The 111,722-nt window shown below is 55.9% G+C and carries 111 protein-coding genes, 1 tRNA gene and 2 pseudogenes (1 of these 114 running past the window's edge); 61 read left to right on the forward strand and 53 right to left on the reverse strand.

Translation table 11 applies throughout. The annotated features are described in order from the left end of the window. Window positions 1–299 precede the first annotated feature (299 nt). The 3 genes and pseudogenes from ATO67_RS23070 to gloB all read right to left on the reverse strand — a co-directional run. Window positions 300–736, reverse strand: a pseudogene (locus ATO67_RS23070) (IS5 family transposase); the annotation flags it as partial. Window positions 737–891: 155 nt separating this feature from the next. Next, the gene (locus tag ATO67_RS09240; protein WP_067647381.1) at window positions 892–1,326 is read right to left on the reverse strand and encodes a cupin domain-containing protein; all 435 of its coding nucleotides are present in this window, start codon (window positions 1,324–1,326) and stop codon (window positions 892–894) included. Beyond that, window positions 1,326–2,096 carry a hydroxyacylglutathione hydrolase gene (gloB, locus tag ATO67_RS09245; RefSeq protein WP_067647384.1) on the reverse strand — a complete coding sequence of 257 codons (771 nt, stop codon included), beginning with the start codon at window positions 2,094–2,096 and terminating at the stop codon, window positions 1,326–1,328. Before gloB ends, ATO67_RS09240 begins: the two co-directional genes overlap by 1 nt. Window positions 2,097–2,192: 96 nt before the next feature. Here gloB and ATO67_RS09250 point away from each other — a divergent pair, with 96 nt between their 5' ends. The 3 genes from ATO67_RS09250 to ATO67_RS09260 all read left to right on the forward strand — a co-directional run bounded on the left by ATO67_RS09250 (window position 2,193) and on the right by ATO67_RS09260 (window position 5,073). Beyond that, a complete protein-coding gene (locus ATO67_RS09250; protein ID WP_067647387.1) occupies window positions 2,193–2,954 on the forward strand; it encodes a class I SAM-dependent methyltransferase in 762 nt (253 codons plus the stop codon). Between the two features lie 83 nt (window positions 2,955–3,037). After that, a complete protein-coding gene (gene hisC, locus ATO67_RS09255) occupies window positions 3,038–4,144 on the forward strand; it encodes a histidinol-phosphate transaminase (RefSeq protein WP_067647390.1) in 1,107 nt (368 codons plus the stop codon). After that, window positions 4,144–5,073: a prephenate/arogenate dehydrogenase family protein gene (locus ATO67_RS09260; RefSeq protein WP_067647393.1), complete on the forward strand. Its 930-nt coding sequence runs from the start codon at window positions 4,144–4,146 to the stop codon at window positions 5,071–5,073. The genes hisC and ATO67_RS09260 overlap by 1 nt, the downstream gene beginning before the upstream one ends. A gap of 3 nt (window positions 5,074–5,076) precedes the next feature. Here ATO67_RS09260 and ATO67_RS09265 read toward each other — a convergent pair whose 3' ends face one another. Continuing rightward, complete coding sequence (locus tag ATO67_RS09265) at window positions 5,077–6,078, reverse strand: DUF2125 domain-containing protein (protein WP_067647396.1); 1,002 nt, start codon at window positions 6,076–6,078, stop codon at window positions 5,077–5,079. A gap of 46 nt (window positions 6,079–6,124) precedes the next feature. Between ATO67_RS09265 and ATO67_RS09270 the strand changes: the two genes are divergently transcribed. Further along, entirely contained in the window at window positions 6,125–6,661 is a 537-nt protein-coding gene (locus ATO67_RS09270) for a gamma-glutamylcyclotransferase (RefSeq protein ID WP_067647399.1), read from the forward strand. Here the strand turns inward: ATO67_RS09270 and ATO67_RS09275 are convergent. The 4 genes from ATO67_RS09275 to ftsE form a co-directional block, all read right to left on the reverse strand. Continuing rightward, window positions 6,640–7,431: a lysophospholipid acyltransferase family protein gene (locus ATO67_RS09275; RefSeq protein ID WP_067647402.1), complete on the reverse strand. Its 792-nt coding sequence runs from the start codon at window positions 7,429–7,431 to the stop codon at window positions 6,640–6,642. The genes ATO67_RS09270 and ATO67_RS09275 overlap by 22 nt on opposite strands. Window positions 7,432–7,559: 128 nt before the next feature. Further along, the gene (locus ATO67_RS09280) at window positions 7,560–8,261 is read right to left on the reverse strand and encodes a YdcF family protein (protein WP_067647405.1); all 702 of its coding nucleotides are present in this window, start codon (window positions 8,259–8,261) and stop codon (window positions 7,560–7,562) included. Between the two features lie 50 nt (window positions 8,262–8,311). Further along, window positions 8,312–9,307 (reverse strand): cell division protein FtsX, encoded by a 996-nt coding sequence (locus ATO67_RS09285; protein ID WP_425352199.1) that lies wholly within the window; start codon window positions 9,305–9,307, stop codon window positions 8,312–8,314. Window position 9,308: 1 nt separating this feature from the next. Continuing rightward, entirely contained in the window at window positions 9,309–9,968 is a 660-nt protein-coding gene (ftsE, locus tag ATO67_RS09290) for a cell division ATP-binding protein FtsE (RefSeq protein ID WP_067647412.1), read from the reverse strand. A 197-nt stretch (window positions 9,969–10,165) separates the two neighbouring features. On the opposite strand from ftsE, the gene ATO67_RS09295 reads away from it, so the two are divergent. The 3 genes from ATO67_RS09295 (at window position 10,166) to ATO67_RS09305 (ending at window position 11,979) form a co-directional block, all read left to right on the forward strand. Continuing rightward, complete coding sequence (locus tag ATO67_RS09295) at window positions 10,166–10,834, forward strand: hypothetical protein (protein ID WP_067648242.1); 669 nt, start codon at window positions 10,166–10,168, stop codon at window positions 10,832–10,834. Window positions 10,835–10,916: 82 nt separating this feature from the next. After that, window positions 10,917–11,462 (forward strand): hypoxanthine phosphoribosyltransferase, encoded by a 546-nt coding sequence (hpt, locus tag ATO67_RS09300; RefSeq protein WP_067647415.1) that lies wholly within the window; start codon window positions 10,917–10,919, stop codon window positions 11,460–11,462. A 148-nt stretch (window positions 11,463–11,610) separates the two neighbouring features. Beyond that, a complete protein-coding gene (locus ATO67_RS09305; protein ID WP_045232360.1) occupies window positions 11,611–11,979 on the forward strand; it encodes a response regulator in 369 nt (122 codons plus the stop codon). A 60-nt stretch (window positions 11,980–12,039) separates the two neighbouring features. Here ATO67_RS09305 and ATO67_RS09310 read toward each other — a convergent pair whose 3' ends face one another. From ATO67_RS09310 to argH, 4 genes are all read right to left on the reverse strand, one after another. Further along, a complete protein-coding gene (locus ATO67_RS09310; protein ID WP_067647419.1) occupies window positions 12,040–14,700 on the reverse strand; it encodes a TIGR02302 family protein in 2,661 nt (886 codons plus the stop codon). 154 nt (window positions 14,701–14,854) lie between these two features. Beyond that, on the reverse strand, window positions 14,855–16,123 hold the full coding sequence (gene lysA / locus ATO67_RS09315) for a diaminopimelate decarboxylase (RefSeq protein ID WP_067647423.1): 1,269 nt from the start codon (window positions 16,121–16,123) through the stop codon (window positions 14,855–14,857). 11 nt (window positions 16,124–16,134) lie between these two features. Continuing rightward, complete coding sequence (gene lptM, locus ATO67_RS09320; RefSeq protein ID WP_067647425.1) at window positions 16,135–16,332, reverse strand: LPS translocon maturation chaperone LptM; 198 nt, start codon at window positions 16,330–16,332, stop codon at window positions 16,135–16,137. A gap of 95 nt (window positions 16,333–16,427) precedes the next feature. Then, window positions 16,428–17,828, reverse strand: a complete 1,401-nt coding sequence (gene argH, locus ATO67_RS09325; protein ID WP_067647428.1) for an argininosuccinate lyase — start codon at window positions 17,826–17,828, stop codon at window positions 16,428–16,430. A 24-nt stretch (window positions 17,829–17,852) separates the two neighbouring features. On the opposite strand from argH, the gene tlpA reads away from it, so the two are divergent. Next, window positions 17,853–18,521, forward strand: a complete 669-nt coding sequence (gene tlpA / locus ATO67_RS09330) for a thiol:disulfide interchange protein TlpA (protein WP_067647431.1) — start codon at window positions 17,853–17,855, stop codon at window positions 18,519–18,521. Window positions 18,522–18,533: 12 nt separating this feature from the next. On the opposite strand, the gene ATO67_RS09335 is transcribed toward tlpA, so the two are convergent. The 7 genes from ATO67_RS09335 to ATO67_RS09365 all read right to left on the reverse strand — a co-directional run bounded on the left by ATO67_RS09335 (window position 18,534) and on the right by ATO67_RS09365 (window position 23,912). Continuing rightward, window positions 18,534–19,415 (reverse strand): 3-hydroxybutyryl-CoA dehydrogenase, encoded by an 882-nt coding sequence (locus ATO67_RS09335; protein ID WP_067647434.1) that lies wholly within the window; start codon window positions 19,413–19,415, stop codon window positions 18,534–18,536. Window positions 19,416–19,535: 120 nt separating this feature from the next. Next, complete coding sequence (locus tag ATO67_RS09340; RefSeq protein WP_067647437.1) at window positions 19,536–20,465, reverse strand: electron transfer flavoprotein subunit alpha/FixB family protein; 930 nt, start codon at window positions 20,463–20,465, stop codon at window positions 19,536–19,538. 24 nt (window positions 20,466–20,489) lie between these two features. Continuing rightward, on the reverse strand, window positions 20,490–21,236 hold the full coding sequence (locus ATO67_RS09345) for an electron transfer flavoprotein subunit beta/FixA family protein (RefSeq protein ID WP_067647440.1): 747 nt from the start codon (window positions 21,234–21,236) through the stop codon (window positions 20,490–20,492). A gap of 182 nt (window positions 21,237–21,418) precedes the next feature. Continuing rightward, the gene (locus ATO67_RS09350) at window positions 21,419–22,195 is read right to left on the reverse strand and encodes a rhomboid family intramembrane serine protease (RefSeq protein ID WP_067647443.1); all 777 of its coding nucleotides are present in this window, start codon (window positions 22,193–22,195) and stop codon (window positions 21,419–21,421) included. Between the two features lie 23 nt (window positions 22,196–22,218). Further along, window positions 22,219–22,806, reverse strand: coding sequence for a cob(I)yrinic acid a,c-diamide adenosyltransferase (locus ATO67_RS09355; RefSeq protein ID WP_067647446.1), 588 nt, complete (start codon window positions 22,804–22,806; stop codon window positions 22,219–22,221). Between the two features lie 10 nt (window positions 22,807–22,816). Then, on the reverse strand, window positions 22,817–23,014 hold the full coding sequence (locus ATO67_RS09360; RefSeq protein ID WP_067647449.1) for a twin transmembrane helix small protein: 198 nt from the start codon (window positions 23,012–23,014) through the stop codon (window positions 22,817–22,819). A 64-nt stretch (window positions 23,015–23,078) separates the two neighbouring features. After that, complete coding sequence (locus ATO67_RS09365) at window positions 23,079–23,912, reverse strand: SDR family oxidoreductase (RefSeq protein WP_067647452.1); 834 nt, start codon at window positions 23,910–23,912, stop codon at window positions 23,079–23,081. 187 nt (window positions 23,913–24,099) lie between these two features. Between ATO67_RS09365 and ATO67_RS09370 the strand changes: the two genes are divergently transcribed. Continuing rightward, the gene (locus ATO67_RS09370) at window positions 24,100–25,008 is read left to right on the forward strand and encodes a YihY/virulence factor BrkB family protein (RefSeq protein WP_067647455.1); all 909 of its coding nucleotides are present in this window, start codon (window positions 24,100–24,102) and stop codon (window positions 25,006–25,008) included. Here ATO67_RS09370 and gluQRS read toward each other — a convergent pair. Beyond that, entirely contained in the window at window positions 24,979–25,860 is an 882-nt protein-coding gene (gene gluQRS, locus ATO67_RS09375; RefSeq protein WP_067647458.1) for a tRNA glutamyl-Q(34) synthetase GluQRS, read from the reverse strand. The genes ATO67_RS09370 and gluQRS overlap by 30 nt on opposite strands. On the opposite strand from gluQRS, the gene ATO67_RS09380 reads away from it, so the two are divergent. Together ATO67_RS09380 and ATO67_RS09385 are read left to right on the forward strand one after the other, a co-directional pair. Beyond that, window positions 25,859–26,569 carry a DNA-3-methyladenine glycosylase family protein gene (locus tag ATO67_RS09380; protein WP_082760216.1) on the forward strand — a complete coding sequence of 237 codons (711 nt, stop codon included), beginning with the start codon at window positions 25,859–25,861 and terminating at the stop codon, window positions 26,567–26,569. The genes gluQRS and ATO67_RS09380 overlap by 2 nt on opposite strands. Window positions 26,570–26,669: 100 nt before the next feature. After that, window positions 26,670–27,227, forward strand: coding sequence for an HNH endonuclease (locus tag ATO67_RS09385; protein WP_067647461.1), 558 nt, complete (start codon window positions 26,670–26,672; stop codon window positions 27,225–27,227). A 6-nt stretch (window positions 27,228–27,233) separates the two neighbouring features. Here ATO67_RS09385 and ATO67_RS09390 read toward each other — a convergent pair whose 3' ends face one another. After that, on the reverse strand, window positions 27,234–27,749 hold the full coding sequence (locus tag ATO67_RS09390; RefSeq protein ID WP_067647464.1) for a disulfide bond formation protein B: 516 nt from the start codon (window positions 27,747–27,749) through the stop codon (window positions 27,234–27,236). A 255-nt stretch (window positions 27,750–28,004) separates the two neighbouring features. Between ATO67_RS09390 and ATO67_RS09395 the strand changes: the two genes are divergently transcribed. Continuing rightward, a tRNA-Leu gene (locus tag ATO67_RS09395) sits at window positions 28,005–28,089 on the forward strand. A gap of 655 nt (window positions 28,090–28,744) precedes the next feature. Here the strand turns inward: ATO67_RS09395 and nagA are convergent. Genes nagA through ATO67_RS09415 form a run of 4 tightly spaced genes read right to left on the reverse strand, consistent with a single transcriptional unit; the run spans window position 28,745 to window position 32,604 of the window. Beyond that, a complete protein-coding gene (gene nagA / locus ATO67_RS09400; protein WP_067647469.1) occupies window positions 28,745–29,899 on the reverse strand; it encodes an N-acetylglucosamine-6-phosphate deacetylase in 1,155 nt (384 codons plus the stop codon). Between the two features lie 2 nt (window positions 29,900–29,901). Further along, window positions 29,902–30,924 carry an SIS domain-containing protein gene (locus tag ATO67_RS09405; protein ID WP_067648248.1) on the reverse strand — a complete coding sequence of 341 codons (1,023 nt, stop codon included), beginning with the start codon at window positions 30,922–30,924 and terminating at the stop codon, window positions 29,902–29,904. 31 nt (window positions 30,925–30,955) lie between these two features. Continuing rightward, window positions 30,956–31,720 (reverse strand): GntR family transcriptional regulator, encoded by a 765-nt coding sequence (locus ATO67_RS09410; protein ID WP_067647473.1) that lies wholly within the window; start codon window positions 31,718–31,720, stop codon window positions 30,956–30,958. Continuing rightward, window positions 31,717–32,604, reverse strand: a complete 888-nt coding sequence (locus ATO67_RS09415; protein WP_067647476.1) for a glucosamine kinase nucleotide-binding domain-containing protein — start codon at window positions 32,602–32,604, stop codon at window positions 31,717–31,719. Before ATO67_RS09415 ends, ATO67_RS09410 begins: the two co-directional genes overlap by 4 nt. A 208-nt stretch (window positions 32,605–32,812) precedes the next feature. Between ATO67_RS09415 and ATO67_RS09420 the strand changes: the two genes are divergently transcribed. The 7 genes from ATO67_RS09420 to ATO67_RS09450 all read left to right on the forward strand — a co-directional run bounded on the left by ATO67_RS09420 (window position 32,813) and on the right by ATO67_RS09450 (window position 39,831). After that, on the forward strand, window positions 32,813–33,703 hold the full coding sequence (locus ATO67_RS09420) for an N-acetylmuramic acid 6-phosphate etherase (protein ID WP_067647479.1): 891 nt from the start codon (window positions 32,813–32,815) through the stop codon (window positions 33,701–33,703). A gap of 59 nt (window positions 33,704–33,762) precedes the next feature. Then, a complete protein-coding gene (locus ATO67_RS09425; protein ID WP_067647482.1) occupies window positions 33,763–35,022 on the forward strand; it encodes an ABC transporter substrate-binding protein in 1,260 nt (419 codons plus the stop codon). Window positions 35,023–35,187: 165 nt separating this feature from the next. Beyond that, window positions 35,188–36,123 (forward strand): carbohydrate ABC transporter permease, encoded by a 936-nt coding sequence (locus ATO67_RS09430; RefSeq protein WP_425352196.1) that lies wholly within the window; start codon window positions 35,188–35,190, stop codon window positions 36,121–36,123. Between the two features lie 14 nt (window positions 36,124–36,137). Then, complete coding sequence (locus tag ATO67_RS09435; RefSeq protein WP_067647488.1) at window positions 36,138–36,977, forward strand: carbohydrate ABC transporter permease; 840 nt, start codon at window positions 36,138–36,140, stop codon at window positions 36,975–36,977. Then, window positions 36,974–38,032: a Gfo/Idh/MocA family protein gene (locus ATO67_RS09440; RefSeq protein WP_067647491.1), complete on the forward strand. Its 1,059-nt coding sequence runs from the start codon at window positions 36,974–36,976 to the stop codon at window positions 38,030–38,032. Before ATO67_RS09435 ends, ATO67_RS09440 begins: the two co-directional genes overlap by 4 nt. Before the next feature lie 15 nt (window positions 38,033–38,047). Then, on the forward strand, window positions 38,048–39,049 hold the full coding sequence (locus ATO67_RS09445) for an ABC transporter ATP-binding protein (RefSeq protein WP_067647494.1): 1,002 nt from the start codon (window positions 38,048–38,050) through the stop codon (window positions 39,047–39,049). Window positions 39,050–39,081: 32 nt separating this feature from the next. Beyond that, on the forward strand, window positions 39,082–39,831 hold the full coding sequence (locus ATO67_RS09450) for a copper homeostasis protein CutC (protein ID WP_067647496.1): 750 nt from the start codon (window positions 39,082–39,084) through the stop codon (window positions 39,829–39,831). Window positions 39,832–39,900: 69 nt separating this feature from the next. On the opposite strand, the gene ATO67_RS09455 is transcribed toward ATO67_RS09450, so the two are convergent. After that, entirely contained in the window at window positions 39,901–40,908 is a 1,008-nt protein-coding gene (locus ATO67_RS09455; protein WP_067648251.1) for a LacI family DNA-binding transcriptional regulator, read from the reverse strand. 194 nt (window positions 40,909–41,102) lie between these two features. Here ATO67_RS09455 and ATO67_RS09460 point away from each other — a divergent pair, with 194 nt between their 5' ends. The 8 genes from ATO67_RS09460 to ATO67_RS09495 all read left to right on the forward strand — a co-directional run bounded on the left by ATO67_RS09460 (window position 41,103) and on the right by ATO67_RS09495 (window position 50,649). After that, window positions 41,103–42,131, forward strand: a complete 1,029-nt coding sequence (locus tag ATO67_RS09460) for an ABC transporter substrate-binding protein (protein ID WP_067647500.1) — start codon at window positions 41,103–41,105, stop codon at window positions 42,129–42,131. 97 nt (window positions 42,132–42,228) lie between these two features. Then, window positions 42,229–44,451 carry an ABC transporter permease gene (locus tag ATO67_RS09465; protein WP_067647503.1) on the forward strand — a complete coding sequence of 741 codons (2,223 nt, stop codon included), beginning with the start codon at window positions 42,229–42,231 and terminating at the stop codon, window positions 44,449–44,451. Continuing rightward, window positions 44,448–45,506, forward strand: coding sequence for an ABC transporter ATP-binding protein (locus ATO67_RS09470; RefSeq protein ID WP_067647506.1), 1,059 nt, complete (start codon window positions 44,448–44,450; stop codon window positions 45,504–45,506). The genes ATO67_RS09465 and ATO67_RS09470 overlap by 4 nt, the downstream gene beginning before the upstream one ends. A 23-nt stretch (window positions 45,507–45,529) precedes the next feature. Next, window positions 45,530–46,345, forward strand: coding sequence for an inositol monophosphatase family protein (locus tag ATO67_RS09475; protein ID WP_067647510.1), 816 nt, complete (start codon window positions 45,530–45,532; stop codon window positions 46,343–46,345). Window positions 46,346–46,437: 92 nt separating this feature from the next. After that, entirely contained in the window at window positions 46,438–47,739 is a 1,302-nt protein-coding gene (gene ugpB, locus ATO67_RS09480) for a sn-glycerol-3-phosphate ABC transporter substrate-binding protein UgpB (protein WP_067647513.1), read from the forward strand. A gap of 70 nt (window positions 47,740–47,809) precedes the next feature. Next, window positions 47,810–48,691: a sn-glycerol-3-phosphate ABC transporter permease UgpA gene (gene ugpA, locus ATO67_RS09485; RefSeq protein ID WP_067647516.1), complete on the forward strand. Its 882-nt coding sequence runs from the start codon at window positions 47,810–47,812 to the stop codon at window positions 48,689–48,691. A 9-nt stretch (window positions 48,692–48,700) separates the two neighbouring features. Next, window positions 48,701–49,549 (forward strand): sn-glycerol-3-phosphate ABC transporter permease UgpE, encoded by an 849-nt coding sequence (gene ugpE, locus ATO67_RS09490; RefSeq protein ID WP_067647519.1) that lies wholly within the window; start codon window positions 48,701–48,703, stop codon window positions 49,547–49,549. Further along, the gene (locus ATO67_RS09495) at window positions 49,549–50,649 is read left to right on the forward strand and encodes a sn-glycerol-3-phosphate import ATP-binding protein UgpC (RefSeq protein WP_067647522.1); all 1,101 of its coding nucleotides are present in this window, start codon (window positions 49,549–49,551) and stop codon (window positions 50,647–50,649) included. The genes ugpE and ATO67_RS09495 overlap by 1 nt, the downstream gene beginning before the upstream one ends. 195 nt (window positions 50,650–50,844) lie before the next feature. Here the strand turns inward: ATO67_RS09495 and ATO67_RS22340 are convergent, their stop codons facing one another. The 4 genes from ATO67_RS22340 to ATO67_RS09515 form a co-directional block, all read right to left on the reverse strand. Beyond that, window positions 50,845–51,003: a DUF2256 domain-containing protein gene (locus ATO67_RS22340; protein ID WP_210176117.1), complete on the reverse strand. Its 159-nt coding sequence runs from the start codon at window positions 51,001–51,003 to the stop codon at window positions 50,845–50,847. Between the two features lie 491 nt (window positions 51,004–51,494). Beyond that, window positions 51,495–52,145 (reverse strand): GntR family transcriptional regulator, encoded by a 651-nt coding sequence (locus ATO67_RS09505; protein ID WP_067647529.1) that lies wholly within the window; start codon window positions 52,143–52,145, stop codon window positions 51,495–51,497. A 25-nt stretch (window positions 52,146–52,170) separates the two neighbouring features. Next, entirely contained in the window at window positions 52,171–53,553 is a 1,383-nt protein-coding gene (locus ATO67_RS09510; RefSeq protein WP_067647534.1) for a glutamine synthetase family protein, read from the reverse strand. Between the two features lies 1 nt (window position 53,554). Continuing rightward, entirely contained in the window at window positions 53,555–54,946 is a 1,392-nt protein-coding gene (locus ATO67_RS09515) for a transaminase (RefSeq protein ID WP_245303948.1), read from the reverse strand. Window positions 54,947–55,242: 296 nt separating this feature from the next. Between ATO67_RS09515 and ATO67_RS09520 the strand changes: the two genes are divergently transcribed. The 6 genes and pseudogenes from ATO67_RS09520 to ATO67_RS23075 all read left to right on the forward strand — a co-directional run. Next, on the forward strand, window positions 55,243–55,917 hold the full coding sequence (locus ATO67_RS09520; protein ID WP_067647537.1) for a GntR family transcriptional regulator: 675 nt from the start codon (window positions 55,243–55,245) through the stop codon (window positions 55,915–55,917). A 90-nt stretch (window positions 55,918–56,007) separates the two neighbouring features. Then, window positions 56,008–56,859, forward strand: a complete 852-nt coding sequence (locus tag ATO67_RS09525; protein WP_067648257.1) for a transporter substrate-binding domain-containing protein — start codon at window positions 56,008–56,010, stop codon at window positions 56,857–56,859. A 116-nt stretch (window positions 56,860–56,975) separates the two neighbouring features. Continuing rightward, window positions 56,976–57,686, forward strand: coding sequence for an ABC transporter permease (locus ATO67_RS09530; protein WP_067647540.1), 711 nt, complete (start codon window positions 56,976–56,978; stop codon window positions 57,684–57,686). Beyond that, window positions 57,686–58,378, forward strand: coding sequence for an ABC transporter permease (locus tag ATO67_RS09535; RefSeq protein WP_067647543.1), 693 nt, complete (start codon window positions 57,686–57,688; stop codon window positions 58,376–58,378). The genes ATO67_RS09530 and ATO67_RS09535 overlap by 1 nt, the downstream gene beginning before the upstream one ends. Before the next feature lie 40 nt (window positions 58,379–58,418). Then, complete coding sequence (gene ggt / locus ATO67_RS09540; protein WP_067647547.1) at window positions 58,419–60,014, forward strand: gamma-glutamyltransferase; 1,596 nt, start codon at window positions 58,419–58,421, stop codon at window positions 60,012–60,014. Between the two features lie 43 nt (window positions 60,015–60,057). Continuing rightward, window positions 60,058–60,177, forward strand: a pseudogene (locus ATO67_RS23075) (IS3 family transposase); the annotation flags it as partial. Window positions 60,178–60,366: 189 nt separating this feature from the next. On the opposite strand, the gene ATO67_RS09545 reads toward ATO67_RS23075, so the two are convergent. The 6 genes from ATO67_RS09545 to ATO67_RS09565 all read right to left on the reverse strand — a co-directional run bounded on the left by ATO67_RS09545 (window position 60,367) and on the right by ATO67_RS09565 (window position 65,097). Further along, complete coding sequence (locus ATO67_RS09545) at window positions 60,367–61,086, reverse strand: DUF4286 family protein (protein ID WP_067647550.1); 720 nt, start codon at window positions 61,084–61,086, stop codon at window positions 60,367–60,369. Beyond that, window positions 61,055–61,282, reverse strand: a complete 228-nt coding sequence (locus tag ATO67_RS22345; protein WP_280940021.1) for an alcohol dehydrogenase catalytic domain-containing protein — start codon at window positions 61,280–61,282, stop codon at window positions 61,055–61,057. Before ATO67_RS22345 ends, ATO67_RS09545 begins: the two co-directional genes overlap by 32 nt. A 19-nt stretch (window positions 61,283–61,301) precedes the next feature. Further along, window positions 61,302–62,144: an ABC transporter permease gene (locus ATO67_RS09550; RefSeq protein ID WP_245303957.1), complete on the reverse strand. Its 843-nt coding sequence runs from the start codon at window positions 62,142–62,144 to the stop codon at window positions 61,302–61,304. Window positions 62,145–62,151: 7 nt separating this feature from the next. Further along, on the reverse strand, window positions 62,152–62,919 hold the full coding sequence (locus tag ATO67_RS09555; protein WP_067647556.1) for an ABC transporter ATP-binding protein: 768 nt from the start codon (window positions 62,917–62,919) through the stop codon (window positions 62,152–62,154). A gap of 49 nt (window positions 62,920–62,968) precedes the next feature. Then, complete coding sequence (locus tag ATO67_RS09560; protein WP_067647559.1) at window positions 62,969–63,991, reverse strand: ABC transporter substrate-binding protein; 1,023 nt, start codon at window positions 63,989–63,991, stop codon at window positions 62,969–62,971. A gap of 197 nt (window positions 63,992–64,188) precedes the next feature. After that, window positions 64,189–65,097, reverse strand: coding sequence for an alpha/beta fold hydrolase (locus ATO67_RS09565; protein ID WP_067647562.1), 909 nt, complete (start codon window positions 65,095–65,097; stop codon window positions 64,189–64,191). Window positions 65,098–65,162: 65 nt separating this feature from the next. Here ATO67_RS09565 and ATO67_RS09570 point away from each other — a divergent pair, with 65 nt between their 5' ends. Further along, complete coding sequence (locus ATO67_RS09570; RefSeq protein ID WP_157940950.1) at window positions 65,163–65,435, forward strand: hypothetical protein; 273 nt, start codon at window positions 65,163–65,165, stop codon at window positions 65,433–65,435. Between the two features lie 70 nt (window positions 65,436–65,505). Here the strand turns inward: ATO67_RS09570 and ATO67_RS09575 are convergent, their stop codons facing one another. Continuing rightward, on the reverse strand, window positions 65,506–66,384 hold the full coding sequence (locus tag ATO67_RS09575; RefSeq protein WP_067647568.1) for a LysR family transcriptional regulator: 879 nt from the start codon (window positions 66,382–66,384) through the stop codon (window positions 65,506–65,508). A gap of 106 nt (window positions 66,385–66,490) precedes the next feature. On the opposite strand from ATO67_RS09575, the gene ATO67_RS09580 reads away from it, so the two are divergent. Beyond that, window positions 66,491–67,507, forward strand: coding sequence for a YeiH family protein (locus ATO67_RS09580; protein ID WP_067647571.1), 1,017 nt, complete (start codon window positions 66,491–66,493; stop codon window positions 67,505–67,507). Window positions 67,508–67,531: 24 nt separating this feature from the next. Here the strand turns inward: ATO67_RS09580 and ATO67_RS09585 are convergent, their stop codons facing one another. Genes ATO67_RS09585 through ATO67_RS09595 form a run of 3 tightly spaced genes read right to left on the reverse strand, consistent with a single transcriptional unit; the run spans window position 67,532 to window position 70,106 of the window. Further along, on the reverse strand, window positions 67,532–68,059 hold the full coding sequence (locus tag ATO67_RS09585) for a flavin reductase family protein (protein WP_067647574.1): 528 nt from the start codon (window positions 68,057–68,059) through the stop codon (window positions 67,532–67,534). Beyond that, window positions 68,059–68,949, reverse strand: coding sequence for an aldo/keto reductase (locus ATO67_RS09590; RefSeq protein WP_067647577.1), 891 nt, complete (start codon window positions 68,947–68,949; stop codon window positions 68,059–68,061). The genes ATO67_RS09585 and ATO67_RS09590 overlap by 1 nt, the downstream gene beginning before the upstream one ends. After that, window positions 68,949–70,106 (reverse strand): LLM class flavin-dependent oxidoreductase, encoded by a 1,158-nt coding sequence (locus ATO67_RS09595; RefSeq protein WP_067647580.1) that lies wholly within the window; start codon window positions 70,104–70,106, stop codon window positions 68,949–68,951. The genes ATO67_RS09590 and ATO67_RS09595 overlap by 1 nt, the downstream gene beginning before the upstream one ends. 101 nt (window positions 70,107–70,207) lie before the next feature. On the opposite strand from ATO67_RS09595, the gene ATO67_RS09600 reads away from it, so the two are divergent. From ATO67_RS09600 to ATO67_RS09625, 6 genes are all read left to right on the forward strand, one after another. Continuing rightward, entirely contained in the window at window positions 70,208–70,912 is a 705-nt protein-coding gene (locus ATO67_RS09600; RefSeq protein WP_067647583.1) for a GntR family transcriptional regulator, read from the forward strand. A 209-nt stretch (window positions 70,913–71,121) separates the two neighbouring features. Continuing rightward, window positions 71,122–72,195 (forward strand): ABC transporter ATP-binding protein, encoded by a 1,074-nt coding sequence (locus ATO67_RS09605; protein ID WP_067647586.1) that lies wholly within the window; start codon window positions 71,122–71,124, stop codon window positions 72,193–72,195. Between the two features lie 63 nt (window positions 72,196–72,258). Then, window positions 72,259–73,494, forward strand: a complete 1,236-nt coding sequence (locus ATO67_RS09610; protein WP_067647594.1) for an ABC transporter substrate-binding protein — start codon at window positions 72,259–72,261, stop codon at window positions 73,492–73,494. 121 nt (window positions 73,495–73,615) lie between these two features. Continuing rightward, a complete protein-coding gene (locus ATO67_RS09615; protein WP_067647597.1) occupies window positions 73,616–74,551 on the forward strand; it encodes a carbohydrate ABC transporter permease in 936 nt (311 codons plus the stop codon). A 5-nt stretch (window positions 74,552–74,556) separates the two neighbouring features. After that, on the forward strand, window positions 74,557–75,411 hold the full coding sequence (locus ATO67_RS09620; RefSeq protein WP_067647600.1) for a carbohydrate ABC transporter permease: 855 nt from the start codon (window positions 74,557–74,559) through the stop codon (window positions 75,409–75,411). 52 nt (window positions 75,412–75,463) lie between these two features. Beyond that, complete coding sequence (locus tag ATO67_RS09625; protein ID WP_067647602.1) at window positions 75,464–77,455, forward strand: alpha-glucosidase; 1,992 nt, start codon at window positions 75,464–75,466, stop codon at window positions 77,453–77,455. Window positions 77,456–77,585: 130 nt separating this feature from the next. On the opposite strand, the gene ATO67_RS09630 is transcribed toward ATO67_RS09625, so the two are convergent. From ATO67_RS09630 to ATO67_RS09640, 3 genes are all read right to left on the reverse strand, one after another. Beyond that, the gene (locus ATO67_RS09630; protein ID WP_067648260.1) at window positions 77,586–80,777 is read right to left on the reverse strand and encodes an efflux RND transporter permease subunit; all 3,192 of its coding nucleotides are present in this window, start codon (window positions 80,775–80,777) and stop codon (window positions 77,586–77,588) included. Between the two features lie 129 nt (window positions 80,778–80,906). After that, a complete protein-coding gene (locus ATO67_RS09635; protein ID WP_067647606.1) occupies window positions 80,907–82,097 on the reverse strand; it encodes an efflux RND transporter periplasmic adaptor subunit in 1,191 nt (396 codons plus the stop codon). A gap of 50 nt (window positions 82,098–82,147) precedes the next feature. Continuing rightward, window positions 82,148–82,945 (reverse strand): alpha/beta hydrolase fold domain-containing protein, encoded by a 798-nt coding sequence (locus ATO67_RS09640; RefSeq protein WP_067648263.1) that lies wholly within the window; start codon window positions 82,943–82,945, stop codon window positions 82,148–82,150. Window positions 82,946–83,089: 144 nt separating this feature from the next. On the opposite strand from ATO67_RS09640, the gene ATO67_RS09645 reads away from it, so the two are divergent. Continuing rightward, window positions 83,090–84,046: a LysR family transcriptional regulator gene (locus tag ATO67_RS09645; RefSeq protein ID WP_082760218.1), complete on the forward strand. Its 957-nt coding sequence runs from the start codon at window positions 83,090–83,092 to the stop codon at window positions 84,044–84,046. Window positions 84,047–84,063: 17 nt separating this feature from the next. On the opposite strand, the gene treZ is transcribed toward ATO67_RS09645, so the two are convergent. From treZ to phnF, 3 genes are all read right to left on the reverse strand, one after another. Next, complete coding sequence (treZ, locus tag ATO67_RS09650; RefSeq protein ID WP_067647609.1) at window positions 84,064–85,842, reverse strand: malto-oligosyltrehalose trehalohydrolase; 1,779 nt, start codon at window positions 85,840–85,842, stop codon at window positions 84,064–84,066. Between the two features lie 180 nt (window positions 85,843–86,022). Further along, a complete protein-coding gene (locus ATO67_RS09655; RefSeq protein WP_067647612.1) occupies window positions 86,023–86,814 on the reverse strand; it encodes an SDR family oxidoreductase in 792 nt (263 codons plus the stop codon). A gap of 197 nt (window positions 86,815–87,011) precedes the next feature. Next, entirely contained in the window at window positions 87,012–87,746 is a 735-nt protein-coding gene (gene phnF, locus ATO67_RS09660; protein WP_067647616.1) for a phosphonate metabolism transcriptional regulator PhnF, read from the reverse strand. Between the two features lie 117 nt (window positions 87,747–87,863). Between phnF and phnG the strand changes: the two genes are divergently transcribed. The 11 genes from phnG (at window position 87,864) to ATO67_RS09715 (ending at window position 97,074) form a co-directional block, all read left to right on the forward strand. Beyond that, window positions 87,864–88,313 carry a phosphonate C-P lyase system protein PhnG gene (phnG, locus tag ATO67_RS09665; protein WP_067647619.1) on the forward strand — a complete coding sequence of 150 codons (450 nt, stop codon included), beginning with the start codon at window positions 87,864–87,866 and terminating at the stop codon, window positions 88,311–88,313. Further along, window positions 88,313–88,909, forward strand: coding sequence for a phosphonate C-P lyase system protein PhnH (phnH, locus tag ATO67_RS09670; protein WP_067647622.1), 597 nt, complete (start codon window positions 88,313–88,315; stop codon window positions 88,907–88,909). Before phnG ends, phnH begins: the two co-directional genes overlap by 1 nt. Before the next feature lie 3 nt (window positions 88,910–88,912). Next, complete coding sequence (locus ATO67_RS09675) at window positions 88,913–90,004, forward strand: carbon-phosphorus lyase complex subunit (protein ID WP_067647625.1); 1,092 nt, start codon at window positions 88,913–88,915, stop codon at window positions 90,002–90,004. Next, the gene (locus ATO67_RS09680) at window positions 90,001–90,882 is read left to right on the forward strand and encodes an alpha-D-ribose 1-methylphosphonate 5-phosphate C-P-lyase PhnJ (protein WP_067647628.1); all 882 of its coding nucleotides are present in this window, start codon (window positions 90,001–90,003) and stop codon (window positions 90,880–90,882) included. The genes ATO67_RS09675 and ATO67_RS09680 overlap by 4 nt, the downstream gene beginning before the upstream one ends. Then, a complete protein-coding gene (phnK, locus tag ATO67_RS09685) occupies window positions 90,879–91,652 on the forward strand; it encodes a phosphonate C-P lyase system protein PhnK (protein ID WP_067647631.1) in 774 nt (257 codons plus the stop codon). The genes ATO67_RS09680 and phnK overlap by 4 nt, the downstream gene beginning before the upstream one ends. 1 nt (window position 91,653) lies before the next feature. Continuing rightward, window positions 91,654–92,400 (forward strand): phosphonate C-P lyase system protein PhnL, encoded by a 747-nt coding sequence (gene phnL, locus ATO67_RS09690; protein WP_067647634.1) that lies wholly within the window; start codon window positions 91,654–91,656, stop codon window positions 92,398–92,400. After that, on the forward strand, window positions 92,397–93,011 hold the full coding sequence (locus ATO67_RS09695; RefSeq protein WP_067647637.1) for an LbetaH domain-containing protein: 615 nt from the start codon (window positions 92,397–92,399) through the stop codon (window positions 93,009–93,011). Before phnL ends, ATO67_RS09695 begins: the two co-directional genes overlap by 4 nt. An 84-nt stretch (window positions 93,012–93,095) precedes the next feature. Then, the gene (phnC, locus tag ATO67_RS09700; RefSeq protein ID WP_067647640.1) at window positions 93,096–93,938 is read left to right on the forward strand and encodes a phosphonate ABC transporter ATP-binding protein; all 843 of its coding nucleotides are present in this window, start codon (window positions 93,096–93,098) and stop codon (window positions 93,936–93,938) included. 26 nt (window positions 93,939–93,964) lie between these two features. Beyond that, on the forward strand, window positions 93,965–94,963 hold the full coding sequence (phnD, locus tag ATO67_RS09705; RefSeq protein ID WP_067647643.1) for a phosphonate ABC transporter substrate-binding protein: 999 nt from the start codon (window positions 93,965–93,967) through the stop codon (window positions 94,961–94,963). 63 nt (window positions 94,964–95,026) lie between these two features. Further along, the gene (gene phnE, locus ATO67_RS09710) at window positions 95,027–95,836 is read left to right on the forward strand and encodes a phosphonate ABC transporter, permease protein PhnE (protein ID WP_082760219.1); all 810 of its coding nucleotides are present in this window, start codon (window positions 95,027–95,029) and stop codon (window positions 95,834–95,836) included. A 98-nt stretch (window positions 95,837–95,934) separates the two neighbouring features. After that, on the forward strand, window positions 95,935–97,074 hold the full coding sequence (locus tag ATO67_RS09715) for an alpha-D-ribose 1-methylphosphonate 5-triphosphate diphosphatase (protein WP_067648269.1): 1,140 nt from the start codon (window positions 95,935–95,937) through the stop codon (window positions 97,072–97,074). A gap of 42 nt (window positions 97,075–97,116) precedes the next feature. On the opposite strand, the gene ATO67_RS09720 is transcribed toward ATO67_RS09715, so the two are convergent. Next, window positions 97,117–97,554 carry an Lrp/AsnC family transcriptional regulator gene (locus ATO67_RS09720; protein WP_067647646.1) on the reverse strand — a complete coding sequence of 146 codons (438 nt, stop codon included), beginning with the start codon at window positions 97,552–97,554 and terminating at the stop codon, window positions 97,117–97,119. A 128-nt stretch (window positions 97,555–97,682) separates the two neighbouring features. Here ATO67_RS09720 and rocF point away from each other — a divergent pair, with 128 nt between their 5' ends. Further along, window positions 97,683–98,603, forward strand: coding sequence for an arginase (gene rocF, locus ATO67_RS09725; protein ID WP_067647648.1), 921 nt, complete (start codon window positions 97,683–97,685; stop codon window positions 98,601–98,603). Window positions 98,604–98,617: 14 nt separating this feature from the next. Beyond that, the gene (locus ATO67_RS09730) at window positions 98,618–99,700 is read left to right on the forward strand and encodes an ornithine cyclodeaminase (RefSeq protein ID WP_067647651.1); all 1,083 of its coding nucleotides are present in this window, start codon (window positions 98,618–98,620) and stop codon (window positions 99,698–99,700) included. Here ATO67_RS09730 and ATO67_RS09735 read toward each other — a convergent pair. Then, a complete protein-coding gene (locus tag ATO67_RS09735) occupies window positions 99,695–100,579 on the reverse strand; it encodes a DMT family transporter (RefSeq protein WP_067647654.1) in 885 nt (294 codons plus the stop codon). The genes ATO67_RS09730 and ATO67_RS09735 overlap by 6 nt on opposite strands. A gap of 216 nt (window positions 100,580–100,795) precedes the next feature. Here ATO67_RS09735 and ATO67_RS09740 point away from each other — a divergent pair, with 216 nt between their 5' ends. The 3 genes from ATO67_RS09740 to ATO67_RS09750 all read left to right on the forward strand — a co-directional run bounded on the left by ATO67_RS09740 (window position 100,796) and on the right by ATO67_RS09750 (window position 104,254). Continuing rightward, window positions 100,796–101,944, forward strand: a complete 1,149-nt coding sequence (locus ATO67_RS09740; RefSeq protein WP_067647657.1) for a mandelate racemase family protein — start codon at window positions 100,796–100,798, stop codon at window positions 101,942–101,944. A 6-nt stretch (window positions 101,945–101,950) separates the two neighbouring features. Then, complete coding sequence (locus ATO67_RS09745; RefSeq protein WP_067647661.1) at window positions 101,951–102,580, forward strand: SGNH/GDSL hydrolase family protein; 630 nt, start codon at window positions 101,951–101,953, stop codon at window positions 102,578–102,580. Window positions 102,581–102,655: 75 nt separating this feature from the next. Next, window positions 102,656–104,254, forward strand: a complete 1,599-nt coding sequence (locus ATO67_RS09750) for an ABC transporter substrate-binding protein (protein ID WP_067647666.1) — start codon at window positions 102,656–102,658, stop codon at window positions 104,252–104,254. A gap of 68 nt (window positions 104,255–104,322) precedes the next feature. Here the strand turns inward: ATO67_RS09750 and ATO67_RS09755 are convergent, their stop codons facing one another. The 5 genes from ATO67_RS09755 to ATO67_RS09770 all read right to left on the reverse strand — a co-directional run bounded on the left by ATO67_RS09755 (window position 104,323) and on the right by ATO67_RS09770 (window position 108,568). After that, window positions 104,323–105,144: a sugar phosphate isomerase/epimerase family protein gene (locus tag ATO67_RS09755; RefSeq protein WP_067647669.1), complete on the reverse strand. Its 822-nt coding sequence runs from the start codon at window positions 105,142–105,144 to the stop codon at window positions 104,323–104,325. Then, window positions 105,141–105,308 carry a hypothetical protein gene (locus ATO67_RS23080; protein WP_157940951.1) on the reverse strand — a complete coding sequence of 56 codons (168 nt, stop codon included), beginning with the start codon at window positions 105,306–105,308 and terminating at the stop codon, window positions 105,141–105,143. The genes ATO67_RS09755 and ATO67_RS23080 overlap by 4 nt, the downstream gene beginning before the upstream one ends. Before the next feature lies 1 nt (window position 105,309). After that, on the reverse strand, window positions 105,310–106,473 hold the full coding sequence (locus ATO67_RS09760) for a dihydrodipicolinate synthase family protein (protein ID WP_067647672.1): 1,164 nt from the start codon (window positions 106,471–106,473) through the stop codon (window positions 105,310–105,312). Between the two features lie 11 nt (window positions 106,474–106,484). Beyond that, entirely contained in the window at window positions 106,485–107,627 is a 1,143-nt protein-coding gene (locus ATO67_RS09765; RefSeq protein ID WP_067647676.1) for a Gfo/Idh/MocA family protein, read from the reverse strand. 245 nt (window positions 107,628–107,872) lie between these two features. Further along, window positions 107,873–108,568 (reverse strand): TetR/AcrR family transcriptional regulator, encoded by a 696-nt coding sequence (locus tag ATO67_RS09770; RefSeq protein WP_067648272.1) that lies wholly within the window; start codon window positions 108,566–108,568, stop codon window positions 107,873–107,875. Window positions 108,569–108,689: 121 nt separating this feature from the next. Between ATO67_RS09770 and ATO67_RS09775 the strand changes: the two genes are divergently transcribed. From ATO67_RS09775 to ATO67_RS09785, 3 genes are all read left to right on the forward strand, one after another. Then, on the forward strand, window positions 108,690–109,979 hold the full coding sequence (locus tag ATO67_RS09775; protein WP_067647679.1) for an ABC transporter substrate-binding protein: 1,290 nt from the start codon (window positions 108,690–108,692) through the stop codon (window positions 109,977–109,979). A gap of 81 nt (window positions 109,980–110,060) precedes the next feature. Continuing rightward, entirely contained in the window at window positions 110,061–110,939 is an 879-nt protein-coding gene (locus tag ATO67_RS09780; RefSeq protein ID WP_425352200.1) for a carbohydrate ABC transporter permease, read from the forward strand. Then, window positions 110,932–111,722 carry the 5' portion of a carbohydrate ABC transporter permease gene (locus ATO67_RS09785; protein ID WP_067647686.1) on the forward strand. The gene runs 85 nt beyond the window's last position, so 791 of the gene's 876 nt are visible here — the first part of the coding sequence; its start codon is at window positions 110,932–110,934; the stop codon falls past the right edge of the window. Before ATO67_RS09780 ends, ATO67_RS09785 begins: the two co-directional genes overlap by 8 nt.

Raw genomic sequence — 111,722 nt, forward strand, 5'->3', positions numbered from 1 at the left:
CGGGGTGGAGCAGCCCGGTAGCTCGTCAGGCTCATAACCTGAAGGCCGCAGGTTCAAATCCTGCCCCCGCAACCAAATTATTCTAAGACTACCAAGACTTTATCCGGCCTCCCTCGGGAGGCCGAGGTCGTTTTAACACCTAGGCTGAACTTCAGCATATTTTCCATCATCGATTCATCCAGCCGAGGTGTTTGAGCTTGAGTGTGGGTGGGCAAATTGTCCATGCGTGCACGACGCCCGTCGATGTGTTCATTAACGGCCCAAAATGCGTGCCGTCTGAAAGTTTCTTCAGTGCGGGGTCCTTTGTCGGCCAGTAGCGACTTTGCCTTGGGGAAGGCGTGAAGCATCCGCGCGGCACCTTTGTAGTCGCTGATCTGCCCTTCGCTTAGAATCAGGATCAGCGGTCGGCCGTGACCATCGCAAACAGCATGCAGCTTGGAGTTCAACCCGCCTTTGCTGCGTCCGATATGTCGGGGAACATCCCCTTTTTTAGCCGACTGGCTGCGGTGCGATGGGCTTTCAAATGGGTTGCGTCGATCATCAACTGTTCGGGCTTGCCGCGTTTGGCGGTCAGTTCTGCCAAAATCCGGTTGAACACGCCGAGCCTGCTCCACCGGATGAAGCGATTGTAGATCGTCTTGTGCGGTCCGTACTCGCGCAGCACGCCATGGGACAATGGGAAATAAGGCTCTATCCGGCGCATTTGCGCCTCCGGCAAAAGCATCAAATCACTCATCGCACTGTCTCCGTTTGACCTCAATGAACCAAAACAGAACACGCCCCGCAAGTTATTTAATAAGTCCTGAGCCTAGCCTCTCAAGATTGCGCAAACTATCTCAGGCACGCAGGGGTATCGTTCAAATTAAACCTGACAGACTGTAGCCACAGCTGTCAGCCCGGAGACCAGCCGGGTTCGGCCATGACGAAACTGTCGAATGTTAAACCGGGTGAGACGGTACACCCGACAAGCGTCCAAGCGCCGAGACTTTCTGCTGCTTGCCAGCAGTCGGCAGGAACTATGGCTTGCGGCCTCTCGCCATCGAATAAAGCTGGTCCAAGCTTTACGGTATCAACTGCCTTACCATCAACGCTGAGATGGAGCGCTAATGGAGCACCAGCGTAGTAGTGCCAGATTTCAGCAGCATCGATCACCCGGTGCCAGTGGGAGCGTTGCCCCTTTTCCAGCAGATAATAGATCGCCGTTGAATGACCGCGCTCGCCGTCTTTCGCATCTCTAAACGTCTGGCGATAGAAACCGCCCTCGGGATGCGGCTCCAGTTTCAAGGTCTGAATGATATCACCGGCAGACAGGACGCCATCCTCCATCAAAAATTGTCTTTCCGTGTCCTGATCTCGGCAAAAACCTCGGCGTCCGTAGCATCGGGCAGGTTAAGATGCGCACGAATGGCGGGATCGGCAACGCGCATGTAAGGGTTAGTCTGCTTCTCAAGGCCAATTGTCGTGGGAATGGTGAACTCCCCGCTTTTTCGCAATACCTCGACTTTGCTGGCGCGTTGCTGAAGCACCGCGTTGTCGGGGTCAACCGTTACAGCAAAACGGGCATTGGACAGGGTGTATTCGTGGCCAAAATAAACGTGGGTTTCATCGGGTAGCGCCATCAGCTTTTGAAAGGAATGCCACATATCCGCCGCGGAGCGTTCGAACAATCGTCCACAACCCATGGCGAACAGCGTGTCGGCAGCAAAAAGCAACGCATTATCCGGCAGGTAATAGCAAATATGCCCGGCGGTGTGCCCCGGCGTGGAAATAATCTGCACTCGGCGCCCGGCCAGCTCGAATTCATCACCACCAGCGGCAGATTTGTCGAGACCGGGTATCGCAATAGCCTCATCATAAGGGCCATAGATTTCGCAGGCGAACTTTTCCTTCAGCGCGAGATTGGCTTCAACGTGATCCTGATGATGATGCGTTGTGAAAATATGGGTCAATGTCCAGCCACGCCGGTTGAGAGCATCGAGGATTACCGCCTCTTCAGGCGCATCGATCGAAATCGTTACGCCAGTTTCGCTGTCGTGCAGTAAAACCCCAAAATTATCACTGCGGCATGGAAAAACTTCTATTTCCAACGGCTTCATGTTTCCATCTCCATCTTGCAGGCTTTAAGATCAAAGTGGGTTTCAATGTAGGTTTCCCCGCCTTGAAGTCCACCTGATGCCTGCTACATTCTGACAATGAATACTGATATTGTCGATCTGCGCGAATTCTATCACTCTCCGCTTGGCCGCTCTGCAGAGCAGGCCATAACCATGGCGTTGGCAACGCTGTGGCCGACTTTGCCGGACGAGCGGCTGGTGGGGTTGGGCTACGCCGTGCCGTTTCTGGATCGGTTCAGGCATGATGCAGAACGCACATTTGCCTTCATGCCTCCCGGACAAGGGGCTATCAACTGGCCCGCGGGAGAACTATCCTCAACGGCTCTGGTTTTCGATGAAGAGTTGCCGCTGCCGGATTCGTCAATTGACCGGGTGTTGATGGTTCACTCGTTGGAATTTGCGGAGAACCCGCGCGAAACGCTGAAGGAATTGTGGCGCGTTCTTGCCCCTGGTGGGCGCCTTGTCATCGTCGTCCCGAACAGACGTGGCGTCTGGGCACGTGTGGAGCACACACCTTTCGGCTCAGGCCGGCCCTATTCACGCAGTCAGTTGACGTCGCTTTTGCGCGAGACCAACTTCACGCCGAGTGCGACGGCAGAAGCTTTGTTTTTTCCTCCAACAAAAGTTCGATCGATCCTGCGTTTGCGCCGATATTTGGAAAGCACGGGTCGAAAGCTGTGGCCTGTTTTTTCTGGCGTCATTGTTGTGGAAGCACAAAAGCGGCTCTATCAGGGTCTGCCAGTGGCCCAGCGCGCGTCGCGCCGCGTTTTCGTGCCTGTACTGGCACCGCAGGGTGTGCCGACCACCAGAACCTCACCAGACGCGCAAAAGCCGCGCTGACACTCGACAAGAGGCCCGTTCCCGTCTAATGCCTGCGGCATTGTCTTGCCGGGTTTTCCGGTACGTTTTCGAAGGTCGATGAAATGAGTGCAGAGCTTAACCAACCTGTTCCGCGTCCGGGTATTCTGGATATCGCCGCTTACGTTCCCGGCAAGGAGCACGCCGAAGGCGTCGCCAAGGTCTATAAGCTCTCTTCCAACGAAACGCCGCTGGGCGCGAGCCCAAAAGCTATGGAGGCCTTCAAGGCTGCCGCATCCAATCTGGAAATCTATCCGGACGGACAGGCGACGGCTTTGCGTCAGGCCATTGCAGACGTGCATGGTTTGAACATGGCCAATATTCTGTGCGGAAACGGTTCCGATGAACTATTGGGTCTGCTTTGCCACGTCTATCTCGGCACCGGCGATGAAGCCATTATCACCGAGCATGGTTTTCTGGTTTATAAAATCCAGATCATGGGTGCGGGCGCTACAGCCGTGACCGTGAAGGAAAAAGACTGCGCTATCGAGGTGGATGCAATTCTCGCAGCCGTCACCCCGAAGACCAAAATGATTTTCATAGCCAATCCAGGCAACCCGACTGGGACATATGCTCCCGTCTCTGAAATACGCCGCCTTCAGGCTGGCCTGCCAAAGAACGTCATTCTGGTGCTGGATGCGGCTTATGCCGAATATGTCCGTAAAAACGACTATGAGGCCGGTCTGGAGTTGGTTTCCGGCAACGGCAACGTGGTCATGACGCGCACCTTCTCTAAGGTTTATGGTCTAGCGGCGCTTCGTGTGGGTTGGATGTATGCACCAGCGGCGATCATTGACGCCTTGAACCGTGTGCGCGGTCCGTTCAATATGAACGCGCCTGCGATCGCAGCCGGTGCCGCTGCCATACGTGATCAGAGTTTCATGCAGCAGGCGGTGGCGCACAATCTCGAATGGCTGGAAAAGCTTAACAACGCTTTTACCGACCTCGGTCTCACGGTAACGCCATCCGTTGCGAACTTCGTCCTCATTCATTTCCCTGATACAGATGGAAAGCGGGCAGCCGACGCCGATGAGTTCCTGACGCGTCGTGGCTTTGTGCTGCGCGCGGTTCGTGGTTACGGTTTTGCCAATGCCCTGCGCATGACGGTTGGATCGGAAGAAGCGAACCTTGGCGTGATCTCTGCGCTTAAAGAATTCATGGGCAAAGCATAATGAGCGACATTCTGTTCGACCGTATTACGCTGATCGGTATTGGTCTGATCGGCTCTTCCATTGCGCGTGATATCAAGGAATTGGGTCTTGCACGAGAGGTGATGATTTCCACGCGAAGCGCAGAAACTCTGCAACGGGCGCAAGAACTGGAGCTGGGTACGGCCTATACTGTGTCGGCTGCGGAAGCAGTAAAAGATGCCGATCTGGTGATTGTTTCAGTGCCGGTTGGCGCATCCGGTAGCGTGGCAGAACAGATTGCTCCGTACCTGAAACCGGGTGCTATCGTAACCGATGTGGGTTCCACCAAGGCGTCGGTCATTGCGCAGATGGCACCATATATGCCGGACAATGTTCACTTCATTCCTGGCCACCCGCTGGCGGGTACGGAAAAATCCGGTCCTGATGCCGGGTTTACCGGGCTGTTTCGTGACCGATGGTGCATTTTCACGCCGCTGCCTGAAACGGATGAGGTTGCGCTTGGCAAACTCAGGGGTTTTTGGGAAAAGCTCGGCTCGCGCATTGATGAGATGGACCCGGAGCACCATGACAAGGTGCTGGCAATCGTATCTCACCTGCCTCACATTATCGCCTACAACATTGTCGGTACGGCGGATGATCTGGGTACGGTCACTGAGTCTGAAGTCATCAAATACTCAGCCTCGGGTTTTCGCGATTTTACCCGTCTAGCGGCATCGGACCCCACAATGTGGCGCGACGTTTGCCTTCACAACAAGGATGCCATCCTTGAGATGCTGGCACGCTTTTCTGAAGATCTTGCATATCTTCAGCGCGCGATCCGCTGGGGCGAGGGCGACAAGCTTTTCGAGCTTTTCAGCCGCACCCGGACCATTCGCCGCTCCATCGTTCAGGCTGGGCAGGACGTCGATACACCAAACTTCGGCCGCCCTACGCCAGACCAAAAGAAATAGTGATCAGATCGGCGGAATTTTCCCCAAAGGGATGAAGCCGCTGACGGTTGCGCGGCCTCGGTCTACGACGAGATCGACCGACGCCCTATCGCCGCCGCCTGCCAAGGCCCGCAGAAGTTTGCGGGCGGTATCTATGGTGGATTGCAACTGCGGAAAGGCCTGTTTGGCGTTGTCAGCCCAGTCACCGAGCTTTTCGATTTCCAGTTTGAACTGACCTGACAGATAACCTTGATCATCAAATGAGAAAGGCCCGGTGATGCGCATGGTACGGCCATCTCCGATATCAAGCATCACTCGACGCAACTCGCCATTTGCACCGTAAAGCCCGGTGCGATCACTACCGTCGATCATGCCTGCTTTGCCGGCTAACGTCACGTCGCCGATGGCATTGAGGCGCGGCAAAAGCTGTGGCCAACCCTTAATGACGGTGGATGCGTCGGTCAACGTAATCGCGCCATCCAAGTCCGCGCCATTTTGGCGAAGATGCACTTCGGTCTTTGCAGCGTCGAAATCGATGGTCTGTGCAGTGACGGATGATACGGCGGTGGCTTTCAACCCATCGATGACGAGGGACGTACGGTCTATGCCTTTAAGCTTTGTGGTCAGGCTCGATTGCAGATTGGTCCACTGTGCTGAGACGCTGAGCCCGTGCCCGGTTTGTATAGTCGCAGGCGAATCCAGTTCCCAGACGATGTGGCCCGGCGCATAAATCTGTGCTGCCGAACGCAGCGCACCAAACGACGCGGTCACTTCGTTTTGAGCGTCCTTGACGTCTACCTTCGAGCAAAAGAGACCGATCCGGAATGGATAACCCCGAAACGCGATGTCGTGGCACTCGCCGCTGACGCTTGCCGTACCTCCGGGCGCGAGCGCACGAATAACGGTTTCCTGAAGCCGTTGTGCGGCGTAGAACCAACCTGCGGAGTAAATGGCAACGAAAACTATTATCCCCAAACCAAGAAAAAGGAATTTTCTGTTGCTACGGGATGGGCTTGACGCTGCCATGATGATCTCCAATGGTACACAGAGGTGATTTGGTTTGGCTTGCGATATGGACGATTTTTGGGTCTTTGGCTATGGCTCGTTGATGTGGAACCCTGGCTTTCCATTTCAGGAACGACAGCAGGCACGCCTGTACGGCTATCGTCGCTCCCTTTGCATTCGCTCCAATGTCTACCGTGGCACGGACGAAAACCCCGGCCTGGTGCTGGGGCTTGAGCGCGGTGGCTCATGCCAAGGCGTCGCATTTCGTGTGGCGGGCGCAGACCGGGAACCCGTCATCGAGTATCTTCGCGAGCGTGAGTTGGTCAGCCATGTCTATAAAGAGCGGGTCATCGCGGTCGGTCTTGTCGATGGCAGGCGTGAGATGGCGATGACTTACGTGGCCGATCCTGACCATGAGCAATATATTGGCGACCTTCCGCTAACTGAGGCGGCCCACATCGTCCGTAACGCCTCAGGTCGATCCGGCCCGAATGTCGATTACGTCGTAAATACGGTCCAGCATTTGCAGGACATGGGCATTCGTGATGCACTGCTTGAGCAGGTTGCGGCCACGGTCGTCGCTCAGGTCGCAGCTGCTTCCTGAAGTTCCGCCAGTCGTTTGATCGCCGTTGGCGGCAATGGAAGATCAGGATTGTTGCGTGCCGTTTCGATCAGCAACTCGTCGCTCGCATTTTCCGTCACTTCGATCAACGTCTTGAAAAATACATCCGGGTTCAGGCCGGGCTGAATTGGCGGCAGAATGCGCACCTTGAAGTGGCCGGGATAACGCATGGTCGACCGGCGTGGCCAGAACAGGCCGGGATGCATGGCAACCGGCACCACGGGAACATTGAGATCACGGTAAAGTCGAGCGATACCATAACGATATTCCGGTTCGGCACCGGGCGGACGTCGGGTGCCTTCGGGATAAATGATAAGCTCGCGGCCCTTGGCCATTTCTTCCTTGGCGCGTTCCATGACCTTGAGCATGACTTTACCACGTGCTGCACGGTTGACCGGGATCATTCGCTGCTTGGCGACATACCAGCCGAAAAGGGGTATCCACATCAGTTCCCGCTTCAGAATATAAACGGGGTCCTTCAGGTTCGGCAGCAGCGCGTAGGTATCCCAGAAAGACTGATGCTTGGGAGCAAATATACAGCCGGTTTCGGGGATATTCTCCAGCCCTTCTATTTCGAATGTCGTGCCGACAATTTTTTCGATCAGCCAGTGATTGGAGCGCGCCCAAGCCTTCGGTATTTCAAAGGCCAGCTTTCGTGGTACGATGAAATAAATTGGCGTCAGCACGAGCATGCGGACAATGAGATTGAGATAGAAGGCCGTGTTGAAGAGTATCGAGCGCAGTCTGAGCATGAAAAAGCTTCTCCCGGCGCATCTCTGTCTATGAAGGAAGCGATCTTCGATGTTGTGCGCAGTGCCGAACGCCTACACGAAAACGGTGTGTTTCAGCAAGACCCATCATCTACTTGAGCGGTGGGGTCTTATCCTGAAGATGAGCCATTGCGCAGGCCATCGCCTTTGCCCATGCCGGTCAGATCAAGCACTGCGGCTGCAACAAATTTGATGTATTCCGAGATCATCGTGCGCACGACATCCGGGTTCTTGAACCAGTTGGTGCGGGCCAAGTCCGAATTGATGACCGGATAGGCAATGAAATTCGTGTCTGGGCTTGTGTTGCGCAATTCGTAAAGGCTGCGATGCATGTGGTAATTATTGGTGACGACGACGACCGAGGCGTAGCCACGATCCTTTATCCACTTTGCCGCCTCGTTCGCATTGCCGATTGTGTCCACTGCCTGATAGCCCATATCGACACAGCAGGCGAAAAGGTCAGGCGAACTTTGCGTCATTTTTCGGATTTGCGTGCGTGTCGTGGAAGGGTTAACGCCCGAAATCAGCAGGCGTTTGCCTACACCATCGCGCAACAGCCCAACCGCCTGATCGATCCGCAGATAGCCTCCCGTCAGAACGATGATGGCGTCGGCCTTGGTTGAGGATGGCGGGCGCATGGAAGCAACCGAATCGGCAAACCAAAGGAAACCGCCGAAAACAGCCCCCATGACCACGACGCAAATGAGGATAACGGCACGCACAAACCGGCGCAAACGTCCACGTCGCGAGAGCCAATTGCTTCGCGGCGTTGGTGTCGGTTCATCATGAGGGTCTGTGCGACTCATTACCATCAATTATCGATAAGCCCGGATTAAGGCAAGGAACAGGCAGTTTTAGACCCTCACACGCCCTCGCTTTTGGAGGGGTCCGAGCGTACGCGGTCTATGTCATCAATGGTGCGGATAACGGTCAATCTGGCGGTGATCGTGGTCAAAAGAGCGATGACCATCATGGTCGCAAAAATTCCGAGATATCCTTCAACTCCAACCGCAAACGTGCCAAACAACGCACTCGCCTGATCGCTCTGTGGTGTTGCCAGAGAACGGGATTGCCAGAACCCGGCAGCAAGAAACACACCTGCTGCCAATGCGCTTCCAAAGCCTGAGCCTTTGAGGCTGATTTTCAGGAAGTGTTTTTGAAACTCCCTCGCAACAAAACTGCTCTCGGCCCCAACGAAATGCAGCACCTCCACGATGTGCCGGTTGCCTGAAAGCGCGCCGCGTGTGGCAAACACCACGGTCAGAACCATCGCACTGAAAACCAGGACGAGAACGCCGATGCCGATCATGACAGTGGTATGCGCCATTGAAACAAGGCGATCTACCCAAGTACGGTGGTCATCCAGAAAAGCTTGTGGAATCTCGGCTTTTAACATGTTTCGCATCGCCTCAAAATCAGGCGGATTGCTTTCATCAATGGTGATGATGACGAGGCGAGGCACGGGGAGTTCAGACAGGTCGAGGCCAGAGCCCAACCATGGCTCCAGCAGACGGCTGGTCGCGGCCTCGTCCATGATCGTGCCTTCTCGCGTACCGACGAAGCTGAGCGCCAGATTGCGGGCCTTGTTCAGTGTCGCATTCATGTCCAGCCCTTCGTCCGGCTTGATCTGAATGGTGATTTCGCGGGAGATCTGGCTTTGCCAGGTCGAGGCGGTTGCGCGCACCATGCTGACAGCGCCCAAAGTCAGGCAGGCCAGAAACGCCATGATCGCAATCACCACGATCAGCGCGTTGCCCTGAATGTTGGATGGCGGCAGAATGGGCGCCATGGGACGTATGCGCATCTGCGGTAGCTTTTGCGTTTTCTTCTGCTCTGGCTTCAAGGCTTTACGGTTCATCTCATTCATAAACGTCGAGCCGCCCTTCCGTCAGTATCATCCTGCGGGCATTGACCTGATCCATCAGCGCAAAATCGTGGGTGGCGATAACCACAGCTGTACCAAGCCGGTTAAGCTCCAGAAACAGGTTGAGCAGACGTTTCGCCATGGGTGGATCGACATTGCCGGTCGGTTCGTCGGCGAGCAGAATCTCAGGTTGGTCCATCAATGCACGGGCTATGGCCGCGCGCTGCTTTTCCCCGCCAGAGAGGATTGGAGGCAGCACATTCATCCGCTCGCCCAGCCCAACCCATTTCAACAGTTCGATCACATCGTTGCGATAGGCACTCTCGTCCTTGCCGCGCACGCGCAACGGCAGTGCGACGTTCTCATAGGTCGTTAGGTGATCGAGAAGGCGAAAATCCTGAAAGACGATACCCACGCGTCGGCGCAGCAGTGGTAGTTCGCTGCGAGGAATACGCGCGACATCCCGGCTGAACATGCGAATATGCCCTCGAGTCGGCTGCAGCGACATCAAAAGCAGACGCAAAAGCGTCGTCTTACCTGCGCCAGATGGGCCTGTCAGAAACTGAAACGAACCTTTTGGAATATCGAAGGTCATGTCCCGCAAAATTTCCGGGCCCATGCCATACCGCAATCCGACATTTTCAAAATGGATCAACGAATTTCCAGTCTTTTGCTTCCGTGGCGACAGATTTGCATCGTTACGGTGCCTTTCAAACGCTGAATGGCGCGTCTGGGCGACTCAGTAGACGATCTTTGCAAAGCATTAACCAATTAAATTTACGACTAGGCAGGACTTCATTCAATGCCCAGTTTTTATCGGGCCGAAAACCTGACCGAGGGAACTTCATGGGTATGTTCCGTTCATCTCGCCGGAATGCGACACTCGACTTGGACCTTTTGATGCCAGAAACCCCACTGCGTCAAACATGGCGAACGCGTCACGATCCAGATATCGTAGATGCCGAGTTTGTCACGATAAAGGAAACCTCATTCCGTGACTACGGAAACGACAATAGGCGAACGGCTTATCAACAGGCCGCACCAAAAGCTGTGTCCGCATTCAGCGCGCTACGCTCTTTCGTCAACTGGATTGACAAAAAACTCTCAGGTCTCTCGGTTGATGGATATTCTGCAATCGTTGCCGCTGCCGTCGTCAGCGTTTTTCTGTTGTCCGGTGGTTTTACAATGATGCCGATCGAAAAGGCAGCCGTGGCGGCTCCCTCGGACCCGCTCATCATCTCCCATGTCAGTTTTGTTCCTCAGGATGCGGGCGGGATGGAGGTGCTTGTTATCAACGGCGTCGTTGAAAACAAAAGCGGCGAAGTGCAGAAGATACCGGCCATTCGCGCCGATTTGTTTGCTGCCGATGGGGAGAAGGTCGCCAGCATGGTTATCGAGCCGCCAGTATCAGAGATCAATCGCGGCTCAAGCCAGGGATTCTCAGCGAAATTTCGCCATCCCGGTGGAAAAACACCTGAGATCAGGCTTTCTTTTGCCAAAACGGGTGTTTCCGAACGCTGACTGTGCTACCCGACGCCCTTCTTTCCGTCCGATTGGCCGTGTCATGTGACAGGTCACGCGGGATTAAAACGCAGGAGAAGACATGCCCGTCGTCCGTGGAAAAAATATCGAGCCGCTTTACACAGCCGAGCAGATTGCCGAACGCAATCGGGATATGGCCAAGCGAATTGCCAGCGGGCCGACGAATGACCTCTTGGTTATAGCAGTTCTCAAAGGCTCGTTTATTTTCGCAGCTGATCTTATCCGCGCTTTGCATGACAGCGGGCTGGCGCCTGAAGTCGAATTCATCACCTTGTCCAGCTACGGGACCGGAATGGTGTCGCAGGGTGTGAGGATCGTGAAGGACATCGACAGCGACGTAAAAGACCGTGATGTTCTGTTGATCGACGATATTCTCGAATCCGGCCGCACGCTGCTGTTTGCCAAGGAACTGCTTTACGAACGTGGCGCGCGCAATGTCTCGATTGCCGTCTTGCTGGACAAGAAAGTCAAGCGCAAGGAAAAGCTCGAGGCAGATTATGTGGGCTTTGAATGCCCTGATTACTTCGTTGTTGGGTACGGCATGGATGTGGCCTACGCCTTCCGCGAACTGCCGTTTGTCGGCGTTGTCACCGGCGATGCGGATTAGGCGTCACTGTTTCATTTTGCAACGCTCGGTGGCCGATACAAGCATGGATTGTTAACCATGCCACTGAGATGGCCATTTTCATTTACCTCTTGCAAAGGGAAATGACCGAGTTTGAGCTCGCTGGAATGAATACCAGGAGCGATGGAAAATGGCAAAAATACTAATTACTGAAGACGAAGATGCATTGCGGACGTTCGTGGCCCGCGCGTTGCGTCTGGACGGACACGAGACTTATGAAGCTGCCGATGGCGAGCAGGGTTTCGAGAAACTGAGCGAAGGCAAGTTCGACCTTCTGCTATCCGATATCCGCATGCCTGTCATGGATGGAATCGAGCTGGCGCACCGCGCGGCTTCGCAATTTCCGAACCTGAAGATTCTCCTGATGACGGGTTATGCCGAGCAGCGCGAACGCGCCGATGACCTGATGGAAAAAATCATCGACGTCATCCCAAAGCCGTTTGCCCTTCCAGATATCCGCAAAGCGGTTGCGCGGGCCTTGGCAGCCGTTCCAGCCTGAGCTCTCCCAAATAGAATGAGTAAGGGCGGTTTGACCGCTCTTTTCGTTTGTTTGATGTGATTACTGAATGTCCAAAAGTCGTTCCAAATAACGGCGTTCGACTTCGCCGGGCGGGTTATTGCCCAGCTTTTCGCGAATGGCTTCCAGAATTTCACGGGCCCGCTGAACATCGATTTCGTCGGGAACGCGGACCTGGTTATCGCCGAAATCAGGGCCGTTGCTTTCACGCGGGCGACCGAGCGGATCGCGCCCGTTCTGGCCGCCTTGACCCATCATGCCTTCCTGTCCCTGGCCGGGCTGCTGGCCCTGTTGGCGCATGGCTTGCATCATCTGGCCCATCATATCCTGCGCGCCTTGGCGCAACGCGTTCAGCGCATTGCCCTGGCCTTCGACGGCCTGCTCGCCCTGGCTGTCGCCCAGAGCCTGGCCGGCGCCCTTCATTTCCTGCTCTGCCTTGCCGAAATTCTGGCCGGGCTCCATGCCGAGATCGCGCAGGCCCTTTTGCAGGTCACCCAACTGCTTTCCGAGTCCGTCCTGCTGCTGGCGAAGGTTTTTCAACGCTTCGCGTAACTGTTCGGCGGTCATCTGGTCGGTCGGGTTTTGACCTTGCTGCGGCTGGCCCTGCTGGCCGGGTGGTTGCTGTCCGTTTTCACCCATTTGCGGGTCGCCGCCTTCTTCACGCTGGGGCTGGTCGCCGCGCTGCATGCGGTCGCGAAGGGCCTGGTCAAGTTTGAAGGTTTCATCCATCAGCTTTTGTTGCTGCTGCATGATCTCGCCCAGCTTGTCGATCTGTTGGCGCAACTGGCTGTTTTGTTGTTGTTGCTGACCCTGCTGTCCGCGCTGCGGGCGACCGGCCTGAAGGTTGTTCATCATGCGCTGCATCTGCGAGAGCATTTCCTGTGCCGCATCACGGTTGCCGGAACGCGCCAGATTTTCGATCTGGTTCATCATGTTTTCCAGATCGCGTTGACGCAGCACATTTTGTGCTTGTTGGTTCATGTTGGCCTGTGGGGCATTTTGCATGCGCTCCGCAAGTTCGCTCATGAACTCCTTCATCGCTTCGCGAAGCTCCTGCATCAGCTTGGCGATTTCCTCATCACCGGCTTTGCGATCGATAGCCTCCGATAGCGCTTTCTGCGCATCGCGAAGTCTTTGTTCCGCCTGCGAAAGGTCGCCGTCCTCAATACCAAGAGCAACTTCCCACAGATAATCTGATGTGTTTTTCAACATCTCGTCATTATAGGCGAGCTTCATGCGTGTCTGGGCGGATTGCAGTAGGAGATAATGCGTGGTGTTTGGAATGGTCTCGTCTGGGCGCATGCCAACCGCTTCATTGAAAGCGACGGCTTTTGGCATCTGACGTGTATCGAGCGAAAAAATCTGTCGCTGCTCAACAATGGACGCAGCAAGTGGCTCTGAGAAATTTCGACCGGGCAGGATCATTTCCTGCGAGGGACTGCGGCCGGTTTGACCCATTCCATCTGTTGCGACAAGTGTGATGCGAACCCTTTTCCCCGCCATGGGATGTTCGGTCAGGTTGCGGCTGGTCACGCCTTTCATGTCGCGCGCATTTTGACGCGGCAGGTCAAGTTTGAATTCTGGCGGCGGATAGAGCGGCGTTGCACCAGCTGCCAAGCCGATAGGCTCGATCACCGCATGGGCTTCGCGAATGCCGTAGTCATCCTTGGCGGTGAAGCCGATTTCCAAGGCACCGTTCACGGCGCGGCGCGGCAGGTTGTCGAAGATGATTGTCGGCGCTCTATCCGGTATGACGTTGAACTGCCAGTGCTGACCATTGGCTTCCACCGTGCCGCTTTCGGATACGTCCATGGCGAAAGTTCGCGGTGCACGTGGTGCATCGGTTGCTTCCGGTTCTGTCGCGGCAACGGTTTGAGTGCCGGGCTTTTCCGCGCCTTCCGGGGCAAGTGTCTTGATCTTTCCGCCCACATCGGGCTCGAAGGTTACAGTCTCGTCGCCCTCTCCGCCGGTCATGCGAATGGTCAGTTTGGAGGTTTGCGGCATGGAGATCGCGTCCGTCGCGGTCGCATTATTGCCCGTCAGGAAAATTGGTGCGCGCCCGGTGTAGGAAGGCGGCGTCACCCAGGCATCCAGACGGATATCGGGGTTGGCTGGTCCCGCCTCTGGGCGATTGCGAAATGCATCGGCAATATCGCCAGCGCCATTGGAAAAGGAAAAGCCGAAAGCGGCAACCAAGATCAAAGCTGGAATGGCGCGTAACGCCATCTGGTCGTGACGGGCGATGTCAGGCTGGGGAAGGCCTGCGTCAAGCGCTGCAATCCGCTGCGCCATGCGTAACTGATGCTCTTTCCAAAGCGCACGGGCAAACGGGGTCTCGAAGGCGGGCTCGTCCTCCTGCACACCAACTGGCTGGTGGGGCAAGCCATTGCGCTCTTCCAGCAAGCGGGAGGCCTCATCTTTCGTCGGCCACTTCAGGCGCGTGATCGGCAGAAGCGACGTGATGAACGCGAAAATCAGAACAAAGACGACGACCCAGCGCAACACATCCGGCATCTGCCGGTAAAGGCCGAACCAGCCAAGCGCAATGAACAGGGCGGCGATGGACAGCGGTGCTAGGGTCTTGGGCGCCAAGCGTTCTGCAACAATGACCAGCTTTGCGATAAGCCGTTTTGATGCCACGCGCCGCGCAAGGTCGGGCCTGCGTTCAAAACCGCTTTTTCCGCCTTGTTTCGCTGTGGTCATCAATCCGTTCTCCCGGTTCTGGCCACCCGATTTAGCCGTTTTGAAACGGCGAAACAATTTCGTGCAACGAGAGTGAAGATAACACTCTTTATGGCGAAGACGAGGGGAGCTGAGCGCTAACACCCGTTTTTCAGGCCTATTCGCTCAATTGTGATCAATCAAGCCAAGCTGGGAGGGAATCGAGTGCGATCAATTCCTCGTATGTGCCGCGTGGACGGATGACATGAAACTCGCTGCCCTTGACCAGAACCTCAGGCACCAGCAGGCGAGAATTATAGGTTCCGGCCTGCACCGCGCCGTAGGCACCTGCAGAACTGACAGCAATCAAGTCACCAGGTTCGGGCGCGGCCATCTCGCGGTCAAGCGCCAGATAATCGCCTGTTTCGCAGACGGGGCCGACGATATCCGCCTTGATGCGCGGTGCGTCGGTCGCAGGTTGAACGACGGGACGGATACCGTGATAGGCCTCGTAGAGCGTTGGGCGGATGAGGTCATTCATCGCACCATCGACAATAACAAAGGTTTTCTCGCCGCCATCCTTCACATAAATCACCTCCGTCACCAAAATTCCGGCATTGCCGACGATCAGGCGGCCAGGCTCGGTGATGATCTTGCAATTCAGGCTCTTCAGTTCGTTCTTGACGATATAGGCATAGGCATCTGGCAGGGGTGGTGGGTTGTTGTCTTCGCGATATGGAATGCCGAGGCCGCCGCCGATATCGACGTGGCTGATCGTGTGACCATCGCCGCGTAGCGCCTCAACGAGTGTCCGCAGCAAACGGAATGCGGACTCGAACGGCTGCAATTCGGTGATCTGGCTACCGATATGCATGTCGATGCCGCTGACGACGATGCCGGGCAGGGTGGCTGCATGGGTATAAACCGCGCGTGCGCGCTCATAGGCAATGCCGAACTTGTTTTCTTTCTTGCCCGTCGAAATCTTGGCGTGGGTGCCCGCATCGACATCGGGATTGATTCGGAAGGAGACATGCGCCTTTTTGCCGGTCTTGATGGCGCGCAGGTTCAGAACCTCCAACTCAGGTTCGGATTCTATGTTGAAGCAATAGATACCGGCTTCGAGCGCAAAATCCATTTCGGCAACCGTTTTGCCGACGCCCGAAAACATGATGCGGCTTGCCGGAACGCCCGCTGCCAACGCGCGGCGCAATTCTCCACCGGAGACGACATCGATGCCAGCGCCGAGCTTTGCCAGGGTTTTCAGAACGGCCTGATTGGAATTTGCCTTCATGGCATAACAAACCATCGCGTCTACATCGGCGAAAGCATCCGAAAACACCTTGTAGTGCCGCTCCAGCGTTGCCGTGGAGTAGACATAGAACGGCGTTCCAACTGCCTCGGCGATTTCGGGCACGGAAACGTTTTCGGCGTGAAGCACGCCGTCGATGTAGTGGAAATGGTTCACGTCGTCAGACCTTAAAGGAGCTTATCGAGAATAAACGGCCGTTCCGGCGTCGGCTGTACCTTGCCATCCGTCGAGCGAAGATTACGCTGCTCTTTCGGTGTGCTTGGCGGATCGATGTCGCCTTTGCGACCGCAGCTGGAAAGAGCAAGGCTAACGGCAAGCGTCACGCCGATGGGAACGATGAAATTACGCACAGTTTTTGAAAGCATGGGCCTGTCCAAAGGAAATCTCTGCATTCCTGATAACGAAAAACAGGGCGCTTGTGCACCCTGTTTCTTTTGATGCTGGCGTAACGGCAGATTGATCAGTTTTTACCACGCCACCAGGCGATCTGTTTGCGCACCTCCGAAGGTGCGGTGCCGCCGAAGCTGGTGCGGCTGGCGACTGATGCTTCCACTGACAGGACATCGAAAATGCCAGCTGTGATCGCCGGATTGATCGACTGCAAATCTTCCAACGAAAGATCACCCAGATCACAGCCTTTCTGTTCAGCCATCGCGACGGCGTGGCCGGTGGCATGGTGGGCCTCGCGGAAAGGCAAGCCTGCCTCGCGCACCAGCCAATCGGCCAAATCCGTGGCAGTGGAATAACCGGAACCGGCAGCCTCCCGCATCTTATCGGCGCGCACTTCCAGATCGCGAACCATTCCGGTCATGGCAGCAATGGCGAGCTCCAGGCTTTCGGCGGAATCGAAAACCTGTTCCTTGTCTTCCTGCATATCCTTGGAATAGGCGAGTGGCAGACCCTTCATAATGGTGAGAAGGGCAATCAGCGAACCGTTGATGCGGCCGGTCTTGGCACGCACCAACTCTGCTGCATCCGGGTTTTTCTTCTGCGGCATGATAGAAGAGCCGGTAGAGAAAGCATCGGACAGGCGGATGAAGCCGAATTGAGGCGTCGACCAGATGACGATTTCTTCGGCCAAACGCGAAAGATGCGTAGCGCAGATGGACGCAATCGACAGAAACTCGAGCGCAAAATCGCGGTCGGAGACGGTGTCGATCGAGTTGCGCGTCGGCTCTCGAAAGCCGAGCGCCTTTGCCGTCATGTGACGGTCGATGGGGTAGCTGGTGCCGGCTAGCGCCGCAGCACCAATCGGGCTTTCGTCCATATGTTCGATAGCGTGGCGAACACGAGCGCGGTCACGACCAATCATTTCCACATAGGCCATGCAGTGATGGCCGAAGGTAACTGGTTGGGCCGTCTGCAAATGGGTAAAGCCCGGCATGACGGTATCGGCGTGTTCTTCTGCACGGTCGAGGAAGGCGACGATCAGCGCGGTCAGCATTGCCTCGGTCTTTTGCAGTTCTTCTTTTACCCACAGGCGAAAATCGAGTGCCACCTGGTCGTTGCGCGAACGGGCCGTGTGTAGTCGTCCGGCGGCAGGGCCGATGAGGTCGGCCAGACGTGCCTCGATGTTCATGTGAATGTCTTCGAGCTTACGGGAGAACTGGAACGATCCGGCTTCGATCTCTGACTGAATCGTGTTCAGGCCGTGAATGATCTTGTCTTTATCTTCGCCAGAAATAATGCCCTTTGCGGCCAGCATGGTGGCATGCGCTATTGAGCCGCGGATGTCCTGCGCATAAAGCTTCTTGTCGAAGCCGATGGACGCATTTATCTCTTCCATGATGGCGGAGGGACCGGAAGCGAAACGTCCGCCCCACATCTGGTTGGAGGATTTCTGTTCGGTGCCATCAGCCATGTTTTGCCTGCCCTGGAGTATTCAATGACAGAAAAAAGGCCTTTCAGGCTTCCATCCGCCAGACTTGTTGCAATTGCTGCCGTTGCCGGCATCGTCTGCGGCGCGGGCGTGGTGATGTTCAGGCTTATTGGGTCTGAAGGTCAGGTTCAAGGGGAAGTCGCGGCGCAATCCGGTTTATGTGAAGGTGCGGCCAATCGCATCGCGTCTTTAAAGCCGTTGCTCAAGGGGCAGGTTGCAGCCATGTCGGCGAGCGAGCGCCCGCGTGTCATTCCTTTGTCCTTCAAAGGACCAGATGGTGCTGCGATGACGCAAGCTGACCTGAAGGGCAAGACGGTTCTTCTCAATCTCTGGGCCACGTGGTGTGTGCCGTGTCGTGAAGAAATGCCAGCGCTCAACGCGCTTGAAAAGGAAAAGGGCGCAAACAACTTCGAAGTCGTCACCATCAACATCGATACGGGGGATGATGAAAAGCCGAAAACGTTCATGAGCGAATATGGCATCGATTCCCTCAAGCTTTATCGCGATAGCTCAATGGGCGTGTTCAATGCCTTGAAAAAGGAAGGCCTTGCATTCGGACTTCCTGCAACCTTGTTGATCGATGATCAAGGCTGTCTGCTAGGGTCGATGAACGGCCCGGCTGCATGGGACAGCCAGGACGCCAAAGCGCTCGTGGACTTTGCGAAAGCAAAATAAGGCTGGTGAAGCTTACCGTGTCGGGACCGGTGTCTCGCCGCGGTAATCGTAAAAGCCACGACCGGATTTGCGGCCAAGCCATCCGGCTTCGACATATTTGACCAGAAGCGGGCAGGGGCGATATTTGCTATCCGCCAAGCCATCATGCAGAACCTGCATGATCGACAGGCAGGTGTCGAGACCGATAAAGTCTGCCAGCTGCAATGGTCCCATAGGATGGTTTGCGCCTAGCTTCATCGCTGTGTCAATGGCTTCGACCGAGCCAACACCTTCGTAAAGCGTGTAGATCGCTTCATTGATCATTGGCAGGAGAATGCGGTTGACGATGAAGGCCGGGAAGTCTTCGGCAACCGTGATCGCCTTGTCCAGCGAACGCACGAAGTTCTTGGCGGTCTCAAACGTCTGCTCGCCGGTGGCAATGCCACGTACTAGCTCCACCAGCTTCATGACCGGAACCGGGTTCATGAAATGGATGCCCATGAACTGTTCCGGTCGGTCAGTGGCCGATGCAAGTCGGGTGATAGAAAGAGATGACGTGTTTGTCGCAAGAAGTGCTTCCGGTTTCAGAACCGGGCAGACCTGCGCATAGATCTTGCGCTTGGTTTCTTCGTGCTCGGTGGCTGCTTCGATGACCAGATCCATTGCCGCGAGATCGTTGACGTCGGAAGAACCCCCGATCAGCGAGAGGGCTGTCTTGCGCTCCTCGTCCAGCATCTTGCCATTGCTCACCTGACGGGCGAGGTTGCCATTGATGGTGGCAAGTCCGGCTTCGATACGATCCTTGGCGAGATCGTAGATGTGAACCTTGTAGCCCGCCAGCGCCGAAACATGCGCAATGCCGCATCCCATCTGACCGGCTCCGATAATACCGACATTCTTGATAGGGGCGGCCATGATGTGGTTCTCCTGTAGGGCATGTTTCGAGCGCTTTGGCTCTGTGGTGATGTTACGCGTATTGTCGAAAAACAAAAGCGGCGCGTTCAAAAAACGCGCCGCTTTTAAAATGAGAAAAGATCAAAGTGCTTTTTCGAGCTCTGGCAGAGCGTCGAACAAATCGGCGACAAGCCCGTAATCTGCTACCTGGAAGATCGGCGCTTCCTCGTCCTTGTTGATGGCAACGATGACCTTGCTATCCTTCATACCAGCCAGATGCTGAATGGCGCCGGAAATACCGACCGCGATGTAAAGCTGTGGGGCGACGACCTTGCCGGTCTGGCCGACCTGCCAATCGTTGGGCGCATAACCTGCGTCAACGGCTGCACGCGATGCGCCGACGGCGGCACCCAGCTTGTCCGCCACAGGCAACAGCACTTCCTTGAACTTTTCAGACGAACCGAGCGCGCGGCCACCGGAGATGATGATCTTTGCAGATGTCAGCTCTGGACGGTCAGACGAAGCCAGAGCATCCGAAACGAAGGAGGAAACGCCGGGGTTTTCAGTTGCAGCGACGGCTTCGACCGAAGCGGAACCACCAGCTTGCGCCGGGGCAAAGGTCGAGGTGCGAACGGTGATGACCTTTTTCGCGTCGCTTGCCTGGACCGTCTGAATGGCGTTGCCGGCATAGATCGGACGCTTGAAGGTATCAGGCGAAATGACTTCAATGATCTCGGAAACCTGTGCCACATCCAGAAGGGCTGCCACGCGCGGCAGGACGTTTTTGGCCGATGCCGTGGCAGGTGCGATGATGACGTCGTAAGAGGCGGCAAGTGAAACGATGAGCGCTGCCAGTGGCTCTGCCAACTGGTTGGCATAGGATGCGTCGTCGGCAAGCAGGACCTTGGACACACCTGAGAGCTTTGCGGCTTCATCAGCAGCTGCCTTGGCGTTGGAACCGGCAACCAGAACGGTCACATCGCCACCGATCTGTGTTGCTGCCGTCAGCGTCTTTGCTGTCTGGTCGGAAAGGGTCGCGTTGTCGTGTTCTGCCAGAAGAAGAATGGCCATTGTAAAATCTCCCTTTCGCGTTTCTTAGATGACGCCGTCAGCTTTGAGCTTCGATACCAGTTCGGCAACCGAACCAACCTTGACGCCGGCCTTGCGGCCTGCGGGCTCTTCGGTCTTCAAGACCTTGAGGCGCGGGGCAATATCGACGCCGAAATCGGCAGGCGTCTTTTTGTCCAACGGCTTTTTCTTGGCCTTCATGATGTTCGGCAAAGACGCATAGCGCGGCTCGTTCAGGCGAAGGTCCGTCGTGACAACAGCGGGGAGCGTGAGCGCGACCGTCTGCAAACCGCCATCGACTTCGCGGGTGACAGCGACCTTGCCATCCGAAGGCTCGACCTTGGAGGCAAATGTACCCTGTCCCCAGCCCAGAAGTGCTGCCAGCATCTGGCCGGTCTGGTTGCTGTCGTCATCAATGGCCTGCTTACCGACGATCACAAGGCCCGGAGCTTCGGCTTCGACAACGCCCTTGAGGAGCTTTGCGACAGCCAGAGGCTCGACGGCTTCATCGGTTTCGATCAGGATGGCGCGGTCAGCACCCATGGCCAGCGCCGTGCGCAGCGTCTCTTCCGCTTTGGCGGGACCGATGGAGACGACGATAACCTCTTCCGCCTTGCCCGCTTCCTTCAAACGAAGGGCTTCCTCGACGGAGATTTCATCGAACGGGTTCATTGACATCTTGACGTTGGCAAGCTCGACGCCTGAACCATCCGCCTTGACGCGGATTTTGACGTTGTAGTCCACCACACGCTTTACAGGGACAAGGATTTTCATCGACAATCTTTCCTTCAACTCCTGACCATAAAGCGAAACGCTGAACGGTCCTCCTGATAATCAAGTTGCGACATGGATACGCATTTTTCCCGTAAATTCAACGGAGCAATGCTCATGATCTCATGCGCTTCGGGGATATCTTACGTTAACGTGAACGTAAATATCAATCCTCACGACAATCTTCATCGAATGCTGTCGAAAGGCCGTTCCGTTTGCGACACGACAGGGGCTTGCGGGATTTGATTTTTATGCGCGACTGCGCGTGGCGTCACCAGAGTGCGGTCGAACATGGGAACACCACGTCTGCGCAGGAATAGCACCAGGATTGCGCCCATTATTATTCCGCCGACATGAGCACCCCATGAAACGCGGTCCTGCATTCCAAATAGGAACATGAAGAATTGTTGTCCGACCCAGAGCGCCAGAGGAACGAAGGCTGGCAAGGGTACGGGAATGCGCATGAAAACCAGAATCCAGACACGAACCCTTGGATGAAGCAGCAGATAGGCCACGACGACGCCGGACACCGCGCCGGATGCACCGATAAGCGGCGCTTCTGATGCTGGTGCCACGAACCCGTGGAACAACGCACCTGCCACAGCACATGCGAGGTAAAAGATCAGGAAGCGAAAGTGGCCGAAGGCGTCTTCGACATTGTCGCCAAAGACCCATAGGAATACCATGTTGGACGCGAGATGCCAGAAGCTCAGATGCATGAAGGCATAGGTCACGACCGTCGTATCATCGGGCACCATCTGCAACGCGGGTTCAAGATGCGCGTAATCAAATACCACGGCTGGAATGAAGCCGAGGCCAAAGGATGCGGCATTGGCGGTCTCGTCGCTGGCAAAAAAGCCAGCGACCAGCCAGACCAGCACGTTGATGGCGATCAGCGAGAGCGTAACATATTGCAGTTTGATGTATTTCAGCGAATTCGTATCATGCAGGGGAATGAACATGCGGTGATGACCTAGCCCTGCATTCAGCGGTTTTTACCGGGAACCCACAATATATCAGGCGCATCCGAGTTTTCGGCATCATTGGCGAAACGAGCCGCGACGAACAGGAAATCGGAGAGGCGATTGACGTATTTGAGCGCTGCGGGGCTGACGACTTCACCCTCGATGCGTGACAATTCCACCATCTGGCGCTCGGCCCGACGGGCAATGGTCCGTGCAAGGTGGAGATAGGCCGCAGCTGGCGTGCCACCGGGCAACACGAAAGATTTCAGCGGCGAGAGATCGCTGTTCAATGCGTCGATTTCATTTTCGATGCGCACGACTTGAGCTTCAACGATTCTTAGCGGCTCATAGGACAGGACTTCACCGAGGTCCGGGGTCGCAAGGTCGGCACCCAGATCGAAAAGATCGTTTTGAATGCGAAAAAGCATGGCGTCGAGATCAACAAGGCCGGATGTGTGGAGACGGGCGACACCGATGGCCGAATTTGCCTCATCGACTGTACCGAAGCTTTCGATGCGCAAATCATGCTTTATGCGGCGCGGGCCGGAGACGAGCGCCGTCGTGCCATCATCGCCTGTGCGTGTATAAATTTTGTTCAGCTTGACCATTTTGCGTTCCTTATCGACCGCCGCCTGTGAGCCACAGTGTCAACATGATGAGTATGATGGCGATGGCCTGCAAGAAAAGTCGCAGCTGCATCAATTTGTTGGATTTGTTGGCATCCGTGCCTTTAAGCATATTGAACAATCCGCGTATCAAAACGAGGACGACCAGACCCATAACGATGACCGCCAGAACCATGGTGAAACTGGACATGCTCTACTCTCCCGAAATGCCGTGTAGCCTTTTTGGCGTTGTAGCTGATCGAAGTGTCACAGCGCTAGTCGAACTTGCGCAACAGACGGTAAAACAAACCGGCTGGTAGCAGCCGCTTCAATAGAACAGCCTGTTTAGCCGGTGTCGTAACGAGATAATGAGGCTTCGGTTTTTTTGCGGTCAGCGCGTGTTTCAGCACTGAGTAGACCGCGTCTGGGCCAAGCTTGTGCTTATTGCCGGGGCCGCTACCATCCAACCGTGACAACTGGCGTTTGTATTCTTGCGCATGGGCGGAGTTTTCGAGGTCGATGTTGCCTTTGATGTGCGCCAACGCCGTAGACGTGAATTTCGATGCTATCGGGCCGGGCTCTATCAGGCTGACGTGAATGCCGCTTCCCTGAAGCTCAATGCGCAACGTCACTCCCAATCCCTCCAGCGCAAATTTCGACGCTGTGTAGGCGCCACGATAACGATACGGCACAAGGCCGAGAATGGATGAGCAATGGACGATGCGGCCGCTCGCCTGTTTGCGCATATAGGGAATAACGCGGCAGGTCAGGTCGTGCCAGCCGAAAAAGTTTGTTTCGAATTGCTGGCGCAGAACATCGACGGATACATCTTCGACTGCGCCCGGCTGGCCGTAAGCGCCGTTATTGAACAGCGCGTCGATGCGACCACCCGTCCTTCTCGTGACTTCGGCCACCAGTGCTGCGATGGTATCCGGCTTGGTATAATCCATGACCAGTGTTTCGATACCCTGGTCCTCCAAGGCAGCCTTATCTTCGATGCGCCGAACCGTTGCGAAGACACGCCAGTCATCCGCATGAAGCGCCCCGGCGCAATAGGCACCAATTCCGGAAGAGCAGCCGGTGATAATGATGACCGGTTTTTTCGTCATGAAGTATGTTTCCTGAAGTGCTACACGTTATGGAAATGTAGGTTGGAACGGTAGGACGGTTTTCAGTCGCGCACAATTCTTCTTGTCTACGTGGAACTAGATTGAGGGGTTATGCGCTCTACTAAGCGTGGCGTGACGTCCCTATGTTACCTTAGCTACAAATGAAATGCCGATTTTGGGAGGTGACATGGTTGCCGCGTTGGACCTCGTCCGAAAAGTCGCCTTTGATGCCTACTTCCATTTCGCCGAGGACGATGGCTGGGCCATGGCAAGCCATATGGCTCTGTCCATTCTTCTGGCGCTGTTTCCATTTCTGATTTTCGGCACGGCACTTGCCAGCTTTTTAGGCGCGGATCAGTTTTCCGAAACCGCCGTTCACCTTATTTTCGATACCTGGCCTGAGGCGATTGCGGCTCCTTTGGCTGCACAGGTGCAGCAAGTGCTGACGATACCGCGCGGCGGCCTATTGACGATTTCTGTTCTTGCAGCAGCCTATTTCGCGTCGAACGGCGTCGAAGCGCTGCGAATTTCGCTTAATCGCGCATACCGTGTCAGCGAAACGCGCTGGTGGTATGTCACGCGCCTTCTCAGCCTTTTTTACGTCGTTATCGCCGTTACCGTCTTCACCGGTATCAGCATCGTGCTTGTCGCCGTGCCGGTTGCCCTTTCGTTTACAGAAACACGTTTCCCGCTGTTGAAAGACGTTCTAGAAACTGTCTCCAATCTGGGCCTTTACGGCACGATCATCGTGCTGGCCGTCGGTCTTGTCGCCGCGCATCTCTGGCTGCCAGCCGGACGTCGCCGTATTTGGGATGTCCTGCCGGGCATTCTCTTGACACTGATATTCTGGGTTGTCGGTGCGGGGATATTTGCCTATTACCTCGCGACATTTGCAAACTACGCCGCCACCTATGCAGGTCTAGCATCTGTGATGATCGTTCTGGTGTTCCTCTACATGGTCGGGGTCATCTTCATGCTTGGGGCAGAGGTCAACGCCGCGCTTATGAAATATCGGGTGCGCCACATCATCAAGGCTGGCATCCACAATGGCAGCCTGAGAGAGGCCTTAGAGGCCGAGCAGGCAGCGGATATCTGACGGCGTTTTGCCACTCTCCCTCAGAACTTCGAGCCCCGTGCTTCCATCGCTTTTCGAAAGCTTCTTCCCGCTTTCTTCAACAACCAGCCGATGGTGGTGATACTCCGGTGCCGGGAGCTTGAGCAGTTCCTGAAGCAGTCGGTGGACGGAGGTCGCATGAAACAGATCCATTCCGCGCACAACATGGGTCACGCCCTGCGCAGCATCATCGAGAACCACGGAGAGATGATAGCTGGAAGGCGCATCCGAGCGAGATAGGACGACGTCGCCCCAAGCCACCGGATCTGCCTCCATTTGGGCGTTCTTACCTCCGCCGGTTTCGGCCCATTCGAGCGGGCGGTGAAGCCCGGTGATGGCTTTTTTTATATCCAGCCGCCACGCGTGTTTTGCGTTCGAAGACAGCAGAGTATCGATCTCTTTTGCAGGCCTTTGCTTATCAACCGGTGGATAGTGTGGCGCGCCATCGGGATCACGCGGCCATAATTTTCCTTGCGACTCGTGATTATGGACAAAAGCTTTGATTTCACGACGGCTCATGAATGAAGGATAGGCCAGTCCCATTGCGATCAGCCGCTCCAATCCGTGGCGATAGTCCCCGAAAAGTTCGGATTGCCTGCGAACTGGCAATTCCCAGCTAAGGCCGAGCCATTTTAGGTCTGTGTAAATTCCCTGTTCGAATTCAGCCGTACAGCGCGTCAGATCGATGTCTTCGATACGCAAAAGAAAACGTCCGCCGTTCGCTTTGGCCATATCGTGGTTCAAGATGGCAGACAGGGCGTGACCAAGATGAAGCCGCCCGTTGGGACTTGGCGCAAAACGAAAAACCGGCTTTTGACGTGAAAGCGAAGACATGGTCTCTTGTGCCACGGTTTGTGGTGCTTCGCCAGACGAGGTGATACGGGTGGGTCCTGTGGTCGATATCATTCAAAGTTCCGCTGATATTGACGAGGGGCTGGCAGCACTTCTTGCGCTCGACCCGCGACTGAACGTGATTGCGCAAAAAGCAGGGCCGCTGCCGTTGCGACTGAGCCCACCCGGCTTTGCCGGCCTGGCCCATATCGTCGTGTCGCAAGTTGTCTCTCGTGCCAGTGCCGACGCTATCTGGCGAAGAATGGAACACGATGTTGGCGAGGTAACGGCTCACAATTATCTGGCTGCTAAGACGGCAGCAGAGGCGCCGCCCTTCGGGCTATCGCGCGCCAAAGCCAAAACGCTGCGAGGTCTCGCCACTGCGGTCGTTGAGGGGAAACTAAATTTCGATGCATTGAGCGCGATGGATGAGGCTTCTGCATTCTCTACGCTGACCTCTCTCAGCGGTATTGGTCCCTGGACGGCTCAAGTTTATCTCATGTTTTGCGCCGGTCACGCGGATATTTTCCCGTCCGGTGACGTCGCGTTGCAAGCCGCAGTGGCTCAAGCGTTTATGATGGAAGCACGTCCCACGCAAAAAATGCTCGACGAGATCGCTCTAGCTTGGTCGCCATGGCGGTCCGTCGCCGCCCGGCTTTTCTGGGCCTATTACGCATCCATGACACGTCGAGAAGTTATGCCAATCGCCTGAAATAAGCCTTTCTTTCAACGCTTCATTTAAAGGCTTCACAATCCTGTAACAACAGACCTAATATACAAGATGTAGATGCAGAATCGGTCAGGAGACGCCCTTGACGATTGCCGTTTCACCACAGGCCCTGCCTGCGCTCGTTCTGAACGCAGACTACCGGCCATTGAGCTATTATCCCTTGTCGTTGTGGTCCTGGCAGGACGCGATCAAGGCAGTATTTCTTGATCGTGTTAACATCATCGCCGAATATGATCACGCGGTTTGTTCGCCTAGTTTTTCCATGCGGTTGCCAAGTGTCGTCAGCCTTAAAACCTATGTGCAGCCGACCCGAAACCCCGCTTTCACACGCTTCAATGTGTTTCTGCGAGATAGATTCGAGTGCCAGTATTGCGGTGCGCATGATGATCTGACGTTCGATCATGTCATTCCCCGTGCTCATGGCGGCGAAACGACATGGCTGAATGTCGTAGCGGCATGTTCACCTTGCAATCTGCGGAAGGGTAGCAAGCTGCCAAAGATTGCCGGAATGGTGCCGCACCAAAAACCTTACCAGCCTACGGTGCAGGACCTTCACAATAACGGCCGTTCGTTTCCACCCAACTATCTACATGAAAGCTGGATGGACTATCTCTACTGGGATACCGAGCTTCAGCCCTGATGGCCGTTATGCAGCTTTGCGGCTAGCGCCGAAAAACGCGATTGCCGCGAGGGCAACACTGGCCAAAACATTCCAGCCTGCAAATGACAGGCCGAGAACCCGTAGCGCGGCGTCATTGCAGGACGGTGGTTTCACCGCGTTGAGATCACTCAGCAAGCTTCCAGCATTGGTAGTGATGGAAGGCGCTCCGGTCGAGCAGGTGATGGGTCCGGGCCAAAAGCCCCATTCCACACCAGAGTGGTAAACGCCAAGACCAGCGCCAATCAGCATCGCAAGTCCGATTAAAACAAGCGCCGATCGTGTCAGCCACACTGGGAGCCTAAAAAGACTCGCGGCAATCGCCAGAATGCCGACAGGTATTGCGTAATAATACGGATCTCGCTGCAAAAGGCACAGGGCGCAAGGCGTGTAACCGCCAATATGCTGAAAGCCGAGTGCCGAGCCAACGGTAAGGATCATTCCCAAAGTCACAGCGATAGCCGAGATGCTGCGGGTCTTTTCTGCGGAAACTGCACTTGCCATGGTCTGTCCTTCACATTCGACGAAAAATTTTAAAGTACCGGATCAGGTGGAAAACGAGGCGGTAAGCGACGCTGTCAAAATCGCCGCTCAATGCCTCTAATCCAGTCTCATCCTGCTTGCAAATCCTTCGTTCACTGTGAATGCTTCAGCAGAAAGCAAAGTTTTGCAAAAATGAAAATTTTCTCGAAAATCTATTGACCTTGCCTGGTCGGTTCGTATAGTCCGCCGCATACCAAGGAATAAGATTCCAGAGTTGCCCCTTTGGCGGAATTGGTAGACGCGCCTGACTCAAAATCAGGTTCCGCGAGGAGTGCTGGTTCGATTCCGGCAAGGGGCACCACTAGCTTTCCAAATACATTAAAATCATTGCGTTTTATGCGCCTTTTGCCCCACCATCTGGCAACCCCTCGGCGCGTGGGACGATTTCTGTGATCTTTTGTTCTGGCATAAGCTTCGGTGTAACGTTTGCTGAACCACAAACCGAAACCTTTCGCGGTGAAGGCTTATTAAATTCGGTAACGAGGAACGCCAGAGGCGGCCTGCACTCTGGATCGAAAAGCTTGTGGACGTAGAATGTCACCGAGCGCCTTTTGTACGCTAAGAAGCTGGGTGCCTCGCTATGACACTGGGAGCTTACCGCAGATGGCTTTTCGGCCATCGCCTTTGTCTACGTTGCCGTTATGCAATTTTTGCATGGCTGCGGTGCAAGGATGTCTCTTTATTGTGCGTTTGAAAAGGGTATGTTTATCTCATCGAAGCGATGCACCTCCTCCCGCAAAGCTTCGATTTCAGGCTACCCACTCCTCCTCCCAAGGGACGCCTGTCGGAACAACGACACTCCTCCTCCCAGTCGTTGTTCGGTTCTTTTCGAAAAGCCTGCCGCACCTCCTCCCGCGGCAGGCTTTTTCGTTTTGAACCTACGGTTAGAATTTCCACTCACGCCTAGCGCTTGAAAGCAATTCTGACAATGTGAGGCCCGTAATACGGGCAGCGGATCATGTCGTAAAAATCGGTTTGCCGTTAATCCAAGTGCCTTTGACACTGTAGTGATCGTTCAAAATGACAAAATCGGCATCGTGGCCCGCTTTAAGTTGGCCCTTGTAGTGCTCAACGCCTGCTGCTTCTGCTGGGTAAAGAGTTGCCATGCGGACGGCTTCTTCGAAATCCAGGCCAAGTATCTGGTGGGCGAAAAGTACGGAAGACAGCATATCTATGTCAGCGCCGGCGAGCGTCCCATCGCTCAGTGTTAGCCGCCCGTCTTTGCGGTAAATCTGACGTCCGTTCAGTGTAAGACCGGTGAGGTCCGTACCGATGGTGGACATGGCGTCAGTGACAAGGAAAATCTTTCCGGGCCCGCGTTTGGCACGCAACGCCGCGCCCATGGATGCCGGGTGAACGTGGAAACCATCGGCAATGATGCCTGCAAAAAGGCTTCCGGTATTGAGTGCTGCGCCAACCAAACCCGGTGTGCGGTTTTCCAATGGGCTCATAGCGTTAAAAAGATGTGTTACCGCGCGCGCACCGGCTTCGGCATAGGCCTTTGCAGTCTCATAGGACGCGTTCGTGTGTCCCAAACTGACGATGAAGCCACTATCAGCAAGGGCTCTGACTTGTTCTTTTGTTGTATTCTCTGGAGCCACTGTAATCATAAGCGCATCGAAACTGTTGCCGATCGTCAGAAGACTCTGGAGATCGGCATCATCCATGGGGCGTATCAGGGCTGGGTGGTGGGTGCCTTTTCTAGCGACCGATAGATGTGGACCCTCGAGATGCAAGCCTAGAAAGCCGGGAACACCAGCCACTTTGGCATCTAGCCCAGCCTTTATCGCCGCTGCCGTGATCTCCCGGGTATCGGTTATAAGGGTCGGCAGTAGAGAAGTGGTGCCAAATTTTGCATGGGCGGCGCAAATCTGGCGAATGCCCTCGACGGACTGGTCGTCGTTCAGCATAACGCCGCCACCGCCATTTACCTGAAGATCGATAAATCCCGGAACGATAATCGCGCCATCAGTATTAATTTGTTCGGTGCCGGGTGAGAGCTCTGACATTGCGAGAATATCCGCAACCTTACCACCGTCGATCAGCAGGGCACTGTTATCATGCCACGTAAAACCGTCGAAAATCCGCGCATTCGTCAGAGCTCTGATCATAATCAGCGGGTCTCCGTGACTTTCTTGAGCGCAGCTGGGGCATCAGGGTTGAAGCCACGTGCGCGCGACCATGCTTCGACAAAGCCGTAGAATGGCACGATGAGGGCAAGAGAATCCGTGAACGGATGACCGGTTTCTACGAACGGCAAGCGGCGCGCATGGGCGGCACCATCGGCGGTAATGAAGGCAAGCGCACCTTTTTTTGCCAGCCCATCTGCGGTGCTAAGGACGGATGCCAGCGCGGCGTCACGAGCGGCAAAGGTCACGATGGGAAAGCGGCGATCCACAAGAGCGACCGGCCCGTGAAGCACTTCGGCACTGGAGTAGGCCTCGGCGTGCATTTCCGACGTTTCCTTGAATTTTAATGCGGCCTCACTGGCAATGGCCAGTGAGGGGCCTCTTCCCAGCATGAAGAGAGATTCCGCATCGCCCAGTTCGTCTGCCAGTTCGTGCCAATCCAGCGCTACCGCTTGCGCCAACTTCTTTGGCAGATGCTGTATGGACCGTTTCAATTCTTCGTCTTCTGTCCATTCCGAGAGAATGGCGAGACCTGCCAGTACGGAGTTAAAAAACGATTTGGTGGCCGCGACCGCAAGTTCCGGCCCGGCATTGATATCGACTGCATGCGCGGACGCACCCGACAACGGAGATGGTTGCGTGTTGGTCAGGGATATCGTCAGCGCGCCGGATGAGGCCGCCGCCTGGGCAAGCGCAACAATGTCGGGGCTTTTGCCGGATTGCGAAATTGAGATCGCCGCCGCCTGGTCGAGTTTCAGCGACTTGCCATAGATAGAGGCGAGCGACGGGCCTATGGAAGCCACGGCGCGGCCAGCCTGCTGCTCAATCGCATATTTCAGGAAATGGGCGGCATGATCGGAAGAGCCGCGCGCGATGGTAATCAGAAAGGCTGGGTCGCGCTCACGCAACGCCTTGCCTGCTGCCTGCAAAGCATCGTGAGAGCGGCTCAGCAAACGGCTGGCTGCTTCGGGGATTTCATTGATTTCCTGACGCATATGCGTTGACATGGGATTCTCTTTTCTGGGTTCAATCGGCATATCAGCCATCCGTCAGTGTCATTTCAGCGACGAAATCATAGGCATCACCACGATAAAGCGAACGGGTCAACTCCACCACGCGACCGGAATCCAGATAGGATATCCGTTCGATGGCAAGACCCGCAGACCCCTCCGGAACGGCCAGCAGGGCTGCGTCCTCACGGGTTACGTTGCAGGCAGAAATGCGCTGCACGGCCCGCACCGGCTTATAACCCGTGCGGTGTAACTCTGCATAAAGGGAGGTGTCGACCGCTTTCGGGTCCGGCAGGATGTCGGAGGCAAGACTTGCGCGCTCAATGGCAAGCGGCAATTCATTGGCGATGCGCAGGCGCTCCAGCCGTGCCACCATCATGTCGACTTTCAAGCCGAGCATCATCATTTCGTCCGATGACGGATGGAAGAGCCCACGGCCTAGCCATTCTGAGCGGGTGACATAACCGCGCCGCGCCATGTCCTCGGTAAATGAGGTCAGCCGTGACAAGGGCTGCTGCAGGCGCGAGACGGGTTTCATGACAAAGGTACCGGAGCCATGTTTGCGGCTCAGAAGGCCGTCCTTTACCAAATCATCGACCGCCTTGCGTACCGTTACCCGACTTACATTGGCAAATTCGGCAAGATCACGCTCTGGCGGCAGCGCTTGTCCATGGCTGAGTTTGCCGGACAGGATCGCATCCTCCAGCGATTGCCGGAGCTTCATGTAAAGCGGCCCAGACCCGCTGGATTGCAGATCGTCTGGTGAAAGAAAATGCGAAAGCGCCTCCGTCATGCGGCACCGTCCATCATATTGGCGAATGTCGCTTTGGCCAGTGCAATGGCACCCGATAGCGCGTCCTCGACCGGCGGGACGAGACGTTCCTGATGGCGAGTTGAGAGATAGGGAACATAGAGAGCGGACAAGCCTCCGAGCAGGCATAGCCTGCCGCCGTCGGTTATCTCCGATACGCGGTCGAGCGCCAAATCGATGAATGCCGCAGACTGACGAAGGATCGCCTGCGCTGCATCATCCCCTTTTGCGGCGAATTCAAACACGCGCGGTGCATACCGGCCATAATCCCCTGGTTTTGCCGCCTGGGAAAAAGCCACCATCTTGCGCGGTTCATTGCTGAATTCATCGAGAACGGCACGGGTCATCGCAGATTGAGGAGCGATACCGTCATAAGCGAGCAGGCTCTGTTGCAATGCCATCTGCCCCAGCCGGCCACCGCTTCCCAGATCGCCGAGATGATAGCCCCAGCCACCCACCGAACGAACGTCGGCACCGGTACGTGCGAGATAGATCGTGCCTGTGCCCAGAATAGCAACAGCCCCATCACCATTACCCAGTGCGCCTTGTAGCGCAATCAATCCATCAGATTCGATAACCGATTGATAAAAGGGCAGGCGTGGCAGGACATAGGCGACGGTGTTTTCGACATTATTACCCGCAAGGCCGAGATAGGCATGAGCACTCTCCACCAAGTCGGCATCGAGACCGGCGTCGATAAAAGCAGACCTTGCCGCATCCGTCATATTCAGTATCGCCGTGTCTGGCGCAGTCATGATGTTGGATGCGCCGCTTTTGCCGCGGCCGAGAATTCGGCCGGTCGCATCAGCGACTGCCGCCCGGCAACTCGTGCCGCCACCGTCGATTCCCACGAGATATCGCTGCATGAAACTGTCTCCTGCAACGAAGATACCAAAAAAATACCAATATCCAAGCCGTAAAAATTAATTTTCAATAAAAATTAATTTATTGATATTTATCAGTTGCATAACGCCAAGGTTAGCCCTTTTCGACCTGAGAAATAAATCAATTGTTAAAAGATGCTGGACAATTGGTATTTTTTTGGCATTAAATTCTTTCGCAGGGAGTTTTGAGATGAGCGCTGGCGGAACAGAAGGTTTGCACGAAAAGGCGAAGGGCCTCGACATCATGGTGCCGAGGGACGTTCTGTCGCTTTTAAGTTCGGGCCAGCAAGAAGCTGCGCAGACCGTAAATGCCGCGCATGATGCCATTGCAGCGGCTTCTGCACTCGCAGCCGATGCGATAGCGGCAGGATGTAAGCTTGTTTATGCGGGTGCGGGAAGTTCTGGCCTGATGGCAATGGCCGATGCGCTGGAACTACCAGGCACCTATGGTATCGATCGCGAGCAGATTGCGATCCTTTTTGCCGGTGGCGCCAGCAACCTGTCTGATATGCCGGGTGCACCTGAAGACGATGTTGAACAGGCGAAAGTCGACGCGGCGATAATCGGTGCTGGCGACTGTGTCGTTGCCATTACCGCCAGCGGATCGACCCCTTATGCTCTAGCTGTCGTAGAGGCGGCGCGTATAAATGGTGCCAAGATTGTGGCTGTCGCCAACAACGAAAATGCAAAAATCTTTGATGTGGCCGATGTTGCCATTCTATTGCGCACGCCACCCGAATTCGTATCAGGCTCAACCCGAATGGGGGCTGGAACTGCGCAAAAGATCGCGCTGAACATGTTTTCGACTTTGATGGCCATCCGTCTCGGCCACGTGCATGATGGCTACATGGTCAATCTGCGGGCCGACAACAAGAAACTCGTCGAACGCGCAGCCCGGATCGTATCCGGCGTGACCGGTGTGGACATAAACGAAGCTGGACGTTTGGTGGAAAAGGCGTCCGGCTCCGTGAAGATCGCGATCCTGCTTGCAGCGGGCGCGAAAACGAAGAATTCGGCTGAAACCATTCTGGAGACAAGCGGCCACAACGTTCGGCGCGCGCTTCAAATGATCAGCGAATAAGACTGGCAAAAAATCACAGTTGATGAACGCCGTGGCGTTACACCAAGAGGGAGAACCTGATGACCCGTACTATCACCAAAGTCTTGCTGCTGGGCGCAAGCCTGTTCAGCTATGCAGGCCTCGCATCTGCACAAGACGTAACGCTGACCATCGAAAGCTGGCGTAATGACGATCTGGCAATCTGGAAAGACAAGCTTATTCCCGCGTTCGAAGCCAAGAACCCCGGTATCAAGCTCGACTTCCAGCCGATGGCGCCGACTGAATACAATGCGGCGCTAAATGCCAAGCTGGAATCCGGCTCCGCTGGCGATCTCATCACCTGCCGTCCGTTCGATGCCTCACTCGAGCTTTTCAAGAAGGGCTATCTTGGCGATCTGACCAAGAACGCAGGCATGGAGAACTTCTCCGATGTCGCGAAAACCGCTTGGTCTACAGATGATGGCGCTCAAACGTTCTGCGTGCCGATGGCATCGGTTATCCATGGCTTCATCTACAACAAGGACGCTTTCGACGCGCTGAAGATCGAAGTTCCCAAGACGCAGGCGGAGTTCTTCGCCGCTCTCGACAAGATCAAGGCTGACGGCACCTATGTTCCGATGGCGATGGGTACCAAGGATTTGTGGGAAGCCGCAACCATGGGCTACCAGAATATCGGCCCGAATTACTGGAAGGGTGAGGAAGGTCGTCTCGCTTTGATCAAGGGCGATCAGAAGCTGACGGATGCCGACTGGGTCAAGCCATATGAAGTGCTGGCAAAGTGGAAAGATTATCTCGGCGACGGCTTCGAAGCCCAGACCTATCCAGACAGCCAAAACATGTTCACGCTGGGCCGCGCCGCGATCTACCCCGCTGGCTCCTGGGAAATTTCCGGCTTCAACACGCAGGCACAGTTCAAGATGGGCGCGTTCCCGCCACCGGTCGAAAAGGAAGGCGATACCTGCTATATCTCCGACCATACCGACATCGGCATGGGCGTAAATGCCAAGTCCAAGCACCCAGCCGAAGCAGCGAAGTTCCTGGAGTGGGTCTCGTCTGCGGAGTTTGCCGATCTCTACGCAAACGCACTGCCTGGCTTCTTCAGCCTGAACAAGACAGCCGTAAAGATGGCTGATCCTGTTGCTCAGGAATTCGTATCCTGGCGCGAAAAGTGCAAGCCGACTATCCGTTCCACCTATCAGATCCTGTCGCGCGGTACGCCCAACCTCGAAAACGAGACATGGGTGGAATCGGCCAACGTGATCAACGGTACGGATACACCGGCTGTCGCCGCTGAGAAGCTGCAAAAGGGTCTCGACGGCTGGTATAAGCCTGCGAAGTAACTTGAGCCGGATTTATGTGCATGGCGGTTTGTAACCGCCATGCATTCTTGCCGCTCGTTTTCTAACGTTTCTATCGCCAAGTCATAAGTTTCGCGGGTATGTGCCTGCGCGGCGAAGAAGACATATTTTTTCAAGACAATTCGGACTGGTCCCATGAGCGCCGATATGACTTCAAACGATCAAAGACCGATTCGGCGGCCAGTTCGCTGGCATATCCTCGTGTTCATGCTACCGGCATTTCTGGTCTACACAGCTGTCATGATCATCCCGCTCGGCAGCACACTCTGGCTTTCTTTCTTCAACCAAGTCGATGGGCAGAAGGTGTTCGTCGGTTTGCAGAATTTCAAAACCCTGTTCGGTGAGGAGCGGTGGTCAGCAGGCTTCTGGAATGCGCTCTTCAACAACATGATTTTCTTCGTTATTCACATGCTGGTACAAAACCCAATCGGCGTTGCACTGGCAGCTTTGTTGTCGCTGCCGAAATTACGGTTTTCGGCTTTCTACCGCACTGCCATCTTTTTACCGACGCTTCTTTCCTTCGTCATCGTCGGCTTCATCTGGAAGCTTATTCTGTCGCCGCTTTGGGGTGTTGCGCCAACGCTGCTTGACCTCGTCTATCTGAAGTCACTGTTTGCGCCGTGGCTGGGCAGACCCGGTTCGGCGCTGATTGCCGTTTCGTTGATTTCGGTCTGGCAATATGTCGGCATTCCCATGATGCTTATCTATGCAGCTCTCCTGAATATTCCGGATGAGGTGATCGAGGCAGCCGAAATGGACGGCATTACTGGCTGGAGCCAGTTCTGGAAGATCAAATTGCCGCTGATCCTACCCTCCATCGGTATTATCTCCATTCTGACATTTGTCGGAAATTTCAACGCCTTCGACCTGATCTACACGGTACAGGGGGCGTTGGCCGGGCCGGATGGATCGACGGATATTCTGGGGACATTGCTCTACCGCACCTTCTTCGGTTTCCAGCTTCAGTTGGGTGATCGCTCAATGGGCGCGACCATTGCAACGGTGATGTTCCTCATCATCCTTGCTGGAGTCAGTTTCTATCTCTTCGCAATCCAGCGCCGCATGCGCCGCTATCAGTTCTGAAGGGAGAAGCAGATATGTCCAAAGCTCGGTCCTCCATCGCCCGCACGGCATCGGCCCATGCCATATTGCTTACCTATACGGCGGTCGCACTGTTTCCAGTGGCGCTGACGATCATCAATTCGTTCAAGTCGCGAAACGCGATTTTTCGTAATCCTATGCAGCCGCCGCTGCCTTCGACCTTCGATCTTGTCGGTTATACCACTGTGCTGGGGCAGGGTGATTTTGTCCACTACATGCAAAACTCGCTCATCGTCACCATTGTGTCGATTGCGCTGGTGCTTTTGTTTGGGGCGATGGCGGCATTTGCCTTGTCGGAATACCGGTTCAAAGGCAACACATGGCTCGGCCTCTACATGGCGCTGGGTATCATGATCCCCATTCGCCTGGGAACCATTGGTATCCTGCAGGGCATGGTGGCCACAGGGTTGGTCAACACGCGCACCGCTCTTATTCTGGTTTATACCGCGCAAGGCCTGCCGCTTGCGATCTTCATTCTTTCAGAATTTATGCGCACCGTGTCCGATGACCTGAAGAATGCCGGACGTATCGATGGGTTATCGGAATACAAGATTTTCTTCCGACTGGTATTACCGCTCATCCGCCCTTCCATGGCGACGGTTGCCGTCTTTACGATGATACCGATCTGGAACGATCTGTGGTTTCCGTTGATCCTGGCTCCTAGCGAAGCAACGAAAACGATCACGCTCGGCACGCAAATCTTCATCGGCCAGTTCGTGACGAACTGGAACGCCGTACTGGCGGCACTTTCACTCGCAATTGCCCCTGTTCTCGTTCTCTACACGATCTTTTCGCGGCAGTTGATCCGCGGCATCACGGCAGGAGCGGTAAAATGAGCGAACTACCCCTCAAGGTTCTGGTCGCTGGTCTCGGCAATATGGGCATGAGCCACGCGCTGTCCTATGCTGCCAATCCGGGATTTGAAATCATCGGACTCGTCAATCGCTCCAAGCCCGTTTTACCTGAGCAACTTAGTGGTTACCAAGTCCTGCCGTCCTTCGATGACGCGCTGGCGGAACTGAAACCAGACCTCTGCTCGATCAACACCTATCCAGACAGCCATGCCGCCTTTGCGATCAAAGCCATGGAGGCAGGCTGCCATGTGTTTGTTGAAAAACCGCTGGCAACGACGGTTGCCGATGCCGAGCGTGTTGTGGCCTGTGCTCGTGCGAATGGCCGCAAACTCGTCGTCGGCTATATTCTGCGTTACCATCCCTCATGGATGAAATTGATCTCACTCGCCCGAGAGCTTGGCGGCCCCTACGTATTCCGCATGAACCTCAATCAACAATCCTCCGGCAAGACGTGGGACACCCACAAGGCGCTGATGCAGACGACGCCGCCGATTGTCGATTGTGGCGTCCATTATGTCGATGTCATGTGTCAGATCACCGATGCCAAACCGGTGTCGGTTCGTGGCATGGGCCTGCGCCTCTCGGACGAGATTGCACCTGACATGTACAATTACGGCCACCTTCAGGTGACCTTCGATGACGATTCCATCGGGTGGTATGAGGCTGGCTGGGGGCCAATGATTTCGGAAACGGCGTTTTTCGTGAAAGACGTGATGTCACCTAAAGGCAGCGTATCCATAGTCATGGACCCGAACGCCAAATCCGATGACATCGACACCCATACCAAGACCTCAACGATCCGTCTGCATAAAGCTGCAACCGGGCCGGATGGCAAGTTCATGGAGCCTGACCAGTTTCTCCAAATGGAGGGCGAGCCCGGTCATCAGGAACTGTGCGATCGCGAGCAGGCCTATGTGCTTAAAGCCATCCGTGAGGATATTGATCTCAACCGACATATGACCGACGCCGTACAATCGCTGCGCATTTGCCTTGCGGCAGATGAAAGCGCGCGAACCGGCCGCATGGTGGACCTATGAATCTGGAGAAAACCCTTGGGTAATCTGACACTCAAATCCGTCGCAAAGTCCTTTGGCACCGTCGATGTGCTGAAAGGCATCGACCTGGAAGTCAAGGACGGCGAGTTCGTGATTTTCGTAGGCCCTTCGGGTTGTGGCAAGTCGACGCTGTTGCGCACCATTGCCGGGCTTGAAGATATCAGCTCTGGTGAAATCGTCATCGATGGCCGCGAAGTCTCCGCAGTACCACCTGCCAAACGCGGCATTGCGATGGTTTTCCAGTCCTATGCGCTGTATCCGCATCTGACGGTGAAGGACAATATGGGGCTCGGCCTCAAGCAAGCCGGAACGCCCAAGGACGAAATCGAGACCCGGGTTGCCAATGCATCTTCGCTGCTATCACTCGAACCCTATCTCCAAAGGCGACCCGCTGAACTGTCGGGCGGTCAGCGTCAGCGTGTTGCTATTGGCCGAGCAATCGTGCGCGAACCCACGCTGTTTCTTTTCGATGAGCCGTTATCCAACCTCGATGCGGCACTGCGCGTGCAGACGCGTCTGGAAATTGCCCGGCTGCACCGACGCCTCAAGGCGACGATGATTTATGTGACCCACGACCAAGTCGAGGCGATGACGCTAGCCGACAAGATCGTTGTGCTCAACGCCGGTCGCATCGAGCAGGTGGGCTCGCCGATGGAGCTTTATAATCGCCCTGCAAATTTGTTTGTCGCGGGTTTCATCGGGTCGCCGCAGATGAATTTCATCGATGCTGAGCGACTGGGGGAAAGCGGTTACAAGACGCTCGGCATCCGGCCCGAGCATCTGGCGCTGTCGCGTGAGAGTGGCACATGGTCCGGCAAGGTTGTGCATGTCGAGCATCTGGGTGCTGACACCATCGTTTATATCGAAAGCGACACGATTGGCCTACTGACCGTGCGTTTGTTTGGTGAGCATGCCTATGCACCTGACGATGTGGTCTTCGCCTCGCCAACGGGTGAGATGACCCACCGTTTCGGCGTTGATGGCAACGTCATCCGATGACGAACCTCCAAATCTGCCAGGGCGGTTGAGCTATGGGCGATATCCTGCTGGAAGTCTGCGTCGATGATGCCGCTGGCCTTTATGCTGCGATCGAAGGGGGGGCTGACAGGATCGAGCTTTGCAGCGCACTGACCGTTGGTGGGCTTACTCCGTCTGCCGGGTTGATGAGCCTAGCCTCGCGGTCTGTTGTGCCCTGTTATGCCATGATCCGGCCGCGCGTTGGGGATTTCATCTACAGTGCCGAAGAATTGGCGGTGATGGAAGACGATATTCGATTTGCCGCTTCCTGCGGCTTGGCTGGCGTGGTGTTCGGCGCAAATCATAGCGACGGTCGACTAGACTGCGATATCTTGATGACGTTGTCCGAGGTCAGTGGTACGATGCCGCGCACGCTTCATCGCGCCTTTGATCTCGTGCCAGATATGGCCGAAGCTATCGAACTTGCGATCGACTGCGGGTTTGAAAGAGTTTTGACGTCCGGGCGCGCCATCTCCGCAGTGGAGGGTCTTGCTGACCTGAAGGCCGCTATAGGCATTGCATCCGGGCGAGTATCCATCATGCCAGGTTCGGGCGTCAATCTTGAAACAATCGACCTTTTGCTCACGGAGTTGAATGTGACAGAGGTGCATTCTTCCTGCTCGTCAAACGTCGAAGTCGATAACTCGAATGTTGTCGCTTTCGGGTTCGCGGCGCCGCGGATAAAAAAGACCGATATCGATATCGTTCGAATGCTGAAAGGACGTCTGGGTGGCTATGCCATCGCCCCAGGAAATGCGCAGTAATCGGGTTGATTTGCACCAGCAAGATGGCCGGCTCGCTTGAGCGTTGGTTGTATTGTGCGCTTTCAGATTTTAGCCGCCGCGGACCGATGCGCGCCAGATGAGTTCGGGCACGAGCTTGCTCAAGTCGCTAATCACCGTTTCCCCAGGCTGGCTGAGCCAGGCCACGGCTTCGCGAGCGATGACCTGCACTGGCTGGGCAAACGTCGTGAGGTCGTAAGATGACCATGATGCCTGCTCTATGTCATCAAAACCGATGACGCAGAGTTCTGATGGGATATCCAGCTTGAACTGATGACGAGCGGCGTCCATGAAACCGCAGGCAAGAAGATCGGTGGCGCAAAACACAGCATCCGGGCGTTTGGCGCGGGTCATGAAGCGTTGCGCAAGAACGGTGCCGCTCTGATAGGAGGTCGGGCCGAACCGTTCGACACTGACGGTGAGTCCGTGGCGCTGCCCGGCGGCCAAAAAGCCTTCCTCACGCGCCATCAGGCTTGGGGTCATGGCCTGTGAATTGGCAAAGCCAAACTCCCGGCAACCAGCGCGCAGAAAAGCGGTAAAGGCGCGGCTTGCCGCTTCGCGATCATCGAGATTGATGCGCAACGGACCCGCTTGCTCGTCGTCGCGGTTGATCAGCACAAGTCGCTGACCGTTGCGCAGACAGAGATCCGTGATCGACTTGTCTGGCATGCCCGAAAGAATGATCGAGGCATCTGCGCGGTAGCGGATCGCTTGCCTCAGCGCCAGTTCGACGCTTTCGTCGGAGCGGTCGGTATTGATCAGCATCGCTACCTTGGCATTGGCCTGCAATTGCTGGGTCAGGGCTTTGATCAACCCGGCGCGATAAGGGGTATCGAGTTCTGAGACGACCAGGCAAACGATGCCGCTCTCATTGCGCATCAATCCGCGCGCAAGGTGATTGACATGATAGCCGAGTGCATCTGCCGCCTCCATCACTTTGCGGCGGGTCTCTTCGGAAACGCTGGCGCCAGTCGTGAAGGTGCGCGAAACGGCAGACCGCGAAACTCCGGCCCGATCGGCGACGTCCTTTGCGCTTACGAAGATCTTGCGGTCGCTCATCATGGCCTCTTTGGGGGGGTATTCATGCACATCTTTGCAATTGTGTGCAACAGGATGATGACAGTCATATAACCATCTAAACAAGCAATATCGCAGATTATCGGTTGACATCACGTCTGTCATCGTGAAGTCTTTGCACACGCTTGCAAGGCGTATGACGTGGAGGCGTCATCCAAGAAACGGGAGGAACAATCATGGGCGCAGCGCATTTTGCGGCAGCTGGCTTGGCTGCTGGTCTGGCTTTCAGTGCATCGACGGCAATGGCGGCTGGCGATCTCAATCTCATCTGCTCGGCAGACGTGGTCATCTGTGAGCAGATGAAAGACATGTTCGAAAAAGAAAACCCGATCAAGGTCAACATGGTCCGCCTGTCATCTGGCGAGACCTATGCCAAGATACGCGTCGAGGCCCGCAACCCTAAGACTGATGTCTGGTGGGCTGGCACAGGTGATCCGCACCTGCAGGCCGCATCTGAAAACCTTACGCTGGAATATAAATCACCGATGCTCGACCAATTGCAGGATTGGGCGAAGAAGCAGGCGGAAAGCTCAGGCTACAAAACTGTTGGCGTTTACGCCGGTGCGCTTGGCTGGGGTTACAACACCGAGATTTTCAAGACCAAGGGATACAAGGAACCCAAGTGCTGGGCAGATCTTCTCGACCCATCCTTCAAGGGCGAGATACAGATGGCCAATCCGAATTCGTCGGGGACTGCCTATACGGCGCTGGCGTCGCTGGTCCAGATCATGGGTGAAGACAAGGCATTCGAATATCTCGGCAAGCTCAATGCCAATATTTCGCAGTACACAAAGTCCGGCTCCGCACCGGTGAAAGCTGCTGCGCGCGGTGAAACCGCAATCGGTATCGTCTTCATGCACGACGCCGTCTCGCAGACAGCCGAAGGCTTCCCGATCAAATCGATCGCGCCTTGCGAGGGTACTGGCTATGAGATCGGTTCGATGTCGATCGTCAAAGGTGCTCGCAATCTGGAAAATGCCAAGATCTGGTATGACTGGGCACTGAAGGCGGATGTGCAATCACACATGAAGGACGCCAAGTCCTTCCAGCTGCCATCGAACAAGAGCGCCGAAATCCCCAAGGAGGCACCGAAGTTCGAGGATATCAAGTTGATCGACTACGACTTCAAAACATATGGCGATCCTGAAAAGCGCAAGGAGTTGTTGGGCCGCTGGGATACCCAGATCGGCGCAAAGGCCAACTGATCCAACAGATCGGACCATTGCTGCGCGGCTCTCTTTGTTATGGCCGCGTAGCTTTCCTCCCTCGTCTAACTCGACCATCGAAGGACGTGCGACCGTCATGGACAATCGCAACCGAAGGCTAGACCTGACGCTGATTGCTGGCATTGCGGCTTTCCTCCTTTTTCCGTGGTATCGGATCGAAGGCGGCTTTCTGTCGTTCAACTGGCTCTCGGGTTTCTTCAATGATGCAGCCGATGGCCCCGGTCTTTTGCAGATTTTCGCATATGGACGGTTGTGGCTGGCGGTCGCCCTTCTGGCACTACTTGCAGCGGTTTCTGCACGCTTCATCACCAATTCGATGCTGCGCGGGACGATATTGGCTTGGGCTGGCGGCGTTGGCGTGGTCTTTCTGGCACTACAGGGGCTTGCGATTGGTTTTTCCGGTTGGAACTGGTCACTCACCGAAAACCTGTTCGGCACGCTTGCCAATGGTCAGCCGGCGATGGGCGCAGGCGCTATGCTTTCGGCCTTCCTTTTCGTTCTGATTTTTGCCTTCGGGCTTGCGGAACGTGGCGTGATGAAGGGCGACGCGTTCGTCGTCGCCACCATATCGTTGCTGGTCTTTCTGGTGGCAATCTTCGTCTTCTATCCCATCGGCAGCATGTTCGTCGGCGGCTTTCAGGATTTCGATGGCTCGTTCAACGCGTCGGGCTTCGCCCGTAATATCCAGGACCCGTCCATCTGGAGCTTGAGTTGCGTGATCGGCGGAGACCGCTGCGGACTGGCGTGGCGCACCCTGTGGCTGGCGATCATGACTGCTAGCGGCTCAACACTGCTTGGTCTGGCGTTTGCACTCGTCGCAACCCGCACCCGTTTTCCCTTCAAAAAGGGTCTGCGGTTGCTGACCGTTTTGCCGATCATCACGCCACCCTTCGTTATTGGTCTGGCGCTGACTTTGCTGTTCGGTCGCGCGGGAATGGTGACGACGGGGCTTTCAGACCTGTTCGGCATTGAACCCAGCCGTTGGCTTTACGGCCTGACGGGTATCTGGATCGCTCAGGTGCTGTCGTTTACGCCAATCTCGTTTTTGGTGCTGATCGGTGTCGTCGAAGGCGTCAGCCCTTCGATGGAAGAGGCGTCCCAGACCCTACGCGCGGATCGCTGGCGTACCTTCTGGCGTGTTTCGCTGCCGCTGATGAAACCGGGTCTGGCCAATGCGTTCTTGATCGGTTTCATCGAAAGCATGGCGGATTTCGGCAATCCTCTGGTGTTGGGCGGAAGCCACGGCGTGCTGTCTACGGAAATATTCTTCGCGGTTGTCGGCTCGCAGACCGATCCGTCACGCGCTGCCGTGCTTGCTCTCATCCTTCTCTGCTTCACGCTATCGGCGTTTCTGGCACAGCGTTTTTGGCTGGCGGGCAAGAACTTTGCCACTGTTACCGGCAAGGGTGATTCCGGATCACACATCGCGCTGCCGAAGTCGCTTTCCATTTTTGTCCATGCGCTGGTCATTCCTTGGATGATTTTTACCGTCGTCGTTTACGGCATGATTGCTTTCGGCGGCTTCGTCAAAACCTGGGGCCTTGATAACTCGCTGACCTTGGACCATTACGCCCGCGCCTTCTCATTCAGCCTGCGGGACGGTGGGATCGCCTGGACAGGTGTCGCCTGGAATTCGTTCTGGACGACCATGGAAATCGCCCTGATTTCAGCACCGCTGACGGCAGCGGTCGGTCTGGCAACCGCCTATGTCATCGTGCGGCAGAAATTCGCCGGGCGAGGGCTGTTCGAATTTGCACTGATGATGAGTTTTGCCATTCCCGGCACAGTGATCGGCATCAGTTACATCATGGCCTTCAACCTGCCGCCTCTGGAAATGACCGGCACGGCGCTGATCCTCGTCGCCTGCTTCGTGTTCCGCAATATGCCGGTTGGCGTGCGCGGGGGCATCGCTGCGATGAGTCAGCTCGACAAGAGCTTGGACGAAGCCTCGATGACGCTTCGTGCCAACAGTTTCCGCACCATCCGCAAGGTTATTTTGCCATTGCTGCGTCCTGCCATTACAGCCGCACTGGTCTATTCTTTCGTGCGTGCGATCACCTCGATCAGCGCAGTAATCTTTCTGGTCAGCGCGCAATACAACATGGCGACGTCCTATATCGTCGGACTGGTCGAGAATGGCGAGTACGGCGTGGCCATCGCTTATTCATCCATGCTGATCGTCGTGATGATCACTGTCATTACCGGGTTCCAGCTGCTGGTCGGCGAACGCCGGTTGCGCCGAGAAAATCGCATTCACCGCGTCGCGGCTACAGCCACCACTCAGGAGAAAACCGCATGAACCACGCCCCCGGGTCGGTCGTCCTCCAGAATATCCGCAAGCAGTTCGGTGCCTTCACAGCCATCCATGACCTGTCGTTGACGATAGAGCCTGGAACGCTTGTGACGTTGCTCGGTCCATCCGGCTGCGGCAAGACCACGACGCTGCGTATGCTGGCTGGTCTTGAACATCCGACCTCCGGTCGCATTCTGATCGGCGGCAAGGATGTGACCATGCTGCCGGCCAACGAGCGCGATGTCTCTATGGTGTTCCAGTCTTATGCGCTGTTTCCGCATATGAGCTCGCTGGACAATGTCGCTTACGGACTGGAATCGTCCGGCCTCAACCGCAAGGAAGCCCGGCAGAAGGCAGAAAACGGACTCGAACTGGTCGGACTTGCGGGTATGGGCCAGCGGCTTCCGGCCGAACTTTCCGGTGGTCAGCAGCAACGCGTCGCTGTCGCCCGGGCACTCGTTCTGGAGCCGCAAGTCTTGCTGCTGGATGAGCCACTGTCCAATCTCGATACGCGTCTTCGCCGCAGGGTGCGCACCGAAATTCGCGAATTGCAGCAGCGTTTGCAGTTTACCGCGGTCTATGTGACGCACGATCAGGACGAGGCGCTGGCCGTCTCCGATCGCATCATCGTCATGAAGGATGGCCATGTGGCGCAGGAAGGATCGCCACGCGATCTCTACGAAAGCCCAGCATCTGCCTTCATCGCAGACTTCATGGGTGAGGCGAATGTTGTACCCTGCACGGTTATCGGCATAGAGGGCGATCAGGCCGTCATTCAGGTACAGGATCTTGTACATCGCGTGCCGAGCCGTGGTGTCAAGGTCGGGCCGGGCCAACTGGCGGTACGACCGAATTCCGTCACCCTGTCTCCATCGACCAAGGCGGATTTTTGCGGTCGCATCAGCAGTGCCGCGTATCTGGGCGATCATATCGAATACGAAGTCGAGACGGATGGCGGTCCGTTGTTCGTTGTCGATCCCTCGGTGGAACGACCGATTGCCCCATCAACAAATGTCGCTATTGGCTTCAAAGAGCGCGGCATCGCCATCATTTCACTATAGGCACTATTTTGAGAGATCAGTTCATGCAGTCCACACAACAGCATATCGAAGCCCGATTGAAGCTGGCACAGGAGATCGCGCTGGAAGCCGGTGCCGTGGCGCTCGACTATTTCAATAACCGCGATGCGCTGGTGATCGAGACCAAGCGTGATCCGCAGGACGTGGTGTCGATAGCTGACCGCGAAGTCGAAAACCTCATCCGCGACTGTGTCGCGCGGTCGTTTCCAGAAGACGGATTTCTGGGTGAGGAATATGGCCTGATCGCCGGTACCTCAGATTTCATCTGGGTGGTCGATCCTATTGACGGCACCAGCCCGTTCGTCAATGGTATGCCCAACTGGTGCGTTTCGATCGCAGTGCTGAGCGAAGGTGAGCCGGTGGTCGGCGTCATCAACGCGCCTTGTCACAGTGAGATTTACAGCAGTGCGCGTGGCATGGGCGCGACGCTGAATGGCAAGGTGCTGACGCTTGATGATACACGCACCATCCGCAATTCGGTCACTGGCATCGGCGCTAACAATTATGTGACGCCAGCCTTTGTTGCCAGCATGGTAGAAGACCTGCTCGCCTCCGGCGGCAACTTTATCCGCAATGGTTCCGGCGCACTCATGCTGGCCTATGTCGCGGCTGGCAGGCTGGTTGGCTACTACGAGCCTTACATGCACGCATGGGATTGCATGGCGGGTTTTTGCCTTGTCCGCGAGGCAGGCGGCTGGTTTCATCCGTTCCTGACCGAAGGGGAGCGGCTGACCAAGGGTGCGCCGGTGATTGCCGCAGCGCCGGGTGCCATCGAAGACCTCAGCCGCATCGCTGGACTGACCGGCAAGGCTGCGGCTTGAAAACAAAACGACACGACGGGATCGAGGAGAATTCCGTTTTACCAAGCAGGCCGGGTGAGGAGCCCGGAAATATCCAGGGAGGAGCTACACACATGAAACGCCTTTACGCATCCATTTTCGCGACTGCAGCCGCCGCGCTGATGTCATCCACCGCCTATGCCGCCACGGAAATTCAGTGGTGGCACGCTATGACTGGCGCCAACAACGAGGTGGTCGATAATCTCGCAAAGGAATTCAACGAGGGTCAGAAAGATTATAAGATCGTACCGGTCTTCAAAGGCACCTATCCTGAAACATTGAACGCTGGCATTGCCGCTTTCCGCGCTAAACAGCCACCCGCCATCATCCAGGTATTTGATGCGGGCAGCGGTGTCATGATGGGAGCGGAAGGTGCCATCAAACCGGCAGCGGATGTACTGAAGGCCGGTGGTTACGAGTTCGACAAGTCGAAATATCTGGCTGGTATCGTCGCCTATTATTCCAAACCCGATGGCACGATGTTGTCCTTCCCCTACAACTCGTCGTCACCGATCCTCTACTACAACAAGGACACGTTCCAGAGAGCCGGGCTCGATCCGGCAAATCCGCCAAAGACATGGCCGGAAGTGTTTGAAGCCGCTCGCAAGATCAAGAGCAGTGGTGCCTCGGCATGTGGCTTTACCTCGACATGGCTGACATGGATCCAGACGGAGAACTTTGCCGCTTGGAACAACGTGTCCTATGGCAGCAATGAGAACGGTCTCGGCGGCACAGATGTCAAGCTGGCATTCAATGCCCCGTTTTTTGTGGAGCATTTCCAGGCAATCGCCGATCTCGCCAAGGAAGGCGTTTTCCGTTACGGCGGTCGCACATCTGAAGCCAAGCAGCTGTTCATGTCAGGTGAATGCGGCATCCTGACAGAATCCTCGGGCGGGCTTGGCGACATCGTCAAAACCGGCATGAATTACGGCATCGGCCAGCTTCCCTATTACGAAGGTCATGGTCCGCAAAATACCATTCCCGGCGGCGCGAGCCTTTGGGTATTCGGAGGCAAGAGCGATGCGGAATACAAGGGCGTCGCGGAGTTCTTCAACTTCCTCTCGCAGACCAATATTCAGGCCCGGCTGCATCAGGTCTCAGGCTATATGCCGGTAACGATTGCGGCTTACGAGGAAACCAAGAAGTCCGGCTTTTATGACAAGAATCCGGGTCGTGAAACGCCGCTGCTTCAGATGATGGGCAAGCCGCCGACGGAAAATTCCAAAGGCGTACGCCTCGTCAACTTGCCGCAGGTTCGCGACATCATGAACGAGGAATTCGAGTCGATGCTGGCTGGCAAGCAGGATGCTAAGGCTGCACTCGACAAGGCGGTTGAACGCGGCAACGCCGCCATCCAGCAAGCAATCGGTAAATAAACGCCCCGCTCTCCATTCGCCCGCATCGTGAAGGTGCGGGCGGAAACTTCCGTCCGTTCAGGAGATCGCCGTGCAAAGCGTCATCTTTCCCAACAAGGTCCTGCCGTATCTGCTGGTCGCCCCGCAGATCGTGCTCACCGTGGTATTCTTCTTCTGGCCAGCCAGTCAGGCTCTGTACCAGTCAACGATGCGCGAGGACCCGTTCGGGCTTTCCAGTAATTTCGTCGGCATGGCAAACTTTTCCGCTGTGCTGTCCGATCCGAACTATCTGCATGCCTTGCAGGTGACGGTGGTGTTCAGTCTGTTGACCGCACTGGTATCTATGGGGCTGGCGCTGCTGCTGGCGACAGCCGTAGACCGCGTGGTGCGCGGCAAGGGCTTCTATCGCACACTTATGATCATGCCCTATGCCGTGGCTCCGGCCGTTGCCGGTATGCTTTGGCTGTTCATGTTCAATCCGGCCATGGGCACATTCGCCTATCTGCTGCGCCGCAACGGCATCGATTGGGATCCGCTGCTGGATGGAAACCAGGCCATGCTGCTGGTGGTGGCCGCTGCCGCCTGGAAGCAGATCAGTTACAATTTCCTCTTTTTCGTCGCAGGCCTTCAGGCTATCCCGAAATCGCTGCTCGAGGCAGCGTCAATTGATGGTGCGCGCGGCAGTCGCCGTTTCTGGACGATCGTCTTTCCGCTGCTGGCCCCAACGACCTTCTTCTTGCTGGTCGTCAACACGGTCTACGCCTTCTTCGACACCTTCGGCATCATTCATTCTGTCACCGGAGGCGGGCCTGCCAAGGCAACGGAAACACTGGTTTACAAGGTTTACAATGACGGTTTCGTCAACCTGAACCTCGGCTCGTCGGCGGCGCAATCCGTCATTCTGATGATCATCGTCATTGCGCTCACCGCGTTCCAGTTTCGGTTCGTGGAAAAGCGCGTGCATTACGGCTGAGGTGAGACCATGATCGAAAACCGTCCTGTCGCCAGTCTGGTCGCACATCTGATGCTGATCCTCGGCATCATCATTGTCGCCTTCCCGATTTATTACACCTTCATCGCATCATCTATGACCTCCAACGACATCATCCGTCCGCCCATGTCGCTGCTGCCGGGCGGGCATCTGGCGGAAAACTACGGTGAGGCCATGTCCACCGGCGTCGAACGCGTCGTCGGAGTCAGCTTGGAGCGGCTGCTGTTCAACAGCTTCGTCGTCGCACTGGCCATCGCCATCGGCAAGATCATCATTTCATTCTTGTCGGCCTTCGCCATCGTCTTCTTCCGCTTTCCATTCCGCATGGGCTTCTTCTGGATGATCTTCATCACGCTGATGCTACCGGTGGAGGTACGAATCCTGCCGACATACAAGGTCATCGTTGATCTTGGCCTGATCGACACCTATGCCGGGCTGACCCTGCCGCTGATGGCATCTGCAACGGCAACTTTTTTGTTTCGGCAATTCTTTCTGACGATACCCGGCGAAATGGTCGAGGCGGCGCGCATCGACAATGCAGGGCCGTTTCGTTTCATGCGCGATATTCTTCTGCCTCTGTCGAAGACCAATATCGCCGCGCTTTTCGTGATTTTGTTCATCTATGGCTGGACGCAGTATCTCTGGCCGCTTCTCGTCACCAACGACGCCAAGATGAACACGATCATTATCGGTCTGAGACGCATGGTGGATTTCACCGATGCATCGACCCCCTGGAACTATGTGATGGTTACCGCGATCCTGGCCGTCATCCCCCCCATTATTGTTGTTGTGCTGATGCAGCGTTGGTTCGTCAAAGGCTTGGTGGAGACTGAAAAGTAATGGCAAAAATTGTCCTGAAGGATGTCCGCAAGGTTTATGGCGGTTCTGTCGAGGCCATCAAAGGCGTATCGATGGATATAGCCGATGGCGAGTTGATTGTCCTGGTCGGGCCATCGGGCTGCGGAAAATCGACGCTGCTGCGCATGATTGCCGGGCTTGAGAGCATTTCCGGCGGCGAGATATCCATCGGTGACCGGGTCGTCAACGATGTCGAACCCGCCGACCGTGACATCGCCATGGTGTTCCAGAATTATGCGCTCTACCCGCATATGAGCGTGCGACAGAACCTGTCCTATGGCCTGAAAAACCGCAACACTCCCAAAGACGAGATAGACCGGCGCATATCGGAAGCTGCCAAGGCGCTGGAGATCGAGCAGTTCCTTGACCGCAAACCGCGCCAACTCTCCGGCGGTCAGCGTCAGCGTGTAGCGATGGGGCGAGCCATCGTCCGCAAGCCCGCTGCGTTTCTGTTCGACGAGCCGTTGTCCAATCTGGACGCCAAGCTGCGGGTGCAGATGCGTGTCGAAATTCGGCGGCTGCAGCGAGCGCTTGCCACCACCAGTGTCTATGTTACCCACGACCAGATGGAGGCCATGACCTTGGCTGACCGTCTGGTGGTTCTGAACGCCGGGCGGATCGAACAGATCGGCAGTCCGATAGACCTTTATGAACGCCCTGCAACAACCTTCGTCGCCACCTTTATCGGCTCGCCGTCCATGAACCTGCTGCCGCATGTTACCGGACAGTCGGCAGGTGCCGGATGGTCGCTGGTCGATAGCACATCGCTTCCCGGCAACGTCCGCACGCTCGGTATCCGCCCGGAAGACATTACGGTTGCCGACGCAAGCCTTGCCTCAGGCGGATTTCGCGGTGAGGTGCGGGTAGATGCGGTGGAACTGGTTGGGGCTGAAAGCTACGTTCACGGGGCGTTTTCAGACGGTTCGGTCATCGTATTCCGCGTTCCCGGCCGCTCGCGCATCCAGATTGGCGAAACATTGGCAATCGCAGCCGATGTAAAAGATTTCCATCTGTTCGATGAAAGCGGCCAGAGGCTGGAGCAGTCCGACCTGACCTTGCGTCTTCAACAGCCAGTCTCTTAGCGACTGTGTCGAGCGGCATCATATTCGACGTTTCTGTTGTGCAGTTGCGACCAATTTGAATGGCAACATTTTCTCGGATATGGCCCGCTCTGTGTCACGCCGATAGCCAACACCAGCGGGGAACGTCGGTTTCCCTTGATGTTGAAGCCGATCAAGCCAAATGTATGGCCCGCCGGTTGTAGTGTAACAGCGGAACTAACCTTTTTGTTGCGAGGCTTTTTGGCGGCGGCAACGCTCCGAACAGTATTTAACGTCATCCCAAGTCTTCGCCCATTTCCGCCGCCAGAGAAATGGGAGGCTGCACGTAACGCATGATTTTGTCGGCAAGTTCCCCTTTTTGATGATCTTCGGCATTTGTCATTCCTTCTCCACGTCATCAAGCGTCATCAGCTATAAACGCAAAGGCCAGCTACCAGTTTCGCCAGATAGCAACCCGTCGCACCCATGTCCAAAGTGAAACCTTCCCAGGACCCGGATAATCATATCAAAAATTATCGCGCAATCTTTGCCGAAGGCAAGTGCGTGGCATGGCCAAAGAGCAACAGCGCCAATGAGCGGAATGGCTTCAATGTCACGACTAACGAAGAGTGGATCAGACTGAGCCTTTGCTCCTGACAGCGAAGCGGCTCGGGGAGGTAAATGACCGCCCCGAGCCGTTTTACGTGGCTTGTAGAATGAATAGTATCGGGGGCAGGTCGCCTTCTGTGTTGAGCACTTTCGTCAATGGCTGAACGCCACGATCGCCTTTGGCCTCATGAAACTGCTTGAGCTTTTTATTGCCGAACCAGCCATCAGTTTGCCAACTGCCTTTCAGGCAAGATTGGACCTTCTGGCCGAGAGCGATCCTACAGGGTGTCTTTTCCAAGCGTCTGTTTCAATAGGTGAATGGCATCGAGAATATCGGCCTTGATTGCCACGCACAGCGCTTCGGCATCCCCCCGGCGAATGGCTTCCAGTGTCATCTGATGCTTATCGACGATGGTTGTCGTTTCATTCATCTCATAGACGCTGCGCATGAACGGACCAAACTGCATCCAAATGCTTTCCAGCAGAGCGACGAGGACTTCCGACCCTCCAGCTCGGTATAGTTCGAAGTGAAACTGATAATTTTCGCGCATGTAGGTGTCTGCATCCTTGGCTCCGTAGCTCTGGTTCATGCGTGAATCACATGCCTCCATCACGCTTATGGTCTCAAGCGTCACATAGGGCAGCGCCCGGCTCGCGCAGAGAGGCTCCAGTTGCAACCTGGCTTGCATAAGCTCCTCGAAACGTCTGTGTGTCAGTTCGGGAATACACACCCGGCCGTTGCGGCGCACTTCCAGGGCGCGCTCGCCACCGAGGCGAGTAATCGCTTCTCGAACAGGCATCAGGCCGACGCCCATGCTTTTGCTCAGACCCCGCAGACTGACGCTCGTACCCGGAGAAAACCGACCCGAAATCAGTTGTTCGCGAAGAGCCTGGTACACCTGTTGCTGTTGGGTCGATAGTTCTCGCATGATTTTATAAAGCTCCCGTGCGCCGTCATATGACGTCGCCGTAATAGGCAAACTCTTCGTCCGTCACCTCAGCAGAAAAGAAGCGGAGTTCCGCACGCTTCAGCGCAATGAAAACTGCGGCCATACGTGCGCCAAGGGCGTCCTTTAGAAAATCCGATCCCTCGGCCTTGTCAATCGCCGCACTCCAGTCGCATGGCAGGGTCGTTCTGGTATCGTCGCTGTAGGTGGATGATTCTGCGTCAGGCTCGATCCTGTTTTCGATCCCCTTATATATTCCGGCAAGAACGGTAGCCGCCACCAGATAGGGGTTCGCATCGACACCGGGTGAGCGATGTTCAAGATGGCGGTTGGCTTGGTTTCCTGCCGGAACCCTGAGGGCGACGCTGCGGTTGTTGCGCCCCCAGGTCGGAGAGGTTGGGGCATAGCTGTTGCGGGAAAAACGACGCCAGGAATTCAAATTGGGTGCGAATATCAGCATCGAATCCGCCATGGTGTGCTGCAGGCCGCCAATGGCGTGGCGCAGCATGGGCGCAAGATCGTTGTCCACATCGGCGAACAGGTTGCGGCCCGACGGGTCCGCAAGACTGGCATGAAGATGCATGCCAGAGCCAGCGTGCTTCGCAAATGGCTTGGCCATGAAATTGGCCCGCATGCCGTGCCGGAGCGCGAGACCTCGAACGAGACGCTTCAGCATCACAAGGTCGTCTGCCGCGCGCAGCCCGTTTGCCTGATGACGCAGTGTCAGCTCATATTGGCCGGGAGCATATTCGGAGATGATCGTCTCCACAGGCAGGTTTTGGGCGGCAGCGGCGCGGTAAAGCGCATCGATAAACGGCTCGAATTGATCCAGCACGGCGACGCTATAGACATGGCTCTGTTTCGACTCACGTCCTGAAAGAGGCAAGCGTGCAGCCTTGGGTTTTCCCAGAACATCGTTTTCGGCATTGAGGAGATAGAATTCCAGCTCGAACGCCAGCACAGGGAATAAGTCTTTTGCCGCAAATCGCTCGATCTGGCGTACCAGAGCCTGCCGTGGATCTGCGCTCATGGCTGATCCATCGAGTTCATACAGCATGACGCGAACTTCGCCGCGTTCGGGTGACGTCCAGGGCAATGTCACGAGTGATCCGGCTATCGGCCACGCAATTCTGTCGGCATCGCCGTCGTCCCATGTCAAACCTGTCTCATCCACATCAACGCCTGTCACATCCAGCCCCAGAATGGAGCCGGGCAGATGTCGGCCGGACCGGAACAGTGGCAAGAGTTCATGGCGGCGGATAATCTTGCCGCGCGCTACCCCGTTCGGATCGATCAGTACGAGGTCGAAGCCTTTTATGTCCGGGTGTTGCTTAAGAAACGCCTGGGCTTCCTCGATAGGTGCCGCGTTGAGTGGACGTGTTCCGGTCATGTCATGCAGCCTTCGTCATTCGATCTAGAATTTTCTCAAAGCTGGCGACAAGGCCAGCGACATTCTCTTCGCTGGTGGTCGGTGCCACCAGAACCATATTGTGGAATGGTGTTACCAGATATCCCAGATTGAGAAATGCCGTATGCAATGCCTTCTGGATTGTCGGGTTGGCCGCCTCGTGGGCTTCACTTGCGTTCAGCAGTGGATGAGGCGAGAACACGATTTCGAGCCGTGCGCCAACGCGGCCAACATGCCACGGCAATTCATGGCGTTTGATAGCCGCAGAAAAGCCCGTCTCGACAGCATCGGCGAGACGGTTCATTGTGTTGTGCGCCTCGGGTGTCATCACCTCTTCGAGGCAGGCCTTCAGGCAGGCAAGCTGCAAAGCGCTGCCCGAAAGCGTCGTGCCTATGCCAGAGTGGCCTGTACCAGTATTTGCCGCGCGCACGGCGTCGAACCCGCTCGCGACATCGTCTGTCATGCCCCATACAGCAACCGGAATGCCACCGCCGACCGGCTTCCCGACGACGAAAATATCCGGCTCCAGACCGTGCACTTTCGTGTACCCGCCATATCCGGTCGAAATCGTATGCGTTTCATCGATGTGCAGCAGCGTGCCGTGGGACCGCGTCAGCTCCCGCAGCGTCTTATGAAACCCGGGAAGCGGAAGAATCATGCCGCAATTGGTCATGACTGGCTCCGCCACGACGCAAGCGATGTCACCTTCCTTCAACGCCGCTTCAAGAGCCGGGACATCATTGAATGGAATACACACCGTCGTTTCGGCCAGATTTACCGCTTGGCCAAGCAGGCCGTTGCGAGCGACCGTCTGCCCGTCCACAAGGTCCACCAGCGCTTCATCAGCCGCGCCATGGTAGCAACCATCGAACACCAGGATCTTTTTACGCCCCGTCACGGCACGTGCGACCCGGAAGGCAAAGCGGTTGGCGTCACTGGCGGTGGCCGTCACCTGCCACATGGACATGCCGAATGTTGCGCGCAACAGTTGGCCAACGGCAGTGAGATCCTTGGAGGGCAACATGGTCGTCAGGCCCAAGGTGCTGGCCCCGGCAAGCGCATTCAGGATCGGCTGCGGTCCGTGCCCGAACATCGCGCCGCTGTCACCAAGGCAAAAATCGATCGCGTGATTTCCGTCGACATCCCAGACCTCACTTCCGGTGGCTTTGGATATCACGACCGGGAACGGCATTGGCCAGTCGCGCATCCAGTATTGCGGCACCTGATTGAAGAACCCGGAAGATGGCGCGTCGAAAATTTCCTGGCTGCGCGGTCGCTGGCCCGTGAAGAGCGCAGTTTCCTCGGCTAGAATCTGCTTCGCGGCAGTGACTATGGAGTCAGAGTTCAGTGATCTGGCGGGGGAAATGTTCTGCACTGGTCAAGGCCTCTCAAGCGGAAGAATGTGATCACAGTTATGGATGAGCACATTTTCTGTCAATGTGAATCTATGTTTATCTCTGGTAATTATGGGAGAAAATTGGGTTCTTATTCGTCCTTGAGGAAGTAAAGATGTTTATGTGATCACGTTTAGAATGAATGGCTATTTAGGGGCATTGGATGGTGAGGTAGATTGCCCCATCAAGTCTGAGCTAAAACTTTCGACAATAAACTCCTTGACGGGCCTCCAACACGGTGTTTGGATAAGTGGATACAAAAATCCAGAGGGCGACGATGGCGATTTCATATGCATCCACCGCACACGTCGCCTCAACGGCTGAGGAAGAGGCCTATACGTACCTCCAGCAGGCGCTGCGTTTCAGCCGCTATAAGCCGGGTGACCGCCTTATTCCCGAAGAGATCGCTGCGGAAATAGGAATGAGCCGCATGCCGGTTCGTGAAGCCTTTAGGCGGCTGGCGGCCGATGGTCTCGTCACGCTCCGCCCCAATCGCGGCTGCGTGGTGGCAGGCCTTACGCTTGATGAGCTCAACGAGACGTTTGAGATCCGCTCTGTCCTTGAGGGTCTTGCAGTGCGCATCGTTATGCCGCGTCTGACGCTGGAGAGCTTCGAAGAACTGGATAGATTGCTCTTGCGCATGGAACGCGCTGGCGAGACCGGCAGCAGTGACTGGGTGCTGCGCCACCAGGAATTTCACGCTTTTCTCTACGAGATCAGCGGGCGACCGAAACTCATCCGCCAGATCGCGGCGCTTCACGTGGCCATCGAGCCTTACATGCGCATCTGGTTCGATTATGTCGACAAGCCGCTTTCTGCCCGCGAGGAACATCAGAACCTCATCGACGCTTTCAGGTCAGGCGATGTCGCCGAGGCCGAAAGGGTTATGCAGGAACACGTGCTTTGCACGGCATCGCTGCTTGCCGATTTCGCAAGTCCTAGCCGGCGCTGATCGCCGACTGGAAAATTGTCCGAAGCCGGGGAAACATCTGGCAAGGACGGGGAACAGCCGTTCAGGCGGCACAACAACAAGGGAAAAGCCATGACATCTCGTCGTATGGCCGCGATTGCGGCTGCCTTCATGACAATCATATCCGCGCCGCTTGCAAGTGCGGCGGATGCGCCAAAAGCCATTACTATTGCGACCGAAGGTGCCTATGCGCCGTGGAACTTCACCACCGCCGACGGCAAGCTCGACGGGCTTGAAATCGAAATCGCTAACGATCTGTGTGCTCGCATGAAGATCAAGTGCACCATCATCGCGCAAAACTGGGACGGTCTCATCCCCTCGCTGACCGTTGGAAAGTTCGACGTGATCATGGCCAGCATGTTCATCACGCCCAAGCGCCTAGAAACGATTGCTTTCAGCAAACCCTACGCTGTCGATCCTTCGGGTTTCGCGGTCGCAAAGGAAAGTGACCTCGGCAAGCTTGGAATTTCCAATGAGAAGTTCAAGCTTGAGGACGAAGCCGTTTCCAAGGCTGCTATCGAGAAGTTGAAGCCTCTACTCAAGGGCAAGGTCGTCGGCGTCCAGTCCGGCACGACAAACCTCGAATTCGTGAAGAAGTATTTCGGCGATACGGTCGAGATCCGCGAGTACAAGACGACGGAGCAGCATGACCTCGATCTGGCCGCTGGCCGCGTGGACGCGCTCTTCTCTCAGCAGACGGTGCTCGCCGCTACGCTCGCCAAGCCTGAATTTGCCGACTATACCGTTGCAGGCCCAGGCTTTGTCGGCGGCATATTTGGACTTGGAAGCGGCGCAGGGATGCGCAAGGAAGACAAAGCGTTGAAGGAGATGTTCGACACAGCCATTGATGCCGCAATTGCTGACGGCACGATCAAGCGCTTGTCCGAAAAGTGGGTGCATACCGACGTCACGCCGGTGAAGTAACACGCGCAGACCGGGCGGGATCAACTGGCGAAGGTCATTCGATCCCGTCCCATTTTTCACAAAGCGGTTTTGCGTCGATCCGTCGTCGCCGACCGTGTGACAGGTCTTGAAACCTCATGTTCGATAAATTTCTTCTGCTCGGTTTCGGACCCGGAGGCTGGGGTGCGGCATTGCTCGAAGCCACCGGCGTCACCCTTCTCCTCTCGGTAGCAGGGTTTGCGCTCGGGATCGTCTTTGGTGGGCTGGCGGCAGCCGGTCGGCTTTCCGCAGCGCGACTTCCGCGCGGCATCGCGTCCGCCTACGGGATCGTGTTTCGCGGCGTGCCGGATCTCCTGACGATCTACTTCTTCTATTACGGTGGGAGCGTCGCGCTGACGGCATTGTTCCGTCTGTTCGGTGCGGAAGGTTTTGCAGGCTTGCCAGCCCTCGCCACCGGGATCGTGACCATTGGCTTCATTTCCGGGGCCTATCAGGCTGAAGTCTACCGGGGCGCTTATCTGGCTGTCGACCAGGGCCAGTTCGACGCGGCCAAAGCGTTGGCACTGACGCGCATCCAGATGCTCCGCCTCGTCATCGTGCCACAATTGCTGCGCCACGCCATTCCCGGTCTTGGCAATGTCTGGCAACTTGTCTTGAAGGACTCGGCTCTTATTTCCGTCATTGGCCTTGTTGAGCTGATGCGCCAGGCGCAGATCGGGGCGGGTTCGGCACGGGAGCCTTTCTTATTCTATGGCGCCGCCGCCGTGCTTTATTTCGCCATCGCTGGCATCACCGGCATCGTCTTCGGGCGGGCTGAAGCCAATGCTTCGCGTGGGGTTGTTCACTGATGATCGATCCCGGCTTTTTCCTCGAAATCATACCGAAGCTTCTGGCTGGCCTGCCGCTGACGCTCGAACTGGCTGGCTCCTCAGTCTTGCTCGGCTTCGTCCTTGCGCTTGTTCTCGCGCTGGCGCAGCAGGGGCAAAAGCCTTTCATCGTCTGGCCCATCAGGACATTCGTCGCGATCTTTCGGGGCACGCCGCTTCTGGTCCAGATATTCCTTATCTATTACGGGCTCGGCCAATTCCGCCCGACACTGCAGATGCTCGGGCTTTGGTCATTGTTTCGCGAGCCTTATTGGTGCGCAATTCTGGCGCTGACGCTGAACACCGCCGCCTATGGCAGTGAAATTCTGCGCGGTGCGATCCGCAATGTGCCGCGCGGGCTGTCGGAAGCAGCCTCTTCGCTGGGCCTGTCGCGCGTGCTGACGTTGCGGCTGGTTGTCCTGCCGCTGGCCCTGCGTCAGGCGTTGCCCGCCTACAGCAATGAGATCATCCTCATGGTGAAGGGAACCTCGCTTGCCTCAATCATTACGCTGACCGAGGTGACCGGCATAGCGCAGGAATTGATCGCCCAGACCTACCGCGCCATGGAGGTGTTCATCGCAGCCGGCGCAATCTACCTCGTTCTCAACTTCCTCATCGTGCGGGCGCTCGCGCTGCTCGAGGCAAGGCTGACGCCTGATCGCGTGCGCAGCTGAATCACTTTCTATGACTGCATATAACGGAGACTAAAAGGCAATGCGCAATTTCGAGACGCCGACGCGATCGGTCGCCGTATCCGCCACGGCAATGGCCGCGACATCACACCCATCCGCCACATTGACGGCAATCAACATCCTGCAGGCAGGTGGTAACGCCATGGACGCTGCCATTGCGGCCTGCGCTGTCCAATGCGTCGTCGAACCGGGATCGACCGGCATTGGCGGCGATTGTTTCGCGCTTTATGCACCGAAGGGCGGAGCCGACGTGATCGCCTATAATGGTTCGGGCCGCACACCGGCAGCCCTGACGGTGGACTGGTTCGAGGAGCGCGGCCTGACCGAGGTCCCGCGTCAATCCCCTTCCTCTGTTACCGTTCCCGGAGCCATCGACGCCTGGACGCGACTTCACGCGGATCATGGTCGCCTTCCTTTTTCCGAGGTTCTGGCGCCCGCAATTGCTCTTGCCGAAAACGGATATGCCATTTCGCCGCGTGTGCATCGCGACTGGGTTAAGGAAGAGAAACTGCTTGAGGCAGACGAGGCCGCATCCCGCATTTTCCTGCCACGGGGCCGCGCGCCGCGCATTGGCGAGATGCACCGTCAGCCGGAATTGGCCGCCACCTTCCGTAGGATCGCTGCCGAAGGCAGTGACGGGTTTTATCGCGGGCCGGTTGCCGAAGATATGGTGGAGCGACTGCGCTCTCTCGGTGGGCTTCATACGCTTGAGGACTTCGCCAATGCCGAGGGCGAGTACGTGACGCCCATCACCACGACGTTCCGCGATTACACAATCCACGAATGCCCACCCAATGGGCAAGGCATCATTGCGCTGATGATCCTCAACATCCTGTCGCATTTCGAGGCCGCAGGCGCGCCGGATGCGACCGATCGCATGCACATCGAAACCGAGGCGACACGGCTTGCCTATGCGGCACGCGATGCGTGGTTGGCGGACCCTGCCAAGGCCGATGTCCCCGTCGAGGAAATGCTGTCCAAGGAATTCGCCAGCAGGCTTGCCGGCATGATTGATCTTAAGCAGGCGATTGCGGACTTGCCTCCATTTGAACTGCCGCGCCACCGCGATACTGTCTATATCTCCGTGATCGATTCAGAGCGCAATTCAGTGAGCTTCATCAATTCGATCTTCGACTGTTTCGGTAGCGGCATTGTCGCGCCGAAATCGGGGGTCATGCTGCACAACCGTGGCCAGAGTTTCTCGCTGAGGCGCGGCCACCTCAATATGATCGCGCCAGAAAAGCGTCCGCTGCATACGATCATCCCGGGCATGGTGACGCGCAACGGCCGTACCGAAATGTCTTTCGGCGTGATGGGAGGCTACTATCAGGCCATGGGTCACGCCCATCTGATGTCCAAGGTGCTCGATTATGGCATGGACATGCAGGATGCCATCGACCTGCCGCGTTTCGTGCCTGCAAGCGGGCTTGCGCCAAAGATCGAGGTGGAGCAAACGGTTCCGGCTTCGACCATTGCGGAACTTCAAGCGCGCGGCTTTGAGATCGTGCCGACGGAAGACCCTATCGGTGGCGCACAGGTGATCCGCATCGACTGGGAGAACGGAACGCTTTCAGGCGCATCGGAATCGCGCAAGGACGGGGTTGCACTGGGTTATTGACCCTTTGGTTTCTTGCTGGAAGTGGTCATAGCTAGGTACACGCCGCGATGGGGCTCGCCACGAAGTGTTCGACTACGTCGAAATGTTCTGCAACCCCAACCGCAAGCATGTCAGAAACGGAATGCTGTCGCCAGTCGTCTTCGAAAAACAGCAGACAACTTGACCCTGGGGTGTCCACGAAACTCGGGGCTATTGAGGAGATGCCTTGGCGAGACGGAAGAGCTGGAACCATAGCCCGGCGTTCAAGGAGAGGAGCATGTGCTGCCATCGGGGCGCGAACCGATGATGGTGAAATTGGCAAGGGGAACGTATATAAAATCTGCCGTCCATGCCATGACGGGACGCTAAACTCTTATCCGACCCAAATATTTGATACTTCGTCTACGGTAAGCTGAGATCGGTGGTTTGGAAACTCGTCGCCTCGATAGCTGGTAAGCATATGGAAAATGTCGTTGCGAAGACAGGTGCGAGGTTGAAGCATCAACATTATCTTCTGGGTCAACGCATTTTGCAGCGTGGCAAGTGCCCCTACGGAACTCCCCTCCGCAATGACCACGATGTCGACCGTATCAGGATCGGTCGGTTCGTCTTGAGGAAAAACATCATATATTTGGTTCGGCGCGGCAAGCGCCAATCGGAACCCAAGTATGCGGGCTTTCTCTGTGAGTTGCTGCAAAACGATTTCTAACTCGCATGCCAATGCATGCGCTTCATCGCGTCCAACAGAATAGGCCTGTACGAGTGCGGCCCCACCTATTCCGTTTCCGCCTGCTGACGTTACCACTCCGGGAATACGAAGGACGCTCGAGAAATACCGACGCATCTTGAGCGACCAAGGAGTTGGGTTGCGAACGAGGTCGAGATAGGCGTGGTGCTCGATGACGTTGAGGTCTTCGAGCTCGTAAAGGGTAAAGTAGGTTTCACTGTTGGCTGAAGACAGGTAGCGGCGGGCAGCACGCATGCCAGGAACTGTCAGTCGCTCTGGAACATGCTCGAATGTGTGCCAGGCTTCGTATTCTTCCGCAAGCTTGGACGGATAATCATTCCAGAGTGCGAGAATGGCGGCTGCCATCAAACCTCTCCCATGCGGTCACTCGGGTTCCGATAGCGTTAACTGGAACATCGGTGCCAACTCGTTCTATCGTCCAGGAAAACTCATGGCCGATGGTGATTGGTATGGCGCTTTCTATCGACTTGTAGCCCGGTGTGCATTGTGCGATATGAGGGTCAGTGCCGCATATGCCAGCAGAATGCACACGGATCAGCACCTCGTCAACGGTAATGGTGTCAGCCGCGCCAGCTGAGAAAGCGCTGTTCGACCTGTCCGATTGCAAAATTAACGATCAAGCCCATGACCGAAAGGATCGTGACGCCAGCGAAAAGCTTTTCGAGGTCATATAGCGAGCCTGCTTCAAGAATATAGGAACCGACACCATATTGCGCGCCGAGCATTTCCGCGGCGACAAGAAGAATGATGGCGATCGAGATTGACACGCGCAGACCGGAAAGGATGGCGGGGAAAGCCCCGGGCAGAACGATCTTGCGAATGATGGACCACCAACTCAGCCCGAAACTCTGGCCCATGCGGATTAACGTGCGATCGACATTATCGACGGCGCCATAGGTTGCGACAACGGTCGGCGTGAAAGTGCCGAAAGCGATCAAGGCGTATTTCGACATTTCATCTATGCCGAACCAGATGACGAAGAGCGGTAGCAGCGCGATCTTCGGGATCGGAAACACCGCGGCGACCACCGGCACCAAGCCAGCGCGAACATAGCTGAACAGGCCGATCAGGACGCCGACCGATATGCCAACCGTGATGCCCATGACTGCGCCGACGAACAGCCGCTGCAACGATAGCAGCAGGTGTTTCCACAAAAGACCGGTCTGCCAGAGTTGCACGAAGGTTTCGAGCACTGCAGAGGGTCTCGGCAGTGTCAGGTTGGAAATGAAGCCACTGCGGGTGCCGACTTCGGCAAGCGCGATCAAAAAGATGAAGACGGCGATGCCCACGCCGCGCACCGGGATCGGCGCAAAGCCGCCGCCTCGAAATGCCACTGGACGAATCGGCGCAGTCTTGCTGTCCGTCCTGTCGCTGCTGCCTGCTTCGGGCGTATTGGCAAGCATGGTTACGTCAGACATTGACCAACTCCTTGTCGGCTGCCATCGCCTCGTCGCGCATCAGGTCCCAAAGCTGTTTCTGTTTTTCTTCCAGCACGGGATCACCGAGATGTCGATCGGATAGAGGGATGTCGATATCAACGATTGCTCTGATCTGGCCGGGGCGGCGGGAAAGCACGACGACACGGTGGCCCAGCCGGACCGCTTCGTTGAGGTTGTGGGTAACATAGACGGATGTAAACGGCTGCCGTGTCCACAGCGAGATCAGGTCATCCATCAAGAGCTCGCGTGTCTGGCTGTCGAGTGCCGAAAGCGGCTCGTCCATCAGCATGACAGCGGGACGGACCGCCAGGGCCCGGCTGATCGCCACGCGTTGGCGCATGCCACCCGAAAGCTGTTTCGGAAGGGCCTTTCGGAAGTCCGACAGGCGGGTTCGGTCGAGAACATCTGTGACGATCTCCTCCATCTCTCGCCGACTGATACCATGGTCCTCAAGCACAAGCCGGATGTTGCCTTCGACCGTACGCCAAGGCAGCAGGGCAAAATGCTGGAAGACATAAGTGAGAGGGTTGAGGGAGCCCGGCGGAGGATTTCCGACCTGCAAAACCTCGCCTGAGTTTGGGCGTTCTAGACCACCGAGGAATCGCAACAGGGTTGATTTGCCGCAACCGGACGGCCCGACCAGACAGATGATCTGGCCCTGCGGTATGTCGAGCGAGATGTCTTTCAGAACCTCCACGGCTCCGTAGGAATGGCTGATGTTCTTCAGCTTCAGGTCCATGGGTCCTCCCTGCGGAGGCCGTGAGGCCTTCGCGAAAATAGCAGGCTGATCAGATCGTCTTGACGTAGGACGTGTCGAACAGCTGTTCGTGGGTAATCGCGTCCTTGACCATGCCTTCGGCCTTGAACCAGTCGAGCTGTTCGACACAGCTGCCAAGCGACAGTGCGAGATCGGCGTTGATGCGCATGGCACCATCGACCAGATTCTGCTTGGCCGCTTCGAAAGGGCTGTCGCTTTCAACATATTTGTGGACGATCTTCGCCAGAGCATCACGTTCGGCGTCGTCAGCCTTATTGTCCACAAAAGCAGCGTTGTAATCTGCAATCGCGCGCGAATACGCTTTGACGAAGGCTGCCGTCATCTCGCGTTCACTGGCGGCATTCTTGGTCGAGGTAAAAGCGGTCGTGACCTGGTAATCCGGGGCGTAATCAGAGACCAGGCCGATCTGTTTGGCAGCGCCTTCGCGAATCATTTTCTTCGCGACATTCGGCTGAATCGCCCAGGCGTCGATCTGACCTGTGGTCAATGCGCCGACAATGGCGCCCAGCTTCTGCAGCGGGCGCAACTGCATGTCCGACAGCTTGATATTGTTTGCGACTGCAATTTTGTGGGCCATGAAGTGGAATGACGAGCCCGCAGTTGTGATGCCAAAGCTTTTACCGGAGAGCTTCGAAGGGTCCGTGAGGCCGGCGTCATAGGCCTTGTTGGATGCAAGGATGATCGCGCCGGTGACGCCCTTCTCCTCGGTCAATGCGCCACCAATAACCTTGATGGCATCTTTCTGGGCAAGGCTGATAAGGCCACCGCTCATCGCAGTCACACCGAAATCTGCATCACCGGAAGCAATTGCCACGGCCATCGGCTGGGCGGCTTCGAAGAATTTCAGCTCGATATCCAGTCCGGCGTCCTTGTAGTAGCCGCGCTCGAAAGCGATGAAGCTTGGCGCGTGGCTGGCGAGGTGAAGGACTGCGAGATTGCGTGTTGCGGCACGGGTGGGTAGGCCGAAGGCCGCCGCGCTGCCGAGAGCGCCCATGCCGATAAGCGCCTGACGGCGGCTCAAAAATACGTTCATTCCAATTCCCTTCCCAAACATGACGTGTCTGAAGCGCCATACGCCTTCATTGCCACCGACTGAAAAGGAAGACAACGAACAATGATGATGTCTCCCATGCCTTTAAGGCAGGTCGATGACATTTTTTGTCAGGTCAGCGGCATCGCAGGCTTGGTAAACCGTCATTTGAATCTTGCACAATCAGTCGTTTCCGTTTTTCATGGGGCATTCACAGTCTTGTCAAGAAATGGCAAGAGTTCTTCGAGCACTTCAGTAGCGGCGGTCTCCGGTAGCAGGTGGCCGCCACCGATGCCCCTTCCTTCGATCTTGCTTGCCCAGTCAGCCCATATGTCGAGAGGCTTGCGACCTCCGCCATAGAGGCGGTCTTTTTCCCAAAGTACCAGAACTGGGATTTGGATTTTCCGGCCAGAAGTGCGATCGGCAAGATCGTCAGCTTCGTCAACTGTGGCACCAGCTCTATAATCCTGGCACATGGCGTGGCGAACGTCGGGATTGTCGAAGGCGCGCCTGTAGTCTTCCAGCGCCAAAGGATCGATCAGTTCAATATTTTCCGCCATCTTGCCAAGTGTGAGGTCGATGAGGAAACCTGGATCTGCCGCCATAAGCGTTTCAGGCAGAGGTGCCGGTTGGGCCATCATGAACCAGTGCCATGCACCCATGCCGAAAGCCTTGCTGGCACCTTCCCACATTTCCGGCGTTGGCACGACAGTGACCGAAACGAGCGCTGTGACGGATTCTGGAAAGTCCAGCGCCATCCGATAGGCAACCCGCCCGCCGCGATCATGTCCAACGACCGTGAATCGCTGATGTCCCATTGCCACCATCATTTCATGCAGGCTTTTCGCCATGCGACGTTTGGAGCCCATGCCTTGCGAATTGCCAGTGACGCGACTGTCGCCATAGCCCGGCAGGTCAGGAATGACCACGGTGTATGCATCAGCCAGAGCAGGCGCAATTCTATGCCACGCCGAGCGAGTTTCTGGATAGCCGTGCAACAGCAGGATCACAGGGCCAGTACCAGCAATCAGGACAGCAAAATCAACATCTGGCGTCTCGATGCGCTTATCTTCGAAGCCGTGGAATAGGTCGTTTGCGCCTCTATACATTTGTTTTCGTTCCAGCTTGAGTGTTGGGCGCGACCGCTGCGACATCCAGCAATGCGGTGATCAAGATGTCGACACGCCGTTGTCACCGCAACCGCGTCGTTTGCGGTCAGTTCTGCAGTTGGATTAAAGGGGTGTTTCGTCCTGACATCTTCAATATCGATGTGGATATTAAACGGGACGGTTGGCTTGCGACAGAGGCGGCCAAGACCGAAACGGCGGTGAGGAAACATTCGCTTTCAATGACACCCTCTGAGACCTTCGCTTATTTCGCGGCAGCACAACATGTCGGTAGAGTGATGATCAATCCAGCCGCCTTTCTGCCATCTGACGGGAAATAAGGCGCCAGATAGTCTCCGTGACGTTTTGGAATTGGGTGTCGAGATGCGTATCAGACATTGAGTTGACACGTCATTGATGACAGATGTCGAGAAGTGTCAGGGCGGCCTTGCTGGCATGACGCTCCTTGTGTCTGAGAAGACGGAATTCACGGACCGGCGCCGGGAAGTTGACCTCACATAACCTGCCGCTTTCGATATATTGCTGGGCGGCAAGTCTTGACACGGCGGTCGCGCCGCTGCCTGCCAGCAGGGCGCAAAGAATTGATTCATTCGATGGCAGGACCAGCACCGTATGCAGGGTGCTGGCTTTTATGCCCATTTCCTCAAGGGCTTCCTCAAAAGCGGAACGGGTGCCGGAGCCCACTTCGCGCATAACCCATCGTCCTTCTCGTATGTCGTCGGCTGCAAGGGCTTTTTTACTCGCCCATGGATGGGAGGGGCCGACGACGACGACCAGTTCGTCATGCGCGACGATAGACGCTGCAAGCGCGGGTTCATCAAGCTCACCTTCGACAAGGCCTATATCGGCTTCGCCGCTAATAACCGCATCCGCTACGGTGCGTGTGTTCCCGATTGTCAACGTCAACTCTATACCGGGAAAGTTGTTGTGAAATTCCATCAGACGCGGTGGCAGCCAGTAGCTGGCGATTGTCTGGCTGGCGAAAACGCTGAGCGAACCCCGTTGCATGCCGCCAAGCTCGCTGAGGATGAGTTCGACCGATCGTGACCGTGCGAGAAGTGTACGCGCCTCTTCCAGAAAAATGCGACCTGTCGGCGTAAGTTCGATGCGGCGCCCGATCCGGTGGAAAAGCTCGACACCGTAGTGTTGTTCGAGATTGCGGATCGATGCGCTCACCGCTGAGGGCGTCAGATGGATCGCAGCAGCAGCCTTGGTCAGGTGCTCACGTTCAGCGACAGCGACAAAAATTGCGAGTTGTTCGAAAGTCATAGGAAATCGTTCTGTTTTTCCGAATGAAACGTAGAATTTTATTCGATGGAAGTAAATTAAGTTAGATGAAAAAACTGTCACAAATTATCACTTGAGACAGCACATTATGAGTTTTTTCCGCACACGTCAGATTATTCCCGGCCTTGCTGTTTGCGTTGCTGTTGCAGTTGCAGCCTACCTCTTGGCGCGTGTTCAACATGCTCTGTTCGGTGCCGGGTTTCTGGAGGCATTGGTCTTTGCGATTATCCTCGGCATCATGACCCGCACCGTATTGTCTGAGAGAAACGCCTGGCGGCCCGGCATCAGTTTCAGCTCCAAGACGTTGCTGGAAATCGCCATTGTCCTCCTCGGCGCATCGATCAGTTTTGCGACGATTAGGAGCGCAGGTCTGACGTTGATCATATCAGTCGTGGCGATCGTCACCATTTCGATCTATGTGAGCTTTGCTGTGGCCCGGTTGCTCGGCCTGTCACCACGGCTTGCGATGCTGATTGCCTGCGGAAATTCAATCTGCGGTAATTCGGCAATCGTCGCGGTGGCGCCGGTGATTGAAGCCAATTCTGATGAAGTTGCCTCCGCGCTCGCCTTCACGGCAGTGCTCGGTGTCGCCTCTGTTCTTCTTCTGCCACTCCTTTACGTGTATGCAGGCCTTGGGGCTGCGCAATACGGTGCGCTTGCCGGTCTGACAGTGTACGCCGTTCCACAAGTTCTGGCCGCCGCCACCCCCGCAGGTCTGGTTGCCGTCCAGACGGGAACTGTCATCAAACTTCTACGCGTCCTCATGCTCGGACCGGTGATCTTTACGTTGGGTATTCTCCAAGGCAGGGCCGCCCGGCGTGCGGGGCGAACCACTTCCCGTGGTCATCTCGTCCCTTGGTTCATCATCGGCTTCATGGTTGTCGTGGTCATCCGGTCGCTGGGTCTCATCCCATCCGATGTCGTGACTATACTGCTGACGATCTCAAGTGGGCTGACGGTCGTTGCAATGGCCGGATTGGGGCTTTCGGTGGATATTCGTACGGTGGCGAGTGCCGGTGGGCGCGTCATTCTTGCTTCATCGATTTCGCTGCTTCTGCTCATAGCGGTCAGCTATTTCGTCGTGATCGCTGCGCTTCAGCCGTGAGAGACTCGGTTCTGCCGCCGCGTCTCAAGACGCGACTGCGAACCGGCCCAGTGCCCCGCGTGCAAAGCACAGAGGTTCTCCATCGCGATGGGCTGCTCGTAAGACGCGGCCCAACAGGATGGAATGATCGCCACCGTCGTAGATTGAGGCACGCTCACATTCGAAACGGCTCAGTGTGCCGGGTATGATAGGGACCCCTTCGGGGTTCTCGTCCCAGGAAAACTCCTCGAAACCAAGCCCGCCACGGGTGAAGCGGCTGCTCAAATCGCCTTGGTCGGCGCCGAGGACGTGAATTGCGAAATGGGTGGCGCCTGCAAAGAAATCATGTCGGGATGACGTTTTGGCCGGGGACCACAGGATCAACGGCGGATCAAGCGAGACCGAAGAGAAGCTGTTGACCGTCATTCCAATTGGCCCGCCCGGCGTCTGCGCGGTCACGACCGTGATGCCGGTCGGGAAATTTCCGAGGGCAGTGCGAAAGCTGCGTGCGTTTGCAGCGTCCGGAACGAACCTGTGTTCATCATGGGAAGGCATGCTGTTGTTGGATGTCATCAGGGCACCTCATGACCTTTTGCCAAAGTGTAGAGCTCAAACCACATCTGTCTGTCCATAACCACCTGGCTTGCTTGGGAGATTGCAGCGATGCGCTTAAGGTTGTTGGTTCCAAGGACAGGGAGAATCTTGGCCGGATGCCGAAGCAGCCATGCGACGGCGACTGCAGCGCTATCGACACCCTGGGCGGCAGCGATTTTTGTCATGGCATCGGCAAGAGCGCCGTCCGCCGTCATCAACGACCCGCCACCAAGCGGTGACCAGGCCATAACGGCAAGGTTCCGTTCCTGAAGATAGGCGAGATCACCATTGGTGAAGGCCGATGTTTCGCCAAGGCTGAGTTCGATCTGATTGGTGACCAGTTCACTTTCCATGTGCGTTTGCAACAGCGAAAAGTCCCATGGGCGGAAGTTTGAAACACCAACGCTGAGGACTTTCCCAGATGCTACCAACTCATCGAGCGCTGCACCGGTTTCGTCCGGGTCCATCATTGGGTCCGGTCGATGGATCAATAATAGGTCGATATGGTCGGTTGCCATGTCGCGCAGCGATGCCTCGATGGAGGCATTGATATGCTCTGCCGATGTGTCGTAATGCTTGACGCGCGCCGACGAATGGCGACCTGCCGGTGCGACAATGCCGCATTTCGTGACGATTTCGACCTTGTCGCGCAGCGAGGGTGATGCCTTGAAAGCTTCGCCCAGTATTGCCTCGGCGGTGTAGCCACCGTAGATGTCGGCCTGGTCAAGGGTCGTGATGCCCTGTGCAAGGCATGCCTCGATCTTGGCCTGAACATGAGCCGCGGAGGTGTCCGCGTCATCGCCTACCCGCCACATGCCATAGACGATACGGCTCAGCGAAAGGTCAGATGTGAGTTCGATGCGATCCATCAGTGACGGTCTCCATTTCCAAGAGGTGTTGCTGGTGTTGAGGCAGGCACACGCCCGTGCACATGCGGCAGGGAGCAGGTCTTCAACTGCGGCAGGACCTTGCGACCGAAATGTTCGGCCTCATCCAGATGCGGGTAGCCCGAGAAGATAAAGGCACGAATTCCCATCTTCTTGTAGTCTTCAATTGCACTCATGACCTGATCAGTCGATCCGACGAGTGCGGCGCCACAGCCTGAGCGGGCGCGTCCGATCCCTGTCCAAACATTGGGCTCGATATAACCGAACTTGTCCGCCAGTTCACGTGCTTTTGCCTGATGCGCAACGCCGAGCGAGATGCTGTCATGAGCGCGGTTGCGGATCAGTTGGCCATACTCATCATCAAGTTTGGAAACGAGATGTTCGGCGTATTCCTGCGCTTCTTTTTCGGTATCGCGAACGATCATGTGAACGCGCAGACCATAATCGAGCGTTCGACCGTGCGCTTCTGCGCGCGCGTGAACGGCGCGCATGCGCTCGGCAAGCTGTTCCCTGGTTTCCGGCCACATGAGATAGACATCGCACTGCGCACCACAAAGCTCTAAAGCATCTGGAGAATAGCCACCGAAATACAGCAGAGGCCCGCCATTTTGCTGGTAGGGGCGGGCAGGTTCAGTCGAGACGCCCTTGAACTGATAGATTTCTCCGTCGTGGTCGATTGTTTCGCGTGTCCATGCCTGACGCAAAATTTCCACCACTTCGTGGCTGCGGCGGTAACGGTAGGCACTGTCGGCGACTTCGCCGGGAAAATCGGAGCTGATGACGTTCAGCGTCAAGCGACCCTTGAGCATATGGTCGAGCGTGGCCACCGTGCGGGCCAGCATGATGGGCTGCATCTCGCCACAGCGGATCGCAGCCAGCATATTGATCTTGTCTGTAATGGGAGCGCAGCCCGCGACAAAGCTCAGCGTATCCTGCCCGACTTGATAGGAAGATGGACACAGAACATTGCGAAAGCCAAGCTCTTCGGCTTTCTTGACGATGGAGGAACAATGGTCCCAACTCGAACGCAGCGAACCATCGGGAACCCCCATATAGGCGTAGTCATCGGAGCAGAGCGCTGAGAACCATGACACTTCGGCAGCATCAAGATCAGCAGACGTTACAGGCACAATCGTCATGAAATCCTCCTCACAGGACGTTGCTCATTTAACTAACATCCGCTATTTAGTAAATCAATAATGTATCAATTTTTTCTACCATTGGCCGGGAGGGGTTGGGAATGAGGAGTTCTAGAGGAAGTCTGCCGGTGTATCTCCAGATCGCAGAGACGCTTGTGCGTGATATAACTGCCGGTCGCCTGATAGACGGAGAGAAGCTTCCACCGGAGCGTGAGATGGCCAATACCCTTGGGATTGCGGTCGGAACGTTGCGAAAGACCCTTGCCGAGCTTCACAGTCGCGGATTGCTGGAGCGGATTCAGGGGTCGGGCAATTATATTCGCGCGGTCACGGATCCCAAAAGCGTCTATGCCATGTTTCGCCTGGAGCTGATCTCCGGTGGGGGCTTCCCAACAGCGGAAATCCTCAGCGTCAGCCGCCAGGTCAAGCCAGAAGAACTGCCATCATTCGGAGCCTCCTGTGAAGGGCATCGCATCCGTCGGCTGAGGCGGATCGCGGGGAAGACTGCCGCCATTGAAGAAATATGGCTCGACGGCTCCTACATAGACAACGTCGCAGCCGAGGATTTGTCAGAATCGCTCTATCTCTATTACCGGACGCGGCTGGGGTTATGGATAGCGAAAGCGGAAGACCATATCGACCTTGGCCACGTTCCGGACTGGTCACCGGAAGCCTTCAATCCGAAATGCGGTGAGCCGGTCCCTCATGTCCTACGTATAAGCTCTTCCCATGAAGGCATGACAGCTGAGGTTTCTCACACATGGTATAACCCGAGCGTCGCCCGCTATGTCAACCGCCTCAGATAGGTTTCAACGGCCGCTCGATATGATCAAAATCAATTTGTCTCATTTCGTGTTTTAAAAAAATCCGAAATTACGCCGAGAAATCAAAGCATAAATTTCAAATTTAAACGGAATAAATTAAATTGATACACCATTGATTTCCATAAATCATGACGTATGCTTTCTCACAAGAGGAGCCTCGGAGCAACGTTGCCGAGGGTGGGTGATTAGGAATGGCATCAGTTAAGCTTACAAAGCTTGAGAAGAGTTACGGCGCATTGCGCATCGTCAAGGGAATTGATCTGGAGATCAACGACGGGGAGTTCGTTGTTTTCGTCGGTCCTTCCGGCTGCGGAAAATCCACCACGTTGCGCATGGTGGCCGGTCTGGAAACCATCACCGGCGGTGAGGTGAGGATCGGCGATCGCGTCGTCAACCGGCTGGCCCCACGCGAGCGTGATATCGCCATGGTCTTTCAGGACTACGCGCTTTATCCGCACAAGACCGTTCGTGAAAATATGGGTTTCAGCCTTAAGGTGCGGGGTATCGCTGCTGGCGAGGCGGCAGCGCGGGTCGATGACGCCGCCAACATGCTGGGCATTTCCCATTTGCTGGATCGGCGTCCCGGACAACTCTCAGGTGGCCAGCGCCAGCGCGTGGCCATGGGGCGCGCCATCGTGCGCCGCCCGCAGGTGTTTTTGTTCGATGAGCCGCTGTCCAATCTCGACGCCAAATTGCGTGGGCAAGTTCGAACCGAAATCAAGAAGCTGCATCAGGCTCTTGGCACAACGATCATCTATGTTACCCATGATCAGGTCGAGGCGATGACGCTTGCGGATCGCATCGTCATCCTGAAGGGTGGCGAAATCGAGCAGGTAGGCACGCCGGATGAGGTCTATAATCGCCCGGCCAGTGTTTTCGTCGGCGGTTTCGTCGGTTCACCGGCGATGAATTTTGCAAAAGCCAAGACCGCTGGCGGCAATCTGGTTTTTTCAAACGGCGATTATCTGCCGATCTCGGCGCTTCAGGCGTCCGGTCATGCCGGTGCTGTCGAAGGAAGAGAATTCGTTGTCGGCATTCGCCCCGAGCACTTTAGCGCGGATGTGTCTCAGGTATCGCTGACCTGCAAGGTTCAGGTTGTCGAACCCTTGGGGTCTGACACTCTGGTTCATTTCGCCATAGGCAACGAGATTCTAACGGCGCGCATGCCGCCGGAGACGCAAATCAAGGCTGGCGAGACTTTGAAAATCGGCGTTGATCCCGGCAAAATCCATCTGTTCGACGTAGAGACAGAACGCGCAGTCTAAGCCTTGATATCATGCGGGGAGGATATTGGACCGCGCGACACAAACATCAAACGGGAGGAAATAATGACTTTGAAGACATTAACCGGTGCATTGTTTTGTGGCACAATGCTGGCCTTCGCCATGCCAGCCGCTGCTGAGACGACACTGAGTGTTTACATTTCCAGCCAGCACCAGCCACAGGTGTGGCGTCAGATGCTGGACAAATACGAAGCTGCCAATCCTGACGTGAAGGTCAAGATCGAAACCGGTGGCAATACATCTGAAGCGCAGGCGCAATACCTCAATACGGTGATGTCTGCGAAGGATACATCCCTGGACGTGCTGATCCTCGACGTGATTCGTCCTGCGCAATTTGCAGCTGCCGGCTGGACCAGCGACTTCGCCAGTAAGGACATGTCGGGCTACCTACCAGCCTATGCCGGTGCAAATACCGTAGATGGAAAAATCATAGCACTGCCAGCCTTCGCGGACTCGCAGTTCCTCTACTACCGCAAGGACCTTCTGGAAAAATATGGCATCCAACCACCCAAGACCTGGGACGAGTTGAAGGCCGCAGCCAAGAAGATTTCCGAAGGTGAAGGCAATGCCAATCTCCAGGGACTGTCTTTCCAAGGTAAGGCAATCGAAGGCGCTGTCTGCACCTTCCTGCTGCCCTACTGGAGCCAGGGGAAAAATTTGACGGAGAACGGTCGTCTGACCTTTGATCGCGATGCTGCAATCAAGTCGCTAAGCCTCTGGAAGAGCTTCGTTGATGATGGTGTTTCCAAGAAAAACATAGCAGAAGTCGGCACGGATGATACCCGCAAGGAATTTCAGGCCGGCAATGCCATCTTCGCGGTTAACTGGTCTTATGCCTGGGCGCAGGCTCAAGGGAAAGAATCCGCCGTTGCCGACAAGGTCGGCGTTGCGCGCGTTCCCGCCGTGACGGGCGGAGAGCAGGCAACTTGCCTGGGTGGCTGGGAATGGGGCGTTTCCGCCTATTCGAAGCATCAGGACGAAGCAAAGAAACTGGTGGAATATCTTTCCTCTCAGGACGTTTCCAAGTTCATGGCGATCAATGGTTCGCTATTGCCAACCTATGCCGGGCTCTACAAAGATGCAGATGTCCTCAAAAGCGCACCATGGTTTGCAGACGCTCTTCAAGTCGTAGAGACCGCCAAACCTCGTCCGGTCACCCCGCGTTACAACGAGGTCAGCGAAGTCATCCGCACGACCGTCAACTCGGTTCTGGCAGGCGTCTCCACGCCGGAGCAGGGCGCTGACCAGATCGAAGCTCGTTTGAAGCGCATATTGCGCTAAGACGCGACATGTCTCTCCTTCTCGCTTCCGGGGAGGAGAGACATTCTTTCAAAATGGTCCGACCCGCTGGAGGCGACGCTTTGCAACGCCGCCAGACCTTTCAATGTCTCGGAACGAAACCATGGCAATGACGACCCCATTAAAAGCTGATGACAAGCATCTAGCACCATCGCCAAGCTGGACGAGATGGCTTGACCTTAGCGACCGTTCGCTGGCGGTCCTGCTTCTGGCACCAGCGGCGCTGCTTCTGTCGTTGATCATCGTTTATCCGATGTGCCGACTGATCTATACGAGCTTTTTCAGCCTTTCGTTGACATCTGGTTTGCCAGCTGCATTTGTGGGCTTTGAAAACTACCAGTTGATGCTGGAAGATCCGGTTTTTTGGGAAACGACCTGGAACACCGTTCTGATCACTCTCATCACCGTGCCCGGCGCGCTGTTGGTCGGTCTTGGTCTCGCGCTTATGGCGAACCTTCCCTTTGCCATACAGTGGCCCGTTCGTTTGTCTCTTCTGATCCCCTGGGCGCTGCCATTATCCTTTGCCGGGTTGATCTTCGCCTGGTTTTTTCATTCCGAATATGGCGTCGTCAACGATGTCCTCAACCGCTTCGGCTTTGAAGGCATCATCTGGTTCAATTCGCCCAATTGGGCTTTCGCGGCCATTTGCCTGACCATCATCTGGAAGACATCGTCCTTCATGGCGCTGATCATTCTGGCAGGTCTGCAAACCATTCCACGCTCGCTTTACGAAGCTGCGGATGTGGACGGCGCCGGACGTCTGCGACAGTTCTTCGAGATCACCCTGCCGCTGCTCAAGCCCTCGATCGTGGTGGCCTTGATTTTCCGCACCATTACAGCGCTTCAGACTTTCGACATCCCCTATATGATGACAGGCGGCGGGCCGGGCACATCTACCGCGACACTCGCCATGTATATCCACCAGAACACCGTGTCATTCCTCGATCTCGGCTACGGCTCGGCCCTTGCCGTTGTCATGTTCGCGCTGTCGATGTGCGTGACGGCTGTTTATCTGCGCATGATCCGGACGAAGGAATAAATGACATGAGCACCCAAACAGCCTCCGGCTCCATGTCTTTTCTCTCCGGTAAACCGCTGCGTTTCATTGCCGCCGGTATTCTTTTGATCAACGGCATGTTTCCAGCACTGTGGATACTTTTCACCTCGCTGAAAACCGAGGCGGAGCTGACGGCAAAGCCGATCACCTGGATACCGCATGCACCAACGTTTCAAAACTATATGCAGGCGTTTTCGGACCAACCGCTGCACATCTTTCTCTTCAACAGCTTCATGGTTGCGCTTTTATCGACAGCATTGACGCTGCTTATTTCCGTCCTCGCAGCGTATGCGCTGGCGCGTCTCAATCTTGCCTATCGTGGGCTGATCCTGTCGCTCATCATCGCCGTCTCCACATTTCCGCTGGTCACGCTGCTGGTGCCGCTGTTCGAAATCATGCGGGCGCTCAACCTTCTCAACAGCTGGACCGCTTTGGTTTTGCCTTACACGGTGCTGAGCCTGCCGGTCTGCACATTGATGCTCGTCTCGTTTTTCGAGGGAATTCCGCGCGATCTGGAAAACGCCGCCATGATCGATGGCTGCACACGGATGGGAGCGCTGTTCAAGGTGGTGGTGCCGCTCTGCGCGCCCGGCGTTTTCACCGCTGGCATTCTTGCCTTCGTCAATGCCTGGGACGAGTTCCTATTGGCGCTGTCCTTCAACTCCAATCCGACCCTGCGCACGTTGCCCGTTGGTATTCAGCTTTACCAGGGCGAATTCGCCTTCCCTTGGCCCGTCATTTCCGCAGCCTTGGTCGTCGGTATCGTGCCGGTCGCCATTCTCATCGTCATCTTTCAGGAGCGTGTCGTGTCCGGCCTGACGGCAGGCGGCATCAAGGGATGAGTGAGTTTGAGCTGCGAACAAACCGATATCAAAGACTTTGAAAGACAATGAAATGAAACTCGAACAGACCGAGACCGGCTTCACGCTGTCCCTGAACGGGCGCACGATCCTCGATCACAGCGACGCCTCGCCAGCAATCTTTGTCGGCTATGGCCAAGAGCGCATGGATATGTATCGTGGCAATTTCGATATCGAAGATTACGTCATCGAACGCCGCGCATTGTCTCACACCGAGATTGACGGCAACAGAGTTTCACTCTCCGACGCATCGGGGCAATCGCCTCGTCTCATCCTGACGCTCGTTGAGAGCGCTATAAAGTTTGAAGCGACCGATCCCAAGCTCAACCGTCTTTGGGTCCGCATCAAAGCCGATGATGACGAACACGTCTGGGGCGGCGGCGAGCAGATGTCGTATTTCGACATGCGCGGACGCCGTTTCCCGCTGTGGACGTCAGAACCCGGTGTCGGCCGCGACCCGACAAGTGAAATGACGTTCAAAGCCAATGTTAAAGACAAAGCTGGTGGTGATTACTATACCACCAACTATCCGCAACCGACCTATGTATCGTCGGCGCTTTACGCTTTACATGTCGATACGACAGCTTATTCGGTCTTCGACTTCAGGCAAAAATCCTTTCATGAGATTGAGGTGTGGGCGATACCCGAACGGATCGAGCTCTTTGCCGCGCCGACCTTTGTGGAGCTGGTCGAGACGCTATCCTCGCGCTTCGGGCGTCAGCCGCCGCTGCCCGATTGGGTTTACAACGGCGCCATCATCGGCCTAAAAGACGGCGCTAATTCCTTCCCCCGCCTCGATATTATGCGCCAAGCCGGCGTGGAGGTGTCTGCTCTCTGGTGCGAGGATTGGGTCGGCCTGCGGCAAACATCCTTTGGGTCCAGATTGTTTTGGGACTGGCAAGCCAACGAGACACGTTATCCCAAGCTGCGAGACAAGATAGCAGAGTTGCGCGAAAGCGGCATTCGCTTTCTAGGCTACGTGAACCCCTATCTCTGCATTGATGGACCGTTATTCGAGATCGCAGACAAGGCGGGCTATTTCGCAACCGATGGATTGGGAAAGACGGCCCTCGTGGATTTCGGTGAATTCGATTGTGGCGTAGTTGATTTCACCAATGAGGCGGCGGTGGAATGGTTCGCCGAGGAGATCATCGGCAAGAACATGCTGGACTATGGTCTTTCCGGTTGGATGGCTGATTTTGGAGAATACCTGCCAATCGATGTGCATTTGTCGAACGGCGTTGATGCCAAGCTGATGCACAATGCCTGGCCGACCCTGTGGGCTGAAGTCAATGCCAAGGCGGTTGCTTCGCGCAACAAGACTGGTGATGCACTGTTCTTCATGCGCGCAGGGTTCACGGGCGTTCAGAAACATTGTCCGCTTTTATGGGGCGGGGACCAGTCGGTGGACTTTTCGCGTCACGATGGACTTGTGACCGTGATGTGCGGAGCGCTGTCCTCAGGCCTTCTCGGCAATGCCTATCATCACTCGGATATCGGCGGTTACACCAGCCTGTTCGGAAATGTTCGTACACCTGAACTTTTGATGCGCTGGGCCGAAATGGCGGCGTTCACTCCGGTGATGCGCAGTCACGAGGGAAACCGCCCGCGTGAGAATGTTCAGCTTGACCAAGATCCGGAAGTGCTGTCGCATTTCGCCCGGATGACGCGGATCTACAGACACCTCGCGCCCTATCTCAAGTCTCTTTCAGTGGAGGCTGTTGAGCGGGGTTTGCCCGTCCAACGCCCGCTTTTCCTGCATCACCAGGATGACCGCCAGACCTATACCATTCAGGACAGCTTCCTTTACGGCGCCGACGTGCTTGTTGCGCCGGTGTGGCAAGCCGCGCAGGAAGACCGCACCGTCTATCTTCCGCACGGTGAGCGCTGGGTGCACGTGTGGACTTGTGAAAGTTTTGCAGGCGGCGCGGAGATTCAGATCGCCGCCCCGCTCGGGAAACCAGCTGTATTCTACAGAGCCGGTTGCACCAATGAGACACTGTTTGCTGCTCTTCGCGAGATTTAGCCGCTGCAGAGAATGGCACTGAACGGCTGTTGCTGGGTACGTGGCATCCGCCGTCGGATATTTCAGGAAAAGGAAAACCGCAGAATCTGTTGATCCTGCGGTTTTTCATTGGCTTCGGATTTCAGGTCGGTCAGACAGCCTTATCCATCTTGTAGTCGGTGTTCGCGGGCTCTTCCTTGTGCTGGATCAGCGGTCGATTACCCGAAAGTTTGCGTACCAGCACGTAAAACACCGGCGTCATGAAGATACCAAAGATCGTGACGCCGATCATGCCCGAGAACACCGCGACACCCATGGCCGAGCGCATTTCAGCACCCGCACCCGTGGAGATGACCAGCGGCACCACACCCATGATGAAGGCAAGCGATGTCATCAGGATCGGCCGCAGACGAAGACGGCTTGCCTCGATGGCTGCGGCAACAGGCGTTCTACCTTCGAACTCCAGTTCCCGGGCGAACTCCACGATCAGGATCGCGTTCTTTGCCGAGAGGCCCACAAGGACGATGAGGCCAATCTGCGTGAAGATGTTGTTGTCACCTCCCGTCAACCAGACCCCGGTCATTGCCGCCAGCACGCCCATCGGTACGATCATGATGATGGCAAGCGGCAAGGTCAGACTTTCGTACTGCGCAGCCAGCACCAGATAGACCAGCAACAAAGCGAGCGGGAAGACGAGGAAGCCCGAGCTTCCGGCAAGGATTTGCTGGTAGGTCAGATCCGTCCACTCGTAAGCAATGCCGGATGGCAAAGTCTCAGCAGCGATGCGTTCGATGGCGGCCTGCGCCTCACCCGACGAGAAGCCCGGAGCTGGACCACCATTGATATCGGCAGACAGGAAGCCGTTATAGCGCGTGGTACGTTCAGGGCCCGTCGTTGCATCTACCTTCAAGAGTGCGGAAAGCGGTATCATCTGGCCGTTGGACGAACGCACCTTCAACTGACCGATATCGTCTGCCTGCGCACGGAACTTCGCATCCGCCTGCACCCGCACACTGTAGGTACGGCCAAAGGCGTTGAAGTCGTTGACGTAGAGCGAGCCGAGATAGATCTGCAACGTCTCGAATACATCGGTGACGGACACGCCGAGCTGTTCAGCCTTGGCGCGATCAAGATCTGCGTAAAGCTGCGGCACGTTGATCTGGAAGCTGGAGAACAGGCCTGCCAATTCTGGCGCTTGATAGGCTTTCGCAAGAAACGCCTTATTAACATCATCCAGAGCCTGATAGCCGAAGCCCGCACGGTCCTCGATCTGCATCTTGAAGCCGCCCGTGGTGCCGAGACCGTTGACCGGTGGCGGCGGGAACATGGCGATGAAGGCATCCTGTACGGCACCGAATTTCTGGTTCAGCGCCATGGCAATGGCACCGCCCGATAATTCAGGCGTAGTACGTTCCTCAAACGGGCTAAGCGCCACGAAGACAACGCCCGCATTGGAACTGTTGGTAAAGCCGTTGATGGACAGACCCGGAAACGCAATCGCATGCTCGACGCCCGGTTGTTGCATGGCGATATCGCTCATGCGCTTGATGACGTCTTCGGTACGATCAAGGCTGGCGGCATCCGGCAGCTGAGCAAAACCGATGAGGTACTGCTTGTCCTGCGCAGGCACGAAGCCGCCAGGTACGGCATTGAACATGCCGTAGGTGGCGCCTGCGAGAACCACATAGACGATCATCACGATGCTCTTGCGGTTCAGCAGTCCGCCAACGCTTTTGCCGTAACCATTCGAGGCTGCCCCGAAGGCTCGGTTGAACCCACGGAAGAAGCCGCCGAGAACCTTATCCATTCCACGCGTCAGCCAATCCTTCGGCGCATGGTGATCCTTCAGCAGCAAGGCAGCCAAGGCTGGAGACAGGGTCAGCGAGTTGATGGCCGAAATCACCGTGGAGATGGCAATCGTCAGCGCGAACTGGCGGTAGAACTGGCCCGACAGGCCCGAGATGAAGGCAAGTGGTACGAAGACCGCGACCAGCACCAGCGCGATAGCAATGATGGGGCCGGACACTTCTTTCATGGCGCGGTAGGTTGCGTCACGCGGAGACAATCCGTTTTCGATGTTACGCTCGACGTTTTCCACCACCACGATGGCATCGTCCACGACGATACCGATGGCCAGCACAAGCCCGAAAAGGCTGAGCGCGTTGATCGAAAAACCGAAGACATACATCACCGCGAATGTACCGATGATGGATACGGGTACGGCAATCAACGGGATGATCGAGGCGCGCCATGTCTGGAGGAACAGGATCACGACGATGACGACGAGTGCGATGGCTTCCAGCAAGGTATCGATGACCTTGTCGATGGATGCACGCACGAACTGCGTCGTGTCGTAGACGATTTCGTATTTCACGCCATCCGGCATTGCCTTTTGCAAGTCTTGCATGGTCGCAGAAACCTGATCGGAGATGGTGATTGCGTTGGAGCCGGGGGCCTGGAAGACGGGAATGGCGACGGCAGACTTTCCATCCAGCAACGACCGCAGCGCATAGTCCGCCGCACCGAGTTCGACGCGTGCAACGTCGCGCAAGCGCGTGATTTCGCCGTTAGTACCGCTTTTCACGATGATGTTGCCGAATTCTTCCGGTGTGGAAAGGCGGCCTTGGGCGTTGACGTTGAGCTGAAGATCGACGCCGTTAAGGCTCGGCGAAGCGCCGATGGTGCCTGCTGCGGCCTGTACGTTCTGCTCACGAATGGCATTGCTGATATCGCTGGCAGCCAGATTGTGTTCGGCAGCCTTTTGCGGATCGATCCAGACGCGCATGGAATAATCGCCCGCGCCGAAGATCTGCACCTGGCCCACACCTTCGATGCGCGCCAGCCGGTCCTTGATGTTGAGAACGGCATAGTTGCGCAAATAGGTCAGGTCATACTGATTGCCGGGCGAGACCAGATGCACGACCATCATCAGGTCGGGCGAGCTTTTGACGGTGGAGACGCCGAGGCTTCTGACTTCGGCTGGCAAACGCGGCTCGGCCTGCGAGACCCGGTTCTGCACCAGTTGCTGGGCCTTGTCCGGGTCTGTGCCGAGCTTGAACGTCACCGTCAGCGTCATGACGCCGTCGGATGTCGCCTGGCTGGACATATAAAGCATGTCTTCAACGCCGTTGATCTGTTCTTCCAGCGGCGTTGCCACCGTTTCGGCGATGACCTTGGGGTTCGCGCCGGGGTAGGTGGCGCGCACGACGATGGAAGGTGGCACGACTTCCGGGTATTCGGAAATCGGCAAGGCGCGCATGCCGATGAGGCCCGCGACGACGATAAGGACCGATAGCACGCCAGCAAAAACCGGCCGGTCCACAAAAAATCTGGAGATGTTCATAGCAAAGGCCCTCTCGCCTCCGGGTGGAATTTGGATGCAGAAAACCGCTCCGGTGACATTGGGCTGTCGGCGGATCGTTTTTCTATTTTGAATATGCTGGCGGGCCTCAAATCGGCCCGCCATGAAAGGTTATTGCGAGGCCGCGACCTTTTCTTCCGTCTGCGGTGCAACAATGGCACCGGGGCGAATGCGCTGAAGACCGTTGACGACGATCTTGTCTCCGGCCGCAAGACCGCTTTCAACGACGCGCAGGCCATCTGCCGATGGGCCGGGCTTGATCTGCCGGTAGTTCACCTTGTTCTCACCATCCACCACGAAGACGAATTTCTTGTCCTGATCGGTGCCGATGGCCCGGTCGGTGATAACGATGCGGTTCTCCGACTTCGGCTCACCTAAACGAACCCGCACGAACTGGCCGGGGATCAGATGTCCATCCGTGTTGGCGAATACAGCGCGGACCCCGATTGTGCCGCTTGCGCTATCGACCTGATTGTCGATGAGATGCAAGGTGCCCTTGATCGGTGTTCCCTCATCGGCCAGCGTGCCGACTTCGACCGGTATTTGCTCCAGTGCCTGAAGCGCACCGTCCGATGCTGGGAGCTGCGACAGAGCCTTCGCCACCATTTCTTCGCTTGCGTTGAAGCTTGCATAGATTGGGTCGACGGAAACCAGTGTCGTCAGTGCTGGAGATGTCGAACCGGCAGCAACGAGGTTGCCGACGGTAATCTCAAGCTTGCCAACGCGGCCCGACACGGGAGCACGAAGCTCGGTATAGCTCAAGTCGAGTTGGGCGGTCGTTAGTGCTGCGCGTGCCGCCCGCGCTTGCGCTTCGGCATCTGCAACATTACTTTGGCGCTGGTCGAAATCGCTTTGCGAAATGGTGCGATTGTCGGCCATTCTGCGGCCACGCTCGAGCTCGGTTCTAGCCAGGCTTACCTTGGCGTCGGCGGAGGCGACCTGTGCTTCCGCACCCGCGACCGTCGCCTGATAGGGTGCCGGATCAATCGTGAAGAGTGCATCGCCAGCCTTTACCAGCGCGCCTTCACGGAAGTGAACGGCCTGGATTTGGCCTGCCACTCGTGATCGTATCTGGACCCGCTCGACGGCTTCCAAACGACCGGAGAACTGTTCCCAGTGGGTGATGTCGCGGCTTTCGACAACTGCGACAGTGACGGGAACGGCAGGTGGTTCCGCCGGGGCGGACGCCGCGACGGCGCCGGTCGACAGGGGAAGGTCTAATAAAAATGCCGCCGCTGCAACGGCCACGGCAAGGCCTATGCCGGCACCCGCAAGGGCACGGCGCTTGTTCTTGAGCGTCATGGGTAATCTCCTTGGCTCCACAGGGAGCCGATCAGTTATGTCGAAAAATGCTAATGCTTCAGGTCTTGAACGAAATCCGCAAACTCGGTGCAAACAGCTGAAAGCCATTTTCCACCTTCACCGCGATAAAGCCCTGTCCAGCCGGAACCGACAGGGAAAACATGCTGCCGGACCTGTACCCCTGCTTCGCTCAAACGACCGGCATAATTGACGGTCTCGTCGCGAAGAGGGTCATCCTCGGCCGTAAAAATCAGCGCCGGTGCTACACGGTTCAGCCGCGTACACTGGCAGGGTGCGGCATAGGGGTGGGCAAACCCACAGGCTTTTGCCAGATAGTGGCTCCAGCCTTCCGCCCAACGCTGCCGCATTCCAATCTTGTCTGCGTCCCGAAAAGACGTGGACGCCATCAGTGGATCGATCATTGGTGAGAGCAAAATCTGCCCCGCCAGTTTTCCAGGCATCCGATCCCGCGCTTTTAGCGCCAAACCAGCCGCCACATTGCCGCCTGCCTCTTCGCCCGCTACAAACACCAGCGATTTTGCGCTGCCATAAAGCTTGCGGTTATTGCTTAGGCAATCCAGCGCCTCGAAAGCGCAGTCTATGACTGCCGGAAACTCGTTGCAGGATGTCGTGCTATAATCAGCCTCGATCACAACGGCCCCCTTATCGGCGAGTGCCCTCGCGACCGGCAATTCCGGGCACTGACCACCCTGTTCCAGAAACGAACCGCCACGAAGATAAAGCACGAGCGGTGGCGTCCGGTTCTCACCTTCACCCTTGTAGACACGTACCGACAGAGGCGGTTGATCCGTTCCGCCATTTTCGATCGTGTGCCACTGCGTGTTCATTTCGTTTCCTTCGAAGCCGCTCAAGGTGACCTCTTGCAGCAATTTCTGAAATAGATATTATTGTTCGGGATAAAATGTACAAGTCCGCAAAATTGAAAACACTATTCCAAAATAGCGGACAATAGATCGAAAGGGCGATGTGCCATGGATCAGCTAGCGGCGATGCGTGTTTTTGCACGGGTGGTGGAGACCGGAAATTTTACACGGGCGGCCAACGCGCTGAATATTCCAAAGACCACTGTCACCAATATGGTGCAGGGATTGGAGGCACATCTGCGCACTACGCTGCTTAATCGCACGACGCGCCGAGTGATGGTGACGACTGATGGCGCGTTGTACTACGAGCGGGCCATTCAGATATTGTCCGAAATCGATGAGCTGGACGGAAGCCTGTCCAACACGAACACGCAGCCATCTGGCAGACTACGTGTCGAGATGGCGGGAGCGTTCGCGGACCATATCATCATCCCCAACCTGTGCGATTTCTACGAACGTTATCCACTCATCCGCCTCGACCTCGGGGTTGGCGACAGACTGGTGGATTACATCGCGGAGAACGTCGATTGCGCGGTGCGTGTTGGCACGCCACGCGATCAGTCACTCATCGCCCGCAAGGTGTCCGAGCTTGAGTTCGTGACATGCGCCGCGCCTTCCTACATAGAAAAATTCGGTGTGCCGCAACAGCCAGAAGACCTTGAGGGCGAGCACTATTGTGTTGGGTACCTCAACGCAACCTCCGGCCAAATCATGACGATGCCGTTCGACAACGGAACGCGCACGGTGGAAATCACGCCGCGTTATATCGTTTCGGCCAATGATAGCCGCACTTACCAAAATGCGGCGCTGGCGGGTATGGGTGTTGCGCAACTGGTTCCATTCATGATCCGGGATGATTTCGCCAAAGGCAATCTCGTGCCTGTTCTGCCGGAATGGAACCGGGAACCCATGCCCATTTACATCGTCTACCCACAAACGAGGCACGTCACGAACAAGGTTCGTGTCTTCGTCGACTGGCTGGCCAAACTTTTGCACAAGGATGATTTGGGGTCACTGGAAGCGCGCGGCGCAACAACTCACTTGCCCAGCCGTCATATCGCGTAAATCTGCGACAATCCCTGTCAATCAGCCCTCTCCTGTATGTAAAAAGCAACCGACAGAGGTGGCAACGTCTCGTGGGTGTCAGCTTTGCTGTTCGGCCAGATGCGTTCGCCCAACTTAGACCCCAGGGCAATTTCCTTTTTTGAGAGATTAAGGCGCAGTTGCAGGGCGATATCGCCGAGCTTCCAGTCTACGAAAACGCATCTTTCCGGGGCATCCAGAACTTTGCCGCTGTTCGCTTGAGCGTCCAGGAGATGTGGGACGATGCGTTCCCGACGGATTTCGATGAGTTGTCGAATCTGGTTCGACCATGCCTGCCCTTCTGGTGTCTCTGATTGAGCCCAGTCGATTTTGGAATCGAGAAATGTAGTTTCTGCATTCGGGTCGGGGATGTCCGTCGCCGAGAAGCCTTCAGGGTAACCGCCGAAATTCTCCGCTTCAGGCGCACGGTTGTCGCGGATGATTGTCGCCAGCTCATCGGTGTAGTCGGCAAAGAAATGGAAGGGCGTGTTGTCGCGGTAAGATTCGCCCATGAAAAGAAGGGGGACCTGCGGGGAGAGGAGAAGCATCGCGGTCAAAGCAAGATGGGTCTGTTCATCGATACTTGTATGTAACCGATCTCCGAGGGCGCGATTGCCGACCTGATCATGGTTCTGGAGAAAATGGATGAAGGCTGTCGGTTGCAAACTGGCGCTTGGAGGCAGGTGATTACTGACAGTCGGCTCCCCAGCATCCACATAACCTTCGGACATGATTTTGCGTAGCTTTCCGAAAGCGTCATCTGCGAATTTAGCGAAGATACCGCTGCTCTCATTCGTGACGATCCTGTGCACCACATGATGAAAGCCGTCATTCCAGTCTGCTGTGAACAATCCATCCACCAGAAGGTCTGTACCGTTAGGCGGATTTTCGATCATCAAATGGACATTACGACCTGTTATGCGCCCTCGCACGGCTGAAGGAATGTCTTCGAGAATGTGTGGACTGCTATCGTCTTTGACCTCGTTGACGGCATCTAAACGCAAGCCATCAAACCGAAATTCTTCAAGCCAATATAAAGCATTATCAATGAAATAGCGTCTGACAGGTTGCTGCTCGAAAGCGATTTCCTGCCCCCAGTCATTATGCTTGTCTCTGAAAAACGCCGGTGCATATTGGCTTAGAAAATTACCTTCAGGGCCGAAGTGGTTGTAGACCACGTCGAGAAAGACCATCAAACCCAAGCCGTGTGCAACGTCTACCAATGCCTTCAGTTCGTCGGGCGTTCCGTAAGCAGTATGTGGTGCATATTGCAGCACGCCATCATACCCCCATCCCCTGTTGCCGGGAAAATGCGCGATCGGCAACAGCTCGATGGCGGTCACTCCGATTGAAGCGAGATGGCTGAGTTTGGCTGCCACCGCGTTGAACGTTCCTTCCGGTGTGAAGGTGCCGACATGAATCTCGCAGATCACCGTCTCATGCCAAGGTCTGCCTTGCCATTGCAGATGTTGCCAGCGGTAAGCCTTCGGGTTGGTCAGGACGGACAGCCCCAAAACATCTGTCTGCTGCTGGCGTGACGCAGGATCCGACACGACGGTGCCGTCATCCAACACAAATCCGTAGGGTGACCCGAACGGCTGTTCATCAATGTAGATTTCGAACCAGCCGTCGTGACGTCGTGTCATGGCATAATCGCCCGAGAGCCGCAGCCTCACTTCGTTCTGGTTCGGTGCCCAGAGACGAAAACGCGTACCGGGGCCAACAATTTGCGGCCCCCAAGATGGGGTAGCATCATATCCATTTTCGCCCAGTGTCATCCAAAAATCCCGTACAATCACTCTAATATTAACGTGGGCAAAGCTAACGTGGTGGTCTCAATAAGGCTGCAATTTCAATGAAAAAATCTGTTATGCGGGATTGCCTGAGCGCGTGTTTTTCGCAGAGACGTTTCGATGGTTACGTCTCTGCGCTGCGAGGACTATCATGTGTAGGCAATGCTAGATCATGATCTCGCCGCCTGTAACCGGAACAACCGCTCCGGTCATGTAGCTTCCGAGGTCTGAGGCCAGCAGCACGTAGGCGCCAGCCAATTCCGCTGGTTGGCCAGCCCGGGCCAGCAAAGTGTTTTCGCCGAATTTTGCGGTCTTTTCCGCAGGCATTGTCGAGGGAATGAGAGGAGTCCAGATTGGACCCGGTGCCACGGCGTTGACGCGGATGCCCTTGTCAGCCACCATCTCTGCAAGTCCGGCGGTAAAGTTGGAGATTGCTCCCTTGGTAGACGCATAGGCGAGCAGTGCCTGGGAAGGTTGCCGGGACTGGATGGATGTCGTGTTGATGATTGAACTGCCGGGTTTCATCAGGGGCACCGCAGCTTTCGACAAAAAGAATGGCGCGTATATGTTGGTGCGGAACGTCTCGTCCCATTCCTCGGCAGTAATGTCCTCTATCGACGCATATGTTCGCTGAAAGGCGGCATTGTTGACCAAAATGTCGATGGCTCCAAGCTTCTCGACGGTCTGCGCTACCAACGATCTGCAATGCGCTTCCGACTTGATATCTCCAGGAACCAGGATCGCTTTACGACCTGCCTCTTTGACCCACTTGGCAGTATCTTCGGCATCTTCATCTTCGTTGAGATAGGAAATGAGAATATCGGCTCCTTCTCTTGCGAAGGCGATGGCCACAGCTTTTCCGATGCCGGAATCAGCGCCTGTAATCAACGCGACCTTCCCCGATAACCTGCCGTTTCCGCGATAGGAACTCTCACCATGATCTGGAACAGGGTTCATCTGCGCCGTCGTTCCCGGCGGCTCTTGCTGCTGTTTGGAATAGGGTGGAGTAGGGCGATTTGTATCGGACACAGGATCTCCAATCGTGTTGCTGGCAGGAATGCCTTCCTTTCGCTAACAAGCGATTGACTGATCAGTTCCCTTCCAAATTGCAGCGTTGTTAAAGACCTGCCATTGTTCGAGTGCTTTTTGAAGCTTCACATCGCCGGACTATTGTTCGCAAACACCAGTTCCATCCTGTCGGCGAGAAATCGCGTGACGATGCTTTGGATTGGCGTGCCTTCCATATCAACGTCTATGGCCTGACTGACGAGAACGATGCTATCGGGCATGCAATTGAGCAGTTCGACGTCGCGAGACGAGACCCGTTCTGCCGTTAATCGTGTTTCCTGGCGTCGATAATCTGCGAGACCTTCGAGTTTCAGGGCTTTGGTGATGGAACCGGTTTCCGCATAGGCGGCGATGATGCCGGGAAAGCGATCAGCGGAAAACAGAGAAACTGACCGGGACATCGGCGCGCCATTTGCAACGGCGAGATGCTCGACGCGGTGCAGTGGTGAGCCGGGACTGCATGACAAAAGTCTTGCCTGAGTGGCATCTGCGGCAACGATCTCCGCATGGATCAGACGCCCGGACGGCGCGAGCGACTGACGCATCATGTTTTCGGAAAATCTGGGCCTGTCTCCAATGGGGTAAACTACGCGTGTCTGGGCCGCATTGACGAACGTGCCACGCCCGCGCTCCGCCCGTAAAAGTCCATCGGCAGAGAGCACTGCGATAGCACGCCGGACAGTGTGCCTGTTGACACCAAACTGTGTGGCAAGTTCTGTCTCTGGCGGCAATTGATCGCCGATTTTGCCCTCTGCGATTGCGCTGCGAATGCCGTCTGCCACTTTGCGCCACCGCGATATTCCGTCGTCACTCGCATTCATTTTTCGTCATTGGTCCCGTTGTCATTCCATCGTCATCATTGGTGATGTATAAAACGAATAAGAATGGTTGTCTATACAAATAGACAAATTTGATTGTTCTGAGTGTGGGCGGCAAAGATGATGGAAATATTCGATCGAAAGCAGGCGCTGGGTATTCTTGCCGGGACACCGGCCGATATTCTTTCGCAAACGTATGGCATGTTAGGTGGGAATATGCCGCCAGCAGTTGTTGTGCGCGGCCCGGAAATCGGCACCGTCATGGTTCGTGGCAAGGTTGGCGGTGGCGGCGCCGCCTTTAATCTCGGTGAAGCCAGCGTCACCCGCGCAACCGTGAAGCTTGCGACCGGCGAGGTCGGGCATTCGATCATCCTCGGGCGAGATCAGCGCAAGGCGCACATCGTTGCTCATTTGGACGCCCTAAGGCAACGGCCTGATTGGATTGCCCGCATCGACGCTGACATCGTTCTTCCCGCCTTGACCTTCATGGAAGACGAAAAACTTCGCCGGGCTGAAGAAACGGAAGCGACGAAAGTGGACTTCTTCACGGTCGCGAGAGGAGAAGACTGATGAGCACGGTAACCTTCGATGGCGGCTTTGCCGATCCGGTCTTTGCCTCGCAAGATGTTTTCCACGCTGTGATGCACGCCTTGTCGATGCCCGGAACGGTTGCCGCGCTCGGTGAACGGGCGCTTGGCCCTTTACCCCTATGCGCTGCCGCATCGGCAATTCTTCTGACGCTGGCAGATTACGCTACGCCCGTCTGGTTCGAAGCCCCGGACGAAACACAGGATGCAGCGGCATGGCTTACCTTTCACAGCGGTGCACCTGTTCTATCGGAGCCAGCAAAAGCTAGCTTCGTGCTTCTTTCTGATACGACCGATGTCGAGAGCTGGGACATATTTGCCCGCGGCACCATGGAATACCCGGATCGTTCCGCGACCCTTATTCTGCCGGTACGCTCAATAGACGGTGGTTCATCGCTCGAGTTGACCGGCCCCGGTATCGAAACGTCACGTACCATTGCACCCGCCGGTTTACCGGCTGGTTTTGCAAGCGCGATGGCGGTCAACACAGCCCTTTACCCCTTGGGTTTCGACATTGTGCTCGTCTGTGGCGCCGAGGCAATCGCCCTGCCGCGAACGACCCGTATAAAGGAGGTTTGACCCATGTATGTGGCTGTAAAAGGTGGCGAAGCGGCAATCGACAAAGCGCATAAGCTGCTTGCCGATCGTCGGCGTGGAGACCGCGCTGTTCCCGCGTTGACGCTTGATCAGATCGCAGAACAATTGGCGCTCGGTGTCGACCGGGTCATGGCCGAGGGATCGCTCTACGATCCGCAACTGGCGGCAATGTGCGTTCGCCAGTCACGCGGTGATCTCATCGAAGCAATCTTTCTGTTGCGCGCATATCGTACGACATTGCCGCGCTTTGGTTATTCGCTGCCTGTCGCGACTGACACCATGCAGATCGAGCGGCGCGTGTCGGCGACGTACAAGGACATACCCGGCGGCCAGCTACTAGGCCCGACTTTCGATTATACCCACAGACTGATTGACCCTGACATGGCTGGTGATGAGCCGGTGGCCCAACCGGCCCGACGCCTTCTGGATACTGCAGGATCGTTTCCGAGAGTGACCGATATTCTCAACGACGAAGGCCTGATCGAGCCGGATGTCGCCTCTGACAAGGAGCCTGCCGACCTCACGCGTGATCCGACGTCCTTTCCAGTTGATCGGGATTTGAGATTGCAGGCGCTTGCGCGGGGTGATGAAGGTTTCCTGCTTTCTCTCGCTTACTCCACCCAGCGCGGTTATGGACGCACCCATCCCTTCGTCGGTGAAGTCCGCATCGGCATGGTGGAGGTCGAGGTCGATGTACCAGAACTGGGTTTCGCGGTCTCGATTGGCTCGATACGCGTGACGGAATGCCAGATGGTTTCCCAGTTCAAAGGACAAGGCGAAGAAGGGCCTCGGTTTACGCGTGGCTACGGCCTCGTGTTTGGCCAGTCCGAGAGAAAAGCAATGGCGGTTAGCCTCGTCGATCGCGCTCTTCGTGCAGATGAGTTCGACGAACAGCGAACAGCGCCCGCACAGGACGAGGAGTTCGTCCTTGCCCATTGTGACAACGTAGAAGCAACCGGCTTTGTCGAGCATCTGAAGCTACCGCATTACGTGGATTTCCAGGCGGAGCTCGGTTTGTTGCGCATGCTTCGGGGTGAAAAAGAAGATGCCTCGCAAAACAAGGAGGCTGCGGAATGAATTTGCCAAGCTACAATTTCGCTTATCTCGATGAGCAGACCAAACGGATGATCCGTCGCGCCATTCTGAAGGCGATTGCCATTCCGGGTTATCAGGTCCCGTTTGCGTCGCGTGAAATGCCGATGCCATATGGCTGGGGAACCGGCGGTGTGCAGGTCACAGCCGCGATCCTCGGTCCGGACGATGTGTTGAAAGTCATAGATCAAGGTGCCGACGACACCACCAATGCCGTGTCTATCCGCGCCTTTTTCGCCAAGACAGCAGGCGTTGCCACAACGACGAAGACGAACGAGGCAACGGTCATCCAGACACGTCACCGCATTCCTGAAACGCCCCTGCGAGCAGGTCAGACAATCGTCTATCAGGTCCCGATCCCGGAACCGCTGCGCTTTTTGGAGCCGCGTGAGACTGAAACCCGCGTTATGCACGGGCTGGAGGAATACGGACTTGTTCATGTCAAGCTGTATGAGGACATTGCCCAGCATGGTCACATCGCCACGACCTACGCGTATCCTGTGAAGGTTGAGGGTCGCTACGTCATGGACCCATCACCTATCCCTAAGTTCGACAATCCGAAAATGCACAATTCGCCAGCGCTGCAACTGTTCGGGGCCGGGCGTGAGAAGCGCATTTACGCGCTGCCGCCTTTCACCGAAGTCGTCAGCCTTGATTTCGAGGACCACCCGTTCGCTATCCAGCGGTTCACTTCATCCTGTGCACTTTGCAACGCCGAAGGCGTCTATCTCGATGAAGTGGTGACGGATGATCACGGTGGCCGAATGTTCGTGTGCTCCGATACCGACCACTGCGAAACCCGCCAGGCAGACGGCCACCACGGCCCTGGCTTGCCCCAACTCGCGACGGGAGATCAGCAATGACCGGCCCCATTCTTTCCGTTCAAAATCTGGAGCGGCGCTATGGCGACTTCGTTGGCTGCACGGATGTCTCGTTCGACGTCTGGCCGGGTGAAGTCATTGCTATCGTCGGTGAATCCGGCTCAGGCAAAACCACACTCCTCAACTGCATATCGGCGCGTCTCCAACGCTCGAGCGGTAGCGTCAGATATCGTATGCGGGATGGCCGGTTCCCAGATCTGGCCGAGCTTTCCGAAGCCGAACGTCGGTTTCTGATGCGCACCGACTGGGGTTTTGTTCACCAGAACCCGGCTGATGGCCTGCGCATGCGGGTATCGGCGGGCGCCAATGTCGGTGAGCGGCTTATGGCGGTCGGTGAGCGACATTATGGTGATATCCGTCGCTCCGCTGGCGAGTGGTTGTCACGCGTCGAGATTGCGATGGATCGCATCGACGATCAGCCGGTGACGTTCTCTGGCGGCATGCGCCAGCGCCTGCAGATCGCCCGCAATCTCGTCACGCATCCGCGTTTGATTTTTATGGACGAACCTACTGGTGGTCTAGATGTTTCCGTCCAGGCGCGCGTGCTCGACCTGTTGCGAAATCTCGTCAACGATATGGGTCTGTCAGTGGTCATCGTTACCCATGATCTCGCTGTTGCGCGCCTGTTATCCCAACGGATGATCGTCATGAAAAGCGGGCGGATCGTGGAGCAGGGGCTAACCGACCGGGTACTGGACGATCCGCAGCATGCCTATACCCAGCTTCTTGTCGCTTCGATCCCGGAGAGTTGAAATGACGCTTCTTCACACATCTACGGCGCTTGCCGAAACAATTGTCCTCTCCGCCAGCGACGTGGCGAAGTCTTTCACCATGCATCTGCGCGATGGCATCGTCTTGCCGGTGGTGCGAAACGTCGGCTTCGATCTGCATCGCGGCGAATGCGTCGTGCTGGGAGGCCCATCAGGCGTCGGCAAGTCTTCGATCCTGCGCATGGTTTATGGCAATTACGCGATAGACGAGGGCCAGATACTGGTCCGCGACACTGCATCAGGCGCCATGCATGATCTCGGCGGTGGCGATGCAAGACTCATTTTGGAGCTGCGCCATAACAGCATCGGCTATGTCAGCCAGTTTTTGAGGGCGGTTCCGCGCGTTTCTGCACTGGATATCGTCGCAGAACCTCTGACAGCGCGTGGTTCGAGCCGGGAGGATGCCGTTGTTCGCGCAGCCGCCTTGCTCACAAGGCTCAACTTGCCAGAAGCTCTTTTCGGTCTGCCGCCCGCCACATTTTCGGGCGGTGAAAAGCAGCGCGTCAACATTGCCCGGGGCTTCATCACTGATCATCCCATTCTGTTGCTTGATGAGCCCACCGCCTCGCTCGATGCTGAAAATCGCGATGTGGTCGTGGCGATGATGAAGGAGAAGTTGGCAAAGGGCATCGCCATCCTCGGCATTTTCCACGATCTGCCGGTTCGCGATGCCGTTGCCACGCGGATGCTGGATATCTCTGACTTTTCAGCAAGAAAGACAGCGGCATGACGAAGCTGTCGATTACCCCACTGATCGATCCAGCGGCGCAGGTCACGGATTGCGTGCTGGGACGTTACACGGAAATCGCCGAAGGTTGCCGCATCTCGGAAACGGAACTGGGCGACTATTCCTATATCGAACGGGGCGGGCAGGTTTGGTGTGCCACGATTGGAAAGTTTGTGAATATCGCAGCCAGCGTGCGTATCAATGCCACCAATCACCCCATGGATCGGGCCAGTCTTCACCATTTCACCTACCGTGCAGGCGACTACTGGCCAGGCATGAGTGACGAGGCGGAGTTCTTTGCTGCGCGGCGAGCAAAACGGGTGGTGATCGGTAACGACGTCTGGATTGGTCATGGCGTCACGCTACTTCCGGGCGTCCAGATCGGAAATGGAGCGGTCATCGGCGCGGGCGCGGTCGTTTCTCGTGACGTTGCGCCATACACGATTGTCGGCGGTGTGCCGGCGCGCATGATCCGGGAGCGGTTTGTTGCTTCTACCGGAGAGCGGATGGATCGGCTTGCCTGGTGGGATTGGCCGCATGATCAGCTTTTCGAAGCACTAAACTACTTTCGCAACATGTCGGCGGAAGAGTTTCTGGACCGTTATTGTGGCTGACATAAAAACTTCACTCAACCGTCACCATACCATCATCGAAAGCCGTCCAATGTCCTTCGAACCGACCGGCATCAGGAGCAAGAAATGACCGCGATCACCGTGTCCAATCTCTCGAAGAAATACGGGAATACATGCGCACTCGACTGCGTCAGTCTGACGCTTGAGCGCGGCGAGATGGTTGCGTTGATCGGCGCCTCCGGCTCCGGCAAAAGCACTTTGATCCGTCACATTGCGGGTCTCGAAACCGGTGATGGCCGGAACGGGCGGGTGGAAATACTTGATACCGTATCGCAAAGAGACGGTCGTCTGACTGGCCATGTAAAGCGTGGCGCAGTGTCGGTTCTTTTCCAGCAGTTCAATCTCGTCGGTCGCCTTTCGGTGCTGACAAATGTCCTTATCGGCCTCCTGGGTCGCGTACCCCGGTGGCGCGGAACGCTTGGCCTGTTCAACGCGGCGGAAAAAGATGCGGCACGCGCAGCTCTTGCCCGTGTTGGCATTCCGCAGGTTGCCGTGCAGCGCTCATCGACACTTTCGGGCGGTCAACAACAGCGCGCCGCCATTGCCCGCACGCTGGTTCAGGGCGCGGAAATCCTGATTGCCGACGAGCCGATCTCCGCGCTGGATCCATCTTCCGCGCGCCGTGTGATGGATGTGCTGGCGGATATCAACACGCAAGACCGGATCACGGTTCTGGTGTCGTTGCACCAGGTGGAATACGCCCGTCGTTACTGCAAGCGAACCATCGCCATGCGCAATGGGGCCGTCGTGTTCGATGGCCCGTCGACATCCCTGTCTAACGCATTTCTGGCCGAGCTTTACGGCTCGGCATCGGAAGAGTTGGTCCTGCCGGACGCCCCGGAGGAGCAATCCGCACCCGTGCCTGCCGCGGTACTGCCCAACCGTCAGCCGGTTTTCACGACCGCCTGATTTCCCTTTGTTATCGGAGACCTCCTATGAACGCGATACTGAAAAGCATGGCGGCGATGTCCATCGCCTTTACAATGACCTCTGCTGCCTTCGCGCAGGATGCCACGATCAATTTCGGCATCATTTCCACCGAATCCCAGCAGAACCTCAAGACCAACTGGGATCCGCTTCTTGCCGACATGAAGACGAAAACCGGTCTGGACGTAAAAGCGTTTTTTGCATCCGACTATGCCGGTATCATTGAAGGCATGCGCTTCAACAAGGTGCAAATCGCTTGGTACGGCAACAAGTCCGCCATGGAAGCCGTTGATCGTGCCAATGGTGAAGTCTTCGTCCAAAGCGTACCAATGGGCGGTGAACCGGGTTACTGGTCGGTTGTTATCGTACCAAAGGATTCCCCGATCCAGACCATCGATGACGTCTTGAAATGCGACAAGTCGATCAACTTCGGTCTTGGCGATCCAAACTCCACGTCCGGCTACCTCGTGCCGATGACATTCGTGTTCGGCGCACGCGGGATCGACCCTAAGTCCTGCTTCAAGAATGTGACCAACGCCAACCATGAAACCAACGCCATGGCCGTTGCCAACAAGCAACTGGACGCAGCCGCCAACAACACTGAAAACATGGCGTTGATCAAGCAGAACAAGCCGGACGCCTTTGCCAATATTCGCGAAGTCTGGCGTTCGCCTTTGATTCCTTCCGATCCGATCGTTTGGCGCAAGGATATCCCGGATGAAGCAAAGACCAAGCTGCGCGAGTTCTTCCTGACCTACGGTACGGACAAGTCGACAGGCAATGTCGCCGAAGAAAAGAAGATTTTGGCCGGTCTGAAATGGGCCCCTTTCCGGGCCTCGACCGACAAGCAGCTTCTGCCGATTCGCGTCATGGAACTGTCGAAGTCGATTGCGCAGGCGCAGGCTGACGCATCTTTGTCCGCCGAAGCCAAGGCCTCCAAGATCAAGGATTTGACGGAAAAGAAGAGCAAGTTCGAAGCTGAACTCGCCACAGCTTCGAAGACCTGATCGTCCTGAAATCTTTAGGGCGGGTCTTTCTGACCCGCCCCTCTCCATCACCGGGTTGAAGACATGAGCGAAATATCCGTCCAAAACAAAACGATCCTCTCAGCTCAGGCAAAGCAACCTGGCAGTCTGCGCAATGGTTTGCTCACACTGGTCGTCCTGGCAGCTTTGGTCATCAGCTGGGGGCCGGCCGAAATGGGCCGATGGACCTATCTCTTTACCGACAGCGGGAACATGGCAACCTATGCCAAGGACTTCCTGAAGCCCGACTTCACCACCTGGCAATATTACCTGGAAGAGATGGTCGTCACGGTCCAGATCGCCGTATGGGGAACCTTTCTCGCCGTGCTTTTGTCGATACCGTTCGGCATTTTGTCTGCCCACAACATGGCCCCTTGGTGGATCAATCAACCCATTCGGCGCCTCATGGACATGTTCCGCGCGATCCATGAGATCGTCTTCGCCGTACTCTTCGTCGTCGCTGTCGGACTTGGTCCATTTGCGGGTGTCATGGCGTTGTTCATTCACACCACCGGTATTCTGGCCAAGCTGTTTTCTGAAGCGGTGGAGGCCATTGATCCGCGTCCCGTCGAGGCAATCCGCACGACCGGTGCATCGCGTATTCAGCAGGTCATATTCGGTGTCATCCCGCAGGTTCTACCACTATGGATTTCGTTTTCGCTCTATCGTCTCGAATCCAACATCCGCTCCGCAACCGTCTTGGGATTGATCGGGGCGGGCGGTATCGGCCAGGTTCTTTTCGAATCGATCCGTGGTTTCTACTATCCGCAGGCATCCGCCATCATCATCATCGTCGTTTTGACGGTGACACTGATGGACCTCATCTCGCAGCAACTTCGCAGGATCGTCATCTGATCCTAAATTACGACTGAGGTCGTCCAGACCGATCTTCGAGCCGGTCGCTTCTTTCTCCAAAGCCGTTTATCGACGGCGCAGCAAACCGAATGATTCCCATGCAAAATGAACTCGTCTTCACCAATTGTGCCATCGTCCTTCATGACGAGATAATCACCGGCACATTGCTCGTTCGCGATGGAAAAATCGCAGGTATCGCGCCGGGACAATCGTCTTCGGGAATAGATATGGAAGGCGATTATGTGATCCCCGGCTGCGTGGAATTGCATACGGATCACCTTGAAACCCATCTCATGCCGCGCCCAAAAGTGCATTGGAACATGCACGCCGCACTTCAGGCTCATGACGGGCAGATCGCAACCGCTGGCATCACGACGGTGTTCGATGCCATCAGGGTCGGAATGGACGGCGATACTGAGCTTGGTTCAGATGAAATGTCCGCCATTGCACAAACGATTTCAACAGCAACGGCGGCAAAGCGGTTGCGTGCTGAACATTTCATCCATCTTCGCTGCGAGGTTTCCATGCCCGACGCGGTGGAGCATTTCGATGAAATGAAAAACAATGATCGCGTCAGGCTGGCGTCCCTGATGGACCACGCTCCCGGCCAGCGGCAGTTCGTCAGCCTCGAAGCATACCGCATCTATTATCAGGGGAAGAAAAAGCTGTCCGATGCCGACTTCGCGGCCTTCAGTGAAAGACGCATTGCGCAGTCCGATGCCTACTCAGCAAAACACCGGCGTCTTATCGCCGAGCGCTGTCACGCAGCCGGCATATCCATCGCCTCACATGATGACGCCACCGCTGAACATGTGGCTGAAGGCATCGAGCTCGGAATTTCGCTTGCAGAGTTTCCGACAACGGTAGCGGCGGCACAGCTTTCACGAGACGCTGGCCTGCAGGTGCTGATGGGAGCACCCAATGTGGTGCGCGGCGGCTCCCATTCGGGCAATGTTTCGGCGCTCGAACTTATTGAAAAGGGTGCGCTAGACATATTGTCATCCGACTACGTGCCTTTCAGTCTGTTGCAGGCCGCTTTTCTTTTGTCCGAAAGACGCATCATCGATTTGCCGCATGCGATCCGATTGATTTCGGCAAATCCGGCCGACGCTGCCAAGCTTTCGGATCGGGGGCGTATCGAAGTCGGGCGCAGAGCCGATCTCGTCAGGGTTCGCGCGACCACTGGCCTGCCTCCTTTGATTGATGGCGTTTGGCGCGAAGGGCTTCGCATCGCGTGAGCAGCAAAACGTGACCGGTTGGATGCGGATTTAATGATCCTTTTAAAGCCGGGCTTTCGTTGAGCGGGATGTCGAAAGCAGCAGGCTGGTTTCACTGCCTGTGATACCCGGAACAAGCCGAATGCGCCGCAGGACGGAATCAAAATTGCTGAGCGTCGAAGCGCTGAGTTCAACGATGAGATCCCATCGACCATTGGTGGAGTGGATTTCGGAGATTTCCTGAAATCCACCCAATGTCCGAATGACCTTGTCTGTCACGTGGCCTTCGATCTCAATCATCATGATGCCGCGGACGGCCTCTTCCACGGCATCGGCTCGCAATATGACAGTGTAGCCGATAATCGTGCCGCTCGCTTCCATTCGTTCGATGCGGGCGCGTACCGTGGCTCGGGACGTCGCTGTTTCCAGTGCGAGATCCGAGATGCTGCGACGACCGTTATGCCGCAAAAGCGTAATCAACTTCTCATCCAGATTGTCCATGATATACCATTTTGATAAATCTATTTTTCAAAATGGTAAGATAATAATTCTATTTTGCCAATCTTTATCGTTCAATCTGCCGCATCCCAGTGTTTCAATTCGTCTCGTGAATTGGATGGGAGACGCTTATGGATTGCAGGCTTATCGGGGTGCCGCTACAGATCGGTGCCGGGCAGCTGGGTTGCGAGATGGGGCCAAGCGCGCTTCGTATTGCGGGATTGAAATCATCGCTCGAAGACCTTGGGCATTCCGTTATCGATGTGGGCAATATAACGCCCGCGCCGCTGCGTGATTTTGCTCATCCAAACGCTGCGGTTCATCATTTGTCCGAGACGGTCGCCTGGACAGAAGCATTGGCAGAAATCGCCTATCGCGAAAGTCACAATGCGATGCCGATATTTTTAGGGGGCGACCACGCCATTTCTGCGGGTAGCGTGACCGGTGTTGCGCGACGTGCAGCAGAGCTCGACCGGCCATTATTCGTGTTGTGGCTGGACGCGCATACCGATTATCATACGCTTGAAACGACGCGCACCGGCAATCTGCATGGTACACCCGTAGCCTATTACAGCGGTCGTAAGGGGTTTGAAGGCTATTTCCCGGAGGTCAAAAATCCTGTCGATCCAGCGAACATCTGCATGATTGGGATTCGCAGCGTCGATCCTGCGGAAAGTGCAGCGCTCAAGGAAACCGGTGTGACCATCCATGACATGCGAATGATCGATGAGCACGGCGTTGCGGTTCTCCTGCGTGCGTTTCTTGAACGTGTCGTGGCCGCCAACGGTCTTTTGCATGTCAGCCTCGATGTGGATTTTCTCGACCCTTCCATCGCGCCTGCTGTGGGGACCACGGTGCCGGGCGGGGCAACATTTCGTGAAGCGCATCTGGTCATGGAAATGCTGTGCGATAGCGGGCTGGTATCCAGTCTCGACCTCGTAGAACTCAATCCCTTTCTCGATGAGCGCGGTCGAACCGCTCGTTTGATGGTGGACCTGACAGCAAGCTTGATGGGCAAGCGCGTCATGGACCGTCCGACGAGAGCAGGGTAGGAGGAAACGCCGCCATGAATACCATACCGGATATCAACATCGTTCCTTTCATCAGCGTCGACAACATGATGAAGCTCGTGCTCAAAGTGGGAATCGATACGTTCCTGCGAGAACTGGCAGGCGTCATAGAAGAGGATTTTCTGCGATGGGAAACATTCGACAAGACGCCGCGTATCGCGTCGCACTCCGAAGAGGGTGTCATAGAATTGATGCCGACCAGTGACGGCAAGCTTTACGGCTTCAAATACGTCAACGGCCATCCCAAAAACACCAGACAAGGCCGCCAGACGGTAACCGCTTTCGGCGTGCTGTCGGACGTTGGAAACGGCTATCCCATGTTGCTGTCGGAGATGACGATCCTGACCGCCTTGCGGACAGCGGCAACGTCAGCGGTCGCAGCAAAATATCTTGCTCGTACAGACGCGAAATCCATGGCCATCATCGGCAACGGAGCGCAGAGCGAGTTTCAAGCCCGTGCCTTCAAGGCCATTTTGGGAGTTGACCAGCTTCGTCTTTACGATATCGATCCCGCTGCCAGTTTGAAATGTCAGCGAAATCTGGAAGGTCAGGGTTTCTCCATTTTGATCTGCAAAAGTGCAGAAGAAGCCGTGGAGGGTGCTGATATCATCACCACCGTTACCGCGGACAAACAATATGCGACAATCCTGACGGACAACATGGTCGGCCCGGGCACTCACATCAATGCTGTCGGTGGGGATTGCCCTGGCAAAACCGAATTGCACAGGGATATTTTGCTGCGATCTGATATTTTCGTGGAGTATCCGATGCAAACCCGCATCGAAGGCGAGGTACAGCAACTGCCTTCGGATCACCCTGTCACGGAGCTTTGGCAGGTGATGTCGGGCCTTGCCGACGGGCGAAAAACGGATCGTCAGATAACGCTATTCGACAGTGTCGGTTTTGCCATCGAAGATTTCTCGGCTCTACGCTATGTCAGGTCGAAACTGGCGGCCACCGGATTTTACGAGCGGCTGGATTTACTGGCCGATCCAGATGAGCCGCGCGATCTCTATGGCATGTTATTGCGATGCGAGGCTTCGATGCTATCCACCTCTCCGCAGAAAATCGTTTCATAGTCGCTCTCGCCGTGCTCTACGTGCGACCATCTGTTCTCGCCATATTGTGAACAATCCTGCCGCGACGACGATTGCCGCGCCGACAACCATGTGGATGCTCAACGTCTCTCCGAACAGGCTGATGCCAATGATGGAGACCAGCACCAGCTGGTAATAGGAGAATGGCTGTACAGAAGCGGCATCCGCAAGTTCAAAGGCGCGGATGAGGAGGTAGTGGCCGCTCATGCCGGTTATGCACAGTGCCACCATCCAGCCCCAGTCGGCGGGTGACATATTGACCCAGAAAAATGGTCCAACCAGCGTCAAGGCAAAAGCGCCAGGGACGCCGGTATAAAAAAAGCTTGTGATGGCGGTATCGGTCCGGCTGGCAAGCCGCGTCAGCACACCGTAAAGGCCGAGCAAAACCGCAGCGGCAAATGTGATGACCAGCGTTGGATCGAAGCCGTTCTCATCCGGCTTGAGAATGACGAGGACGCCGAGAAAGCCGACAAGAATCGCCGACCAACGCCGCCACCCAACTTTTTCCCCCAAAATCGGCACGGATAGAGCAGCTACGATCAGCGGCGTGGATGCCAGTATTGAATGCGTATGGGCGAGTCCGACGATCGAGAAAGAGATGATGGAGAGTACGATCTGCACGGCGAGAATGACGCCCCGACTGGCCTGAAGCCAGAAGCGGTTCGTGGATATCGTTTGCCGAAACCCACCATTCGCCCTCAAGGCAAGAATCACGACGAAAACGGCGAAGGCCCAGTAGCGCACCATTGCCACAAAAACCGGGGGATAGGCAGAGCCAAGATGTTTTGAAATGCCATCCTGCGCAGCGAAAATCGTGAAAGCTGCAAGCGCGTAAAGGTATCCTACTGATTGGGGAGGCATTGGACGGCTCAGTTTTTTTGCAGGCGTGAAGGGCGTAGGTCTTAGGTAACTTATTATCGCAGGATGCAAAATGAGAAAGTGGAGATTGTCGAGATATAGAGCGAGCGGCGTTCAGCGAAAAACAACATGTCATACATATTTGACAAATATTCGATTATCTGTCTAATAGGATGAATTGCAGATTGTCATGGCCGCCGGGCGGTATCGGGAGGATAGATGATTATTACCGACGTTGAAGTACGGGTGTTCAGGACAACGACTCGTCGGCATTCCGATAGCGCCGGACACGCTCATCCCGGTCCTGCGCATCAGGTTGAGCAGGCTATGTTGACAATCCGCACGGAAAACGGTGATGAGGGGCATTCCTTTACGGCACCGGAAATCGTGCGCCCGCACGTTATCGAAAAGTTCGTCAAGAAAGTTCTGATTGGCCAAGACCATCGGGATCGTGAGCGTCTGTGGCAAGATCTGGCGCACTGGCAACGCGGATCTGCGGCGCAATTAACCGACCGGACACTTGCTGTCGTAGACTGCGCGTTGTGGGATCTGGCCGGGCGTTCCCTCGGTCAACCTGTATACAAGTTGATCGGTGGTTACCGGGATAAGGTCCTTGCCTACGGCTCGATCATGTGTGGCGATGAGTTGGAGGGCGGTCTTGCAGCGCCTGATGATTACGGTCGTTTTGCTGAAACATTGGTCAAGCGCGGCTATAGAGGTATCAAGCTGCACACCTGGATGCCACCTGTCAGTTGGGCCCCGGATGTAAAGATGGACCTGAAAGCTTGCGCTGCCGTTCGAGAAGCGGTGGGTCCAGATATCCATTTGATGATCGACGCCTTTCACTGGTATTCCCGCACGGACGCGCTGGCCTTGGGTCGGGGTCTGGAAAAACTCGATTTCGACTGGATCGAGGAGCCTATGGATGAACAGTCCATGTCATCCTACAAATGGCTTGCGGACAACCTCGATATTCCGATCGTCGGACCTGAAAGTGCCGCTGGCAAGCACTGGCACCGGGCCGAATGGTTGAAAGCCGGCGCCTGCGATATTCTTCGAACCGGCGTCAACGATGTTGGCGGCATTACACCTGCTTTGAAGACCATGCATCTGGCCGAGGCTTTTGGCGTGGAGTGTGAGGTGCACGGTAACACCGCCATGAATCTGCATGTGGTTGCAGCCACAAAAAACTGCCGCTGGTACGAGCGGGGATTGCTGCATCCATTCCTCGAATATGATGACGGTTTCGATTATCTGAAAACGCTCTCAGATCCTATGGATGCGGAAGGATTCGTGCATGTGCCGGATCGCGCCGGGTTGGGTGAAGACATCGATTTTGATTTCATCGAAAACAACCGGGTGAGGTAGGTTGAGGTGAAAACAATTCTTGCTTTCGGCGACAGTCTGACATGGGGTGCGAACCCGGCGACGGGATTGCGCCATCCACCTCAGTATCGCTGGCCGGACGTGCTGGAAGCCGAACTTGGTGGTGAAGCCAAGGTTATTGCAGAAGGCTTGGGCGGGCGCACCACCTGTTACGACGACCACACCGGCCCTTCCTGCCGCAACGGTGCGAAAGCGCTGGAAGTTGCGCTGGCCAGCCACATGCCGCTTGATCTTGTCATCATCATGCTGGGAACGAACGATCTCAAACCGGTCCACGGCGGTCAGGCGGAAACTGCCGTATCAGGCATGCGGCGCTTGGCGCAGATTGTCGAGATGTTTCCCTACAAACCAAGGATAGCGCAACCGCGGTTGCTGATAGTCGCACCACCGCCATGTGTCGAGGGACTTTCCGGCAAACCGGCTGCGGGGCGCAGAATTGCCGAGTCAGAGCGTCTCGCCCCCCTGTATGAGACGCTGGCGCAAGATGCAGACTGCGCATTTTTCGACGCCGGAACTGTTTCGAAAGCGTCACCCGTCGATGGCGTTCATCTGGATGCCGAGGAAACCGCAAAAATAGGCCGTGCATTGGTTGCACCCGTTCGTGCCATTCTTTGCTGACTGGTCCGCCGCAGAGGAGTGCGGTGGATCGAGAATTGAACGCCGTAAGCTAAAAACGGCTCTTTGGGAGGAAACATGAGACAATTTTTCACGACAGTAGCGCTCGGCGCCTTGTTGATCGGCGCTATCCCGCTCGACGCTATGGCAGATACACCGAAAGACCAACTTGTTGTCGCAACGACGATGAACAACATCCTGACGCTGGACCCGGCGGCCATCACGGGGCGCGAGACAGTGCAGGTCTTGAACAACGTCTATGACACGCTTGTCATCCTCTCCGAAAAGGACCGCAGCATTCAGCCGCGCCTAGCCGAGCGCTGGGAAGTGTCAGACGAGCGCAATTCCATCCGGTTTCATCTTCGCAAGGATGCCAAGTTCGCATCTGGAAATCCCGTGACGGCGCAAGACGTTGTCTGGAGCCTCAAGCGCGTTTTGTCACGCAATCTGGCGCAGTCATCCTTCCTCAAGACCAGAGGTTATAAGGTCGAGGAAGCAGACAGGCTTTTTGTAGCGGAAGATGACTATACCTTCGTCATAAACTTGCCCAAACCAGACGACCCGAACCTGCTGCTGATGATCCTCGGCCAGAACGGTCCCGGATCCATCATCGACAGCAAGACCGCGCTTGAAAACGAAAAAGACGGAGATCTCGGGGCCGCGTGGCTGACATTGAATTCCGCAGGGTCCGGCCCGTTTAAGTTGGGGCAGTGGAAATCCAACGAGTTCATCATTCTCACTCGCAATGACGATTATTGGGGTGAAAAGCCTGCCATGAAGCGCGTGCTGATGCGCCACCTTCCTGAATCACAGTCACAGCGCCTGATGCTTGAAAAAGGCGATATCGATGTCGCCTATTCCTTGCAGGCACCGGATTTGAAGTCGCTTGAGGCTGATAAGGAGATTACCATCGAGTCCACCCCAGGTTCGGGGTTCTACTACCTCGGCGTTTCGATGAAAGACGAACGCTTTGCCAACAAGAAAGTCCGCGAGGCGCTTCGTTATCTCATCGATTACGACGGTCTGGATAAGGCGGTCATGCCTTACTACGGCAAGCTCCACCAGCGCCCTATCAGCTCTGGCGTTCTCGGTTCTTTGCCGGATGAGGGCTTCAAGCTGGATGTGCCGAGAGCAAAAGCATTACTTGCCGAAGCTGGCTACCCCAACGGCTTCAAAGCGACACTTCGTGTACTTTCCGAAGACCCTTTCATGAAGGCCGCAACAGCAATTCAGAATACATTGGCGCAGGCGGGCATTCAGGCCGAACTGATCAGCGGTTCTGGTGATCAGATTTATGGCGCGATGCGTGAGCGTAAATTCGAACTTCTCGTCGGTCGCGGCGGCGGCGGTCAGCAGCCACACCCGGACAACAATCTGCGCGCCATGGCGTATAACCCTAACAATGCCGATGAGGCCAAGCTTACCAATTATCAGGGTTGGCGCACGAGCTTTTTCGATGAAAAGCTGAATACGATGATTGAACAGGCCTTGGTGGAACGCGACTCTGCCAAACAGGCAAAAGCCTATGAGGATATTCAGGCTTACATGGACGGCGTCGTCCTTTCGATCCAGCCATTCTCGGAGGTTGTTGATACGGCTGCTTACCGAAGCGATATCAAAGGCATGATCGTAAGCCCTTGGTATTCCCGTTTTGACGTTGTCCGCAAGGAGCGTTGACGCTCAGAGGCTTATCTCCGTCATCTCCAGGGATGACGGAGATATTAAGGTAAAGGCATGGAAACGCTCTAACAAACGGTCTTGTATCTCTCGACTACGGTAGACAACACTTCATCTACTGGTCGGGCGTTCCAGTCATAGGAAAAAATTTCCACTTCCTGCGGGCCAGAAAACCCGGCCTTTTCGATCATCCGGCGGAAGCCTTTCAGATCAACGATGCCGTCACCCATCATGCCCCGGTCGTTGAGCGGGTCTTTGGTCGGCACCAGCCAGTCGCAGATGTGGTGCGCAAGGATTTGACCGTTTTGGCCAGCGCGTGCCACTTGTTCCTCCAACTCCGGGTCCCACCACACATGGTAGACATCAATAGCGACGCCCGTGCCGGCACCCAGCTTGTCGCAAAGATCAAGCGATTGTTTCAACGTGTTGAAACAGGCTCGGTCTGCAGCGTAAAACGGATGCAAAGGCTCTATGGCGAGCGGGATTCCGGCCTGTTTGGCATAAGGCAGAAGCTCTGCCATGCCATCTTCCACCATCTGGCGCGCACCACGAATGTCTCTTGAGCCCGCAGGCAATCCCCCGACGACCAGCACGAGGCAGTCAGCTTTCAAGGCGGAAGCTTCCTCTACCGCACGCTTGTTGTCCTCAATGGCATTGCGACGACCTTGTTCATCCGCTGCCGGGAAAAAGCCACCTCTGCAGAGGCCGCTGAGACGAATGCCGTTTTGATCAACGATGCGGACCGCTTCGGCAAGGCCAATGCCATGCACCTGATCTCGCCAGGGGGAAATGGTGGTTATACCGTGCGCAAGGCATGCATCCACCATCGTAGCAAACGATCCGCCCTGTTTGATCGTGGCAAAGTTGATTGAAAGACCTTCGAGGCTCATGTGGTCTTCTCCTCTGATTGAAGCGTCTGAAATGTTGCCTGCGCAGCATTTTGCGCGACACCGAGACCTTTGGTGGCGGCACCGAACCGAAAGCTAATACGCATCGTCAGACGCCGCTCGTAGATGGCGATTTCCTTGACCTTCAAAAAGGGTGCATCGGGCATATCAATAAACACCCCGGACGGTGAGGAAACTCTTCATCCGCCGGGTCGCCTCATCCGTGTCACTCAGCACGTTGGCTTTATCGGCAAGACGGAAAAGCTCTGCGAAATGCAACGTCGACCGCGTACTTTCCTGTCCGCCGATCATGGTGAAATGATCTTGCAGCCCGTTGAGATAGGCTAGAAACACCACGCCCGTTTTATAGAAACGGGTGGGCGCCTTGAAGATATGGCGAGACAGAGCAACGGTTGGTTCGAGAACGTCGTGGAATTCCGCATTGGCTCCATTCTTCAAACACGCCAACGCCTTGGATGCGGCGGGCGCGATGGCATCGAAAATGCCCAGAAGGGCGTCTGAATGGCCGGATTCGTCACCCTCGATCAGTTCCGCATAGTTGAAGTCGTCGCCCGTATACATGCGCACGCCTGCTGGCAAGCGGCGACGCATCTCGATTTCCTTTTCTTTCGACAGAAGAGAAATCTTGATACCATCGATCTTGTCGGCATTTGCTGCCAGCATTTCCAGGCAGGTGTCCATGGCTGCCATATGGTCTTTCGAACCCCAGTAACCTTCGAGCGCAGGGTCGAACATTTCGCCGAGCCAGTGAATGATGACCTTATCTTTGGCATTGGAGAGAACGTGGGCATAGGTTTCCAGATAATCATCCGGCGACGTCGCACTGGCAGCAAGTGCGCGGCTTGCCATAAGAATAACGCGCCCGCCTTCACCTTGGACAAAGTCCAGTTGTTCTTGATAAGCCTCAACGATTTGGTGGAGGCTATAGTCGGTGCCGACAAGGTGATCCGTGCCGACGCCGCAGGCTATGAGCGCATCTTTACGGGTCGCTGCTTCTTTTAATGCCCGGGAAATGAGTTCCTGCGCTTGTGGCCAGCCCAACCCCATACCGCGTTGTGCGGTGTCCATGGCCTCCGCCACGCCAAGACCCAAATCCCAAAGGCGGTGGCGAAAGCGCAATGTGGCTTCCCAATCGATTGCCGGTGTCAGCCATGGATCGTTATCCGCAAACGGGTCGGCCACAACGTGGGCTGCAGCGTAAGCGATACGGTTGAAATCAGCGGCGCTACGTTGTTCGAGCGGAATAGGTGTGCCGCTGAGGGTGTAAGTCTTTATCGAGCGGTCGTTTTTGGGTAGTTTGAGTTGGGTCATTCCGACCTCCCTCAAGAAATCTTGGGAACGTCGAGCCAGCGACGCTCCTTCCAGGATTGAAGGCCGAGTTCTGCGAGCTGCACGCCCTTTACGCCCTCCATGAGACCATAAGGCCAGGGTTCGTTATCGGACAGATGACGCACGAACATCTCCCATTGCGCCTTGAAACCGTTGTCGTAGACGATGTTGTCAGGCACTTCCTGCCATGTCTTATAGAAATCGATTGTCTGTGGCTGGTCCGGGTTCCATACGGGTTTTGGTGTGTTGGTGCGATGCTGTGTCCAGCATTTGGTAAGGCCGGCCACTGCCGATCCATGGGTGCCATCTACCTGAAACGTCACGAGATCATCCCGGCGAACGCGCACCGCCCAGGACGAATTGATATGCGCGATCACTCCGCCTTCAAGCTCGAATGTGGCATAGGCGGCGTCATCGGCATCGGCGACGTAAGCGTTGCCCTGTTCGTCGAAACGCTGCGGAATGTGTGTCGCGCCAAGGCAACTGACGGCTTTTACTTCGCCAAACAGGTTGTCCAGCACATAACGCCAATGGCAAAGCATATCGAGAATGATACCGCCCCCATCTTTCTGGCGGTAATTCCATGACGGACGCTGCGCCGGTTGCCAGTCACCTTCGAAAACCCAATAGCCGAACTCGCCCCGCACAGACAGGATTTTGCCGAAAAAACCGCTATCGCGGAGCATGGCCAGCTTGCGGAGGCCGGGCAGAAAGAGCTTATCCTGGACTACGCCGTGTTTGATGCCGGCGCTCTCCGCCAGCTTGGCAACGGCGATCGCCTCTTCCGTATTGTCGGAGATCGGCTTCTCGCAATAAACGTTCTTGCCGGCTTGGATGGCCTTCGTCAGCAGGCTGCCGCGCATCTGCGTTGTTCCGGCATCGAAAAACAGCGTGTCGTCAGGGTTTGCCAAGGCCGCATCGATATCGGTCGTCCAGCGCGCGACATTGTGCTTCTTGGCAATCGCTTCAATCTTGTCGCCGTTGCGCCCCACCAGAATGGGGTCGAGCATGACCTTCTCGCCGCTCTTCAGGGTGACGCCGCCCTGATCACGGATTGCCAGAACAGAACGAACAAGGTGCTGATTATATCCCATCCGGCCGGTGATGCCGTGCATGATGACGCCGATACGCTGCATGAAACTTCCTCCCAAGGCGCCCCACTCCCGTCAAGGCGCAGCCTCTCACTTTCGAAATTTGTAACCAATTGGTTATTTGTTGTTGGGGGAGGGCGTTTTTGTCAAGCGGTTTTTGATGCAAAAAATTACGATGGAGTTTGCACGGATATCCGTGGTAAAGGCTGCCTGTACTCGCCATGGGTTGAGATATTCCGCATGTGCGAAGACGAGAACGATTGTTCTTGTTGGGTAATTTAAAAAGGCGGTCAAAATGGCCGCAGTGCAGCAATCACCGTACTGACGATATGCTGGCCCCAGCGCTCCAGCTCTGCGGGTGCCGCTAGATCGCGCTGGAAGATCGTGGATAGCGTAAAACGGTTGGACAGATAGAAAAACCCAAGCGAGGCGATGGTCAGGTAGACGTCGACCGGATCCAGTCCGGCGCGAAAATCGCCGCTTTCCTCCCCGCGTCGTAGGACGTCTTTCAACTCGGAAATAAAATTGGAATGCATTTCCGGAATGGTGGTGGATTGACGCAAGTATCTGGCTTGATTGAGATTTTCGGTTGCTAGAATGCTTAGGAACTCCGGATGATCGAGGTAATAGTGCCAGGTGAACAGGGCAAGTTCCCGCAAGCTGTCGACGGGTGGTTTGCGGGCCAGATCAAGCCGGTGTTCCGCATTGCGAATGTGTTGATAAGCGTCCTCCAACACGGCCAGATAGAGCGCGTCCTTGTCGCCGAAGTAGTGGTAGATCATGCGTTTGTTGGTGCCCGCGCGTCTTGCCACCACGTCGATCCGCGCACCGGCAAGTCCCTTTGCGGCAACCTCCCGCCGGGCCGCTTCGAGGATGGCGGCTCGAGTTCGTTCCGGGTTGCGAGACTGGACAGCCGATTTTTTAGCGGTCTTCTTTTCGGTTGTGTCGCCCGTTTTCTCAGAAACTGTTTTGTTGGTTTCGTCCATCTTTATTGGCCGCTTGACAATGGTGTTGATCAGTGTTCCCATGTAACCAGATAGTTATAAAACGGCAAGCGCTGTTTATCGACATCATTCAATTTGGCAGTCAATTAGGGAGGAGTTGCCAATGTCCATGATGATTCAAAGACGTGCGGTTTTAACCGCAGGTCTCGCTGCATTGTCGCTTGCGACAATGGGCGGGGGATCTGCTTTAGCGCAGGCGGCGCGTATTCGCCTGCTGTGGTGGGGGTCGCAAGAACGTGCTGATCGTACGAACAAGGCGATTGCCGCGTTCAAACAGGTCAAGCCAGATCTCGATATAGCCGGTGAGTTTGCCGGTTGGTCGGATTATTGGCCGCGCCTTGCAACGCAGGTTGCAGGTCGTAACGCGCCTGACCTCATCCAGATGGATTACCGCTATATTTTCGAATATGCGCGGCGTGGAGCTCTCGCGCCACTCGATGAATATCTTGGAAAAAGCCTGAAAATCGAAGATTTCGGGGTGCCGAACATCGATTCCGGCCGTGTGGACGGCAAGCTTTACGGCATTAATCTCGGCGTGAACTCAAGCGCTGTTTTCTTTGATGCGGCAGGTTGGGAAAAGACAGGCGCCAAGCCCCCTTCCGCTGGACAGACATGGGAAGAGTTTGCAAAGAGTGCTGCCGAGTTTGGCAAGAACAAACCCAAGCCTGGTTATTATGCCACGGCAGACGCCAGCGGTGTCGAGCCGAGCTTTGAAAACTGGCTGAGACAAAGCAAAAAATCACTGTTCAGTGAAGACGGTGCGCTTGGCTACGATGCCAAGGACGCATCGCAGTGGTTTACGATGTGGGCCGACATGCGTGAAGCCGGTGGCTGCGTGCCTGCCGATATTCAGGCGCTCGACCAGTTGAGCATCGAAACCAACCCGTTGACCACCGGTAAGGCGGCGACAGCGTTTGCGCACTCCAACCAGTTTGTCGGTTACCAGGCCGTCAACAAGTCGAAGCTTTCCATTACATCATACCCGAAGGTATCCAAGGACACACCGTCCGGACACTATCTAAAGCCTTCGATGCTGATGAGCGTGGCGAATGGCAGCGCCGGTATCGCAGCGGCGGTTGATTTCATCAACTTCGTTGTCGCTGTGCCAGAGGGCGTGGATATTCTGGGGGTCGAGCGGGGTGTGCCAGCCTCTGCGTCCATGCGAGATCAGTTGAGCCCCAAGCTGAACGATGTCAGTAAGGCGATGGTCGAATATATCGCCGAAGTCACGCCGGGCGTCGGGCCTCTGCCACCAGCACCGCCTCCGGGCGCAGGAGAATTTGCTTTCGTTCTCAAGCGTACGTCGGAAGAGGTTGCGTTCGGCAAGATCACGCCGGAACAGGGTGGCGAAAAGCTCGTCAAAGAAGCGGAAACCGTCATCAAGCGGAAGTAAACATTCATGACGTTTCAATCCGATATGACCCATAGGGAGGGCCGCACCGCGGCTCTCCCAAGGCAAGGCCGACTGCGCAAGATGTTCGACCGCAACGTCCATGCATATGTCTTTCTGCTGCCTTGGCTAATCGGCTTTTTCGGGCTGACGCTTGGCCCGGCACTTGCGTCCCTGTACCTTTCCTTCACGAATTACGATCTGCTGCAATCACCCGATTGGGTTGGTGCGTCCAACTACGTTCGCATAGCAACAGCTGATCCCAAATTCGCTGCAGCCATGCAGGTGACTTTCACCTATGTCATATTGTCAGTGCCCTTAAAGTTGATGTTCGCGCTCATGGTCGCAATGGCGTTCAATCGCGGTATCAAAGGGCTGACCATGTACCGGGCGGTGTTCTATCTGCCGTCCCTGCTTGGTTCCAGCGTGGCCATCGCAGTTTTGTGGCGACAGCTGTTCGCGTCCGACGGCCTGGTCAACATGGTGCTGTGGCAGTTGTTTGGTTACGAGGGGCCAAGCTGGATTTCAAACCCCAACTATTCCATCTACACGCTGGTTATCCTGTCTGTCTGGCAGTTCGGATCGCCCATGATCATCTTTCTCGCCGGTCTTCGTCAGATTCCGCAGGATATGTATGAGGCCGCAGATATGGATGGTGCGGGCAAGGCGCGTCAATTCTTCCGCATCACGTTACCGTTGTTGACACCTGTGATATTTTTCAACGCCGTCATTCAGACAATCGATGCCTTCAAGGCTTTCACACCGGCCTTCATCATATCAGACGGGTCCGGCGGGCCTATCAATTCGACGCTGTTTTACACGCTGTATCTTTATCAGGAAGCCTTTGGTTTCTTCCGCATGGGCTACGCTTCGGCACTTGCGTGGATATTGGTTGTCATCATTTCGCTCTTTACCGCCTTTTCGTTTTTGAGCGCACGTTATTGGGTGCATTACGATGACTGATGCCGTTTCGTCTTTACGCCCTGGCCAGGGGGTTAACCGTCCGCTTTGGAAATCAGCCCTGTTGCACGTGGTGCTGATCGCCGCCTCCATTGCCATGATGTATCCGATCCTGTGGATGATTTCCGGGTCTTTCCGCCCGCAGGATGAACTTTTTGGTTCATCTTCACTCATCCCTTCTGCTGTCGATCTAGGTGGATATATTCGCGGCTGGACTGGCCTTCAGGTTTCCTTCGGCAAGTTCTTCTGGAACTCGTTCTTCATCTCGGTACTCGCAACGATAGGCAACGTAGCCGGTTGCTCTCTGGCAGCGTTCGCTTTTGCTCGCCTTCGTTTTGGCGGTCGGAATTTTTGGTTTGCAATGATGCTGGGCACGCTGATGCTGCCCTATCACGTGGTGCTGATCCCGCAATATATCCTGTTTCTGGAGATGGGCTGGGTCAACACGTCGCTGCCGTTGATCGTGCCGAAGTATCTGGCGACGGATGCCTTCTTCATCTTCCTTATGGTTCAGTTCTTCAGGGGTATTCCGCGTGAACTGGATGAGGCCGCATTGATGGACGGGTGCAGCCCCTTCCGCATCTACTGGAAAATCATGTTGCCGCTGTCATCTCCTGTTCTGGCAACTGCCGCGATATTTTCGTTTATCTGGACCTGGGATGATTTCTTCGGACCGCTGATCTACCTCAACGATATCAACACTTACACCGTGCAGCTCGGTCTTCGATCCTTCGTGGACAGTACCGGCAGCTCGGATTGGACGGCACTTTTTGCCATGTCCAACCT

Source organism: Agrobacterium bohemicum (genome assembly GCF_001562555.1).
Lineage (GTDB): Bacteria > Pseudomonadota > Alphaproteobacteria > Rhizobiales > Rhizobiaceae > Agrobacterium > Agrobacterium bohemicum.

What these genes read in the sequence shown, in the direction of transcription:
- ATO67_RS09240 (WP_067647381.1), bottom strand. Translation starts at nt 1,326, where the DNA reads ATGGAGGATGGCGTCCTGTCTGCCGGTGATATCATTCAGACCTTGAAA.
- gloB (WP_067647384.1), bottom strand. Translation starts at nt 2,096, where the DNA reads ATGAAGCCGTTGGAAATAGAAGTTTTTCCATGCCGCAGTGATAATTTT.
- ATO67_RS09250 (WP_067647387.1), top strand. Translation starts at nt 2,193, where the DNA reads ATGAATACTGATATTGTCGATCTGCGCGAATTCTATCACTCTCCGCTT.
- hisC (WP_067647390.1), top strand. Translation starts at nt 3,038, where the DNA reads ATGAGTGCAGAGCTTAACCAACCTGTTCCGCGTCCGGGTATTCTGGAT.
- ATO67_RS09260 (WP_067647393.1), top strand. Translation starts at nt 4,144, where the DNA reads ATGAGCGACATTCTGTTCGACCGTATTACGCTGATCGGTATTGGTCTG.
- ATO67_RS09265 (WP_067647396.1), bottom strand. Translation starts at nt 6,078, where the DNA reads ATGGCAGCGTCAAGCCCATCCCGTAGCAACAGAAAATTCCTTTTTCTT.
- ATO67_RS09270 (WP_067647399.1), top strand. Translation starts at nt 6,125, where the DNA reads ATGGACGATTTTTGGGTCTTTGGCTATGGCTCGTTGATGTGGAACCCT.
- ATO67_RS09275 (WP_067647402.1), bottom strand. Translation starts at nt 7,431, where the DNA reads ATGCTCAGACTGCGCTCGATACTCTTCAACACGGCCTTCTATCTCAAT.
- ATO67_RS09280 (WP_067647405.1), bottom strand. Translation starts at nt 8,261, where the DNA reads ATGGTAATGAGTCGCACAGACCCTCATGATGAACCGACACCAACGCCG.
- ATO67_RS09285 (WP_425352199.1), bottom strand. Translation starts at nt 9,307, where the DNA reads ATGAACCGTAAAGCCTTGAAGCCAGAGCAGAAGAAAACGCAAAAGCTA.
- ATO67_RS09295 (WP_067648242.1), top strand. Translation starts at nt 10,166, where the DNA reads ATGTTCCGTTCATCTCGCCGGAATGCGACACTCGACTTGGACCTTTTG.
- hpt (WP_067647415.1), top strand. Translation starts at nt 10,917, where the DNA reads ATGCCCGTCGTCCGTGGAAAAAATATCGAGCCGCTTTACACAGCCGAG.
- ATO67_RS09305 (WP_045232360.1), top strand. Translation starts at nt 11,611, where the DNA reads ATGGCAAAAATACTAATTACTGAAGACGAAGATGCATTGCGGACGTTC.
- ATO67_RS09310 (WP_067647419.1), bottom strand. Translation starts at nt 14,700, where the DNA reads ATGACCACAGCGAAACAAGGCGGAAAAAGCGGTTTTGAACGCAGGCCC.
- lptM (WP_067647425.1), bottom strand. Translation starts at nt 16,332, where the DNA reads ATGCTTTCAAAAACTGTGCGTAATTTCATCGTTCCCATCGGCGTGACG.
- argH (WP_067647428.1), bottom strand. Translation starts at nt 17,828, where the DNA reads ATGGCTGATGGCACCGAACAGAAATCCTCCAACCAGATGTGGGGCGGA.
- tlpA (WP_067647431.1), top strand. Translation starts at nt 17,853, where the DNA reads ATGACAGAAAAAAGGCCTTTCAGGCTTCCATCCGCCAGACTTGTTGCA.
- ATO67_RS09335 (WP_067647434.1), bottom strand. Translation starts at nt 19,415, where the DNA reads ATGGCCGCCCCTATCAAGAATGTCGGTATTATCGGAGCCGGTCAGATG.
- ATO67_RS09340 (WP_067647437.1), bottom strand. Translation starts at nt 20,465, where the DNA reads ATGGCCATTCTTCTTCTGGCAGAACACGACAACGCGACCCTTTCCGAC.
- ATO67_RS09345 (WP_067647440.1), bottom strand. Translation starts at nt 21,236, where the DNA reads ATGAAAATCCTTGTCCCTGTAAAGCGTGTGGTGGACTACAACGTCAAA.
- ATO67_RS09350 (WP_067647443.1), bottom strand. Translation starts at nt 22,195, where the DNA reads ATGTTCATTCCCCTGCATGATACGAATTCGCTGAAATACATCAAACTG.
- ATO67_RS09355 (WP_067647446.1), bottom strand. Translation starts at nt 22,806, where the DNA reads ATGGTCAAGCTGAACAAAATTTATACACGCACAGGCGATGATGGCACG.
- ATO67_RS09360 (WP_067647449.1), bottom strand. Translation starts at nt 23,014, where the DNA reads ATGTCCAGTTTCACCATGGTTCTGGCGGTCATCGTTATGGGTCTGGTC.
- ATO67_RS09365 (WP_067647452.1), bottom strand. Translation starts at nt 23,912, where the DNA reads ATGACGAAAAAACCGGTCATCATTATCACCGGCTGCTCTTCCGGAATT.
- ATO67_RS09370 (WP_067647455.1), top strand. Translation starts at nt 24,100, where the DNA reads ATGGTTGCCGCGTTGGACCTCGTCCGAAAAGTCGCCTTTGATGCCTAC.
- ATO67_RS09380 (WP_082760216.1), top strand. Translation starts at nt 25,859, where the DNA reads ATGGTCTCTTGTGCCACGGTTTGTGGTGCTTCGCCAGACGAGGTGATA.
- gluQRS (WP_067647458.1), bottom strand. Translation starts at nt 25,860, where the DNA reads ATGTCTTCGCTTTCACGTCAAAAGCCGGTTTTTCGTTTTGCGCCAAGT.
- ATO67_RS09390 (WP_067647464.1), bottom strand. Translation starts at nt 27,749, where the DNA reads ATGGCAAGTGCAGTTTCCGCAGAAAAGACCCGCAGCATCTCGGCTATC.
- nagA (WP_067647469.1), bottom strand. Translation starts at nt 29,899, where the DNA reads ATGATCAGAGCTCTGACGAATGCGCGGATTTTCGACGGTTTTACGTGG.
- ATO67_RS09405 (WP_067648248.1), bottom strand. Translation starts at nt 30,924, where the DNA reads ATGTCAACGCATATGCGTCAGGAAATCAATGAAATCCCCGAAGCAGCC.
- ATO67_RS09410 (WP_067647473.1), bottom strand. Translation starts at nt 31,720, where the DNA reads ATGACGGAGGCGCTTTCGCATTTTCTTTCACCAGACGATCTGCAATCC.
- ATO67_RS09415 (WP_067647476.1), bottom strand. Translation starts at nt 32,604, where the DNA reads ATGCAGCGATATCTCGTGGGAATCGACGGTGGCGGCACGAGTTGCCGG.
- ATO67_RS09420 (WP_067647479.1), top strand. Translation starts at nt 32,813, where the DNA reads ATGAGCGCTGGCGGAACAGAAGGTTTGCACGAAAAGGCGAAGGGCCTC.
- ATO67_RS09425 (WP_067647482.1), top strand. Translation starts at nt 33,763, where the DNA reads ATGACCCGTACTATCACCAAAGTCTTGCTGCTGGGCGCAAGCCTGTTC.
- ATO67_RS09430 (WP_425352196.1), top strand. Translation starts at nt 35,188, where the DNA reads ATGACTTCAAACGATCAAAGACCGATTCGGCGGCCAGTTCGCTGGCAT.
- ATO67_RS09435 (WP_067647488.1), top strand. Translation starts at nt 36,138, where the DNA reads ATGTCCAAAGCTCGGTCCTCCATCGCCCGCACGGCATCGGCCCATGCC.
- ATO67_RS09440 (WP_067647491.1), top strand. Translation starts at nt 36,974, where the DNA reads ATGAGCGAACTACCCCTCAAGGTTCTGGTCGCTGGTCTCGGCAATATG.
- ATO67_RS09450 (WP_067647496.1), top strand. Translation starts at nt 39,082, where the DNA reads ATGGGCGATATCCTGCTGGAAGTCTGCGTCGATGATGCCGCTGGCCTT.
- ATO67_RS09455 (WP_067648251.1), bottom strand. Translation starts at nt 40,908, where the DNA reads ATGAGCGACCGCAAGATCTTCGTAAGCGCAAAGGACGTCGCCGATCGG.
- ATO67_RS09460 (WP_067647500.1), top strand. Translation starts at nt 41,103, where the DNA reads ATGGGCGCAGCGCATTTTGCGGCAGCTGGCTTGGCTGCTGGTCTGGCT.
- ATO67_RS09465 (WP_067647503.1), top strand. Translation starts at nt 42,229, where the DNA reads ATGGACAATCGCAACCGAAGGCTAGACCTGACGCTGATTGCTGGCATT.
- ATO67_RS09470 (WP_067647506.1), top strand. Translation starts at nt 44,448, where the DNA reads ATGAACCACGCCCCCGGGTCGGTCGTCCTCCAGAATATCCGCAAGCAG.
- ATO67_RS09475 (WP_067647510.1), top strand. Translation starts at nt 45,530, where the DNA reads ATGCAGTCCACACAACAGCATATCGAAGCCCGATTGAAGCTGGCACAG.
- ugpB (WP_067647513.1), top strand. Translation starts at nt 46,438, where the DNA reads ATGAAACGCCTTTACGCATCCATTTTCGCGACTGCAGCCGCCGCGCTG.
- ugpE (WP_067647519.1), top strand. Translation starts at nt 48,701, where the DNA reads ATGATCGAAAACCGTCCTGTCGCCAGTCTGGTCGCACATCTGATGCTG.
- ATO67_RS09495 (WP_067647522.1), top strand. Translation starts at nt 49,549, where the DNA reads ATGGCAAAAATTGTCCTGAAGGATGTCCGCAAGGTTTATGGCGGTTCT.
- ATO67_RS22340 (WP_210176117.1), bottom strand. Translation starts at nt 51,003, where the DNA reads ATGCCGAAGATCATCAAAAAGGGGAACTTGCCGACAAAATCATGCGTT.
- ATO67_RS09505 (WP_067647529.1), bottom strand. Translation starts at nt 52,145, where the DNA reads ATGCGAGAACTATCGACCCAACAGCAACAGGTGTACCAGGCTCTTCGC.
- ATO67_RS09510 (WP_067647534.1), bottom strand. Translation starts at nt 53,553, where the DNA reads ATGACCGGAACACGTCCACTCAACGCGGCACCTATCGAGGAAGCCCAG.
- ATO67_RS09520 (WP_067647537.1), top strand. Translation starts at nt 55,243, where the DNA reads ATGGCGATTTCATATGCATCCACCGCACACGTCGCCTCAACGGCTGAG.
- ATO67_RS09525 (WP_067648257.1), top strand. Translation starts at nt 56,008, where the DNA reads ATGACATCTCGTCGTATGGCCGCGATTGCGGCTGCCTTCATGACAATC.
- ATO67_RS09530 (WP_067647540.1), top strand. Translation starts at nt 56,976, where the DNA reads ATGTTCGATAAATTTCTTCTGCTCGGTTTCGGACCCGGAGGCTGGGGT.
- ATO67_RS09535 (WP_067647543.1), top strand. Translation starts at nt 57,686, where the DNA reads ATGATCGATCCCGGCTTTTTCCTCGAAATCATACCGAAGCTTCTGGCT.
- ggt (WP_067647547.1), top strand. Translation starts at nt 58,419, where the DNA reads ATGCGCAATTTCGAGACGCCGACGCGATCGGTCGCCGTATCCGCCACG.
- ATO67_RS09545 (WP_067647550.1), bottom strand. Translation starts at nt 61,086, where the DNA reads ATGGCAGCCGCCATTCTCGCACTCTGGAATGATTATCCGTCCAAGCTT.
- ATO67_RS09550 (WP_245303957.1), bottom strand. Translation starts at nt 62,144, where the DNA reads ATGCTTGCCAATACGCCCGAAGCAGGCAGCAGCGACAGGACGGACAGC.
- ATO67_RS09555 (WP_067647556.1), bottom strand. Translation starts at nt 62,919, where the DNA reads ATGGACCTGAAGCTGAAGAACATCAGCCATTCCTACGGAGCCGTGGAG.
- ATO67_RS09560 (WP_067647559.1), bottom strand. Translation starts at nt 63,991, where the DNA reads ATGAACGTATTTTTGAGCCGCCGTCAGGCGCTTATCGGCATGGGCGCT.
- ATO67_RS09565 (WP_067647562.1), bottom strand. Translation starts at nt 65,097, where the DNA reads ATGTATAGAGGCGCAAACGACCTATTCCACGGCTTCGAAGATAAGCGC.
- ATO67_RS09570 (WP_157940950.1), top strand. Translation starts at nt 65,163, where the DNA reads ATGTCGACACGCCGTTGTCACCGCAACCGCGTCGTTTGCGGTCAGTTC.
- ATO67_RS09575 (WP_067647568.1), bottom strand. Translation starts at nt 66,384, where the DNA reads ATGACTTTCGAACAACTCGCAATTTTTGTCGCTGTCGCTGAACGTGAG.
- ATO67_RS09580 (WP_067647571.1), top strand. Translation starts at nt 66,491, where the DNA reads ATGAGTTTTTTCCGCACACGTCAGATTATTCCCGGCCTTGCTGTTTGC.
- ATO67_RS09585 (WP_067647574.1), bottom strand. Translation starts at nt 68,059, where the DNA reads ATGACATCCAACAACAGCATGCCTTCCCATGATGAACACAGGTTCGTT.
- ATO67_RS09590 (WP_067647577.1), bottom strand. Translation starts at nt 68,949, where the DNA reads ATGGATCGCATCGAACTCACATCTGACCTTTCGCTGAGCCGTATCGTC.
- ATO67_RS09595 (WP_067647580.1), bottom strand. Translation starts at nt 70,106, where the DNA reads ATGACGATTGTGCCTGTAACGTCTGCTGATCTTGATGCTGCCGAAGTG.
- ATO67_RS09600 (WP_067647583.1), top strand. Translation starts at nt 70,208, where the DNA reads ATGAGGAGTTCTAGAGGAAGTCTGCCGGTGTATCTCCAGATCGCAGAG.
- ATO67_RS09605 (WP_067647586.1), top strand. Translation starts at nt 71,122, where the DNA reads ATGGCATCAGTTAAGCTTACAAAGCTTGAGAAGAGTTACGGCGCATTG.
- ATO67_RS09610 (WP_067647594.1), top strand. Translation starts at nt 72,259, where the DNA reads ATGACTTTGAAGACATTAACCGGTGCATTGTTTTGTGGCACAATGCTG.
- ATO67_RS09615 (WP_067647597.1), top strand. Translation starts at nt 73,616, where the DNA reads ATGGCAATGACGACCCCATTAAAAGCTGATGACAAGCATCTAGCACCA.
- ATO67_RS09620 (WP_067647600.1), top strand. Translation starts at nt 74,557, where the DNA reads ATGAGCACCCAAACAGCCTCCGGCTCCATGTCTTTTCTCTCCGGTAAA.
- ATO67_RS09625 (WP_067647602.1), top strand. Translation starts at nt 75,464, where the DNA reads ATGAAACTCGAACAGACCGAGACCGGCTTCACGCTGTCCCTGAACGGG.
- ATO67_RS09630 (WP_067648260.1), bottom strand. Translation starts at nt 80,777, where the DNA reads ATGAACATCTCCAGATTTTTTGTGGACCGGCCGGTTTTTGCTGGCGTG.
- ATO67_RS09635 (WP_067647606.1), bottom strand. Translation starts at nt 82,097, where the DNA reads ATGACGCTCAAGAACAAGCGCCGTGCCCTTGCGGGTGCCGGCATAGGC.
- ATO67_RS09640 (WP_067648263.1), bottom strand. Translation starts at nt 82,945, where the DNA reads ATGAACACGCAGTGGCACACGATCGAAAATGGCGGAACGGATCAACCG.
- ATO67_RS09645 (WP_082760218.1), top strand. Translation starts at nt 83,090, where the DNA reads ATGGATCAGCTAGCGGCGATGCGTGTTTTTGCACGGGTGGTGGAGACC.
- treZ (WP_067647609.1), bottom strand. Translation starts at nt 85,842, where the DNA reads ATGACACTGGGCGAAAATGGATATGATGCTACCCCATCTTGGGGGCCG.
- ATO67_RS09655 (WP_067647612.1), bottom strand. Translation starts at nt 86,814, where the DNA reads ATGAACCCTGTTCCAGATCATGGTGAGAGTTCCTATCGCGGAAACGGC.
- phnF (WP_067647616.1), bottom strand. Translation starts at nt 87,746, where the DNA reads ATGAATGCGAGTGACGACGGAATATCGCGGTGGCGCAAAGTGGCAGAC.
- phnG (WP_067647619.1), top strand. Translation starts at nt 87,864, where the DNA reads ATGATGGAAATATTCGATCGAAAGCAGGCGCTGGGTATTCTTGCCGGG.
- phnH (WP_067647622.1), top strand. Translation starts at nt 88,313, where the DNA reads ATGAGCACGGTAACCTTCGATGGCGGCTTTGCCGATCCGGTCTTTGCC.
- ATO67_RS09675 (WP_067647625.1), top strand. Translation starts at nt 88,913, where the DNA reads ATGTATGTGGCTGTAAAAGGTGGCGAAGCGGCAATCGACAAAGCGCAT.
- ATO67_RS09680 (WP_067647628.1), top strand. Translation starts at nt 90,001, where the DNA reads ATGAATTTGCCAAGCTACAATTTCGCTTATCTCGATGAGCAGACCAAA.
- phnK (WP_067647631.1), top strand. Translation starts at nt 90,879, where the DNA reads ATGACCGGCCCCATTCTTTCCGTTCAAAATCTGGAGCGGCGCTATGGC.
- phnL (WP_067647634.1), top strand. Translation starts at nt 91,654, where the DNA reads ATGACGCTTCTTCACACATCTACGGCGCTTGCCGAAACAATTGTCCTC.
- ATO67_RS09695 (WP_067647637.1), top strand. Translation starts at nt 92,397, where the DNA reads ATGACGAAGCTGTCGATTACCCCACTGATCGATCCAGCGGCGCAGGTC.
- phnC (WP_067647640.1), top strand. Translation starts at nt 93,096, where the DNA reads ATGACCGCGATCACCGTGTCCAATCTCTCGAAGAAATACGGGAATACA.
- phnD (WP_067647643.1), top strand. Translation starts at nt 93,965, where the DNA reads ATGAACGCGATACTGAAAAGCATGGCGGCGATGTCCATCGCCTTTACA.
- phnE (WP_082760219.1), top strand. Translation starts at nt 95,027, where the DNA reads ATGAGCGAAATATCCGTCCAAAACAAAACGATCCTCTCAGCTCAGGCA.
- ATO67_RS09715 (WP_067648269.1), top strand. Translation starts at nt 95,935, where the DNA reads ATGCAAAATGAACTCGTCTTCACCAATTGTGCCATCGTCCTTCATGAC.
- ATO67_RS09720 (WP_067647646.1), bottom strand. Translation starts at nt 97,554, where the DNA reads ATGGACAATCTGGATGAGAAGTTGATTACGCTTTTGCGGCATAACGGT.
- rocF (WP_067647648.1), top strand. Translation starts at nt 97,683, where the DNA reads ATGGATTGCAGGCTTATCGGGGTGCCGCTACAGATCGGTGCCGGGCAG.
- ATO67_RS09730 (WP_067647651.1), top strand. Translation starts at nt 98,618, where the DNA reads ATGAATACCATACCGGATATCAACATCGTTCCTTTCATCAGCGTCGAC.
- ATO67_RS09735 (WP_067647654.1), bottom strand. Translation starts at nt 100,579, where the DNA reads ATGCCTCCCCAATCAGTAGGATACCTTTACGCGCTTGCAGCTTTCACG.
- ATO67_RS09740 (WP_067647657.1), top strand. Translation starts at nt 100,796, where the DNA reads ATGATTATTACCGACGTTGAAGTACGGGTGTTCAGGACAACGACTCGT.
- ATO67_RS09750 (WP_067647666.1), top strand. Translation starts at nt 102,656, where the DNA reads ATGAGACAATTTTTCACGACAGTAGCGCTCGGCGCCTTGTTGATCGGC.
- ATO67_RS09755 (WP_067647669.1), bottom strand. Translation starts at nt 105,144, where the DNA reads ATGAGCCTCGAAGGTCTTTCAATCAACTTTGCCACGATCAAACAGGGC.
- ATO67_RS23080 (WP_157940951.1), bottom strand. Translation starts at nt 105,308, where the DNA reads ATGCCCGATGCACCCTTTTTGAAGGTCAAGGAAATCGCCATCTACGAG.
- ATO67_RS09760 (WP_067647672.1), bottom strand. Translation starts at nt 106,473, where the DNA reads ATGACCCAACTCAAACTACCCAAAAACGACCGCTCGATAAAGACTTAC.
- ATO67_RS09765 (WP_067647676.1), bottom strand. Translation starts at nt 107,627, where the DNA reads ATGCAGCGTATCGGCGTCATCATGCACGGCATCACCGGCCGGATGGGA.
- ATO67_RS09770 (WP_067648272.1), bottom strand. Translation starts at nt 108,568, where the DNA reads ATGGACGAAACCAACAAAACAGTTTCTGAGAAAACGGGCGACACAACC.
- ATO67_RS09775 (WP_067647679.1), top strand. Translation starts at nt 108,690, where the DNA reads ATGTCCATGATGATTCAAAGACGTGCGGTTTTAACCGCAGGTCTCGCT.
- ATO67_RS09780 (WP_425352200.1), top strand. Translation starts at nt 110,061, where the DNA reads ATGTTCGACCGCAACGTCCATGCATATGTCTTTCTGCTGCCTTGGCTA.